The sequence below is a fragment of the Leptospira ognonensis genome (assembly GCF_004770745.1).
Taxonomy (GTDB): Bacteria; Spirochaetota; Leptospiria; order Leptospirales; family Leptospiraceae; genus Leptospira_A; species Leptospira_A ognonensis.
In genome coordinates this window covers 57,672-171,478 of sequence record NZ_RQGD01000014.1, presented here as the reverse complement: position 1 = coordinate 171,478, position 113,807 = coordinate 57,672, and the positions used below count along the sequence as shown (strand labels likewise).

General features: G+C 39.8%; 119 protein-coding genes (2 of these 119 cut by a window edge). 51 read left to right on the top strand and 68 right to left on the bottom strand.

Going from position 1 to position 113,807, the window contains the following annotated elements:
- The 4 genes in view from EHQ58_RS04605 to efp are tightly spaced (at most 2 nt apart) and all read right to left on the bottom strand, a layout consistent with a single transcriptional unit that may run on beyond the window.
- Window positions 1-191 carry the 5' portion of an SDR family NAD(P)-dependent oxidoreductase gene (locus EHQ58_RS04605; RefSeq protein WP_135622566.1) on the bottom strand. It extends 547 nt beyond the left edge of the window, so 191 of the gene's 738 nt are visible here — the first part of the coding sequence; it begins with the start codon at window positions 189-191; its stop codon lies off the left edge, out of view.
- A gap of 2 nt (window positions 192-193) precedes the next feature.
- Window positions 194-913: an SDR family NAD(P)-dependent oxidoreductase gene (locus EHQ58_RS04600; protein ID WP_135622563.1), complete on the bottom strand. Its 720-nt coding sequence runs from the start codon at window positions 911-913 to the stop codon at window positions 194-196.
- Entirely contained in the window at window positions 910-1,554 is a 645-nt protein-coding gene (gene mtnB / locus EHQ58_RS04595; RefSeq protein ID WP_135622559.1) for a methylthioribulose 1-phosphate dehydratase, read from the bottom strand. The genes EHQ58_RS04600 and mtnB overlap by 4 nt, the downstream gene beginning before the upstream one ends.
- A gap of 2 nt (window positions 1,555-1,556) precedes the next feature.
- Window positions 1,557-2,186, bottom strand: coding sequence for an elongation factor P (gene efp, locus EHQ58_RS04590; protein ID WP_342776214.1), 630 nt, complete (start codon window positions 2,184-2,186; stop codon window positions 1,557-1,559).
- Between the two features lie 5 nt (window positions 2,187-2,191).
- Between efp and EHQ58_RS04585 the strand changes: the two genes are divergently transcribed.
- Both EHQ58_RS04585 and EHQ58_RS04580 read left to right on the top strand, forming a co-directional pair.
- Window positions 2,192-3,256, top strand: a complete 1,065-nt coding sequence (locus tag EHQ58_RS04585; RefSeq protein WP_135622551.1) for a KamA family radical SAM protein — start codon at window positions 2,192-2,194, stop codon at window positions 3,254-3,256.
- A gap of 10 nt (window positions 3,257-3,266) precedes the next feature.
- Entirely contained in the window at window positions 3,267-3,791 is a 525-nt protein-coding gene (locus EHQ58_RS04580) for a hypothetical protein (RefSeq protein WP_167883532.1), read from the top strand.
- Here EHQ58_RS04580 and EHQ58_RS19080 read toward each other — a convergent pair.
- On the bottom strand, window positions 3,785-4,330 hold the full coding sequence (locus tag EHQ58_RS19080; RefSeq protein ID WP_135622545.1) for a DUF1564 family protein: 546 nt from the start codon (window positions 4,328-4,330) through the stop codon (window positions 3,785-3,787). The two genes, EHQ58_RS04580 and EHQ58_RS19080, sit on opposite strands and share 7 nt — an antisense overlap.
- A 108-nt stretch (window positions 4,331-4,438) precedes the next feature.
- On the opposite strand from EHQ58_RS19080, the gene EHQ58_RS04570 reads away from it, so the two are divergent.
- Both EHQ58_RS04570 and EHQ58_RS04565 read left to right on the top strand, forming a co-directional pair.
- Entirely contained in the window at window positions 4,439-4,645 is a 207-nt protein-coding gene (locus EHQ58_RS04570; RefSeq protein WP_135622540.1) for a hypothetical protein, read from the top strand.
- Window positions 4,646-4,648: 3 nt separating this feature from the next.
- Window positions 4,649-5,431, top strand: coding sequence for a hypothetical protein (locus EHQ58_RS04565; RefSeq protein WP_246047146.1), 783 nt, complete (start codon window positions 4,649-4,651; stop codon window positions 5,429-5,431).
- A 24-nt stretch (window positions 5,432-5,455) separates the two neighbouring features.
- On the opposite strand, the gene msrB is transcribed toward EHQ58_RS04565, so the two are convergent.
- A complete protein-coding gene (gene msrB / locus EHQ58_RS04560; protein ID WP_246047145.1) occupies window positions 5,456-5,995 on the bottom strand; it encodes a peptide-methionine (R)-S-oxide reductase MsrB in 540 nt (179 codons plus the stop codon).
- Window positions 5,996-6,093: 98 nt separating this feature from the next.
- Between msrB and EHQ58_RS04555 the strand changes: the two genes are divergently transcribed.
- A complete protein-coding gene (locus EHQ58_RS04555) occupies window positions 6,094-7,596 on the top strand; it encodes a DEAD/DEAH box helicase (RefSeq protein ID WP_135622536.1) in 1,503 nt (500 codons plus the stop codon).
- On the opposite strand, the gene EHQ58_RS04550 is transcribed toward EHQ58_RS04555, so the two are convergent.
- The 3 genes from EHQ58_RS04550 to EHQ58_RS04540 all read right to left on the bottom strand — a co-directional run bounded on the left by EHQ58_RS04550 (window position 7,575) and on the right by EHQ58_RS04540 (window position 10,268).
- Window positions 7,575-8,603: an SAM-dependent methyltransferase gene (locus EHQ58_RS04550; protein WP_135622533.1), complete on the bottom strand. Its 1,029-nt coding sequence runs from the start codon at window positions 8,601-8,603 to the stop codon at window positions 7,575-7,577. The genes EHQ58_RS04555 and EHQ58_RS04550 overlap by 22 nt on opposite strands.
- A 9-nt stretch (window positions 8,604-8,612) precedes the next feature.
- Window positions 8,613-9,380, bottom strand: coding sequence for a DUF1295 domain-containing protein (locus EHQ58_RS04545; RefSeq protein WP_425460471.1), 768 nt, complete (start codon window positions 9,378-9,380; stop codon window positions 8,613-8,615).
- 87 nt (window positions 9,381-9,467) lie between these two features.
- Window positions 9,468-10,268 (bottom strand): SDR family NAD(P)-dependent oxidoreductase, encoded by an 801-nt coding sequence (locus tag EHQ58_RS04540; RefSeq protein ID WP_135622527.1) that lies wholly within the window; start codon window positions 10,266-10,268, stop codon window positions 9,468-9,470.
- Between the two features lie 64 nt (window positions 10,269-10,332).
- On the opposite strand from EHQ58_RS04540, the gene EHQ58_RS04535 reads away from it, so the two are divergent.
- Window positions 10,333-11,361 (top strand): zinc-dependent alcohol dehydrogenase family protein, encoded by a 1,029-nt coding sequence (locus EHQ58_RS04535; protein ID WP_135622524.1) that lies wholly within the window; start codon window positions 10,333-10,335, stop codon window positions 11,359-11,361.
- Window positions 11,362-11,409: 48 nt separating this feature from the next.
- On the opposite strand, the gene EHQ58_RS04530 is transcribed toward EHQ58_RS04535, so the two are convergent.
- The 3 genes from EHQ58_RS04530 to EHQ58_RS04520 form a co-directional block, all read right to left on the bottom strand.
- The gene (locus tag EHQ58_RS04530) at window positions 11,410-11,706 is read right to left on the bottom strand and encodes a hypothetical protein (protein ID WP_135622520.1); all 297 of its coding nucleotides are present in this window, start codon (window positions 11,704-11,706) and stop codon (window positions 11,410-11,412) included.
- A gap of 90 nt (window positions 11,707-11,796) precedes the next feature.
- On the bottom strand, window positions 11,797-12,384 hold the full coding sequence (locus tag EHQ58_RS04525) for a DUF6935 domain-containing protein (protein ID WP_135622516.1): 588 nt from the start codon (window positions 12,382-12,384) through the stop codon (window positions 11,797-11,799).
- 32 nt (window positions 12,385-12,416) lie between these two features.
- Entirely contained in the window at window positions 12,417-13,379 is a 963-nt protein-coding gene (locus tag EHQ58_RS04520) for an amino acid--tRNA ligase-related protein (protein WP_135622512.1), read from the bottom strand.
- 12 nt (window positions 13,380-13,391) lie between these two features.
- Here EHQ58_RS04520 and EHQ58_RS04515 point away from each other — a divergent pair, with 12 nt between their 5' ends.
- On the top strand, window positions 13,392-13,775 hold the full coding sequence (locus EHQ58_RS04515; protein WP_246047143.1) for a hypothetical protein: 384 nt from the start codon (window positions 13,392-13,394) through the stop codon (window positions 13,773-13,775).
- Here EHQ58_RS04515 and EHQ58_RS04510 read toward each other — a convergent pair.
- The gene (locus EHQ58_RS04510; protein ID WP_246047142.1) at window positions 13,723-14,142 is read right to left on the bottom strand and encodes a DUF4279 domain-containing protein; all 420 of its coding nucleotides are present in this window, start codon (window positions 14,140-14,142) and stop codon (window positions 13,723-13,725) included. The genes EHQ58_RS04515 and EHQ58_RS04510 overlap by 53 nt on opposite strands.
- A gap of 64 nt (window positions 14,143-14,206) precedes the next feature.
- On the opposite strand from EHQ58_RS04510, the gene EHQ58_RS04505 reads away from it, so the two are divergent.
- Genes EHQ58_RS04505 through cutA form a run of 7 tightly spaced genes read left to right on the top strand, consistent with a single transcriptional unit; the run spans window position 14,207 to window position 19,163 of the window.
- The gene (locus EHQ58_RS04505) at window positions 14,207-14,932 is read left to right on the top strand and encodes a response regulator transcription factor (protein ID WP_135622503.1); all 726 of its coding nucleotides are present in this window, start codon (window positions 14,207-14,209) and stop codon (window positions 14,930-14,932) included.
- A gap of 2 nt (window positions 14,933-14,934) precedes the next feature.
- Complete coding sequence (locus tag EHQ58_RS04500; protein WP_135622500.1) at window positions 14,935-15,219, top strand: DUF883 family protein; 285 nt, start codon at window positions 14,935-14,937, stop codon at window positions 15,217-15,219.
- Window positions 15,220-15,222: 3 nt separating this feature from the next.
- On the top strand, window positions 15,223-15,579 hold the full coding sequence (locus EHQ58_RS04495; RefSeq protein WP_246047140.1) for an LBF_4227 family protein: 357 nt from the start codon (window positions 15,223-15,225) through the stop codon (window positions 15,577-15,579).
- A 1-nt stretch (window position 15,580) separates the two neighbouring features.
- Window positions 15,581-15,850, top strand: coding sequence for a hypothetical protein (locus tag EHQ58_RS04490; protein ID WP_135622497.1), 270 nt, complete (start codon window positions 15,581-15,583; stop codon window positions 15,848-15,850).
- Window positions 15,851-15,893: 43 nt separating this feature from the next.
- Complete coding sequence (locus tag EHQ58_RS04485; RefSeq protein WP_167883531.1) at window positions 15,894-16,382, top strand: hypothetical protein; 489 nt, start codon at window positions 15,894-15,896, stop codon at window positions 16,380-16,382.
- The gene (locus EHQ58_RS04480; protein WP_135622487.1) at window positions 16,379-18,826 is read left to right on the top strand and encodes a C1 family peptidase; all 2,448 of its coding nucleotides are present in this window, start codon (window positions 16,379-16,381) and stop codon (window positions 18,824-18,826) included. Before EHQ58_RS04485 ends, EHQ58_RS04480 begins: the two co-directional genes overlap by 4 nt.
- 4 nt (window positions 18,827-18,830) lie before the next feature.
- Window positions 18,831-19,163: a divalent-cation tolerance protein CutA gene (gene cutA, locus EHQ58_RS04475; RefSeq protein ID WP_135622482.1), complete on the top strand. Its 333-nt coding sequence runs from the start codon at window positions 18,831-18,833 to the stop codon at window positions 19,161-19,163.
- Between the two features lie 28 nt (window positions 19,164-19,191).
- On the opposite strand, the gene pnuC is transcribed toward cutA, so the two are convergent.
- The 8 genes from pnuC to queA form a co-directional block, all read right to left on the bottom strand.
- Window positions 19,192-19,830, bottom strand: coding sequence for a nicotinamide riboside transporter PnuC (gene pnuC / locus EHQ58_RS04470; protein WP_135622799.1), 639 nt, complete (start codon window positions 19,828-19,830; stop codon window positions 19,192-19,194).
- Window positions 19,831-19,888: 58 nt separating this feature from the next.
- Window positions 19,889-23,557: a LamG-like jellyroll fold domain-containing protein gene (locus EHQ58_RS04465; protein WP_342776209.1), complete on the bottom strand. Its 3,669-nt coding sequence runs from the start codon at window positions 23,555-23,557 to the stop codon at window positions 19,889-19,891.
- A gap of 158 nt (window positions 23,558-23,715) precedes the next feature.
- Complete coding sequence (locus EHQ58_RS04460) at window positions 23,716-24,393, bottom strand: class I SAM-dependent methyltransferase (protein WP_135622475.1); 678 nt, start codon at window positions 24,391-24,393, stop codon at window positions 23,716-23,718.
- A gap of 12 nt (window positions 24,394-24,405) precedes the next feature.
- A complete protein-coding gene (locus EHQ58_RS04455) occupies window positions 24,406-25,563 on the bottom strand; it encodes a hypothetical protein (protein WP_135622472.1) in 1,158 nt (385 codons plus the stop codon).
- A gap of 72 nt (window positions 25,564-25,635) precedes the next feature.
- Window positions 25,636-27,891 carry an aconitate hydratase gene (locus EHQ58_RS04450; RefSeq protein WP_135622798.1) on the bottom strand — a complete coding sequence of 752 codons (2,256 nt, stop codon included), beginning with the start codon at window positions 27,889-27,891 and terminating at the stop codon, window positions 25,636-25,638.
- Window positions 27,892-27,981: 90 nt separating this feature from the next.
- Window positions 27,982-28,476 carry a FlgO family outer membrane protein gene (locus tag EHQ58_RS04445; RefSeq protein ID WP_135622468.1) on the bottom strand — a complete coding sequence of 165 codons (495 nt, stop codon included), beginning with the start codon at window positions 28,474-28,476 and terminating at the stop codon, window positions 27,982-27,984.
- Window positions 28,466-29,779, bottom strand: a complete 1,314-nt coding sequence (locus EHQ58_RS18885) for a hypothetical protein (protein ID WP_246047137.1) — start codon at window positions 29,777-29,779, stop codon at window positions 28,466-28,468. Before EHQ58_RS18885 ends, EHQ58_RS04445 begins: the two co-directional genes overlap by 11 nt.
- Window positions 29,780-29,839: 60 nt before the next feature.
- The gene (gene queA, locus EHQ58_RS04435) at window positions 29,840-30,889 is read right to left on the bottom strand and encodes a tRNA preQ1(34) S-adenosylmethionine ribosyltransferase-isomerase QueA (RefSeq protein WP_135622465.1); all 1,050 of its coding nucleotides are present in this window, start codon (window positions 30,887-30,889) and stop codon (window positions 29,840-29,842) included.
- Window positions 30,890-30,912: 23 nt separating this feature from the next.
- On the opposite strand from queA, the gene EHQ58_RS04430 reads away from it, so the two are divergent.
- From EHQ58_RS04430 to EHQ58_RS04400, 7 genes are read left to right on the top strand one after another with little or no spacing between them, the layout of a single operon-like run.
- Window positions 30,913-32,232 (top strand): glycosyltransferase family 87 protein, encoded by a 1,320-nt coding sequence (locus tag EHQ58_RS04430; RefSeq protein ID WP_246047134.1) that lies wholly within the window; start codon window positions 30,913-30,915, stop codon window positions 32,230-32,232.
- Window positions 32,216-33,304, top strand: coding sequence for a glycosyltransferase family 4 protein (locus tag EHQ58_RS04425; protein WP_135622462.1), 1,089 nt, complete (start codon window positions 32,216-32,218; stop codon window positions 33,302-33,304). The genes EHQ58_RS04430 and EHQ58_RS04425 overlap by 17 nt, the downstream gene beginning before the upstream one ends.
- Window positions 33,301-33,891: an LIMLP_18675 family protein gene (locus EHQ58_RS04420; RefSeq protein ID WP_135622459.1), complete on the top strand. Its 591-nt coding sequence runs from the start codon at window positions 33,301-33,303 to the stop codon at window positions 33,889-33,891. The genes EHQ58_RS04425 and EHQ58_RS04420 overlap by 4 nt, the downstream gene beginning before the upstream one ends.
- Window positions 33,892-33,904: 13 nt before the next feature.
- Complete coding sequence (locus EHQ58_RS04415) at window positions 33,905-35,191, top strand: hypothetical protein (RefSeq protein ID WP_135622455.1); 1,287 nt, start codon at window positions 33,905-33,907, stop codon at window positions 35,189-35,191.
- An 8-nt stretch (window positions 35,192-35,199) separates the two neighbouring features.
- Window positions 35,200-36,696, top strand: coding sequence for an MBOAT family O-acyltransferase (locus tag EHQ58_RS04410; RefSeq protein WP_135622452.1), 1,497 nt, complete (start codon window positions 35,200-35,202; stop codon window positions 36,694-36,696).
- A gap of 6 nt (window positions 36,697-36,702) precedes the next feature.
- Complete coding sequence (locus EHQ58_RS04405; protein WP_135622449.1) at window positions 36,703-37,848, top strand: hypothetical protein; 1,146 nt, start codon at window positions 36,703-36,705, stop codon at window positions 37,846-37,848.
- A complete protein-coding gene (locus tag EHQ58_RS04400) occupies window positions 37,835-38,185 on the top strand; it encodes a nucleotide pyrophosphohydrolase (RefSeq protein ID WP_135622446.1) in 351 nt (116 codons plus the stop codon). The genes EHQ58_RS04405 and EHQ58_RS04400 overlap by 14 nt, the downstream gene beginning before the upstream one ends.
- Window positions 38,186-38,190: 5 nt before the next feature.
- On the opposite strand, the gene EHQ58_RS04395 is transcribed toward EHQ58_RS04400, so the two are convergent.
- The 4 genes from EHQ58_RS04395 to EHQ58_RS04380 are packed head-to-tail and all read right to left on the bottom strand — an operon-like array spanning window position 38,191 to window position 43,008.
- Window positions 38,191-38,838, bottom strand: a complete 648-nt coding sequence (locus EHQ58_RS04395; RefSeq protein WP_135622442.1) for a hypothetical protein — start codon at window positions 38,836-38,838, stop codon at window positions 38,191-38,193.
- Entirely contained in the window at window positions 38,835-41,486 is a 2,652-nt protein-coding gene (locus EHQ58_RS04390) for a TonB-dependent receptor (RefSeq protein ID WP_210412775.1), read from the bottom strand. The genes EHQ58_RS04395 and EHQ58_RS04390 overlap by 4 nt, the downstream gene beginning before the upstream one ends.
- 7 nt (window positions 41,487-41,493) lie before the next feature.
- On the bottom strand, window positions 41,494-42,150 hold the full coding sequence (locus EHQ58_RS04385) for a hypothetical protein (protein ID WP_246047132.1): 657 nt from the start codon (window positions 42,148-42,150) through the stop codon (window positions 41,494-41,496).
- A 60-nt stretch (window positions 42,151-42,210) separates the two neighbouring features.
- Window positions 42,211-43,008: an SDR family oxidoreductase gene (locus tag EHQ58_RS04380; RefSeq protein WP_135622795.1), complete on the bottom strand. Its 798-nt coding sequence runs from the start codon at window positions 43,006-43,008 to the stop codon at window positions 42,211-42,213.
- Window positions 43,009-43,245: 237 nt separating this feature from the next.
- On the opposite strand from EHQ58_RS04380, the gene EHQ58_RS04375 reads away from it, so the two are divergent.
- Complete coding sequence (locus EHQ58_RS04375; protein ID WP_135622430.1) at window positions 43,246-43,956, top strand: pirin family protein; 711 nt, start codon at window positions 43,246-43,248, stop codon at window positions 43,954-43,956.
- On the opposite strand, the gene omp85 is transcribed toward EHQ58_RS04375, so the two are convergent.
- The 9 genes from omp85 to EHQ58_RS04330 all read right to left on the bottom strand — a co-directional run bounded on the left by omp85 (window position 43,953) and on the right by EHQ58_RS04330 (window position 54,495).
- Window positions 43,953-45,287, bottom strand: coding sequence for an Omp85 family outer membrane protein (gene omp85, locus EHQ58_RS04370; RefSeq protein ID WP_246047130.1), 1,335 nt, complete (start codon window positions 45,285-45,287; stop codon window positions 43,953-43,955). The genes EHQ58_RS04375 and omp85 overlap by 4 nt on opposite strands.
- Window positions 45,288-45,388: 101 nt before the next feature.
- Window positions 45,389-46,831, bottom strand: a complete 1,443-nt coding sequence (gene pyk, locus EHQ58_RS04365) for a pyruvate kinase (protein WP_135622425.1) — start codon at window positions 46,829-46,831, stop codon at window positions 45,389-45,391.
- A 1-nt stretch (window position 46,832) separates the two neighbouring features.
- Window positions 46,833-48,803, bottom strand: a complete 1,971-nt coding sequence (locus EHQ58_RS04360; RefSeq protein WP_135622421.1) for a hypothetical protein — start codon at window positions 48,801-48,803, stop codon at window positions 46,833-46,835.
- A 10-nt stretch (window positions 48,804-48,813) separates the two neighbouring features.
- Window positions 48,814-49,869 (bottom strand): aspartate-semialdehyde dehydrogenase, encoded by a 1,056-nt coding sequence (gene asd, locus EHQ58_RS04355; RefSeq protein ID WP_135622418.1) that lies wholly within the window; start codon window positions 49,867-49,869, stop codon window positions 48,814-48,816.
- Window positions 49,870-49,906: 37 nt separating this feature from the next.
- Window positions 49,907-51,445 carry a hypothetical protein gene (locus EHQ58_RS04350; RefSeq protein ID WP_135622413.1) on the bottom strand — a complete coding sequence of 513 codons (1,539 nt, stop codon included), beginning with the start codon at window positions 51,443-51,445 and terminating at the stop codon, window positions 49,907-49,909.
- Entirely contained in the window at window positions 51,445-52,911 is a 1,467-nt protein-coding gene (locus EHQ58_RS04345) for an MBOAT family O-acyltransferase (RefSeq protein WP_342776213.1), read from the bottom strand. Before EHQ58_RS04345 ends, EHQ58_RS04350 begins: the two co-directional genes overlap by 1 nt.
- A gap of 134 nt (window positions 52,912-53,045) precedes the next feature.
- Window positions 53,046-53,261 carry a hypothetical protein gene (locus EHQ58_RS04340; RefSeq protein WP_083901925.1) on the bottom strand — a complete coding sequence of 72 codons (216 nt, stop codon included), beginning with the start codon at window positions 53,259-53,261 and terminating at the stop codon, window positions 53,046-53,048.
- A gap of 345 nt (window positions 53,262-53,606) precedes the next feature.
- Entirely contained in the window at window positions 53,607-53,825 is a 219-nt protein-coding gene (locus EHQ58_RS04335; protein ID WP_135622407.1) for a hypothetical protein, read from the bottom strand.
- Window positions 53,826-54,099: 274 nt separating this feature from the next.
- Window positions 54,100-54,495, bottom strand: a complete 396-nt coding sequence (locus tag EHQ58_RS04330) for a phosphatidylinositol phospholipase (RefSeq protein ID WP_135622404.1) — start codon at window positions 54,493-54,495, stop codon at window positions 54,100-54,102.
- 27 nt (window positions 54,496-54,522) lie between these two features.
- Between EHQ58_RS04330 and EHQ58_RS04325 the strand changes: the two genes are divergently transcribed.
- Complete coding sequence (locus EHQ58_RS04325; RefSeq protein WP_135622401.1) at window positions 54,523-54,780, top strand: hypothetical protein; 258 nt, start codon at window positions 54,523-54,525, stop codon at window positions 54,778-54,780.
- Between the two features lie 233 nt (window positions 54,781-55,013).
- On the opposite strand, the gene EHQ58_RS04320 is transcribed toward EHQ58_RS04325, so the two are convergent.
- Window positions 55,014-56,021, bottom strand: a complete 1,008-nt coding sequence (locus EHQ58_RS04320) for a hypothetical protein (protein WP_135622398.1) — start codon at window positions 56,019-56,021, stop codon at window positions 55,014-55,016.
- 6 nt (window positions 56,022-56,027) lie between these two features.
- A complete protein-coding gene (locus tag EHQ58_RS04315; protein WP_167883530.1) occupies window positions 56,028-57,389 on the bottom strand; it encodes a helix-turn-helix domain-containing protein in 1,362 nt (453 codons plus the stop codon).
- A 199-nt stretch (window positions 57,390-57,588) separates the two neighbouring features.
- Between EHQ58_RS04315 and EHQ58_RS04310 the strand changes: the two genes are divergently transcribed.
- The 4 genes from EHQ58_RS04310 to EHQ58_RS04295 all read left to right on the top strand — a co-directional run bounded on the left by EHQ58_RS04310 (window position 57,589) and on the right by EHQ58_RS04295 (window position 62,970).
- Window positions 57,589-58,341: a ParA family protein gene (locus EHQ58_RS04310; RefSeq protein WP_135622389.1), complete on the top strand. Its 753-nt coding sequence runs from the start codon at window positions 57,589-57,591 to the stop codon at window positions 58,339-58,341.
- A complete protein-coding gene (locus EHQ58_RS04305) occupies window positions 58,325-59,152 on the top strand; it encodes a ParB/RepB/Spo0J family partition protein (protein ID WP_135622385.1) in 828 nt (275 codons plus the stop codon). The genes EHQ58_RS04310 and EHQ58_RS04305 overlap by 17 nt, the downstream gene beginning before the upstream one ends.
- A gap of 339 nt (window positions 59,153-59,491) precedes the next feature.
- On the top strand, window positions 59,492-60,409 hold the full coding sequence (locus tag EHQ58_RS04300; RefSeq protein WP_135622381.1) for a helix-turn-helix domain-containing protein: 918 nt from the start codon (window positions 59,492-59,494) through the stop codon (window positions 60,407-60,409).
- Between the two features lie 50 nt (window positions 60,410-60,459).
- On the top strand, window positions 60,460-62,970 hold the full coding sequence (locus EHQ58_RS04295) for a discoidin domain-containing protein (RefSeq protein WP_135622378.1): 2,511 nt from the start codon (window positions 60,460-60,462) through the stop codon (window positions 62,968-62,970).
- Here EHQ58_RS04295 and EHQ58_RS04290 read toward each other — a convergent pair.
- Together EHQ58_RS04290 and EHQ58_RS04285 are read right to left on the bottom strand one after the other, a co-directional pair.
- Complete coding sequence (locus tag EHQ58_RS04290; protein WP_135622374.1) at window positions 62,956-63,792, bottom strand: 1,4-dihydroxy-6-naphtoate synthase; 837 nt, start codon at window positions 63,790-63,792, stop codon at window positions 62,956-62,958. The two genes, EHQ58_RS04295 and EHQ58_RS04290, sit on opposite strands and share 15 nt — an antisense overlap.
- The gene (locus EHQ58_RS04285; protein ID WP_246047128.1) at window positions 63,789-64,985 is read right to left on the bottom strand and encodes an AZOBR_p60025 family cell surface glycopolymer formation protein; all 1,197 of its coding nucleotides are present in this window, start codon (window positions 64,983-64,985) and stop codon (window positions 63,789-63,791) included. Before EHQ58_RS04285 ends, EHQ58_RS04290 begins: the two co-directional genes overlap by 4 nt.
- Window positions 64,986-65,073: 88 nt before the next feature.
- Here EHQ58_RS04285 and EHQ58_RS04280 point away from each other — a divergent pair, with 88 nt between their 5' ends.
- Complete coding sequence (locus tag EHQ58_RS04280; RefSeq protein ID WP_135622371.1) at window positions 65,074-65,886, top strand: hypothetical protein; 813 nt, start codon at window positions 65,074-65,076, stop codon at window positions 65,884-65,886.
- On the opposite strand, the gene EHQ58_RS04275 is transcribed toward EHQ58_RS04280, so the two are convergent.
- The 11 genes from EHQ58_RS04275 to EHQ58_RS04225 all read right to left on the bottom strand — a co-directional run bounded on the left by EHQ58_RS04275 (window position 65,873) and on the right by EHQ58_RS04225 (window position 79,694).
- Entirely contained in the window at window positions 65,873-68,197 is a 2,325-nt protein-coding gene (locus EHQ58_RS04275) for an ATP-binding protein (protein ID WP_135622368.1), read from the bottom strand. The two genes, EHQ58_RS04280 and EHQ58_RS04275, sit on opposite strands and share 14 nt — an antisense overlap.
- A gap of 66 nt (window positions 68,198-68,263) precedes the next feature.
- Complete coding sequence (gene htpG, locus EHQ58_RS04270; RefSeq protein WP_135622365.1) at window positions 68,264-70,099, bottom strand: molecular chaperone HtpG; 1,836 nt, start codon at window positions 70,097-70,099, stop codon at window positions 68,264-68,266.
- Window positions 70,100-70,110: 11 nt separating this feature from the next.
- Window positions 70,111-71,715 (bottom strand): BatD family protein, encoded by a 1,605-nt coding sequence (locus EHQ58_RS04265; RefSeq protein WP_135622362.1) that lies wholly within the window; start codon window positions 71,713-71,715, stop codon window positions 70,111-70,113.
- The gene (batB, locus tag EHQ58_RS04260) at window positions 71,699-73,360 is read right to left on the bottom strand and encodes a VWA domain-containing protein BatB (RefSeq protein WP_135622359.1); all 1,662 of its coding nucleotides are present in this window, start codon (window positions 73,358-73,360) and stop codon (window positions 71,699-71,701) included. Before batB ends, EHQ58_RS04265 begins: the two co-directional genes overlap by 17 nt.
- Entirely contained in the window at window positions 73,360-74,316 is a 957-nt protein-coding gene (gene batA / locus EHQ58_RS04255; protein ID WP_135622356.1) for a VWA domain-containing protein BatA, read from the bottom strand. Before batA ends, batB begins: the two co-directional genes overlap by 1 nt.
- A gap of 1 nt (window position 74,317) precedes the next feature.
- A complete protein-coding gene (locus tag EHQ58_RS04250; RefSeq protein ID WP_135622353.1) occupies window positions 74,318-75,163 on the bottom strand; it encodes an LB_053 family protein in 846 nt (281 codons plus the stop codon).
- A complete protein-coding gene (locus tag EHQ58_RS04245) occupies window positions 75,163-75,987 on the bottom strand; it encodes a DUF58 domain-containing protein (RefSeq protein ID WP_135622351.1) in 825 nt (274 codons plus the stop codon). Before EHQ58_RS04245 ends, EHQ58_RS04250 begins: the two co-directional genes overlap by 1 nt.
- A gap of 8 nt (window positions 75,988-75,995) precedes the next feature.
- Complete coding sequence (locus EHQ58_RS04240; protein ID WP_135622348.1) at window positions 75,996-76,976, bottom strand: AAA family ATPase; 981 nt, start codon at window positions 76,974-76,976, stop codon at window positions 75,996-75,998.
- Window positions 76,967-78,289: an LIC20035 family adhesin gene (locus tag EHQ58_RS04235; RefSeq protein WP_135622346.1), complete on the bottom strand. Its 1,323-nt coding sequence runs from the start codon at window positions 78,287-78,289 to the stop codon at window positions 76,967-76,969. Before EHQ58_RS04235 ends, EHQ58_RS04240 begins: the two co-directional genes overlap by 10 nt.
- Entirely contained in the window at window positions 78,286-78,828 is a 543-nt protein-coding gene (locus tag EHQ58_RS04230; RefSeq protein ID WP_135622344.1) for a PaaI family thioesterase, read from the bottom strand. Before EHQ58_RS04230 ends, EHQ58_RS04235 begins: the two co-directional genes overlap by 4 nt.
- 23 nt (window positions 78,829-78,851) lie before the next feature.
- Complete coding sequence (locus tag EHQ58_RS04225) at window positions 78,852-79,694, bottom strand: alpha/beta fold hydrolase (protein WP_135622342.1); 843 nt, start codon at window positions 79,692-79,694, stop codon at window positions 78,852-78,854.
- A gap of 82 nt (window positions 79,695-79,776) precedes the next feature.
- Between EHQ58_RS04225 and EHQ58_RS04220 the strand changes: the two genes are divergently transcribed.
- A complete protein-coding gene (locus tag EHQ58_RS04220; protein ID WP_135622340.1) occupies window positions 79,777-80,202 on the top strand; it encodes a hypothetical protein in 426 nt (141 codons plus the stop codon).
- A 1-nt stretch (window position 80,203) separates the two neighbouring features.
- A complete protein-coding gene (locus EHQ58_RS04215; protein WP_135622337.1) occupies window positions 80,204-80,449 on the top strand; it encodes a hypothetical protein in 246 nt (81 codons plus the stop codon).
- A 17-nt stretch (window positions 80,450-80,466) separates the two neighbouring features.
- Here EHQ58_RS04215 and EHQ58_RS04210 read toward each other — a convergent pair whose 3' ends face one another.
- Genes EHQ58_RS04210 through EHQ58_RS04200 form a run of 3 tightly spaced genes read right to left on the bottom strand, consistent with a single transcriptional unit; the run spans window position 80,467 to window position 82,795 of the window.
- Window positions 80,467-80,973, bottom strand: a complete 507-nt coding sequence (locus EHQ58_RS04210; RefSeq protein WP_135622335.1) for a low molecular weight protein-tyrosine-phosphatase — start codon at window positions 80,971-80,973, stop codon at window positions 80,467-80,469.
- A gap of 2 nt (window positions 80,974-80,975) precedes the next feature.
- The gene (locus tag EHQ58_RS04205) at window positions 80,976-81,680 is read right to left on the bottom strand and encodes a M48 family metallopeptidase (RefSeq protein ID WP_167883528.1); all 705 of its coding nucleotides are present in this window, start codon (window positions 81,678-81,680) and stop codon (window positions 80,976-80,978) included.
- On the bottom strand, window positions 81,677-82,795 hold the full coding sequence (locus EHQ58_RS04200; protein WP_246047127.1) for a putative porin: 1,119 nt from the start codon (window positions 82,793-82,795) through the stop codon (window positions 81,677-81,679). The genes EHQ58_RS04205 and EHQ58_RS04200 overlap by 4 nt, the downstream gene beginning before the upstream one ends.
- 98 nt (window positions 82,796-82,893) lie before the next feature.
- Between EHQ58_RS04200 and EHQ58_RS04195 the strand changes: the two genes are divergently transcribed.
- Genes EHQ58_RS04195 through EHQ58_RS04180 form a run of 4 tightly spaced genes read left to right on the top strand, consistent with a single transcriptional unit; the run spans window position 82,894 to window position 85,731 of the window.
- Window positions 82,894-83,772: a ParA family protein gene (locus tag EHQ58_RS04195; RefSeq protein WP_246047166.1), complete on the top strand. Its 879-nt coding sequence runs from the start codon at window positions 82,894-82,896 to the stop codon at window positions 83,770-83,772.
- Window positions 83,756-84,460, top strand: coding sequence for a ParB/RepB/Spo0J family partition protein (locus tag EHQ58_RS04190; RefSeq protein ID WP_135622327.1), 705 nt, complete (start codon window positions 83,756-83,758; stop codon window positions 84,458-84,460). The genes EHQ58_RS04195 and EHQ58_RS04190 overlap by 17 nt, the downstream gene beginning before the upstream one ends.
- Before the next feature lie 9 nt (window positions 84,461-84,469).
- Window positions 84,470-85,129 carry a DUF1569 domain-containing protein gene (locus tag EHQ58_RS04185; RefSeq protein WP_135622325.1) on the top strand — a complete coding sequence of 220 codons (660 nt, stop codon included), beginning with the start codon at window positions 84,470-84,472 and terminating at the stop codon, window positions 85,127-85,129.
- Window positions 85,126-85,731 carry an NADPH-dependent FMN reductase gene (locus EHQ58_RS04180; RefSeq protein WP_135622322.1) on the top strand — a complete coding sequence of 202 codons (606 nt, stop codon included), beginning with the start codon at window positions 85,126-85,128 and terminating at the stop codon, window positions 85,729-85,731. The genes EHQ58_RS04185 and EHQ58_RS04180 overlap by 4 nt, the downstream gene beginning before the upstream one ends.
- Here the strand turns inward: EHQ58_RS04180 and EHQ58_RS04175 are convergent.
- Window positions 85,697-86,863: an acyltransferase family protein gene (locus EHQ58_RS04175; RefSeq protein ID WP_135622320.1), complete on the bottom strand. Its 1,167-nt coding sequence runs from the start codon at window positions 86,861-86,863 to the stop codon at window positions 85,697-85,699. The two genes, EHQ58_RS04180 and EHQ58_RS04175, sit on opposite strands and share 35 nt — an antisense overlap.
- Before the next feature lie 2 nt (window positions 86,864-86,865).
- Here EHQ58_RS04175 and EHQ58_RS04170 point away from each other — a divergent pair, with 2 nt between their 5' ends.
- On the top strand, window positions 86,866-87,306 hold the full coding sequence (locus EHQ58_RS04170) for a Crp/Fnr family transcriptional regulator (RefSeq protein ID WP_135622318.1): 441 nt from the start codon (window positions 86,866-86,868) through the stop codon (window positions 87,304-87,306).
- Between the two features lie 3 nt (window positions 87,307-87,309).
- Here the strand turns inward: EHQ58_RS04170 and EHQ58_RS04165 are convergent, their stop codons facing one another.
- A complete protein-coding gene (locus tag EHQ58_RS04165) occupies window positions 87,310-87,561 on the bottom strand; it encodes a hypothetical protein (RefSeq protein ID WP_135622316.1) in 252 nt (83 codons plus the stop codon).
- Window positions 87,561-89,063 carry an HDOD domain-containing protein gene (locus tag EHQ58_RS04160; RefSeq protein WP_135622313.1) on the bottom strand — a complete coding sequence of 501 codons (1,503 nt, stop codon included), beginning with the start codon at window positions 89,061-89,063 and terminating at the stop codon, window positions 87,561-87,563. The genes EHQ58_RS04165 and EHQ58_RS04160 overlap by 1 nt, the downstream gene beginning before the upstream one ends.
- Window positions 89,064-89,150: 87 nt before the next feature.
- On the opposite strand from EHQ58_RS04160, the gene EHQ58_RS04155 reads away from it, so the two are divergent.
- Entirely contained in the window at window positions 89,151-89,684 is a 534-nt protein-coding gene (locus EHQ58_RS04155; RefSeq protein WP_135622312.1) for a hypothetical protein, read from the top strand.
- 457 nt (window positions 89,685-90,141) lie between these two features.
- Here EHQ58_RS04155 and EHQ58_RS18880 read toward each other — a convergent pair whose 3' ends face one another.
- A complete protein-coding gene (locus tag EHQ58_RS18880) occupies window positions 90,142-90,510 on the bottom strand; it encodes an STAS domain-containing protein (RefSeq protein WP_246047125.1) in 369 nt (122 codons plus the stop codon).
- Entirely contained in the window at window positions 90,491-91,420 is a 930-nt protein-coding gene (locus tag EHQ58_RS04145) for a diacylglycerol kinase catalytic domain-containing protein (RefSeq protein ID WP_246047124.1), read from the bottom strand. The genes EHQ58_RS18880 and EHQ58_RS04145 overlap by 20 nt, the downstream gene beginning before the upstream one ends.
- Before the next feature lie 174 nt (window positions 91,421-91,594).
- Between EHQ58_RS04145 and EHQ58_RS04140 the strand changes: the two genes are divergently transcribed.
- From EHQ58_RS04140 to EHQ58_RS04115, 6 genes are all read left to right on the top strand, one after another.
- Window positions 91,595-91,903 (top strand): HU family DNA-binding protein, encoded by a 309-nt coding sequence (locus EHQ58_RS04140; protein ID WP_135622308.1) that lies wholly within the window; start codon window positions 91,595-91,597, stop codon window positions 91,901-91,903.
- 57 nt (window positions 91,904-91,960) lie between these two features.
- A complete protein-coding gene (locus EHQ58_RS04135; RefSeq protein ID WP_135622306.1) occupies window positions 91,961-92,416 on the top strand; it encodes a VanZ family protein in 456 nt (151 codons plus the stop codon).
- A gap of 205 nt (window positions 92,417-92,621) precedes the next feature.
- On the top strand, window positions 92,622-94,241 hold the full coding sequence (locus tag EHQ58_RS04130) for an FAD-binding oxidoreductase (RefSeq protein WP_135622303.1): 1,620 nt from the start codon (window positions 92,622-92,624) through the stop codon (window positions 94,239-94,241).
- Window position 94,242: 1 nt separating this feature from the next.
- Window positions 94,243-94,872 (top strand): TetR/AcrR family transcriptional regulator, encoded by a 630-nt coding sequence (locus EHQ58_RS04125; protein ID WP_135622301.1) that lies wholly within the window; start codon window positions 94,243-94,245, stop codon window positions 94,870-94,872.
- Window positions 94,873-94,882: 10 nt separating this feature from the next.
- Complete coding sequence (locus EHQ58_RS04120) at window positions 94,883-95,806, top strand: diacylglycerol/lipid kinase family protein (RefSeq protein ID WP_135622299.1); 924 nt, start codon at window positions 94,883-94,885, stop codon at window positions 95,804-95,806.
- A gap of 7 nt (window positions 95,807-95,813) precedes the next feature.
- A complete protein-coding gene (locus EHQ58_RS04115; RefSeq protein ID WP_135622297.1) occupies window positions 95,814-97,448 on the top strand; it encodes a glycerol-3-phosphate dehydrogenase/oxidase in 1,635 nt (544 codons plus the stop codon).
- A 7-nt stretch (window positions 97,449-97,455) separates the two neighbouring features.
- Here EHQ58_RS04115 and EHQ58_RS04110 read toward each other — a convergent pair whose 3' ends face one another.
- Genes EHQ58_RS04110 through EHQ58_RS04100 form a run of 3 tightly spaced genes read right to left on the bottom strand, consistent with a single transcriptional unit; the run spans window position 97,456 to window position 101,611 of the window.
- Window positions 97,456-98,430: a P-loop NTPase family protein gene (locus tag EHQ58_RS04110; RefSeq protein ID WP_135622294.1), complete on the bottom strand. Its 975-nt coding sequence runs from the start codon at window positions 98,428-98,430 to the stop codon at window positions 97,456-97,458.
- 3 nt (window positions 98,431-98,433) lie between these two features.
- Window positions 98,434-99,585, bottom strand: a complete 1,152-nt coding sequence (locus EHQ58_RS04105) for a SpoIIE family protein phosphatase (protein WP_135622292.1) — start codon at window positions 99,583-99,585, stop codon at window positions 98,434-98,436.
- Window positions 99,586-99,592: 7 nt separating this feature from the next.
- On the bottom strand, window positions 99,593-101,611 hold the full coding sequence (locus EHQ58_RS04100; protein WP_135622791.1) for a protein meaA: 2,019 nt from the start codon (window positions 101,609-101,611) through the stop codon (window positions 99,593-99,595).
- A 108-nt stretch (window positions 101,612-101,719) separates the two neighbouring features.
- On the opposite strand from EHQ58_RS04100, the gene EHQ58_RS04095 reads away from it, so the two are divergent.
- Both EHQ58_RS04095 and EHQ58_RS04090 read left to right on the top strand, forming a co-directional pair.
- Complete coding sequence (locus EHQ58_RS04095; protein ID WP_135622289.1) at window positions 101,720-103,051, top strand: hypothetical protein; 1,332 nt, start codon at window positions 101,720-101,722, stop codon at window positions 103,049-103,051.
- Between the two features lie 205 nt (window positions 103,052-103,256).
- Window positions 103,257-103,751 (top strand): SRPBCC family protein, encoded by a 495-nt coding sequence (locus EHQ58_RS04090; RefSeq protein ID WP_135622287.1) that lies wholly within the window; start codon window positions 103,257-103,259, stop codon window positions 103,749-103,751.
- Window positions 103,752-103,786: 35 nt separating this feature from the next.
- Here the strand turns inward: EHQ58_RS04090 and EHQ58_RS04085 are convergent, their stop codons facing one another.
- From EHQ58_RS04085 to EHQ58_RS04075, 3 genes are all read right to left on the bottom strand, one after another.
- Complete coding sequence (locus tag EHQ58_RS04085) at window positions 103,787-104,398, bottom strand: lytic transglycosylase domain-containing protein (RefSeq protein WP_135622285.1); 612 nt, start codon at window positions 104,396-104,398, stop codon at window positions 103,787-103,789.
- 62 nt (window positions 104,399-104,460) lie between these two features.
- Window positions 104,461-105,891 carry a lactonase family protein gene (locus tag EHQ58_RS04080; RefSeq protein ID WP_135622283.1) on the bottom strand — a complete coding sequence of 477 codons (1,431 nt, stop codon included), beginning with the start codon at window positions 105,889-105,891 and terminating at the stop codon, window positions 104,461-104,463.
- 1 nt (window position 105,892) lies between these two features.
- The gene (locus EHQ58_RS04075) at window positions 105,893-106,441 is read right to left on the bottom strand and encodes a DUF4334 domain-containing protein (protein ID WP_135622281.1); all 549 of its coding nucleotides are present in this window, start codon (window positions 106,439-106,441) and stop codon (window positions 105,893-105,895) included.
- A gap of 59 nt (window positions 106,442-106,500) precedes the next feature.
- On the opposite strand from EHQ58_RS04075, the gene EHQ58_RS04070 reads away from it, so the two are divergent.
- The 7 genes from EHQ58_RS04070 (at window position 106,501) to EHQ58_RS04040 (ending at window position 109,948) form a co-directional block, all read left to right on the top strand.
- Entirely contained in the window at window positions 106,501-107,169 is a 669-nt protein-coding gene (locus tag EHQ58_RS04070; RefSeq protein ID WP_135622279.1) for an SH3 domain-containing protein, read from the top strand.
- A gap of 4 nt (window positions 107,170-107,173) precedes the next feature.
- Entirely contained in the window at window positions 107,174-107,809 is a 636-nt protein-coding gene (locus EHQ58_RS04065) for an NAD(P)-dependent oxidoreductase (RefSeq protein ID WP_135622277.1), read from the top strand.
- Window positions 107,810-107,818: 9 nt separating this feature from the next.
- Entirely contained in the window at window positions 107,819-108,235 is a 417-nt protein-coding gene (locus EHQ58_RS04060; protein ID WP_135622275.1) for a hypothetical protein, read from the top strand.
- Window positions 108,236-108,303: 68 nt separating this feature from the next.
- Entirely contained in the window at window positions 108,304-108,744 is a 441-nt protein-coding gene (locus tag EHQ58_RS04055) for a Spy/CpxP family protein refolding chaperone (RefSeq protein WP_246047123.1), read from the top strand.
- Between the two features lie 11 nt (window positions 108,745-108,755).
- A complete protein-coding gene (locus tag EHQ58_RS04050) occupies window positions 108,756-109,289 on the top strand; it encodes an RNA polymerase sigma factor (RefSeq protein ID WP_246047122.1) in 534 nt (177 codons plus the stop codon).
- The gene (locus tag EHQ58_RS04045) at window positions 109,279-109,542 is read left to right on the top strand and encodes a hypothetical protein (protein WP_135622273.1); all 264 of its coding nucleotides are present in this window, start codon (window positions 109,279-109,281) and stop codon (window positions 109,540-109,542) included. Before EHQ58_RS04050 ends, EHQ58_RS04045 begins: the two co-directional genes overlap by 11 nt.
- Before the next feature lie 82 nt (window positions 109,543-109,624).
- Window positions 109,625-109,948: a hypothetical protein gene (locus tag EHQ58_RS04040; protein ID WP_135622271.1), complete on the top strand. Its 324-nt coding sequence runs from the start codon at window positions 109,625-109,627 to the stop codon at window positions 109,946-109,948.
- On the opposite strand, the gene EHQ58_RS04035 is transcribed toward EHQ58_RS04040, so the two are convergent.
- The 5 genes in view from EHQ58_RS04035 to ccoG are tightly spaced (at most 3 nt apart) and all read right to left on the bottom strand, a layout consistent with a single transcriptional unit that may run on beyond the window.
- A complete protein-coding gene (locus EHQ58_RS04035) occupies window positions 109,945-110,649 on the bottom strand; it encodes a sulfite exporter TauE/SafE family protein (protein WP_135622268.1) in 705 nt (234 codons plus the stop codon). The two genes, EHQ58_RS04040 and EHQ58_RS04035, sit on opposite strands and share 4 nt — an antisense overlap.
- On the bottom strand, window positions 110,646-110,819 hold the full coding sequence (gene ccoS, locus EHQ58_RS04030) for a cbb3-type cytochrome oxidase assembly protein CcoS (protein WP_135622266.1): 174 nt from the start codon (window positions 110,817-110,819) through the stop codon (window positions 110,646-110,648). The genes EHQ58_RS04035 and ccoS overlap by 4 nt, the downstream gene beginning before the upstream one ends.
- Window positions 110,819-113,269 carry a heavy metal translocating P-type ATPase gene (locus tag EHQ58_RS04025; protein WP_135622264.1) on the bottom strand — a complete coding sequence of 817 codons (2,451 nt, stop codon included), beginning with the start codon at window positions 113,267-113,269 and terminating at the stop codon, window positions 110,819-110,821. The genes ccoS and EHQ58_RS04025 overlap by 1 nt, the downstream gene beginning before the upstream one ends.
- Window positions 113,270-113,272: 3 nt before the next feature.
- Window positions 113,273-113,767, bottom strand: coding sequence for a FixH family protein (locus EHQ58_RS04020; protein WP_135622261.1), 495 nt, complete (start codon window positions 113,765-113,767; stop codon window positions 113,273-113,275).
- A 2-nt stretch (window positions 113,768-113,769) separates the two neighbouring features.
- On the bottom strand, window positions 113,770-113,807 hold the 3' end of the coding sequence (gene ccoG, locus EHQ58_RS04015) for a cytochrome c oxidase accessory protein CcoG (protein WP_135622259.1). The gene runs 1,279 nt beyond the window's last position; the window shows 38 of its 1,317 coding nt (coding positions 1,280-1,317); the start codon falls outside the window, past its right edge; it ends in the stop codon at window positions 113,770-113,772.

Here is a 113,807-nt window from a genome sequence, read left to right as displayed (position 1 = left end):
TTTCTCTCTAGGACAAACAGCGGCTCGGATAGATCAATTTCTCGGTACGTTTCTTGAAGGACAGGGGATTCCGGTCGCACTTTATCCAAGTTCCAGACAGAAAATCCAGAAAGAACAAGTGATCTGACAATCTCCCGTCCGATTCCTCCGCTGCCGCCCGTTACGAGAATGATTGAATCAGGAACTTCCATTTTTATAGGACTCCTTTCCTGGGAGTGATGTAGATTTCATCCAGATATAAAGTTTGTGGTAAGTACGATATATTGGCAAGGAATTCACCAGCATCGGAGACAGAAATCATATCATTTTTCGAAAAATCTTCACGATTATCCCAAATTGCCGTCGCAATCGCTCCGAGATATGCGTTAACCACTTTAACCTGATAAGGTTTCCACTCCTCCCGGAGAGCTTTTGCAAGACCAGAAATCGCATGTTTGGAGGCGCAATAGGCACTCGAATTTTCAAATCCAATCCTAGAAGCAGTCGAGCCAAGAAAGACGATGATTGAATTATTTAAACGTTTAATTGAAGGAGCAAATATTTTTAGCAATTGCATCGATGAAAATAAATTCAGCTGGAAGTGTGATGATAGTTCCTCATTCTCAATTTGCTCAATTGATTTGAATGATCCGTCGCCCTGAGCAAAGTAGATGATGAGTTGCAGGGAATCGGGATAGGACTGGTTCTGTTTGGTGAAGAGTGCATGCCAGTCAGTTTTAAATTTTGAAATATGATCCTGATTTGTTAGGTCGAAACAATGATTCACATTTTCTTGGAACGTTCCGGCATACTCGCTGCCACGACGAGAAAATCCGAAGAGAATACTGTTTTCGTCATTCCGGTTTTTTAAATTTTCAAAAATGGATTCACCGATTCCGGAGCCGGAGCCGAAAACTAAAATCAATTTTTTCATTTTCTCAATTCTTGCATGACATCGAATAGGAAAGCAGTGGCTTCGAGATGTCGATTGGCCTCATCAATTGTTTTTCCCCAAACGGTTGGTCCATGCTCTTCTACTAAAAGAAAAGGAAGAGGATACTCTGGATTTTCATTAAAAAATATCGAAATTTGTTCGGCGATCTGAGCCACGTCACCATAATTATAAAAAACTGCCATCTCAAGATTCGGTTTTTCCTTCCAAATTCCATAGGCTTTGATCATTTCGATATTCGGAATTTTTATGAGTCGAAAGCCCTCGGAAGGATCTAAATTAAAATTCAATAAATTCGAGGAGAGTGTATGTACATGGAGGATGGATTGAACATCATTGAAATGACGGTAAATGGAACGGTGGATTGAAGTTTCTGCTGACGGTTTATTCGTTGGTTCACTGTTTGTCGGGCTGTTTTTTATTAAAGTTGCAGAGGCGACTTCCACACATACAAAATCGCTCTCTGTTAGGTTCCCTTTATTTTTTCCTGAGGCGGTCACCCAAAATTGGGAAGGAGTTTCCGCTCTAAATGAGAGATTGCCAGCAGTGGCAAACATCCACTGCCGTTGGTAATAAATTTTCGCGAGATGGACGATCTCGCGAACCGATGCTTGGTCACCCAAGTTTATTTATTTACCCTCTCCACATATGTAAGGTCCCGAAGATCGATTTTTACGAAATCACCTTGCTTGATAAAGATAGGAACTTGGGCTTCCCCGCCAGTCTCAAGTGTTACTCTCTTTAAAGCTAATCCCGTAGTATCTCCTTTTAAGCCATCTTCTGCGTATGTAACTTCTAGAACTGCAAAGTTTGGCGGCGTAACACCAATTGGTTTATCTTCATAAAAAGAAACTTCTACTTGGGTTTCTTCTTTCATAAAGGGAAGTATGTCTTCTACATAATCCTTGGATACGGGAATTTGTTCGTAATCGTTAACGTCCATGAAGATAATGTCATCTCCATCGGCGTAACAATATTGCATTTTCCGTTTTTCCAATTCGACACTTTCTAATTTTTCTGCTGCTTTGAAAGTGCGTTCGATAGAAGAATCCCTTACAATGTTTTTTAATTTTGTTCGAATGAATGCAGACCCCTTACCAGGATTTACAAATTCAGATTTTACAACGGAATAGAGTTCATTCTCGATTTTGAGAATCATCCCTTTTTTAACTTCTGTGATGCCTAATGTCATATTTTCAATGCTCGTAAACAAAATCCGAGGGACTTGCCCAAGTGTCAATCCAACTATGGTTATAAGTTATGACTTGGAATGATTGGAAATGGCAACTTCAGAATCGTATTGTCGATTTGGAGACCCTTCAGGACAACATTGCATTGACGGAAGAGGAGAAAGTATCATTTCAGGAAGCAAGTGCGTTTTTTTCGTTCTCCGTTACGCCTTATTATTTATCGCTCATTGACCGAAATAATCCAAACTGTCCGATTCGTAAGCAGACCATTCCCCGGCCGGAAGAACTGGTTTGGAATCCGAATGAAGTTGAGGATCCCCTCGCGGAACAAAAATTTATGCCTGTGAAGGGCGTTACCCATCGTTATCCCGATCGCGCCTTATGGTATATTTCGCATACTTGTGCTGTCTACTGTCGTTTTTGTACTCGGAAACGGAAAGTCTCAAAACCAGAAGAAACCCCCAATCGCGAGGAATGGGAGAAAGCGCTAGAATACTTTCGTTCCCATTCGGAAATTCGTGAGGTCATTCTCTCGGGAGGAGATCCACTAACTTTGGCAGATTCACAATTGGACTATCTACTGGATCAACTGAATCAAATAAAGCACATCAATCATATTCGAATTCATTCTCGTTATCCCGTGACTTTGCCGATGCGAATTACCCCGTCACTATGTGAAGTTTTATCAAAATACTTTCCTCTCTATTTGGTTTCTCATTTCAATCACTCCTCTGAATTGACCAAGGAAGCTTGTTCGGCAATCAAAATGCTCATTCAAAAGGGTAACGTGATCGTTTTAAATCAATCCGTGCTGTTAAATGGCATAAATGATACTGTGAAGGATTTAGAAGAGTTGAATTACAAATTGATACGGTCGGGAGTGAAGCCGTATTACCTGCATCAGTGCGATGAAGTCGTGGGGAGTGGTGGATTTGTAGTACCTATTACAAAAGGACTTGAAATTATGTTCGAATTACGTGGAAGACGTTCTGGAATTTCGATACCTACGTATGTGAAGGATTTAACTGGTGGAGGAGGCAAAGTTACATTAAACCCTAACTATTTGGTTAGCGCAAATGAGACAAAGTTAGTAATGAAAAATTACAATGAGGATGAATTTGAAATCTCTCATTAAAAAAGAAAAAATGAATCTAAAAATTCTTTTGCTGACTTTATTCTTCCTGCTTTCGTGTACCAGCAGTTCAAAAATCGAAGAGAAAAAAGAGAGTAACTTGATCTCTCCCAAGATACTTCGTGTCACCTACGATGTAACCTGGGAGCCAAAAGATTTTTTTTCTATCAAGACTTCTGGCAATATTCATGGAAGTGGAAATACTTATCTAATTGAATATCTTGAAAATCCGCTAGGGATAAAATGGTTAAGGATATCGTCCACAAATCAAGAAAATAAACACGATTTCCCTTATCTCATGAGAGATAATACTGAATCTCTCAAAGTATTTTACTTCCCTTGGCAAAAAAATAGAATTTCACTCCTGATCAATCAAAAGAATCCTCCAAACGATATTCTTCAGTGCAGATGGGAGGGCGTTTATAAAGGTTATCTAATTATCATCGAATCGGAGCTACAAAAAAGTGAACATATATCACAAGTTAACTTCGCAGAAAGCATTCATAATTATATAACCTCGAGTCTTTCGCTTTATTGATCATCGGGGATTTCTATCAATTCAGTAACATAGATTGGACGGGGATTCCGTGTGGGAAATACTCTTAAACTAAATGCGAATTCTTTTGGGCTTGTAGTACTTCTTACAATTCCAAACTTACGCATCAAATTCAACCATCCCATCGCCTTAAGCTGCAGCATTGTTGACAAAAGCAGACACCGGGAGATTCGATAGAATTGTGAAATCCCCTCAAGTTCCAATAAAAGATGTTCCTCGATCCTACACGAGACCTTCCTTAAACTCTGACCTGGATCTTGGTAGGTTTTTGCTAAGGTCGATTTCCGTGAGAATTGGGCTCCAAAGATCAGGGTTGAGGATGATTCCTCGATCAAATGCTTAATAATTGCATTATAATTAGATTGATTCTGAAAATAGCGCCGAAAGTAAATTTCTGGAATCAAAAAACTTGTTACCCTACTCTCCTCAAACAGAAGGAAGTTTTCTTTACGTTTCGTCCTAGGCCGATGAAAACTGCCATGTGCGTAGTCAATACCATTAAAGGTAAAAGATTTGATCATGAATATTTAAGGTCAACAATCCAGTTATCTGAGCAGTGAAAATGAGAAAAAAAGATTAGTCAAAATCGTCTGGCAAACTTTAATTAGAAAAGTTATTGGAATTATCAAATGTGGCTTAAATTAGGCGAATCGGAAGTAATAAATTTAGATTACATTGCATCTATTAAAAAAAATCCTTCAAATCCGAGTATAGAAATAATCTATCAAGATCTAAATAATATTAAATCATTACCATTCCCAGGCACAGAGGAAAGAGATCGTGCCTTCAAGGCTATACTAGAAAACCTTTCTCGCATGAAATTATTTTTTGAATGAACTATGATTGAATATGAAGCCTTAAATCCTAAGCTGTATGCTCGCGTATTAGATGATTTAGAATTGGTCATATCGCATAAACCATTTCAGGTTTTATTTTATGGCTCAAGAGAACGAGGAGATTACGATGAACTCTCGGATCTAAATTTCTATTTGCTCGCTCATTCGACAGATCAAATGAAACCAAGCTTTATCGAATCAATTTCATCGGCTCTCAACCATCTTGAGTCCGTTGCGCCCGTAAATATGATAGCTGGAGACACGGAATCATTGCGAATGCGAATGAAAATTCATGAGCCTGGATCAATCCAACTCCTAGAAAATGCATCTGTCTTTTATGGGGAAACCCTTTGGGAAAATCTGCAGAACGAGTGGAAATCATTTAGAAATCGGGAAGTATCTATTATTGATCTAACTTCTTATCTTGAGAAGAGAATTCGATTTTTTAAACAACAAGTGACAAAAAATGTCAAAGAAGAAATTTCACAATTAGAAAGAATCTGTACACTCACATTGCATATATGGGCAATTAAAAATATCAATGATCTGACACTTTCAGAAATCATTAAAATGGATACTCCGAGTCAACTAGTTCCCCTATTTAAATTGCTTTACCAGAACGAAATGGATGAAACCACACTTGAATTATTAGACTTAAATAGAAAATTATATGCATTCAAAAGAGATGCCAGATGGAAAAGAGAAATTGCTAGGGAAGAAATTTTCGAATTAAAACATAAACTGATCTCTCTTCGTAAGGATGAAGAATTTTTACTCAACTATTAAAGGCGACGTCTTCTTCTATTCTCATCAGTCCTTATAAAAATCTTGCAAAAACTTCTCATATCCTTTTTCTTTCAATTTAGATTTCTCAATAAATAATAAAGAAGCAGAGTTCATGCAATAACGTAGACCAGTTGGTTTTGGTCCATCTGTAAACAAATGTCCAAGATGAGAATTTCCGATTTTACTCCTTACCTCTATTCTTGTCATCCCATAGGAGAAGTCTTTCTTTTCTACGATTGATTCTTTCATAATAGGTTTTGAAAAACTAGGCCAGCCGGTGCCGGATTCAAACTTATCTCTGGAGCTGAACAGAGGCTCTCCGGAAACGATATCCACATAAATGCCCTCTTTATGATTGTTCCAATATTCATTGTCAAACGGAGGCTCCGTATCATCCAATTGAGTTACACGATATTGTATATCGCTCAGTTTTGATTTCAGTTCCGTTCGTTCCTTTTTTTCATTCGATTGGATGCCGCAAGAGATGAAAATTCCAAAAATTGCGAATACTCCCACCAAGAAAATTCTGCTCGGAATTAAAACCATGATCGATTGTGCTTTCATACCTACTTTAGACGGATTCAATTTCCAAGACTGAGGCCTGGAGTTCTCCTATTTTTGACTTCCTTTTCTAGGTCGTTTTTTTATAGTATCCTTTTTTCATGACTACGAACCATTCCGAGCAGGAAACCGATTTCCAATCTTTTGGATTTCGACCCGAGCTCTTATCCGGAATCTCCGAAGCGGGATTTCTGACTCCAAGCCCCATCCAGCGACAAGCCATTCCTCTCGTACTCGAGGGAAAGGACATTATCGCACAAGCACAAACAGGAACAGGAAAAACAGCTGCCTACGGCCTTCCCTGTCTGAACAGAATTAAGTTGAATGCTGGTATGCAAGTACTTGTGATCACACCTACACGAGAACTTGCATTACAAGTTTCCGATGAACTCTTTCGTCTTGGAAAGAATTTAGGAATTAAGACAACGACCATTTATGGTGGAGCCTCTTACTCTAAACAAATTTCACAAGTAACCAAGGGTGCTCAAGTTGCTGTCGCAACGCCAGGTAGATTGCTTGATCTTATCAAAACGAAAGAATTCAAAAATTTCAAACCTACCATGATCATCTTAGATGAAGCTGATGAAATGTTAGATATGGGATTCTTAGAAGATATTGAATCCATTTTTTCTTACTTGCCTACTGAGCGCCAAACTCTACTTTTTTCTGCGACGATGCCAGATGCGATCAAAAAACTCGCAGGGAAATATCTGAACCATCCCGCGCATGTTAAGATTGCAGTGACGGAAAAAGCTTCAAAAAACATCGAGCAAGTCTACTATATCATCGATGAACAAGAAAGAGAAAACGCCGTTGTTCGAATTCTCGATTATGAAAATCCATTCAAGGCCATTGTTTTCACAAAAACCAAGAAGGAAGCTGATGATCTAAAAACAAACTTGGTTTTCAAAGGATATCCAGTAGAAGCTCTACATGGTGACCTAAGCCAGAAGCAAAGAGAATCTGTTCTAAAAAGTTTGCACAGTGGTCAGATCAAAATTTTAGTAGCGACCGACGTAGCTGCTCGAGGACTAGATGTGAAAGATCTTTCCTTAGTAATCAACTTTCACCTTCCCTTTGATAGCGAAAGTTATACGCATCGAATCGGACGAACAGGAAGAGCTGGAAAATCAGGTAGAGCGATAACACTTGTGACAACACGAGAATCAAGAGCGCTTTCGAGATTAAAAGGCACTTCTGGCACTGAACTTACAATAGCGACACTTCCTACGAAAAAAGACGTCCAAGCGAAAAGGCACGATGACTTTATTGGGAAGATTCTTGAAACGGAAATCAGCGCAGATGCAGAGGCTATTTTTTCTAAGCTATGTGAAACCGAAGACCAAGCAACAGTTAGTTTAAAAATACTATCACAAATCTTAGACAAAGTAAAGATTAGTGGACCAGAAAAAATCGGGAGAACCGCCTCTGAATGGAGTGAGCACCCCCCTTCTTCTGGCGGTAAACGACGCAGCGGAGAAAGAAGTGGTGGCAGTAGATCTGGAAAGCCAAACTCCTCTTCCTCTACCAGCAGTTACAAATCTGGCAAAGGATCTGCTCCTGCTTCAAAGGGTGGAAAACCTCAACGCTTTCGAAATAAGTAGTGGCTAACAAACCACTCCTCACCATTTCGGTAGCCCCATAACTCTGCACAGGCGAGAAAGAAAACTTTCCAATAGACAAACCATTTGGTCTTCTCCTTCTCGCCATACGTTTTTTCCAGAATCGACATCACAGATTCTTTATTTTTTAATAAGTTTTCATACCAAGCCTCACTCGTCTTAGCATAATGGGTACCATTGACTCGCCAATGATCTTCGATCAGAAAATCTTTCTGGAAGTATAAAAACAAATCATCAGATGGCATTTGACCACCTGTAAAAAAATATTTCGCCATCCAATCCGTCTCATCAATGACCTCGAATGGATAAGCGTATGTATTATGGGTAAAAATATGTACAAAAAACTTGCCATCGGAATTTAAAAACTTCGCCAATTTCTCAAAAAGCTTTTCATAGTTTTTCATATGCTCTAACATTTCAACCGAGATAATTCTATCGAATTTATCCTTAGTTGTGAAATCGTTCATGTCTTGAGTGAGGATAGTCAGGTTTTTAAGACCACGTTCTTTAGCGCGTTTATCTATAAATTCTTTTTGCGTTTTTGAATTGGAAACTCCGACGACTTTGCATTTAGGAAACTTCTCAGCGACATAGAGAGAGATTGATCCCCATCCGCATCCAAGGTCCAATACCTTCATCCCATCTTTCAGCTCGGCCCGTTCAACCGTCAGTTTCAACATCCTTTCTTCAGATTCTGCAAAACTAGTATTCTCTTCCGGCCAGTATCCACTCGAATATTTCATACGAGGGCCCATGACATAGGTAAAAAAATCACTAGGAACCTCATAGTGTTGTTCATTAGCATCTTTCGTATGCACTGCGATCGGACTGCTCTTTAAGTGTCTCACATAATTCAGTTTATGTGATAATTGCATTTCCGCATTCTGCTTCTTTTCTTGTTTGAGCCTAAGATCAAGGAGTTGTCGAATACGGATTCGAATGAGCCAATCGGGAAATAAGTCTTTTTCTAAAAGGGAATTGATATCCATGTTTTTCTCTTAACGTGCAATTGAATTTTTTTTAGGGAACCAGGGGAAAAATGCATTCGTTGTCTGTTGGTATTTCTTAAAAAGTTCTCCTTTAGACTGAAGAGAATACTTTTCAGCAAAAGGAACACCAGAAATAAAGCGAAGCAGGACAAACATAAAAAATGGGCTAAACAAACTGATGATAGAAAACGTGTCCCTTAGAGGGATGATACCAATACCAAGCCAAATGACCCATTCGAAAAAATAATTTGGATGTCGCGTATACTTCCAAAAACCAACATCACACACCTTGCCTTTGTTTGATTTATTTTGAATGAAGGTATGCAATTGTTTATCAGAAATTGTTTCACCGACGATACCGATAATAAACAGTACTAGACCTAAAATCGGGGGGATTAAATACAAGATTTCTGTTTCAAAAGAGATGATCAAAGAATCCGTTGCAATAGCAGGACCAGCAAGTAACAAAGCAAGAACGCCTTGTAATAAGAAAACATTTGTAAAAAATTTCTGATGGACTTTGTCTCCATAACTTTCTCTAAACCCCGCATAACGCTTGTCCTCTGGATGATTCGTACGTATTCGAGTAAAATAGAGAAATCCTGAAAGTCGAATCGCCCAAACCAAAACCGGAATTAGAATCGCAAGCTTAGCAGTGAGGTTTGCACTACTTGGAAGGACAAGCAAAGAATAGATTCCAGCGATGACCAGACCCCATCCAACATCTATGACTGCATAATTATTCCGGGACTTGCCCCAATACCACATAAGCGACATGAATGAAAATGTGAATAAAACCGTGACGGTATAGGAATTTACGATGATTGACAATGTGGCCTCTACTTGGTTTTAGACATTGGTTCCCTAATGAAAGTCGCGATAAAGTTTTTTGAATAATATTTTTTCTAATAAACTTGGGGATAAATTTCTCATCCACTTTAAAAAGAATCCTGACATATCCATTGTGACAAGTCTTGGTTGCTCTTCTAAAGCAGTTTTCATCAGTAGCCTTGCAACTTCTTCCGGCGTTTTTAATTTCCGATTTGCCTGCTCCTCATCTAGAATCTTACCGTCTGCTCCCAAACCAGACTTTCTAAGTGCTGTCTTTGTATAAGGAACACAAACAAGTGCAGAGCGCACTCCCTCTTCCATAAGTTCAATTCGCATTGATTCCATGGCAGCATGCATGGCTGATTTTGATGCTGAATAAGCTGCCCTCCCTGGAACCCCATACAGAGCGGAAACCGTGGACGTAGTCACCACCCGCCCCTTTGCGAATTTAATTCTATCGAGTAACCCTTGTATCAATTGTACGGGTCCGAAAAAATTGGTGGCAAAAGTCTTTCGGAACACATCCATATGCAAATCCTCAAACCGACCATGCGCCGTAATACCAGCGTTATTGAAAAAAACATCAATGCCCAGAATCTCTTTCGGGAAGAGAGAAACCGCATCGTCAATCGAAGACGGGTCTTGCAAATCAATTGCGATTCGAATCAATTTTAGATGGGAATGGGAACGAGCTGGAAGGAGAATTTCGTCAGCCCTTCTTGCCATGGCAATAATCGTTAATGGATATCCTGATAATTCCGTCAAAAGCGCTGCCCCGATTCCACTAGATGCCCCAGTGATCACAACTACCTTATTGTTCCAAAATTCTTTCATTCTGATCTGCATTTTGCAGAAAGGCACTCGACATTGACGAGTCAATTTTTATTAGATATTCGATATGGCAAAAGGAAACAAAGTTTGGGAAATCAAAGATACGTTTGGATTGGAAAATCTAAAACAGGCAGATAGACCACTACCTACTGATATCGGAACTGAAGACGTTTTAGTTCGCTTAACAGCGACTTCACTCAATTTTCGAGATTATTTGATGGTGATGGGTAAATACAACCCACGACAAAAGTTACCACTCGTACCTTGTTCTGATGGTGCAGGCATCGTCGAATCCGTTGGTAAAAACGTCACCAAGTGGAAAGTTGGAGACCGAGTCTTACCTATCTTTGCTCAAAAATGGACTGCAGGACCTCCTGATATGGATAGCCTAAGGTCAACTCTCGGAGGTCCAAATGACGGCTGTTTGATGGAATATGGATCATTTAACGAAAATGGTCTTGTGGCAACACCTCCGCACTTAACCGATATCGAAGCAGCTACCTTGGGATGTGCTGGCCTCACCTCATACAATGCGGTGATCAATTTCGGCGGCCTTCAGCCCGGTCAAACCGTTCTTACACTTGGAACAGGTGGTGTTTCCTTATTTGCCATCCAATTTGCAAAGATGATGGGAGCACGTGTCATTGCCACCTCATCCAGTGACGAAAAGCTGGAAAAGGTCAAGGCACTCGGAGCAGATGAGATTATCAATTATACAAAAAAAACAAACTGGGAACGAGAAGTTCGAAAGCTAACAAATATGAGGGGGGCAGATCTCATCATTGAAGTTGGAGGTGCCGGAACACTTCCGAAGTCCATGATGGCAATTCGACCTTACGGAACCATTGCGCTCATCGGTGTACTTGCAGGAGGTGAGTCTAATATTTCTTTATATCCGATCTTGATGCAGGGTGTAAAAGTGCAAGGAGTCATAGTCGGAAATCGTTTTGATTTTGAGAACATGAACCAGGCTATATCACATAACAAATTAAAGCCCGTTATCGATAGAGTGTTTTCTTGGGACGAAGTACCAATGGCATTTCAGTATTTGCAGAGCGGTAAACATTTTGGCAAAGTAACCGTTTCTTGGAGTTAAAAAAAAAGCCCTAAATATTAGGGCTTTCTCCAAAAATTGAAACTTTGCTTATTTCGCAGAAGTTAGAGTGATGGAATCAACACCGTTTGCAGAAACTGCTTCACCAGCAAATTCAACTTTCGCTTTGTCTTTAGAAAGTTTTTTTCCAAGAACGTCTACGTTTGTTACGGTATATTTTTTTCCGTCTGCTTCGATTGCAAAACCAGCACCATTTGGAAGTGCAGAAACAACGCCTTTACCAGATACTGGAACAGGCTTTGCAGCTTCCGTTTTTGATCCAGAGGAACAAGCAACAAAAGCCAAAAGTGAGGAAATAGCGATGAGTAGAGAAATTGATTTTTTCATGTAAAAAATCTCCTTATATCTCAAAGGAATCTATCCCCAAGGAATATTTCCTTCCTTATTTCAGATTCCTCGTAAATTTTCGGAATTTTTTTATTTCGCAGGCATCATCCCTACACATAGGGAACTAAATTCTTTGACCCGCCAATTGCCGTCAGATTCTTTTTCTACGGTAACCGGACGGAAACTAGACGCACCTTTCGTCGCAACAAATAGTTTGATTCTACCTGAAGACTCCTCGCCTGAATACGGATTTGTGAAAGTCTCTACCGTGAGAGGAGAGGAAGGTGAATAACCGTTAGATGGCTCAGCGCCTTTAAAATAGGCATTTGCTAACATTTTGTACTTATCCAACTGCCCCACTAGAAATCTGTCTCCATTCCCAAGGTCTTCTCCCTTATAGGCAGTCGGCTTGCTTGATTTCTGTCTATTTTTCAATAAGATCGATGTGACGAGAGCTTGGTTTCCTAAAACGGTGTCTTTCCCGTAAAGATGAATGGCAAGTACAATCAGCGATACAGCGCCTTCAGGCGTTTTCGCAAAACTAGATTGTAATGATTCAAATTCTGAAATGTTTTGAGGTACCGATGGAATTTGAACTTCAGGACGAGCTGTTAGATTTTGGGCAGAAATGCCGCTACTGAAAATTGCGAATAGGATGCAGGAGACAATTTGTTTCATAGGCAGGAATTTGAATCAGTTTCTCCGTTTGTCTACTGATTCTTCAAAAAAGAACGAGAATAAGAGGAAATCTGTTCCAAGGAGTGCTCTCTCAGTAGCTTCATAAAAATGCGATCTAGACCGAGCGATATCCCTGCCGAATCAGGAAATTCTCCAGATTCTAATACAGACATAAAATCTTCATCTATCGAAAATACTTCCTTCCTTAATTTTTCACGTAAAGCTTGCTCAGCTTGAAATCTGACGCGTTGTTCTTTTGCATTTGTCAATTCCCAAAAGGCATTGGCAATTTCGATTCCATCCCAATAGATTTCAAAACGTTTTGCCTTGTCTCCTACAACCCGAGCAAGAGCTGCGCATTCCTTTGGATAATCATATAAAAAGACAATCCCTTCATCCAATTTTGGTTCTACCAAATTTAGAAAAACTAAAAAAAAGAGATCTTCATATTGCCATGTCAATTGGTTGGCCTTTGGTTCCGAGGTAAGTTTATGTTCTGCAATCAATTCCAAAAGTGAGGATTTCGAAAAACCATGCCCCGTACTTTCAATAAACAATTGTTCAACGGATTTGGTTTTTAAAGTGACTCCAGAAATAGAGAAATCTGTAAAAAGTTTTTCAAAGTATGTTTTGATAAGATGGATCAAGTCTTTATCATCGAAACCTTTGACATAAAGTTCTAACATCAAAAATTCACTCGTATGGATCGGACTTCCCTTTTCACCAGATCGAAAGGTATGTGTGATTTCATAGATACGATCAAGACCCGAAGCAAGAGAGGCTTTTAAAGAATACTCCGGTGAGGTGATGAGATACCCTTTCTCCTCACCTGTCGGTGAACATACCAAAAATGGATCCAGATAAGGTTCCATACCTACGATTGTTTTAAAAATAGGAGTGTCTACTTCCATGAATCCATTCGTATGCAGAAATCCACGGGTGCTGTGAAGAAATTTCGAACGTAAAATTTGGGTTTCTTTTGGTATGGCTTTCATATATGATTAGTTATGGCGAAAAAAACAAAAAATCTAACGGTCAGGGAAATCGATAACGCATATGAGATTTTTGTAGAGAGCCAAAACTATTCCAATGATGTGGACAACGAAATCCACTCTGTCATCGGAATGCTATTCTTTCAAACACGCTCTCACATCCAACTGAATGTGACAAATCTAAACTATATTCCGATCACATTCATCAATCAAATTGTAGCTCTGGCAAGAGACCTACGAGCAAAAAAAAGGGTCCTTGTCCTCGTCGGCATTCCGTATTCTACATTTCACTACTTACAAAGATTCCAACTCACTCGCATGTTTTTTCAATTAAGAGGGGGCATGGTCAAGCGGAAGTTTCAAAATCCTCTTCGCTCCAAGGGAGAATTTCCAAATTAACTCCGAGTTCGCCTAACAAAAGCATCGTCCTTTTCTCCAATCGTATGCCCTTTCTCTCTTGGGAGGCAAATTCTACAGATGCGTAAAGACAGGTCTCGTGCAAAGAAGCAAGATCCTTCATTTCTTTGCGTGCTGGCGCTAGCCGTTTCAAAAGCTCCCAAATATGCTCATTTACGGGCGACTCCGGACCCAAAGTAGAATTGATCTGCCAATGCGGGTCCATCGGGTTATTTTCTATGTCTTTTATGTCAGAGTCGTGGAAGTAGTCCGGATCTATTCCTAATTTTGACGTGATTTCCATCGGTTTGACCTTTGGCCCGAAAATAGCGATCATTGCCCATGATTTTGGTTCCCTTTGTGTTTCCATTTCAATTTTTTACTTTTTTTTTCTCCTAGAAGAACCAAATTGAGATAGAACTCAAGGGAAAAACATGAAAAATATTTTGGTTATTGAGGACGATCCGGACATTGGGAACTTAATCCGTAAATCCCTCGATTCAGCACACTACACCACCTCCGTATTCGAAAGCGGTGAGGAAGGATTAAAGTTTTATAAATCCAACCACCCAGACCTTGTTATACTGGATCTCTCACTCCCAGACATTGATGGTATGGATATCTGCAGAAACATCAGAAAATCAGATGAAAGTACCCCTGTTTTTATTCTTTCGGCACGCACCGAAGAGATTGATCGCATCATGGGTCTTGAGTTAGGTGCTGATGATTACATCACAAAACCATTCTCCGTTAGAGAATTAAAAACGCGAGTCGATGTATTCTTTCGAAGATGGGACAAAAAAATTGGCATCAAACCAAATGTGGGACAAGCCGGTGAGATCCTAAGAGGGGCTTTGAAAATTGATTCCATACGTCGCCGTGTCACTCTGAATGAAAATATCATCAATATTTCCCGAAAGGAATTTGATATTTTACAACTCCTAGCAGGATCGCCTGGAAAAGTTTTCTCTCGTGAGATGATTTTAGAGTCTGTATGGGGAGTAGAATGGGACGGCTTCGAGCGAATGATTGATAGCCATATCAAAAGAATTCGTTCGAAACTGGAAAAAAATTCTGCCCAACCAGAATGGATTGAAACAATCTGGGGAATTGGGTATCGGTTTACCGATAATTATGAAAATATTGTTGTGCCAGATTAATTATGGAAGAAGCAAAACCAAACAAGTCATTGATTGACGAAGTAAAGTCATACGAGAAAAAAGCCAAGGAAATTGAAAGGATTGCCAGGGAAAAATATATGGAACAAGTATCAGACATCAAACAAAAATTCGGTAAAGTGAGCGAAGACGCGACTCTCAAAGCGAAGGAAGTGATCGATAACGTTGGAAATTATGTAAAAGAAAATCCGCAAAAGGCTGCGGTGATTGGATTCGGTGTAGGCCTTGGATTAGGCCTCGCACTCGGTTGGTTTTTCAAAAGAAAATAAGCTTTGGCGAAATCCTCCACCAATCAAAAAAACGAGATCCCTCCCAGGAAAAAGGGTGGGATCAAATCTGCATTCCAAGATTTACTCGATAAGCTCATTGCATATTGGGAAATCATGGCAATCTATATCGAGAAGAATGTTCATACCTTCATTCGAAATGCGATCTTTTCCTCGGTTTGGATCTTCTCTTCTTTATTCTTTATTTTTATCGCGTTTTGCTATCTCTCTTTTGCGATTTATCTGAGCCTGCAAAAGTATTTGCTAGATGGTGACCCCATACTCTCCAGTCTCTTGACCTCTGGCGTGTTTTTACTTTTGGCTGTAGGCTTGATAGAAATCGTACTAAAAGCAAAAAAGTAATATGTTCAATCCCCTAAAAGACCACGAGAGATATGCAGAAAAGGATCCAAGGGACATGTCCTTGGACGAACTCCGCATGTTACTCAAAATCAAAAGATTGGATTTGCAATTGGAATGGAATGTCTTTCAAGGAAAGATCCGCTTCTGGCAAAGGGTGGGTCGAACGATCAAACAATCTGGCTTTTTGGAAAAAATTCAGGAGGGATTGCAAGCCTACCGTTCTCAGTCCTCTGACAACCATCCCCCAGGCGATCAAAATTCTAATCTTTAAATTCTTAATTCTTTTATAATCTGATTGTCAATTTTTCATTTTTATGAAAAATATTGTTCTGTTGAAACGCTTGGCTATTGTTACCCTACTCCTCTTCGCGACCACGATGTTTACAGCACCAAAAAAAAATAAGAACGTATTAACGCCAGTTAGCATTTCACTTCTGGAGAGTTCTGGTGCCGTGGCTCCAGAATTTCGTTACGCTTTGGAGGTGAGACTGGAACGCACTTCTTCTTCTTATTTTATTTTTAGAAAAGAAGTAAGAGATGGCAAGCAGATCATCAACCGAAAGAAACGCATCTCTGAAAGTAAGTTCAAGAAGACCTATTCTGAATTGCGCGCGCTAGGTGCAGATAAATTTCAAAAGACTTCGCTTCCTGATGAAAAATTACTAGGGGTAAGCTATAATGAATTTCAATTCAAGTCAGGACCAACTGAATCACATTTTTACTATTTAAATAAAGAATTAGAAAAGAAAAATTTTAAAACAAAAAGAGACATCATCCAAATTATGAAGAGGTTACATCCATGAAAATCCAAAGTCAAATTCTTTCCTTAGCAATTCTGCTACTTAGCTTAGACCCAGTTTTTACCCAGGAATTTGATCCAAGTTCCGTCAGGTCTCCTGATTGTAAACCAGGCGTGTTTAATTGTGGTTATAAGCCTGCTCCCAAGGAAATACAAGATTCCATTCCACTCAAAAGAGATTTCAATAGTTTTGAAGATTTACCAAATAGTGTAGACCTATCATCGAAGATGCCACCAGTCGGAAACCAAGGACAGCAGAACAGCTGTGTGGCGTGGGCATCTGGATACGCGATCAAATCCTATATGGCAAAAAACGGAGGCAAGTTTTCCTCCTATGACCCTCCTTTTAGCGGAGGCCAGGGCAAAAATGTTTTTTCACCCGCTTTTATCTACAACCAACAAAACGGCGGAAAGGACGAAGGACTTTATTATTATAAAACAATGGAATTCCTCCAGAAAAGTGGCGTTGCTCCTTGGAGTAGCATGCCTTATACAGATAAAGACTATAAAAAACAGCCGCCAGAAGCCGTAAAAAAAGAAGCACTCCAATATAAAATTAAATCATTCTCTAGACTCAATATCAAAAATCCAGACGACATGAAACGTGTACTTGCGGGAGGAAATGTAGTCCTTTTTGGTATCATCATTGATGATGCATTTTACAAAGTGAAAGGCTCGGAAGTATATGATGAAAATGGAGGTCAAAGTTACGGCGGTCATGCGATGACCATTGTTGGTTACGATGACTCAAAAACTTCTAAGTCAGGAAAAAAAGGCGCCTTCAAATTTCAGAATTCCTGGGGTACAAATTGGGCAGATAAAGGCTTCGGTTGGATTTCGTATTCTATGCTTGCAAAAGTTGGCCAAGAAGCCTATGCAATGATAGATGATACGAAAACAACGACGCCAACAGTAACGCCCGCACCTGCTGTAACAAAACCTCTCTCAGCGCCTACAGACATCAAAGCCTCTCGTGGGGAATTCCCATCTAAAATCGTTTTAACTTGGCTTGCGAGTGATAAAGCAATCTCCTACCTTATCGAAAGAAAGGACGAAAACAAATTCAATGAATTAGCATATTCCAATGTACCTACTTATTCTGATACTAATGTATCTCCAAATAGTACCTATTCATATCGAATCAGTGCGATCTCTGATGAAGAAACGTCTCCTGCTTCCAAAGAAATCGAAGGTTTCACCAGTGCCCAATCAGTAAGCAATGGAAAACTAGAACAAGTCGTTGGTGTGAACGGCAAGAGTTATATGGAAGGAAGTTCGGCGAAGATTGCATTGGCCTGGTCAGAAATCGAAGGTGCGACTGGTTATATGGTTTCCAAAATCGGCTCGAGCAAACGTTGGAAAACCGTTGGCAATGTAACAACTGCTTCCTTTGTTGATACTTCACCTTCACAAGACGAAACCAATGTCTATCGAATTTGTGCGACCATCAAATCGAAAAAGGCTGGGGATTGGAGCGAAAGCTATGGTGTTGATGTAGGAAGTGATGAAGTGGCCCCAGGCCAGGTTGCTGATTTGCAAGTCTCAGTGGGCGAGTATGCAGATAAGATTAAAGTCTCCTGGAATGCATCGCCAGGAGCAACAGGTTACTATCTCTATCGTTTCGATGAGAATGCCGAAGTCTCTGGCCAATTCGAAGTCAGTGGCACTTCTTACGACGATATGGACAAGGCTTTACTTGGTGGTTCTACTTTTGCTTATACAGTGATCGCTGTAAATGAAGTGGGTTATTCCGAGCCAAGTGAATTTGCATTTGGTAATATTGACCCAGAACTATCCAAAAGGTCTGCTGGAGCCACACTCTCGCCTCCTTCCAAAGTAAGTTTTGAACTAGGTCCAAAAGATAAGAAATTAAAAATCAAATGGAGCCCTGTGAAAGACGCAGGTGAATATTATATTTACCGAAAGTTGATGAAGGCAAAATCAAAAAAGGAAAAGTATGCTTTCGTGAATTCAGTTCCTGGCAACCAAACAACGTATACAGAAACATTTTCAGGAAATCCAGGAGACTTGTATCTTTATTCCGTAAGATCAAAATCAGAGTTTGGTTCTGAATCAAAAGACTCAAAACCGATTTCCGTATTCCTCAACCCCGAACAATCAGCCGTTAGCAAAAGAGCACTCAGCTTAGAGGAAATACCCAGCACCTTTCTTGGCAATTGGTCAGGTTTTTATTGGAATCCTAAGTCTGGCCCACAGAAACTCCTTGTAGAGGTAACAGGTGCCAACCAAGATTTTAAGGCAACACTCAAGATCAACGATAAGGTCGCAAAACAATTCCAAGGCTCTTGGACTCCCGGTAGTACGGGAATCAAAGCCGAAGGCTTCCAGTTAGATTTATCACGCGAAATCAAAGGAAGTTCCCTCGTGAAGCTGAACAAGGTTGCAGAATTAGGCGAGGAAACAGAATATAGCTTTTCAAAGGACTAATCGAATGGCATCAGAAGATATTTTAGTATTTACCACAATTGGAGACCGAGATATGGCCGAGGAGCATATCTCGGAAATGTTGGAGCAAGGGATCATCAAATCAGGTACCATTTTTCCTGAGGTAGAACTGGTTTATATGTGGGATGGAAAAATCACAGTAGATACAGAAAATAAGATCTTATTGAAAGCGGATGCGAACAAATATGATGCGATCGAAGAATACATCATGAAAAAACATCCCTACATTGCTCCAGAAATCATCCGCATGGATGTCAGTTTTGGATCTCCGGCTTACAAGGCCTTCATCGCCGATAAGATCAAACGTAATGCAGGCTAGTTGATTTCTTTATAAACAGGTGCCATTCTCAAGGTGTTGACGCCTGTTTATTGTTCCAGTGATACAGACCGAAAAAGGCGATGCTGAGAAATACGACATACTCCATCGCCACAAGATCAATTCCCTTCATAAAATAGATTCCGATACAGACTACATCCACTGCCACCCAAAGATACCAAGCTTGTAGAATGCGTCTTGCGAGTAAAAAATTAGCAACGATACTTGCTGTCGTTGTAAAGGCATCCAAATAAGGATAGGAAGGAGGGAGTTGAAAAAGCTCTGGGAAAAAAGTAGGTAATTTTTTCGTAGTTTCACCTAACAGAAAGCTCGAAATCAGGATGGCAATGGATAATTGCAAAAAGGATTTGTTGCTTGTGGAGGTGATCGGAATCTCGATCCCCCTTCTCTTTTGCCAAAAAATCCATCCATAAATGCTTGAACCAAAAAAGTAAATTTGTAAGAGCATATCGGAATACAATTGCACTTGGTAAAACAAAAAGAAAAAACATATCGAATTGAAAATTCCAACCGGCCAAGTGATGATTTGATTTCTGGCAGCTGTGTAAACACAAATGAGTCCAGAGAGGATGCCTAGGAATTCGAGTAAAGAAACAGGGTAATCTATAAATTCTAAGATTATAAATTCGAGCGTAAAATAATTTTTAATAAATTCCAAGTGGGAAACCGGGTTTTGAATATTTCAGAGGATCGAAATCGATTCCTATTTAAGGACAGGTATGTCCTACAGGGATGTTGTATTTGTTGGACAAATAACATTCAACAATTTGGCGATCGCTTGTTGAAAGGACTTGGTTGAAATAGATAAAGTCACCCAAAAGACCATCAAAGTAACCGCCATCAAAGGGATAGGATCCTCCATAATAATAACGGCCAATTTCTAAATTGCCCCCAGTGCAAGAAAATGTCGGTGCAGCAGTATTTGCCGATGAAGAAACCGTGCCATTTTTCAATAAAATTCCAGAGGCTCCATTATAATCCAAGGATAAGATAACTGGCTCATTGATTGCATTGAAGGGGCTAGTTGATTGATTGATAGGCGTATTTGAAAATAAATTAAACAACGTAGGATAACTTCCCCCACCGCGGGTAATATAAAGTAATTTTCCTCCTGGCCCTGGTGGATTGGGAGCTCCATTCTGGAAGATTCCATTATTTCCTGACTGGCTACTTTCGCTGAAAACGGAGAAGATTGTATTTGTCGACCCGATCATATCCGCAACACAAGCAGCCGTTAAATACGCAGGATCGGAGCTTGTTCCGACAAACCTGATCGCTGCAGCACCATTGATGCCATTGTTGAGAAGAAAAGGCTGACGTAAACCTAACCCTTGAGAGACATTATAACCATTGCCACTACGGTCAACCCAGAATCCTACACAGTTGACTCCTCCGCTACAAATTCCCGCTCCGTAAGAAGCAGCTTCTGGCATTAGATAAAATTTCAAACTACTACTAGCAAGCGTTTGGTTCCAACTGCTCACTTGCGTCGGATAATTGCCTGCTATGGCTTTCATTTCAGAGACTGTTAATGCTCGATCATAAATCCTTACATCATCAATATCGCCAAAAAAATTGCCCGTCCCATTGATGAGCCTACCTACTTCCAAATTAGGACTTGTGGCTGTCGTCCATGTTTTGTTCTGGGAAGCGCGCAAGACTCCATTCTCGTAAATATATGCTGTTGAAGAATCATAGACACCACAGAGGTGCATCCATTGGTTTAAGAAATCTTCATGAAAGATCGTTACGTCATCAGTCACGCCAAAATTACCAGTAACAGTCGATGTGATTACTAGTCCATTCCCTGAACTTCCCGTCATTGTACCATAACCAACAATGTACTGTCCGGCACTGTTAGTCGTTCGAAACCAAGCACAGTTCGTTCGAGCATTCCCTCCTGTTGGTAAACCATTGGGATTTAATTTTTGCAGAAAGGATCCACCATTGAAGTTGTAGGAGCCATTAGCATGGCCGTTTCTATCCGAGGTTGGTGTCGCACCCGAAACACTCAAATCATTAAAATAATTTCCAAAATCCTTTGAATTCCCATTTAACGGGAAATAGGAAATGAGGCCACTCGGAACTTGGATGGCAAGCCTTTGGATCGCATCATCATCTAATGCACCTTTAAAAATACGAACGTCGGAAACTTTCCCTTTAAAGAAAGAGAGGGGCCCACCATACGCAACCGCAAAATTACTAGTCAAAGTATTAGGAATGGAATTAAATACAATCCCTTGGTCTCGCCCGTTTAAGGAGAGTCGCCAATTATGATTGAAACTTTTTATGGTTACGTGACTCCATTGGTTTAAGGGAATTTTGTTCGTACTGAGGCCACTCGCTGTACCGTTTACTTGGATGTAGAGGTAACGCGTACTTGCTTGAAAAATCAAAGCATACCCATCCGTACCAATAGTTCCATTTGAAAAAATCACTTGGTCCGTCGTTCCTCCACTCGGGTGAACCCATGCGGAGATTGTCAGATAATCGGTAATTTGGGATGAATTGAAGGAAACGCTCGTGTTTGAAGATATGTAGTCTGTTGTACCATTGAATTCGTAAGCCCCAGTTGCATTGCCATTTTCGTCTACAGTGCTTGTAGGTGACCCAGTCCATAACCCGTTGTTGGTCCCAATCGAATCATTAGAATTCCCATCGAACGTATAACGTAAAAGTTCTGCATTCTCCAACCTTCGGATGGCATGGTTTGCCTCCTCGGAAACATAAAGGTTCGCACCATCTGAGAGTAAATAAACGGGTTGTCCCATTGCGGCGTTGGAGCCAACCTCGTCCACATAACCAGCGCTTCCACTACCGACAAGTGTGATCACTCTGGCATCTGACAGCCGCAGGTGGCGGATCTTATAGGTCGTGTAATCTGAGATAAAGAGATCGGTTCCATCTGTTGCAATGGAAAAGGGAGCGTCAAATTGTGCACTGGTCGTCCCAAATCCATCCACGGATCCTGCCGTTCCCGTGCCGGCGACTGTCGTTACGGGATTTGTACCGGATAAAGATATTTTTCGGATACGCTGGTTACCTATATCTGCAATATATAAAAATCCACCGAGTCCGACGATACCGAGAGGATTATCAAATTGAGCAGAGGTCCCATTTAGATCCGCATATCCATTGACCCCAGTCCCGGCAAACGTACTAACTGCTCCCGTCACTGGACTAACCGCACGTATGCGGTTGTTATACCGATCTGCAACAAATAAAATACCATTATAGAGAGTGATGTCATGAGGAAAGTTGAAGGAGGCAAGTAGACCATTCGCGTTGTCGGCAAAGGGAGCTGCATTGCCATTTCCAGCCAATGTCGTGACTTGAGCTGTGGTTAGGTTGATCTTTCGAATGCGATGTCCGTCAAATTCTAAAACATAGAGAGAAGTGCCATCCGTAGTTAGTCGAAAAGGTCCATGGAACTGGGCCGCAGTACCAACTCCATCCTTACAATTCGTCGTTGTTGTACCAGGACAGGTTGTCCCTCCCCCGGCATTGCCACCGGCAAAGGTAGTCGTATCTCCGTTCGATTTGTTGATTTTGCGTATAAGATTGTTCCCGTAATCCACAACGTAGACAAAGGTACCATCGGTTGCCATTCCCTTGGGATTGATAAAGCGAGCAAGATTGGCGGACGACGTTGCTGTTCCTAGAGGCACATTCCCTGGACTAGGACCAGGTCCTGGACCGGGCGTGTTAGTTGGATATCCTCCTACCATAGTTCGCAAATAAAAATTGGGAGAGGGATTCGAAGGATTTACAAGTGTGGCCGCGGCAACGGTTTGGATCGTTCCCCCACTTAAGTATCCTGTGACACAGCGGATGAAAATAGTGACATTGGCACTGGCCATGGTGCCGACGGAAGCGGAAGGCTCCTCAAACGCACACACACTGCCTGCGGTTTGAGCGGAGATAGTAACGGTATACGTGGCATTAGTTGCGAGTCGTGTCGTAAATTTATGAAGTGCTGCCGTACTAAAGGTTAGAGATTCAGAGGAGTTGAGCTGGACCGAGAGAGAGGACGTAATGCCCGTTACGCTGACTCCCACCTCATAATCTGTGGTTGACGTGGTGGCACTTGCATTCGTGCAGACGATGCTAACGTTAGCTATATTATCTGCCTGCATAGTACCTTTTCCGTTCGTTAAGGTACAGGTCATCGTGGAAACACCTGACCAGGCAATGGTGACATCATATGTGGTGCCTGTTTTTAATTTTGTCGGGAATGTGAAATTTCCGTCTTCGGATACCGAAACTGTCTCTGAATTGTTGGTGATGTCGACCTTGCCACCAGAAACAAGTCCTGAGACGGCCCCACCTAGGCTAAGCTCCGCCGGCGATGGGTTCGACCTTGTAAAAAATCGCATCAAACCCAGGAATTCCAATGGACTTCTCACAAGGCTCGGGATGCTACAAGAGCTAAATACAAAGATAAGCAGGAAACAAATTGTCTTTTGCATTTTTGACCTGGTGTCAAGCTATAGTCTATCTCACCAATGCGGCACGTAAAGAAATTTCTTTGTCCTTAGATACGGAAGAATTCTTCTTTAAATCCCTTCTCTCCTAACCATTTGCTTTGGAGGAGATTGTATCCTACAACTTCAAAGTCGCGAGATACTAGTTTTCTGTAATACTTCTGGCTACGTTCAAAAGCATACGGATCTACAAATTGCATTTCCTTTCTCATTTCGTCGTAATCGGATTTGGTTGGGACCGTAAAATATAAATAATTACAATACTTTGCTAACTTTTCCATCACCTCTGGAAGCACAGAGTCAGGAAGATATTGAATGACTGAGTTGCAAATGCCGAGTTCTACCGGTTCTTTCTCCAGTTTAGCTAGCTTAAAGTCTTCCAAGGAAGAGTGAAAAACGTGGTATTTATCAGACTTCTTTACCCAATCTTTTTTTTGTAGTTCAAAGAAGGCATCTTCCGATGCATCCACTGCATATACTTTAACAGGCGCAAATGCCTTTGTAAATTCCCTGAGGAGAATGCCTTTCCCAAAACCAAAATCTGCAATTTTGTATACGGGGATTTCCATCAATTGGAATAGAGCATGTAAATAAGCAGCATGTTGTTTAGCGTTATACGAACCGTCAACATCAAGCCCAGACCCATAAATTTCTTTCCAATATTCGGAATCAAACTTTTTCCCATTTTTTCCTGTTCCGATAATTGTTTTTTTCAGTAATGATTTCATTATATTTTTTAACTAAAAGCTTTGGAGATCCCGAATGATGTCTCTAATGTATTTAGGATTATTTTCAAGATTCTCAACTTCACTGGCAAATGTCTTCGTTAAGAACTTATTTTCTTTTACGATTTTATCTATATATTTATTAATGCTTTCCGGATTATCCTTTTTACCTGTATAATCCTCAAGAAGTGGATGAGAAAACAAACGACTAGCAATTGTTTGTTCCAGGTCTCTGATCTTACTTTTAATAATGGATACGAATCTCTGGATAGATGATTCATTGAAGGAAACATCCATTTGATTGTTTGGCAATAGTTCATCTACTTGCATCTTGATTTCTAGAATCTCTGCAATGTTCATCGTATCTCTTGCGCCCGAAAGGCTTGTCATCAAATGTGATTTTTTGGCGCGGAGGACAGGGTCTTGTTCTTTATCTGGGTGGATTAATTTTGCTAAATTTTTGAAGAGTGCATTGATATCGAGACTAAGTAACTTTTCCATATCGATGATCTTACGTTCTTTGTCCAATTGGGCTTTTGATTTTTTTTTGTCAGCTTTCTTGCGATCGCGATATGCATCTTCGTAGAACTTAGAGCGGTATTCTTCAAATTTTTCGTTAAATTCTCTATACTTCTCTTCGTGGGCCTTCTTCTCTTCTTCGTTTTGGAAATCGCTTCTATGTAAATCGTCTAGGTCTACATCCATTCCAAATTTAAGCTTTAATTTCTGTTCTGTTCGCCTTTTTAGCTCTAGCCTCGCCATACGTTCCGATTTAGTTTCTAAGGCTTCCAGAAAAGGAAGATAAAAATCATAGTCTTCCCTAAGGGAATCATTACAAAACTCTAGTAAATAGGTTCGTATGAAGTCTCTCTGGTGCTTACTTAATGAAATTTTTTCTTCAATGATAATTTCGCACATGAGTGCAAATCGTTTTTTCGTAAGCGATTTTTGTAATTCTACTTCAGGAATAACCTCGTTCATATATTTTTGATTGATATTGATGAGGAGCGATTCCATATTTTTTACGCGAGCTTGTGTCTCACGGTGTTTATTTAAAGCATCGTTAAATTCCTGTTGGGCACGTGAACGGTTGGACCCTTCTCCTTTCCAGATCAGATCTTTCGGTCCATCTATGTCAGGTGGATTTACTTTTTTACTTTTTGGCTTTGCCATATAAGGAAGGTTATATAAAAAGCACTGGAAGAAGGCAAATTACCTAACATCCAGTGCTAAGAGTAAAGAAACTTACGCTTTCATGAGGTTTAAAGCAGCACCTGCTTTGAACCAATCAATCTGCTGTGAGTTGTAAGTGTGATTCACAGTGATGTCGTCTTTACTGCCATCTTTGTGATTTAATACCAAGGTAAGAGGTTTTCCTTCTGCGAAAGAAGTGAGTCCTACGATGTCGATCACATCATCCTCTTGGATTTTATCGTAGTCTTCTTTGTTTGCAAAAGTAAGAGCAAGCATCCCTTGTTTTTTTAGGTTTGTTTCGTGGATCCTTGCGAACGATTTCACAAGTACAGCACGAACGCCAAGGTGTCTTGGTTCCATTGCAGCATGTTCTCGTGAGGAACCTTCACCGTAATTTTCATCTCCGACCACAATAGAGCCTAAACCTGCTGCTTTATACGCCCGCTGTGTTTGCGGAACTGGTTCGTAATTTCCTGTGAGCTGGTTTTTTACTTCGTTTTGTTTACCATTGGCAAAGTTTGTCGCACCTATCAAAAGGTTATTAGAAATATTATCTAAATGCCCGCGGAATTTTAACCAAGGACCAGCCATGGATATATGATCCGTAGTGCACTTGCCTTTGGCCTTAATGAGAAGTTTAAGTCCCTTTAAATCCGTGCCTTCCCATTTTTGGAATGGAGCAAGTAACTGGAGTCGAGTGGATTTCGGATCTACGAGGACAGAAACACCTGAGCCATCGGCAGCAGGTGCTAGATATCCAGCATCCTCGACCGCAAAACCCTTGCTAGGAAGTTCTTCACCTGTCGGTGCATCTAGCTTCACACTTTCACCTTTTTCATTGATGAGAGAGTCAGTGAGTGGGTTAAAGCCTAGATCTCCCGCAATCGCGAGAGCAGTGGTGATTTCCGGAGATGCTACGAAGGCATAGGTATTTGGATTTCCATCTTGTCTTGCTTGGAAGTTTCTATTAAAGGAATGAACTATCGTGTTCTTTTCTTTTTTATCTGCTCCTACGCGAGACCACATTCCGATACAAGGCCCACAAGCATTTGAGAAAACCTTTGCCCCAATTTTATGGAAGGTATCGATAAAACCGTCTCTGTTGATCGTATAACGAACTAGTTCTGAACCCGGAGTGATTGTGAATTCGGCTTTGGTTTTTAATCCCTTTGCTGACACTTGTTTGGCAAGAGAGGCAGCTCGAGAGATGTCTTCATAAGATGAATTTGTGCAAGAACCGATGAGACCTACTTCTACTTTCAGTGGCCAGCCATTTTTAATCGCTTCCTCTTTCAATTTTGAAATCGGAGTCGCAAGGTCTGGTGTAAAAGGACCGTTGACATACGGCTCTAAGGTGTTAAGATCAATTTCTATCACTTCGTCAAAGTATTTTGAAGGATCCGCATAAACTTCTTTATCTGCCGTTAGGTGCTCTTTGAACTGATTGGCAAGATCTGCCACATCCGCTCTGTTTGTGGAACGAAGGTATCTTTCCATTGATGCATCGTAAGCAAACGTAGAGGTCGTCGCCCCAATTTCGGCACCCATGTTGCAGATGGTTCCTTTCCCTGTGCAAGAAAGAGATTCCGCACCTGGTCCAAAATATTCAACGATCGCTCCCGTTCCACCTTTAACAGTGAGTATACCTGCAACTTTTAATATGACATCTTTTGCAGCCGTCCAACCATTTAGTTTACCTGTGAGTTTGATGCCGATTGCCTTTGGCCATTTTAGCTCCCAAGGTAATCCCGCCATCACATCACAAGCATCAGCTCCACCGACACCAATCGCGATCATCCCGAGACCACCAGCATTCACTGTATGTGAATCCGTTCCGATCATCATCCCGCCAGGGAAGGCATAATTTTCAAGTACGACTTGGTGGATGATTCCAGCGCCAGGCTTCCAAAATCCAATCCCGTATTTTGTAGAGACCGAGGATAAAAAATCATAAACTTCTTTGTTTTCATCCATCGCCACACCGAGGTCCTTCCCGGACTCAACCTTAGCGGTAATTAAATGATCGCAATGAACCGTCGAAGGGACAGCTACTTTTTTTCGACCAGCTTGCATGAATTGTAATAAGGCCATTTGTGCAGTGGCATCTTGCATTGCTACTCTGTCCGGAGCAAAGTCTACATAGTCTTTGCCGCGACCAAATGCTTGTTTTGTGTTTCCATCCCAAAGGTGGGAGTATAAAATTTTCTCTGTGAGAGTAAGGGGTCGCCCAACTACCGATCTTGCTTGCGTAATCGCCGCTTCCATTTTCTTGTAGCGAGCTTGAATCATTTCAATATCAAATGCCATCTTGTCCTCTTGATACATTTATGGTTTTTTAAAATGCAGAATCAATCCAAAATTGGTTTGAGGGGCAGTAAATTGGACGATTTTAGAAAATCAGCCATCAATCAGGACGTAAACCTCTTCTGCCTTAAGGATTAGACCTGATTTGATTTCGATAAGTCGGGTATTAATGAAAACGCCATCCTGGTAAGGGCTTATGATGCCAGTTACCAGCACGTCCACGTTCAAAACCTCACCTATTTTTCGCAAGGTGGAAAGATCTGGGGATGATTGCAAACTTAGACCCTTTTCTTTGAGAGAGCGCTCATTGACCATACGATCAAGCACCATGAATCTATCTTTTTTTACAAGTTCAGTGGTCAACTTTTCAGATAAGATATTCCCATAGATATTCGAAGCGCCATCTGTCGCCGTAAAGGTGAGAACAATCAGCCTTTGTTTATTGACCAAAAATCCTTTTTCAGACAGGGAAGTAGCGAGCTTTTCCAATGGAGGAAGAACCACTTTCTGTGGGCGAGATTCTTTTTCATCGCCGCTGAAACAGGAAAATACGAATAAAAATACGAGGATCGGGATTCTAAAAAGCAACATCTACTCCCAAGGAAGTAGCATACTCATAAAAGGATTTTCCTTGGACGATGCCAAGGGGAGTCATACCTGGAACGCCGAGAAGCGCACCGTCTTTGTAAAATTGATTTTGAACGTTGAAGAAAAAACTCGATTTGGTAGACGCTGGATTTTTCCCCCGAAAGGAGGCAGTGAACGTGGAAGGAGATTTTCCGCTGGCATCTTTTACTTGGTTCACGGGATCGTTTAGGACATTGTAAAAATTATTTCCAACGTAAATGGAATACCTCTGGGACTGGTCTAGAAAAACGATCACACCAAGCGATGCCAAATCCTGGCTTGGATTAAAAATTTGACCGTTTTGATTTCCTGCCCCATTGCGATTGGTAAGATAATTATAGCGAACATTTAACTGAACTTTTTTGCCACCCATAAATACCGACACCTTACCTCCGTCTGGCGAGGACATGTTTAAAGAGTTTTCAGTTCTTTGGTTATAAACCGAAGTTTGTAATTTAAAGTAATCTGATGGAGTAAAGTTAGCCTGCCACTCATAGAGTTGTTTTACGTCGTCCCTTTCTCGTCTGGAGATATCATTTGGACGATTTGGATTTAAAGGATTGAAACTCGTGGTGGATGGCGAAGAGTTTACGTACGAAGAATCTCCCGTTAAAACTTTTGCTTGGAACAAATCTCCAGATTGTAACGAGATACCAGCCATTGCCACATTCCTTTGCCCACGCGATCTATCATCGCCTATCTGGTCATAGCTGCTACCTTGGACAACTGCGCCTATGTTTGGTGTGATCGCATATTGCAATTCATAGGCATCTCCGCGTCTGCTCGTGTATCTATCGACGGGAGAAAAATCACGCCGAGAGAACTGTGGGTAAAGACTTGAAGGATTCCCGATGGCTCGCATCACGAGTCCGTCTTTTTGGAAAAATATTTTTTTCTCTCCGATCCGATTTTCGTATAGATCCCAATCCGTCTGCGAACGAATCGAAGAGATCCTTCCCTCTGACTGCGAAGGTAAAAATGTTTCTTCAAAGGATGTTGCCTCAAGGCGAAGTGTTTCTGAAATCGATGCGTTCAGATGGAACTCTGCTTGCGCAGGAGCTTTTTTAGAGGAGTACACAATTTCTTTTTCTTTGATCAGGCTAGATTCGATGTTGGATTTTCCTTCTTTCAGTATCTGTTCCTTTTCGATCGGAAGCATAGGTACACTTGAGTCTGTTGACTTTACAGGTGCTATGGACACGACTGCGAGAAGCCCCACTCCTGAGAGGAGGGATATGATGACTGAATTTTGTGGGGAAATCATATTAAAACGATGGTTTATCCTTCGATTTTAAGGGGAATCGATAGTTTGTAAATCCATTTTTCATACAAGTAACATTGCATCCCCGTAAGAATAGAATCGGTAATTTTTCTCCAAAGCATGATGGTAAGCTTTCATTGTTAATTCCTTCCCTACAAAAGTACTAACAAGTAACAGGAGACTGGATCTCGGTAAATGGAAATTTGTGATCAAACCTTGCACAGAAAAAATGATGTCACCTGGTGACATAAATATGTCAGTTTCCCCTTTGCCTGCCACATATACTTGATTTTCTTTCTCAAAAATAGTTTCCAAGACGCGAAGGCTCGTGGTTCCCACAGAAATGATACGCCGCCCTTCTTTTCTCGCGCCGTTCAAGATGGTCGCAGTCTCCGCTGTAACTTCAAACGTTTCTTTGTGTAACTTCTTTTCTTGCCACTGTTCTTCATTTAACGGCTGAAATGTGCCATACCCGATCTGCAACTGCACAGGCAAAAACTGAACTCCATTACCTTCGAGTTTTGCTCTTAAACTTTCTGTAAAATGTAAACCTGCTGTAGGTGCCGCAACCGAACCCAATTGTTTGGCAAATATGGTTTGGTATCTCTCCTCATCTTCCTTGGTAGCCATTCTTTTTAAATAAGGCGGGATGGGAATGTTTCCCCAGATTTCAAAATCAATTTCATCTACTTTTTCTTTAAATTGTAGGATGGACAGATCGCCCTCATTTCCGGAATAGATGCAAAAATGATTTTCGGATGCACTCGGGAAGAGGACATCACCTAACTTTAATTTCTTTCGGTTTTTAAGAATGCAGATCCATTCCTTGCCCTCGGGATCACGAGATTCGATAAAAACTGATTCATGGATTCTTCCTCTGGGTGTAGAAAGAAAAACTCTGCGCTTCGATACTTTTGTCTCATTATAAACTAGCACATCGCCTGGAACCAGATACGACTCAATTTGCTTAAATTGGGCAATGTCCGTGATCTGGCCTGAGTTCCGGTTCAATACGAGCAATTTCGATTCATCTCGAGTTGCTACGGGGAACTTGGCAATGCGGCTTTCGTCCAAGGGGAAATCGTAATCAGCTAAGGTCTCCTCAAGGTTCATACTGTCAGGAAAATCTTGCTATAATGGGGAAAAACCAAAAATTGGTAGGAAGTATGTGGAAATCATTTCAAAAATCAGAAATTGGCGGTCGGATTACCCTCTTTGCTCTTCTCGCCCTTTTTCTAGTCAATGGGCTCAGCCGTGTTTCGCAGAAATCGGACTTTCTCGACTACTACCATGCCAGCGAACGTTGGCAATCTGGCGAAAATTTATATAAGTTTGATGTCGCTTACGAACTTCAAAATACGATCAAAAAGTGGGAAGATTTGTTCCTCCCAGAAAACGCTAAATTACTTTCTGATTTGCAAAACCAAACAGCCACTTATATTTACCCTCCTCTCTTTTCCTTTTTACTTTTACCACTCACATACTTTGGTGAAAATATTGCATCTGGAGTCCATAGTGTTATAAACTTCCTTGCGTTATGTGGCGTTTTATACTTATTCTCCAAACCAGAAAAATTTAAAATCAAATTAAAAAATATAGAATGGGTTTTGGTACTTGTCCTATTGGTTAACTTTCGATATCTGGAAAGCCATCTGCAGAACAATCAGGTGGGTCTACTGCTTGTTTTTTTAGTTTTACTATCTCTTACTGTTAAGAACGATATCAGCGCTGGCTTTTTACTGGCACTCGCAACAAGCGTCAAAGTTACGCCGCTTGTATTCCTCGCTATATTCCTCTATGAAAGACGTTTCAAAGCCATGTTATGGTTTGCCGTTGGGATGATTTTTTGGAATGCCTTACCTGCACTCTACAATCCGACGTATACATTAGCGATGTCAAAACTTTGGATCGATGAAGTTCTTGGCAATGCACTCTCAAACCCACTGCTTAGATCTTGGAAAAACAACCAAAGTCTTCCCTCCACCCTTGCAAAATATTTCATCAGTGGCGCGGATTTTGTAAACCAACCTTTATACCGGATGCCATATGTGAGTCTAGAATTGGGAACCGTAAAGTTGATACAAATGTTCATCATTCTTGGATTTGGTATGCCTCTCTTATATCTCTTGAAAATGAAAGATAGAAAATGGGAGATCACCAGCTTACTTTTTCTCGCCTCCGCACTGTTTAGTGGGATCAGTTGGATTCATAGTTTTGTCATCTGCATTTTTCCTGCTTATTTGCTTCTATCGAAGTACCAAGTCGGATACTTTTCGAAAAAAGAAAAAATTTCATTAGGTTTCATCTTTGCACTTCCGCTCATCACTCACAGAACTTTTGTAGGCGGTGTCGTAGAAGGGATTTTTTTAATGCTTTCGATTCTGCTCTACACCGGTATCGCCCTTTATATTTTTATTCTGAGAGACTCTTTAAAAATCCATGAACATAGGAATTGATGCAAGGCCTTTGGCCTACGGAATCACTGGAAATTCACGCTATCTAGCGGAAGCATTGAGAATCTTACTGATCTCAAGAAAACGGGATTGTTTCTTCTTGTTTAGCAATAAGCCACTCCATCCTGTTTTCAATGATATTGCGACAGCAGAAAACGTGGAAAATGTGATCGAATCTAGATCCATCCCTGGCCCTCTCTACTTAAATTTGATACTCCCCTTCAGAATCCGGAAACATAAAATCGACCGCTTTTGGGGGACCTTACAAATGTTACCTTTTTTTAAATTAGGGATTCCAAGCTATGTCAATTATCATGATTTGAATTTCCAGTCTGCCAAAGAAACGATGGCTAGGTGGAATTATTACCAACATAAAATATTTTCCCCTATTACCTTGCAAAATGCGGACAAAATCTTTTGTTTGTCCCAAAATACAAAAAATGAAATCAGTAAATATTATCCTAAAGAAGCGCGGAAATGTACTGTCATTTATCCTGGTGTGGAGAGACGTAAATTTAAAAAAACAAAAGGAATCTTGCCAGATAATTTTTATCTTACCGTTGGAACTCTCGAGCCGAGAAAAAATATCCAAAGACTCATCACGGCTTTCCAAAATTTTCAGAAAAAATCACCAAGAGACAAACACAGTTTACTCATATTAGGAAGACGCGGTTGGGGAAGCGAAGGCGAAGAACTGTATCGTTACTTACTTTCAGATGAAAGTAAAATGCTTTCTATTTTTTTCCTTGAGAACCCAACGGACGATGTCTTAGGTCAGGCCATCTCTGAATGTGAAGCTTTCTTTTTTCCATCTTTGCATGAGGGATTTGGTTTGCCACTTTTAGAAGCAATGATCGAAAATAAAAAATGCATTGCTTCAGATATTCCTGTTTTTAAGGAAATTCTCGATGATAAAAATGATATCTACGTTAAACCAGATGAGACCTTAGCATGGGAAAATGCATTTAGCAAAATTTCTCGTAGTCCATCAAAAACAAGAAAGCCCCTCTTTTCGAAAGAAGATTGGTCTTGGAAAAAAACAGCAACGCTATTAGAAAAGGAAATCTTTACATGAAACACAAGCTAACAAGAATTTTATTCTCTTTGAATGAATGGAAATCACGTAAAAAGGTCGCCTTCTTTGGAACCTCATTGTACGAGAAAATCAATCCTAATCGGATACCTTTGATCGTGATATCTGGACTTGTTTCATTCTTTTTATTTTTACTCTTCCAATATATACATTATTTGAGTGATTTTCTCTATTGGTTTGTCGGGATACTTGAAATCACAAAAGTTTTAAAAATCCCTTTTCTAGACAATATGAAATATTATGAATATTTGAGTGTCTTTGTTTTTTTCTATTTAGCTATCTCTCTTTTATGGGACCTTAGTAACCTTTTAACAAATTGGTCTACTCGCATTTATATCATCAGAGATGAAATTTGGATGATCCAGAAACATGGATTTGGTGAGAAATTAACTAAATTCAAATACTCACCAGAAGAGACCCAAGTAGAATGGATACACTCAGGCATTCTCAATTATCTTGGACTCAATCGCATCTTCTGGAAGAAAGGAGAAAAGGAATTGGCACGCTCTCCTTTCTTTTTCCCTTACGGAAAAAATATACCCGTTCTAAATAAAATTCTAAAACGTTAACGGCTTTACTCACTTGAAAAAAGTTTTCCTATTCATCGTACTCTTACTGCTTTGTCTATTTCATCTGCGGTATCTTTCGAGAACCTTTGATTGGGACTCTTGTGTTTATGCTCTCAACATCCAGAAAAATCGGATTGAATCTGCATTCTTTAACCCGCACCATCTAGGTTTTGAATCCTCAGGACTTCTTTATTGGAAATGGATCCAATCCATCTATCCCACAACTGATATTATGTTCTTCTTACGATTGAGGATACTAGCAGCTTCGCTTTTGTTTTTAGGAACGTTTACCTGGTTGTTTCACAAACTTTACAAGGATTATATCGTCGCCTTACTTTTGATGCTGGTCATCCAATTCAGTCAAGCTTTCTGGTTTTATAGTCTTCATAATGATACGCCATTAATTCATTCCTGCCTAATAGCTCTCTTATTTTTATTTACCGTCTTTTTTTATAGACTCGGTCTTTCCAAACGGCACCTAATTTTCCTTTGGTTTCTTCAGCTCTTTACTATTTATTTCCACCAATCCAATGTAATCCACTTTGGGATTGTTCCCATGGCATTAATTCTGAGTAAAGGTAAATCGTTTGGGATAAAAATGCGTACCATTTTTATCTACCTATTACTACTAGGAATAGCAACTATCGTTTCCTACCTTTTCGTAGGATTTGTAATCTTGAAGCGAGGTCTTGGCCCGATCGACGAAAAACATTTTACTTTTTGGATGTTCTTGTATGCAGCAATCAACCGCTGGGGAACGAGTGTTGGAGAAAAGAACTATTTTCTTTACTTTTACCGAGGGATCGGCGATGCTTTTCTCGTTTTCCAAAATGTGACGCCTAAATTACGAGTGGACTTTTCAAATTTTTTTGCCAAAGATCATTTAATCTATAATTTAAATGCACTCTTTTGGATGTTCACTTTAGCAATGGGTTTCATTAATTTTCGCAACCTTTGGAAACAATTTAAAACAGAGCTTCTATTGATGTTTTTTTGGCTCATTCCTTCCATTTGTTTTTATACTTGGTGGGAAGGATACTTTTTTGAATTTTGGGTAGGTACTACGATTGCACTTTGGATCCTAAACTTCTACATTTTGAAATCATTTTCATCCACAATGTTTGCACAATTTTCAAAATCGGTAATTCATACTACATATTTCTTGTTAGCTGGTTTCTTTTTCTTAACAAACTTTGCGTTTTCCACTCTCCCGCGATCCATCGGACCTAAATTCGGATACATTGAAGGCATTCAAGGTCCGGTTTTAAAACTTGCAGACGAACAGATTTATCATAGGTAACATTAAAAATGCTATTTAACTCCGTTGAATTTTTAATTTTTTTCCCAATCACGATCATCATTGGAAATCTCTTAAAATCACGTTGGCAAAAACTTTTTTTTCTTCTCGCCAGTTACTATTTTTACATGGCTTGGCAACCAAGCTCTATCAAGTGTGATGCGCGAAGTACCTCAGGATTTGGTTTCCTCGTTGATACTCTGTTTTGTGACTTTAAAATCAATGTTTATATCTTAATTTTGCTGTTCTCAACGGTCATTGACTATTATTCAGCTCTCATCATAGAAAAATCCAGCAAAGAAGATCTAAGACGTAGGACTTTTTTAATTCTTTCTCTTGTTGTAAATTTGGGTACACTCGGATTCTTTAAATACACTAACTTTTTACTCGGTCTACTGAATGATATCAATGTCTGGAACGACTTTCATTTTGAAGCGCAAAATATCATTTTGCCTGTAGGCATTTCCTTTTATACTTTTCAATCGATGAGCTACACAATCGATGTTTTTTTTGGGAAAATTGAAGCACGAAAATCTTTCTTAGATTTTTCCTTATATGTCGCGTTTTTTCCGCAACTCGTCGCTGGACCCATTGTTCGAGCAGAAACTTTTTTTAGAGACTTAGACCATAGGCTTGTTGTGTACAAAGAACATATCGAATCCGCCTTTGCCTTGATTCTCATTGGGTTGACTCGGAAAATGGTTTTTGCAGATAACCTTGGGAAGGTGGTAGATTCCGTATTTTTAAACTATCAGAATGCCAATACAATAGAGCTTTGGACAGGGGCGCTCGCTTTTGGTTGGCAAATTTACTTCGACTTTGCTGGTTATACGGATATTGCTATCGGAGTGGCAAGACTTTTCGGATTTCAATTCAATCCTAATTTCAATTTTCCTATGTACTGTCGAAATATCGCTGACCATTGGTCTAGATGGCATATCTCTTTTTCTACTTGGATCCGAGACTACATCTATATTCCACTCGGCGGATCACGCGTTTCCCAATTCATGTACGTTAGAAACATTATGATCACATGGTTGTTTGCAGGTCTCTGGCACGGAGCAGCCTACCATTACGTAAGTTGGGGTGTTTGGCAGGGAGTGATGTTACTAGTTCATAAATACTATAGTGATACAAATATAGCTAAGACTCTCAATGAAAAAGGGGGTAAGGTTTATGAAATCTTTGCGCGTATCTTTACCATGTTCTGTCTTTCCTTCGGATTTATTTTATTTCGAGCAGAGAATATGGACAAAGCTTGGTATATGATGAGGGGATTGCTCTTTTTAAATGATAATGCGATTCCGATGTATCGTTGGCTTAATTATAGATATGGTATCCTCATATTCATATGTTTTATCGCCACTTATGTGTTTTCCAGGCGTCCCATCCCGACTCTATTCACAGGCAATCGATTTAAATTTACTGCATTTGTTGTGGTTAATATTTACCTACTTTTGCTATTTGGAATCACCGAGAGTCAAAATTTTCTTTATTTTCAGTTTTAGGTACCTATGAAATTAAAAGATTTCTTAAACTTTCTCGTAGATAAAAGACTGCTATTGGCAGTTGGCATATTCCTTTTTTTCGAACTTCTATTCCAACTAGGAATTTATCGAACGTATTTAAAAAAGAATTCTTATGCGGCTAATATCAATCGTGTCACTGACCACATTCTGAAGAGCAGGAAAATACTGGATCCAACAATTCTCATCGTTGGAACTTCTGTTGCCTTTGAGGGCATTAGCGTACGAATATTAAACGAAGAACTTGCGTCCACAAACGAAAAAGTACAGTCGATTGCCGTACGTGGATCGGAAATCATTGTCCAACACCAGCTCTTGGAAAAACATTTATCCTCATTTCCGAATGTTCATACGATCATTCACGTTTTGGAACCCGGTATGGCTTGGGTGGATAGACCACATCTTGTCGAGCCTACTTTAGTCATGATGAGTGAGGTCGGCAACTTTCGAGCCATGGAACTTGCGAGAGAATTTGGATATAATATAACATTCACAGACTATCTGTTTTTAGCATCCAAATCAATCGCTTACCGAAAAGATCTTGCTGATATGGTGATCAATTTCAATGAACGGATCAAAGCCATTGCTCGAAGGAATAAAAACCCGAATCGAAACCCTTGGGATTATGAAAACCCAAATATAGAATCGATGGGTCCATACCATATTGACTCGGTTGAAGAATGTTTAAAAATCACCGGACCTGATTCCACTATGCCGATTCCACTCGGCTCAAATCCCGATCATAGAAGAATGATTTATGAAACTTGTGGCATTGCCAAGAGTGTTCCCCAAGAATCATTTGAGACAGAAAACACACGAAGATATTTTGGACGGTTAAGGAAGATGTATTCTATGATAGGTGACAGAAAGATTCACATTATCGACGTCTTCGCACCTTACTCTTCTGCGATTCGTAAATTAAATAGCACGGAAAGAATGGAAATTTGGAAGCAAGGATTAACCAATGCCCTTGACCCACACCAATCCTTGGACCAGCTTGATTTTCAAACATCACTTGGTATCACTGACAATGGAGAATATTGTTTTGATTTGATCCATTTGAATCGAAAAGGAATGGAAACATTCTCCAAAATTTTTGGCATGGAGCTAAAACGTCGCTTTGGAAAAAAATGACCTAACACTCAATGAGCTGCAACAAAAAGTAGACTCTTGGATCCAATCCATCGGAGTCCGTTACTTTTCTGAGTTAACAAATCTCGCCATACTCGTCGAAGAAGTTGGTGAGCTATCGAGGCTAATGGCGAGACAGTACGGAGAGCAATCCTTCAAAAAAGGAGAGAGTAAAGAAAATATACCTGGAGAGATTGGCGACATACTTTTTGTACTTACCTGTCTTGCAAATCAAATGGGTTATTCTTTAGAAGACTGTATCAATTTGACAATTGAAAAAAATACAAAGCGAGATAAAGATCGGCATAAAGACAATGATAAACTCAATTCTAAATTTTGAGAAATTTACTTACTGACCTCTAATAAAACCTTTCCTGCCACCAAATTACTAAAAAAATCTATTTCATTTTCTGAATATTCTTGTTCTAAACAAAGTTTTGCCTTCTCACGGATGCTTGCAGTTGTAAGCAAACTCAAGGATAATAACTTTGCGGATCGACCGATCCTTCCTCTTGCCGATTCAATCAATTGAATTTCTGAAAAAGTTGCTAACCTAACATTCTCATTCAAAATGAATCCATCATCTTCGCAGTTAGAAACGGTGACGTATTCATGTTTCGATCTTATACTCTCTTCATCCTTGGCAGTCGTTGCCGTTAAAAGCAAAATGCCCGATTGAAGAAAACTTGTCTCGCAATTTGAATTACGGTCTTTCACTTTTTTCCCTTCGGTTATCAGAAAATTGATCTCACCTTGGGTTATAAGCGATTGGTTGATGGAACAGTAGCCTCTCGGTTTACGACTGCATGTCAACGTTTTGTCCACAAGATTCTCTGCAAGTATACTCTTTCGACAATTGCCTTCTTCTCTATAACGTGTTAAGGTAATGAGAAATTCTGTTTGAAACTTGTTTTGTTTCTCAAGTTTAGTCTCACCATCCTCACAGTAGGTAACTATTAAAATCAGATAAAGTAAACATATTCTTTGTATCAAAACCGTACCTCCATCCCTAAATTAATGAGAGGTAAATTGATAGGGCTTCCATTTGGTCGTTGCGACTCTATATAGGGAGAGTTCACTGTATCATATGTAGAACTTGGGTTCACTCCATTTTGGTATGCTTTCAAATTATCAAAATTATATCCTGTTTGATTCTTTCTGCCGTAAAAATTGACAAACTCGAGATAAACATTAATATAACCCCAAGAGTAATGATCAAACGCATCAATCCGAATATCTATTTGGTGGAAAGGAAGCAGTCGATCGCTATTATAGTTTTTAGAATATTCTGGAAAATATAAATTGATCCCAAACGTTGATGCCTCCCCTGCACGGTTTGCATTGATAATCGGAGTATATGGTACGCCAGAAAAATATCTATACCTTCCTCCGATTTGCCAATCTCTATTAAATTTGTATCCGAAAACAAAGTTCAATATATGCCTCCGATCGAGGTCATATAATTCCTCTCGATCGTTGTTATAGATGACCTCAACTTGGTTATCATCATAATAATTTACGTAGTTTGTTCCGACCTTGGTTTGCGCGAGGAGTTGTCGGGAACCATTCAATAGGGCTCGATTCGTGTTCTCATCAGAAGTTCTTCGTGCCTGGTTGTTAACACGTTTCGTTATGGAATTTGTATACGATATCCATCCAAATGCACCCGACTCTACTTTGGGATCTCTTGCCTTCTTTAAAAATATTTCCACTCCTTCCGAATGACCATAACCTGAATTTGAATAATTTAAATTTCTAGGCGTTAAAGGATTATTGATGGCCTTTGTTGGATCATTTGCAAAGATTCGCAAATCATTATTCAATGAATATGGATCAACTGCAAAGTTATCTGCAACGATAATATTTTGAAATATATTTCGGAAGCCTTCTATTTTTATACTCCAACCTTGCAAAAACTCTTGTTGGATCCCTATGGAATCATGCTCGGCTCTTTCCATAAATAAATTTGGATTACCTGATCGCCTAGACAATTGTTCGACGGAAACAGGGCTGTTAAAATGTACACCATGCCCCCCAAGTATACTCGTTTTTGTATTTTCAAAAACATAACCGCCTGTTATTCGTGGGGAGAGGTTTACTTCACCCGATCCGCTATAACTATCAACTCTACCGCCCGGACTGAGTCTAAATCCATTCCATTTTCCCTGGAACTCAGCATAGGCTGAGGCTTCCTTGTATCGAATGCGATCTCCATCAATCACGGAACGGAACTGAGAGCTTGAATTTAGTAAGTTGTTAAAGATATCACCAAACAATCGATTGTTAGATGTAATATTTTCGCCTTTCAAATTTGTTTCTTTTGACCGAGCCTGAATGCCAGACTCAAATTTTAAATGTTCCTCTATCAGCTCCCACTCAAATCTTTGTTCGGCGAATGTCAGAGTATCTCTCGTACGATTTTGGAGACCAAATATATTTTCTGCAGTAGCCGGATTTGATATTCTCAACTCAAAAAATTCATTAAACTCAGTTCTAGAGTAAGAAATAGTATTTCTAAATGTTTTCCCTTTCCATATATAACGAACCGCATCAGTTCGGAAACCTCGATCAAGACCAGTAGGTGGCCTCGGGTCTTCTCCTCCTCTTTCATAACTAGCTTGCTGTTTTGTATACGCTTGTCTGTCTCTCGTTCCAAACGTCTGAAAAGTCAATTTGTGATCATTGTGCATATCCCAAATCAATTTCCATTGGAAATCTTGATACTCTGCATACTTTGCATCCTGCGGGATACCCTGTGGGTAAGCTTGTAATAAAACAAAGTTTGGATAATTTTTCCGACCAGATGTTATCATAGAAAGGGAAGGCATAAGTTTTGTTTGGTTATATGCGTCACTTAAAAAGAAATTTACGTTCACTACTGTTTTATTTTCTTCAACCTTATCAGTTCCCTCAATGGCGATGATCCCGCCAGTGGCAAAACCATAACGAGAAGGAAACGATCCACTGTATACATCGAAGGATTTGATTAGATTATTATTTAAGACGGAAGATTGATTCCCGATATGAAATGGATAAGGGAGAGGGAAACCATCAAAAAAATATTGGTTCTGTCTCGTTCCCCCGCCGCGAAGAGAAAGATCTCCTCTTTCACTATTTGAATATGGATTTCCGCTAATTTGGCCTGCACCGACATTCGTAAAAACTGTGGGCAAAACTCCGACGGGCACTCCTACGGAGATACCAGGGATGGTCTGTATGGCTTTTAAAGAATCACCAGCCACTCCAGGAATCCTTTTGATGTCTTCCTGATTTAAACCATATCTCGACAAAACGGTTTTGTCTCTCTCTCCACTAACAAAGATTCCACTAGAGCTAATCTCACTTATAGGAATGAGTAAGGATTGTCCTTTATAACGAATTTCTTTCGATGTGGTCTCGATCTTATCACCGGCAATAATCTTAATTTCATAGTATCCCACACTGGGAAAACGCAGGATCGCCTTTCCCTCAGAATCTGTCACTGCGGTCGTCTTTCCTTGTTTTGAGACAACGGTCGCATTTGCTATAGGCTTGCCTGTTTGACTACGAACGAGTTGAACGCGGACCTCTAAATCTCCTTCTGCAGTGACAGAGGAGATGACGCATCCGAAAATAAAGAAAAATAAAATCTTTCTACTCATTTTCAATTCATTGGCTCGTAATGATTCCTGCTTCTCTTTTGATCGCCGTCCAATAGGACATGAGATGAGCAGGATGTGAGTTCATATCCGAGATGCAGTATTCAAATTTTTTTCTAAATAGGTCATCTGACTGAAGGTATGATTCAAACTGATCGAATTCTAAATACATATTCTTAAAAAAATTTACTTGCCCGGGATAATCATAATCTTCTCTAAAAAACATATAAGCATGTGCTAAATCGTGTAATAAATGTTCGAATGCGTCCCGTTTCTCTTCGATCAATTCTCCTGACTTTGCAGCATCCCAATCAATCGTTGTTAATCGGTATCCTTGACTTTGCGCTAAAAGCATCTCCTTCCCTGTAGGATGATAACTTACCAGTTGAATTTGCCATTCACCCCTTTTCCAATGGTAAAGTGCCTGTCTTACCGTATCTGGCATCCCAAAAAATCGAACTGAATCTAAAAAACCAAGCATGTCTTCCTTAATTGGCAGAGGACGACCAGTTTTTAGAAAGGCTCGGTTACCAAGCCTAACTTCAAAATAGAGGAGTATAAATCGAAAACAGGTATCAACTCCAGTCAAAATCTTGTTTTCATATTGTAGTTCCAGCTGGCTAATTTCTTCCTGCAACTTTACTGACTCAAGCTTCAGTTCCGACACCGGAATTAAAATTTTTTTAAAAGAGCCGTAGCTTAGACCATTCTCCCAAGGCATACGAAATTAGGTTACTTTTGCAGACCGTAAAATTTTTGCAAGGAGTCCTGGTGCAAATCTTTTGAGATACGTGGCAAGTTTTTCCTTTGGTCGGCTGATAATGACTTCATCCTTACCCTTCTCGACTCCATTTAATATCCGTTTGGCTGTTTCGGTTACGTCGAGTCCACTAGCGATCCCATCATCCATTTTATTTTGACTTTTCCCATTTCCAAGAAGTGCATTGTTTGAAATTTTCGTTTTGATATAACCTGGACAAATAATTGAAACTTGAATGCCATCATGATAAGCCTCAGCCCTTAGCCCATCGAAGTATCCTTGTAACGCATGTTTGCTAGCACAATAGGTAGTCCTCATCCGTGTGCCAACTTTACCTGCAATACTAGATATGACAGCGATCTTGCCCATTTTCCTAGATTTCATATGAGGATACAAGGCTGAGGTAAGTGCCACTGTCCCAAAAAAATTGATCGCCATGATTTTTTCTGTTACTGCAATAGAAGTATTTTCAGCCAAATCCCTTTGACTAACGCCTCCATTATTGATGAGTACATCAACATGCCCCCATTTTTTTAATGCAAGAGGTACTGCTTTCCCCAGTAATTTATATTTTTCCAAATCCAATGGTAAAATAAGAGACGTTTGATTCGTTAGTCCTGCCTCGGCTCCGACGCGCTTCAACTCTTTCTCATTTCGGGAGGAGAGGATGATCAGAGCACCCGACTTTGCCAATTCTTTAACCAAGGCTTCCCCGATTCCAGATGAAGCTCCCGTAACCCATACCACTTTATTTTTCCAATACATATAATGACTCCAAAATGAAGAATTTCCCATATAAAATCGGTGTCAAACTACTATTCCGATCCCGATTGTTGCCGAAAGCGGAGTGATGGACTTAAATCTAGTTTCGCCCTATCTTTTGTTAGTTGATAAAAAAAAGGAAGCCAGGAAGGAAATGGCTTCCACTCGGGAATCTACTGAAAAATGAGATTGACAAAATATGATTCGATATTAAACTACTTAATATCGAACGAGGACTCAATGAAAACAATTTTCCACTCCCATGCCGATAGAGGGCATGCAAATTTCGGATGGCTTGACAGCTTCCACTCTTTTAGCTTTGGGAATTATTACAATCCTGAGAAAACGAATTTTGGTGCTCTCCGAGTGCTGAATGATGATGTCGTCACGCCTTCCATGGGATTTGGAACACATCCGCATGATAATATGGAAATCGTCTCCATTCCGTTATATGGTGAGCTGGCTCATAAAGATAGTACCGGAACAAACGGAGTGATCCTAACAGGGGACGTGCAAATCATGTCCGCAGGTTCAGGCATCCGACATTCTGAATTCAATCATAGCCCAGATAAAAACGTGAATTTTCTTCAGATATGGATTCTGCCAAAAGAAAGAAACATCGAACCAAGATATGCTCAAAAATCCTATTCTCCCGTGGAGAGAAAGAACAAATGGCAATGCGTTGTGTCACCTAATGATAGCAATGCCGTATGGATCAACCAAGATGCTTATTTTTCTTTAAGTACACTTGAGCCATCGCACACTCTCACCTATACGTTGCAAACGAAAGGGAATGGTGTCTATATTTTTCTAATCAGCGGCAAGGTTAAAATTAATGACCACGTGCTTGAAAGAAGAGATGCTTTGGGCGTATGGGATGTGGAGGGATTACAAATAGATGCGGAGATCTCGAGTGAAATTTTATGTATTGAAGTGCCTATGAAAATTTAAAAAGTATGCCCCATATCAATATAAAATAAAGAATCTTCCCTCGATCGGGCCCAGTCCATTAAGATCACAGTGGACTGGTCCCATACCAGACGTAACCCCAAACCTCTAGAATGTTTATATCCGGTAGTTTTTATTTCGCTCATTTTATCCCAAACATTCGCAATATCATAAAAAGGTACTAAGCTAATTTGAAATATGGAATCCCACAATTCGAAGCTACCCATTCTCCATCTTAACTCAACATTGTAAAAACCCATGATTGGACCTAAAAATCTTTCTGTGCGATAGCCGCGCAGGGTATTCTGACCACCGACTCCGCTAAAAGGTCCATCGATCGAAAATAAATATCTGTAATCAAAAAAGGGTACATTGCCATCAGTCTTTGTCAGAGCTACTCGTTGTGCAATCACGAGTTCTTCAAAATATTTTGGGAACGGTTGCCAATAATTTTTCACCTGAGCAAAGTGCCGAAAGTAGCTATAGTCCGAACCAATGGCGCGCTCGGCTCGAGTGACATTGTATTCTACCAACCAACCTCTATCGGGATCAGGTTCAAAATCTCGCGTATCAAAAGCGATCCCTGCACGCAGATAATTTACATAACCTCCGTTTGCCCCAATGATCTTGCCACTTCTAGAATCCTTTGTGAGAAGCGTTTCATCCTCCCTGACCTTTGCTTTGGTTTCAAACAAGGGATCCTTCGCTTCCGTCCACTTTCCGTCGTAGCGTCTGATAATATTGTTCGTAAGTTCGGCACTCCCCCAAACTCGAAATACCTTCTGAATCGTTTTATCGAGTGCAAATTGCGCATATGTTGCTTCAAAGCCGTATTCGTTGAATCGTTGGGTCGAAACAGCTTCTTTTCCGAGTCCACGATTTGTGTAAAAAGAATTCGCGTCTTCAAAATCGGAAAAAGTAGAATTTCTCATTCTCTGTCCGCCAGCATCGTTCCTTTCTATGTAGGATAATGGTGTTAAAGATTCGGTCCCTTTTCCAAAATAAAGGTTGTGAAGGCTTTTCTCATGCCCCAGATATGCCTTGAGTCGGAATGGTGAGTCCAAAAAATAAGGCGCATCCCAAGAAACAAAATAAGATTTCGACGATCTATCGGTCTGGTAGGCGCTAACAGATATTAAATGCTCATATGGCGTATAACTAAACGAAGGAGTACCTCTCGTCCCATTATAAAAAATGTTGGCAAGTACTCCGACTCCACTTCCAGAAACTGCATCGCTCCCAAAAAGAGGTAGGCCGGTCAGATACCAGCCTTCTTTTTTTTGCGCTAATTCTTTCTCGTCTAATTTTTTGAATTCGCCAAGCCAACTTGGCAATTCCTGTTTCGAAGGTTGATTTGTCTCAGAAAACAGTGACGCTGAGAGAAAGAAAAAACAAAAGATACAAAATGTCGATCCTCGCCGCACAAGCCTTAGACCTAATTTTGCTCTTTAACGTCTCTCACCTGAATTGTTTCGACTCGATCCTCACCAGCAATGATGTCAGATAATATGACTACTTTCTCTCCCACTTGCAGATAACCATTGTTTTGCAGCGTTTGAATCGCAAGTTTAATCGTTTTTTCTGGATCAGAAGAAAAGTCTACTCGGTATGGGATGACTCCACGAGTCATCCAAAGCTTACGTCGAACGGACGTCATATTCGTGAAAGCATGAATGATTGGAAATTTGGGATGAAATGAAGCCAAATTATTGGCGGTAATCCCTCTCCTTGTGATCACAATGATCGCTGGAGCTTCAAGATTATCGGCGAGATTCGCTGCAGATCTTGCCATCTCCTCTTTTTTGTCCTTCGGAGTGCGATTGGCAGCCATCCCTAAGTTGATCGATCTTTCCATCCTTCGAGCAATTTTATCCAACATCTCGACACAGCGTACAGGAAATTTTCCCATTGCGGTCTCACCAGATAACATGATGGCATCGGCTTCTTCATAAACTGCATTTGCAACGTCTGTCACTTCAGCTCGCGTAGGAGAAGGATTTTGAATCATTGATTCAAGTAAATGGGTAGCAACGATCACCCTTTTCCCTTCCTCTTGGCAACGTTTTATGATCCTTCTTTGCACAATAGGAAGCTCTTCGATTTCAATCTCAACACCTAGATCACCACGTGCGACCATGATGCCATCAGAGTGCTTGATGATCTCATCAAGATTTGCAAGTCCTTCTTGGTCTTCAATTTTTGCAATGATCTGCGCATGATGATTTCTTTCTTCGATGATCCCACGAAGTTGGATGACATCCTCATGTGACCGAACGAAAGATAAGGCAACAAAATCAATGTCTTCTTCCAAACCAAATACAATGTCTTTTAAATCTTTAGGCGTGATGGATGGCAGATTCACGCGAATCCCCGGGAGGTTGATATGTTTTCTCGACCCAAGCTTTCCGCCATCGAGCACTGTGCACACGAGTTCATTCTCTTTAATTTCAAGTACAGATAAGTTAATGAGACCATTATCGACTGTGACTTTATCTCCGACCTTTAGATCCTTAACGATGTCTCGATAGTTTACAAAAACGCTTTGTGCCTCGGCTTCCATACCAGGAATGATGTGAAACGTAAACGTCTCTCCCACTTTGAGATGCAAATCATTGGCAACGTCACCTGTTCTTATCTCGGGACCTTGTGTATCCAATAAAATTGAGATCGGATTTTTATGTAATTCGTCTTTATTCAAACTTTTGATTGTACGAATGATCTTTCTATGGAACTCATGATCACCATGCGACATGTTGATCCTAGCTATGTTCATTCCTGCCTGGGCAAGTTGTCTTAACATATCCTTCGACATGGTCGCAGGTCCAATGGTACAAACGATTTTGGTTTTTCGGGCTCTTCTATCTTCTATTGCAGGCATGTTATGGTTTCAAACGAGGTAAGATTCTATTAAGAAAATCTAATTGGGATTCGGCAATGTCAAATTTCTCTTGGTTTGGAAATTTTTCGGCTCTCTGTTTGTCGCTTTCTTCCTTCACCTTGTCCAAAAGCTTTTTCCCATTTTTCTTTAAATAGGAGGATGACACCAAGATCGGCCATGGATACTTTTCTCTTTGGTTCCGAATGGGATAGGAGTAGATCTCTTTTCCTCCAAATTTCTTTAGAAAAAAGATCAGATTGTCTTCCGTGTATTTTCCATTCATTTTACTAAGCACATACTCGCGATCAGGAAATACACCGAACTCCCATGCTTCATCCAAGATTTTAACAATCTCGTCCATGGACTCTTTCCATTTTTTCTCTTCTTCTGGAGAACCAGACTTCACAGGTTCGGAATCCCCATCTTCATCTGATGACTGCTTTGCGATAGTCTTGGATTCCTTTTCCTTTTCTTCTTTCTCTTTCACCCTAGCCTTAACAATTCTCTCCTTTTCTTGGGCAAGCTTAATTGTCTTTTGGGTAGCCAAATCTTTGTTTAACTGCTGTTGCAACCTTGCCCGAATAGGCGGGATTTCATGCTTATAGACAGTTTGAGAGCCAACAATCATGCGCCAAAGTCTTGTAAAAAATGGCAGAAACGGAAATAAGCTTTGAGATTCAATTTCCTCTAAAATCCTTTTCGGCCCTTCTTCACCTAAGTGAACTGTAACATTCATTAAACTTAAAACTCGAATCTCTAGGTCAGCTTTTTTTAATGCGAAATTTCTTTTCGCAGAGTCAATTGCGGCTTCTATACATCCTTTATGAAGTATAAATTCATTATAGATTTTTCTATCTGCATACTCGGCATATAAAATTTCGGGCTGCGAAAGTAACTGTGCACGAAATTCATCCGTAATTGGCTCACCCGCCACTCGGAGTTGATTCAATTCAACGATTCTTCCGGCTTCCGCAAGAAACGCCATGATATCTTCTACTTGTTGCTTTCTCTTATGCTTTTCTTCTCTCTCTCTATCTTTTTCTATAATTTCATTTAAGATCAAACACTCTTCCACAAGGCTCTTTTGATCTCCATACGATTCATTTAAATAACCAAGAATCTCGGTGAGTATGCTCTTCGGTGAACGCCAAGAATCCTCTGTAATATCGCCTACAACACCCATCTTATGAAGGTTTGGATGAATCGTGGTCTTCACATAATCAACGTATGCATCATAGCGATCCGCAATTTCTTCGGGTACGTTGTAAATAAACACTGATTTGTTTCCAGGTCGGCTTGCCTTATCATTTCGGAAAAAAAACAATATCTTCCAGTCGACTAACTGCTTCAATATGGGCTTTAGATGGATGATAATTGTTGAGTCTTTCTGCGGCTTTGTTTTATCATATGGGCACTGGAATAAGTTTCCTATTTCTGTAGATGCGTACGTATCAAATAAACGGTTGGAATCGACAGCGCTTTTAATGATTTTTTTTAATTTCTCTTTCCCGACGTATTTACGTTTTTCTGTGAACCAACTCTTAATCGCGTTGGCGGAGAGTTCATTCAAACCGAGGGCATAACGGAATGCAGTCCCCCCATCACTCGTGGTGGGTCTCGCAAATACCGTGTTGTGCTTCAGAAATGTTTTCGGATTTTCCGGATCACCCGTTTCATTAGGATGGAACTCTAAAACATTTAGTTTTTTTAAGATGGGTGGATTTTGGCGAAAGCATAAATCGGTAACGTAGGTTTCCGTTCGATCCCTGTCAATGGAGCTATCACGTTCAATCTGCTCGGTATTCGGCAAAACTTTGTTCTGCAAAAACTTGTCTGTCCATTCGAATATGACCAGAAGGACTTTATAAACGCCCTTATATGAAAAATCTCCCCGTGAATCCATAGCTTGGACCTTTTGGAGACAAGCTGTGTAATCCATCACTCGAAGTTCAGAGAGATTCGGTTCTAACATTTCCTTTGATTTATCCCTTTGGGATGAGACCCTTTTGATAAAGTAACTCGGCATTCAAGAGGGCAGCACCTGCAGCACCTCTGATCGTGTTATGCGAGAGCACAACCCACTTCCAATCCAAAATAGAATCTTCGCGAAGTCTTCCTACTACAGTTGACATACCTCTACCAGTTTCCAGATCCAATCTTGGTTGCGGGCGATCGTTCTCTTCGCGATATACGATGGTCTGCTCAGGAGCGAGAGGAAGCTTCATCTTCTGCGGCTCTCCTGCAAACTCTTTCCAAGCTGCTAGAATATCATTTTTACTTGGCTTCTTTTTGAACTTAGCACTGACACAAACGGTATGACCGTCAAACACCGGCACTCGATTGCAATGAGCGGAAATTTTAAAATCCGCATGTTTGATTTTACCATTTTCTACAGTTCCTAAACACTTCTGTGGCTCTTCTTCTGCTTTATCCTCTTCCCCGCTAATATAAGGAACTACATTGCCAAGTATGTCCATCGTTGGAACACCCGGATAACCTGCGCCAGAAATCGCCTGCATGGAAAAGAGCATGACTGACTCTAAACCAAACTTGTCAAATAATGGCTTTAGAGAAATGGTCACACCCATGATCGTACAGTTCGAGTTAGTAATGATTTTTCCACTCGTGCTTTGAGATTTCAAAACCTCAAGATGATCCGCATTTACTTCTGCAGAAAGGAGAGGTACGTTTGGTACCATTCTATGATTTTTTGAATTTGAGATTACGATGACACCAGCATTTGCATATTCTGTCTCCACCTCACCAGCGATTGACGAATCAAGACCACTAAATACTAAGCTAACGCCCATTGTATCAGCTGGTTTCGGAAGCGAAATCATAATACCTTTCGCATAATCGGGTATATCAGATGAAATCTTCCATTTTGACTTCATAACTTCACCATACGATTGCCCCGCACTTCGTTCAGAAGCTGCCAGATGGGAGACTGTGAAGAATGGATGATTTTCCAGTAGCTGTATAAATCTTTGGCCTACGGAACCTGTGGCTCCTAGGACCCCAACCTTGATTTTTTCCATAAAATTCCTTAACTATTCGTAAGGTCTAAAAAAGAGGCTATTTAGAAAAGAGATTTACGATCTCCTTTGCATAAATCGGATTCATTTGCTCCATTCCTGGATAGGTAAAGTGATGGAAGTCGGAAAATCCTTGCATGGGGAGATCGTGACGCATATCGGAAACGTGTACGCTTTGTGATGCAAGGGAGCCAAGAAATTTCAAATAACCCTCATACCAATCCGAGTTCTCATACCAAGATAAAGACAGTGGATTTTCTGGGTTATTCACTATGAGCAAGGGAATTCCCTTGGCTTCAAAAATCTGGGAAATTTTTTTCAAATATGCGAAATGGAAGACGGGTCGAAATTTTTCCTTCGCAATTCGCTTTTTAGCCTTTTCCAATGCGACCAAATATCCAATGCCAGGCCGTAGCTCTAATCCTTCTAACAAGCGATAATAAAAATAAGATTCATACTGCGCATCATCCATGCTTATATACCGAAAGTCTTCGCTTCGCTTTGGTCGACTGTACTGCTCATTTTTCGGAGGCGAAGCGAGGCCAAAAGTCTGCTGCAATCGCACACCCATGGGATCTAAATGATAATCTAGATATGCCCCCATTGCCGAATTGGCATACCAAACACTTGAAAGTTCTGCCGTTACCATTTCTTTAAAATCAAAAAACCTCGGTTCCAGAAAGACCTGTTTCCAGCCCGAGGAATCAAACGTAACGACTTGTTTTCTTCCAGAATCAGTAGTAAAAACGAGCTCCACCTTGCCTTCTCGCAAAAGGAACGGAGTGATCTCAAGCCAAATCCCTTCCTTTCCCACCTTCATTTTTTCAATAGGGTAGAATGAAAATTTTTTACCAGTCCAGCCTAAGGCATTGATTCCTTCCGGAATATTCACGCCCATATAGGCATGGTAACTTGTATTTCTGCCAAACCTATGGTTGTAAATATTTTGCAAATTCGTGAGATAAAAATCCTGATCCTTATAAAAAGAGAAAAGTCCCGCGAAAAAATATTTTGCCTTTTCGGCCATGTCCATGGAACTACCAACTTCGCTCAGAGTCTCCCAAGGGAATACCCATAGAGATTGAGGCGCTTCGGCAAAGGACAATGCATCCCTATTGAGAATCTGTTCATCCACATCCTCATTTTTTCCCTCCGGGAACATTACATAGGTTCGATGAAGCCGATAGTCGATAAAATTAATAGGATACACAACTAAATCTGGTTTAAGCGGGAACAACCAGCCTAAAAGCAAATATACATACAAGGGGCTATTCCCAGCATATGCGAGGTATATGATTTCATAATCGATACCGGTACGAACCTTCAATTCAGCTGACAATAGTTCTGCGGAAATTGAATAATAGGCAATTGAGCTACCCAATACTAAGATGCGGGGCTTCGTTTTTTCCGTTCGGCTAATTCGTTGGTATTCGTACAAGAAATTGAAAAAGTGATTCGTATTCCAGGGTGATTCATTGGGAAGTAAGTATTGCCCTGTTCGGAAGAATGCCCAATCGAATAAAAAAAGGCTCACAACGAAGGAGAGGATCAGAATGATATTTGTTTTATATTTATTCATCAAAATACAAAATAAACGAATGGCAAACTATTTCCAGACATCAGTACGACAGCAATAAAACCCAATGAAAATAGGGCTCCAAGGAACATATACCTTACGGGCGTTTGTTTTCTTGATTTGTCTCGTTCCAATTTAGACCATCGTTTCACATACCGATCCCCTAATATATGACCAAGCACAATGGCAAGTAAACACCAAATTGTTACCATTTCCTGGGTGTAAGAGATCGAAATATCGCCATTTTTGATAAAAAGGCCCTGTAGATAGCACAGGGAATCACTAAATTTTGTGCTTCGGAAGAATATCCACAAAAGGGAAACAGAAACAAAAGTGAATAACCAGGATCCTATCCCGACAAAAATTCGTGCCCATTTTCCTTCGAGCCAAACTTTCCAATACTTTGACATTTGGAGTAGGTCCTTTATCCCTTTTTCTAGTGATAAAAGTATACCATGACCAAGTCCCCAAACGATGAAATTCCAATTTGCCCCGTGCCACAATCCGCCAAGCAACATTACGATCATTAGGTTCCTATACGTGCGCAATCCGCCATGCCTGTTCCCGCCTATCGGTATATAGAGATAACTTTTCAACCAACTCGATAAAGAGATATGCCAGCGCCGCCAGAAATCGGAAAACCCTCGAGCTAGATAGGGCATTCGAAAATTTTCAGGCAACCGGAACCCGAATATAAGTGCCGATCCAAGGGCAATATCCGTATACCCAGAAAAATCACAATAAATCTGCCCCGTATAGGAGAGAAGACCCAACCATAGAAATTTTCGGTCCACGTCCATTATATGGGAAAAGGAAAAATCGGCGGTGATTGCTAAGTGGTCCGCAAGAACCGACTTCTTAAAAGCACCCAAAAGGAGGAGGAATAGGGCCATTTTCAGATTTAACGGAGAGATGGGTTTCATCCGTCGGATTTGGGGCAGAAACACCTTTGCCTGCACGATAGGACCTGCCACGAGCTGAGGGAAAAAGGAGAGATAAAACAAATAGTAGAAAAAATTTCGCTCAGGAGGCAGAATGCCACGGTAAATATCGACAATATAGGAAATCGACTGAAAGATATAGAAAGATATCCCGACAGGCAATACCAAACGCAAAATCTCAATGTGAGCTTCCATTCCAAGTAAGTGGATGAGGCCAACAAGACTTTCTTCGAAAAAACCTAAATATTTAAATGCAATAAGAACACCTAAGTTATTGGCTAGAGACAGAGCCAATAGCCACTTCCTATGTTTTCTCGCCCTCTCTTCCTGCATCCACTGAGAAATGGAAAAATCGAAGGCGGCTACCCATACCATGAGCACCAAATATTTGGGATTCCAAGAAGAATAAAACAAAAGACTAAATATAAGCAGTATATACGCCCTAAAAACCACATATATCTGCTTATTAAAGCGCAGTTTTTTGACCAAATAAACAAAGTAGACATTTAGTGGCAAAAAAGACAGCATTAAAAAGACGATAAAGATTACATATAATGGAGTAGTAAAAATCATTAAGTGCCTTATAGTTTACACTTTATCTTGCCTATTATTGGGCATCATTATGCTACTTTTCATCATAAATTCCGCTTTCTCAACAGCACCTAGACGTTGTATTTGCACTTGACTCCGCAGTTGGGACAGGTGCAGGTCACTTCTGCCTTAACCCTTCTCCCTTGAGCCCCTTCTACCTTTCCTACGGCCACAAAATCAAAGACGATTCCCTCTGGAACGAAATGCCCAGAGCCATATTTTGCCGTTCCCTCAATTAAATTCGAGCATGCGTGGCATTTTACACGCAAGCGGATTGTTTCTGCCATGCGGCGAGAGTAGCGCGTAGAGCAGGCAGGCGTAAAGCATTATTCAATACTATGACGGAATCGCATGCGCAGGAAGGCTTCATACACATGTCATAATGGCAGTATTTTGCTGCTTTTGGAGACCTTTTTGCCTCCCGACCTGCTTACAGCATTTCCCTGTTGATTGGAAAGAAAAACCATCCCAAATGGCAAGTTTTCGGCAGTTCCCGCTTTCAATTTCCCTGCCCAAAGTATGTTTCCGCCTCATGCACTGGACGAGCAAGCCCCTAGAAGACTTTCGAACGCAATTGCACATATAGACCAAATAAAACCTAGATATTCTTACGAAGCTCCTTGGGATCCTCCCTAGCTGTCGGAATTTGGACAGTTGGCAATCGTCCACTTTCCGGCATAGGATGGTAATGTTTTTTCCAGAAACCACAGAGTTGGTTTTCGTTTGTGTGCAGAGAGAAGGAAAAGCATGTCTCCCACTTTGGCTATCACCTGTCCCATCGCCAGAACCGCCTTAGAATGGTCTTGCGGCTTTCTGAGGAACGCTCCAAGGAATCGACTGCTTTTCGTCATTGCTACCTAAATGCCAAAAACAATTGCCAACCGGGAGGCATTTGCCAGATCTGCCAGATTTTGTACTAAATGCCCATAAATAAGCATAACTCTGTCTATGTTTTTTGATTTTCTGCCTTTGGCGGTTGAGAAGGAATATAACTGCCTAAATAAAAGCAGTTAAAAGGTTTTCATGTCTATTTCGGGAAAAGCAAAGGAAGGACAGGTTGGGGAGAGGATCTAGTCGTTTGGCCCTGTATGTAGCACAGGGAGAGATGTTGTTTGTGAGAAGCGGTTATTTTTTCAGAGATTTTTTGCTAGAGGCTTTCTTTTTTGGGGCAGACGAGGACTTTTTACCCGATCCTAGCTTTTGGTTGTCTCTAACTTCCCCAGAAGGGTTGGCGGCGTTACTGCCATCATTTCCACCCAAATCAGCGGGTACTCGTCCGTTTCGCTTAACCATATAGATGAAATGTCGGACATATTGTGTAAACGGCTCGGCGATGCTTCTAGGATCGAAGTTCTTGGGATCAGTAAGCAGGAGATTGACCTGTGCCAAAGGGAGATCGTCTTTGCTAGTGGCCATAAGGATCTCGAGTCGTTTGCAGATTTCCGTATCATTGACTTCGATGGAGAGTTTGCGCATGGCGTTGATAAATTTTTGGAAGGCAACTCGCTTTGGCTGAGACATATTTCAAAAAAAGCAAGGAGACCTAGATTGGCAACCGATTTTAAATCGGAAGTTTTGGCACCAGGTTCGTTTTTTTGCGAAAGGGAACTAACTGCCCTCTCAGAGACGCTTCGGCAGTCATTGGCAAAAAGGGAGTCCAAAGCTGTGGCGGTAGAGCCGATTGGTTGTGCCAGGCAATGGCCAGGACGGCGTTTCAAATCAGAGGATTCGATTTTGGCAGACGATTGTGAAACAGCTATGTTCGTTTCTGTCTCGGGCACGACCACTTCCGAGACTACTCCATGAGCAAGTAACACTGGCGTTATAAGTTCGACAGCGGGGAGAACTATCGGCTGGATCTCTGTTTCTGCAAATAGGGTAGCTGGGGAAAGGCATAGAATCCCTAGAGCAAATGCGAAATTGCCCAGCAAGATTCGTGCCAAATTATGTCCATTTCTGAGGAAATTCATAGCTACTTTCCTCAAATGTAAGGTTTTCCACTAAAAACGGAAGCTTTTTTTCTGATTTTTGAGAGATTTTTAACGTTTGTACATCATCGCCCGTGTACGGAGTTTCCATTCCCAAAGTACGATCTCTTGTTCAATTTCAGTCGCTGCCTCCTGCTCTTTGGCAAGCATCGCATAGATCATGCTCGAAATTTCCGAAGAGAAGCCTTTTTCCAGTTCTTTCTCAAAATCCTCGATACGAAATTCCAAAATCAAAACAGAAAGTCGAAATGCTTCATTCAGAGCAACGAGCCTCGGTTTTGCGGTCTCTAGTTCTGGCTTGGAGTATTCATTTTTAATCATCACTTCCAGAAAAGTTCTAATAAAAGAGACATCTTGGGCTACAAGTTTAAAGTCCAAAAGGAGCTGTTTGACTTTGTCCAACTCCATGGTCCGAAGGTGGATCCTTGCCAAGAAAACAGGGTTTTCGCTTTGCATGTTTAAGTTGGAGTTTCTGGCAACATCTGTGGCCCGAACTTTATCATAATCTACAATGCCCTTGCCCGCTTCCCCAAGTTTCGGGTCCACCTTTGGCGCGAGAGATTCGGCCGAGGTGTTGATCCTTTTTTTGATCACTAGAATGTTTAGGCTCGGATAGCGGATTTTGAAGGTGACCATTTCTGATCTCGGGATCTCTTCATCCACTACAAGGAATTGGACCTGGTCTCCCTTCTCCCAGGAATGCATAAGCTCTTCCTTATTCTTAAAATGATAAATGACAACCGGGAGTGCATCGCTTTGACTGCCCGTTCCTAAAAATATCGTTTTGATCTCATTTGAAAAACCATGTTGGTAAGGAATGACCATTTTCCCTGCTTTTACATTCACAAAGGAAAGCTCTCCCAAATGGAAATGTGAGAGATCAAAATCTTCACCAAAAAAACCAACCTTGGGTACAATTGCTACGATTGAATTGTTTTTAGCTCCCTTCGGTACTTCAGGCCCATCCTCTGTAAAAACCACATATGTCATTTTAGAGAGGCGGACTTTTACTAGGAATCCCCCAGCGGTTTTCCTCTCTTCGTAAACGGTATCTTCCATAATGGTTTAAAGTATGCCCAATTGTTTCATTTTATTTTGTAAGGCACCACGCGAAATTCCAAGTGCCTTTGCCATTCGGATCTGATTGCCCGAGAAGATTCTCATTGCATTCAATATCTTCTGCCTTTCTAAAGCTTGAATCCCACTCCGCAAGTCTAAATCTTCCGCGTCAGGAACGCCTAAATTGAGCTTTGAAATGTCCCCTTCCAGCGCCATTTCTTCAATCCTATTTCCCTTCGATTTAAGAATCCCCGAGAGTAAGATGTTCTTCAAATCTGTAAAATGATTCGGGTAGTCCCTCTCAAGAAGAGAACCCAGGGCTGCTGGCTCGAGGTGCATGCCGTTACGATTCTGCTCTTTGGCAAGGTCCTGAAAGAGGGAGAGGATGATGCCTTCCAATTTGTTTTTTTCCAGAAACGTAAACCCTGGAATATGAATTGAATTTTTTTTGAGAAAGCGATCGAATCCCGGCAGAATTTCAAGACCTTCCTCGATCGATTGGAGGAAGAGTATCTGGCAGTGGTGCTCTGAAGATTGGACCCAATCCGATACAATTTTCTGCTGGCCGAGGGTCCATTTTTTTGGTTCCGAAAACACCATGGTTCCGGGAGTCGTCTCCAAAGCCCAGGCAGCCAAAGCTTTCTCTAACTTGCCTAGGTGTTCGGGAATGGATGAGAGAAACAGGCAGGTTTTATTTGAAGCTGTATGGTGGTGAACCCACTTCGCCAGAGTTTTTTTGCCGCTCCCTTGCGGGCCAAAGATAGTCATGATTTTGGACTGCCGAAACAGATCCATTTTTTCCGAAAGACTCGGAACAATCTGCGAGACCAAAGGCGATTTGTCTTCAAAACCTATCTCTGCTATTTGCCCACTGTCTCTCGTTTCCGGTGGGCTCCCATTCTCTCTCTCTTTACTGATTTTCTCTGCAAATAAATAGAGAATGGAATCTAAATTTTGAGTCTCTTCGCCTTCCCATTCCGCGAGCAGAAATCCGACAAATTCCCTCTCCCGACCGGCGCGAATTGCGACGACACTTGCGAAGCCTGGGTCGCAAAAGAGTTCGGTTTCCCGGCTCGTGAATTGTATAGGAGTGATCTGATTTTTAACGCGGTTCCAGCCTGACTCCCCTCTGGCAAGAAAGGAATAATAGAAACCTTCCTCGCCGTAACCGAACGAGGCGGACTCATAAAAGGATTCATCTTCCCAAGACTTTAGTACAACAACTCCAGCTTTGATCCCAAGATTTGTACATAGCTCTGTCCAAGCGGGTGGCAGGATTTTTTCAATCCAAGCTCGCCCAGTGGCACTGGAATATATGGAGGAGCCACTGGTAGTGGTCATGCTATGAAACTGTTTAAATTTAATCACTTTGTCAAGTACGTACCGTTTTGAATGTCGGATGTCCGACATATTTCCAACAGATACTTTTTACTAATTTTTGGTATGTCGGATGTCCGACAATGGAGTGTAGGCAATGAAAAATCTTTTTTTCGTAAATTTTGAAAATTCATTTGCTCCTAGTATTTTCTGAAGAAACCATACCAAAAGAGAAGGATGTAGAGTATCAATGATCACGATAGCAGTTGCAAACCAAAAGGGCGGAGAAGGAAAAACCACTACTTCTCTCAATCTCGCAATGGGTCTTGCTAGAAGAAATTACAAAACCCTTCTCATAGATATGGATCCTCAGGCCAACTCTACGGGCATTTTTGTGAACCCGGAAACGATTGACAAAGACCTTGCTCATCTTTTTCAAAACGCCGCGAAAATCAACGAGGTCATTTTGCCGGCGTATAACGAGTATATGTGGATAGCGCCGTCAAGCATGCGTTTGGCGGAAATGGAGACAGTTTCAGTCAACTCCGTGGAAGCACCTTATATTCTGAGAGATGCTATGCAGTCCCTTGAGAATTTTGATTTTACAATTATTGATTGCCCGCCTTCCCTATCGATCTTCACGGTCAATAGCCTCGTGGCTTCTAATTATGTACTCATCCCCCTCCAGGCAGAAAAATTTTCTATGGATGGAATCGTGGGACTGCAGCAGACCATCTCCTCGATTAAAAAGCGAATCAACCCCGACCTAGAAATATTGGGGGCACTCATCACCCAACTCAAACCGCAAACTTTGCTGACAAAAACCATCCTGCCTGTACTTGGAAAATACTTCCGGATTTTTGATCATACCATTTCTGACGGTGTCGCCATTGGGGAGAGCCACTTAGCAAAAAAATCTGTTTTCGATTACAATCGAACCTCTCGGCAGTCACAAGAATATGAAGGATTTTTAGAGGAGGTTCTACGTGAGCTTAAAAAGTAAAAGGCTCGGCACTCTCGCCGACATCTACCAATCCGAGAACTTAGATGGTACGATTCGCACGATCCGTATTGAAAAAATTGAACCTGCAGAAAACCAGCCAAGACAAGAGAGAAAAAAGGGGATTGATGAATTGGCTGCTTCCCTCCGCGCTGATGGCCTCTTGCAGCCGATCGTCGTCTCAAAAGGAAAAGGCGAGGACCACTACCGAATCATCGCAGGAGAGAGACGTTACCACGCGGCTAGGTCCTTGGGATGGCAGGAAATTGAATGTAAAATCCTAGACCGACCCGAAAAAGAGATCTACAAGCTTGCGGTCATAGAAAACTTACAGCGAGAAAATTTATCCCCTTATGAAGAGGTGGACGCCCTTCTCTTTCTCAAAAATGCACATAGCTATACAGACGCTGAGCTCGGGGATCTATTCGGGAAAAGCCGTAGTTATATGTCAGAGGTTTTGTCTATTGCCGGCATGGAAAAGGCAGATTTAGTGACCTGTCGGTCCTATGGCATTCAAAATAAGAACCTCCTTGTCCAAGCAGCTCAAGCAGCAAAAAAAGGGTCTCTTGTAAATTTCTTGGAAATGTTCAGCAAAGGGGAATTGAAGACCGTCCGGGATGCCAAGGATTTTAACAAAAAAACCAAAGACTCTGCGGCACCTACTCTGGGCAGAAGGATCCCAGCCCAATACAAATTGAAACGTTCCGGAAATTCGATTGTCATACAGTCTGAGGATGAAATTTTACTGGGAGAAATGCTGAAATATCTAAGAAAAGAGCTTTCAAAAAAATTCGGAGATTCGGCCACTACCTAAACAAGTACTTGCTTGTCAAGTACTGAGTAAAAAAAACAGACCCCACTGGGCAAAAAAGCCTGTACAAACTTGACAGTCTTTGCGTTTTGCCTACAATGTGACATAATATAGTAAACGAACTTTAAGTACTACGTTCCCATCAAAATATAAAACGGGACGCTGGGAAATCCACATCTTTATCGAGAGATAAAAAAAATCCCCTGGAATCAGGGGACCGGGTTTTCCCGAAGGAATGTTGTTGGATGAGACATAATTAACATTATGTCAAATAAAGTCAACTCCTTCGTAAAATTTGCTTAGAATTAGTTTGTTTTTTGCGCATATTTTACAGGAGGCCGGATGAGTGACTACCATCCTTATATCCGCTTGATGACGGACATCATCGATTCGGGCGTCTGGGCAAATTTGTCCAGCGCTGCGAAGACTCTATACCCTGTGCTTTTGAAATTTAGTGATTCAAAGTTTAAGCCGGTTTGGCCTGGGACAGAAATGCTTTTGAAGCTCACGGGCTTTAAAACCAAAAAATCCATCGTGCAAGCGAAAAAGGAGCTCACCCAAGCGGGACTTCTCTATCAAGTACCAGGCAACGGGAAAACTGCCACAAGATACCACTTTTCTTTCCACTACGAGGGATCCAAAATTACCCCTCTGGGGGATATAAACATACCTCGGGGTGGGGGATTTTTGTCCCAGCAGGAGGGGGATAAAAACAGCGATGGGAGGGGTGCCTCCATACCCCCTAACCATATTAATATAACTATATCCAATACAAACCAATCGGAGCCCTTGGGCAAAACGGAGAAAAGGGAAGAGTCCACCACCACCAGCGCATCCAATCTGGAACAACTCATTGGCCTCTTTGGGTCGGACATTGCCTTCGACGCCTACTCCCAAGCCCGCTCTCTTTCTCTAGAAAAAGACATGCCCTACCTACTCGGGGTGTGCAAAGAAAAAGTAAGGCAAAAGTCAAAAGTGCTGAATTATGAGCAGAAAAAGCAAGAGGAAGTAATGGTCACACACCCCGCTTCTTGGATGGGGTTTTTAGACTGGGCAGGCCAACAACTTTCGCAAACGACTTGGAAGGAGTTAGAGCAGATCGATATCGTCATTGACGGGAAGGTACTACTTGTGCGGTCTCCTGTCACTGGGTTTGCCAAACAAATCATCTCCAAGTATTTTACTGAAAAAGTTAAACCCACCCTCGTGGTTCTTTTTCAAGAGCAAGAAGAAGTCTCTCGCCTGAGTGAAATTCGATAGACTAAAGAGAAAAATAGGAATTTTTGGAAGGAAGTTAAACGTATTATAGCATGAAAGAAAACCTGATCCGGGTCAGTCACCCCTACTCCCTACCGATCCGTTCTGTTAAGACAACAGGACAATACGAAGTCAAAAATGATGAGTTTATTTCCTTTTTTGAGGAAAGGGACTCCGTGGGCCTTTCTTCGATTGTATTCGAATTTGAAGAGCCAGTTTTTTTTAATGGGATCGAGCTCCTTCCCGGCAAAGAAGGGTTAGATTATTTTCCAGATTCCTTCCGCTTTGAATTATCTCATGATGGAAAGTATTGGGAACCCATTTTACAAGAATCGGCATTTCGGAAATCTTTTAAGACTTCTGCTAAATGGCTTTTTTCGCTGACGAGCGCTCGTTATGTGAAATTTGTCTCAAAAATTTCGCGCAAAGCAAATAACGGTAGAAACCGTATTAATTTTGGCAATCTAAAATTGCTCATCACTGGGGTAACAAACATCCAAGCGAGCTCCGAATTGGACCGTCTATGGGTAAAAGAAAACCTGATCGATACGCGACCTGACTATGGTTGGTCATCGAAGAAAAAAGAAGAGCCAGAAGATGAATACCTGATCTTTGATTTAGGTAGCGTAAACCGAATGGAAGAAATTCGGATGCTCACTAAAAATGATCCGAATACAAATTTTCCGGAACGTTTTATCGCTTATTATAGCGAAGATGATCTGACATGGCATCAATTGCATGAAGAAAATAATTTTCTTTCCGAAGCCGGTACTTGGTACAAATGGCGCGTATCTCCCGTTAATCTACGATTTTTGAAACTGGTTTTTTTACAGGAAAAGCAGCAAAACAAAAAGGAATACGTAACAGAGATCATCGAAATCGAATTTTTTTCAAGTCCTGATAAAAAAGATTCAGGTGGGCCTATCAGAGAGCCTCTTCCTTACGCATCCGTATTACGATCAGGCATCATTCGATTGGCAGTGGACGGAGAAGTCAAAGAAGGTGTGGTCGTCCAATCTAACGACCGCAGGCTCAGAGACGCATCCACAGAATACCGAGGAATTGTTGAGCTTGCAAGCGATGGAGAAGAGAAACCTGGTGTTGTCGTACAAGGAAATGATAAGCGTTTAAAAATTGCGAGTGAGCTAACTCACGGTCTCGTGCGTTTGGGGAGATCAGGGGAAGCGAGACCTGGTCTAGTGGTACAATCAGACGATGAAAGATTACGAATCGCAACAACGGAACATGCAGGTATCGTTGAACTGGCAGAAGATGGTGAGACTCGTCCTGGAGTCGTTGTGCAAGGAAATGACTCACGGTTGAAGCTAGCTACCAAAAAATCGCATGGACTTGTCCAATTGGCAGAACTCGGGGAAGTTGCCATAGATAAAGTTGTTACTGGTGATGATCCTAGATTAAAAGATGCGACCGCGACCGCAAAAGGTATCGTCAAGCTTTCCCTAAATGGTGCAGAAGAGCCGGATACTGTTGTACAAGCCAATGACAAAAGATTAAAACATGGGACTACGGAAGGTTATGGAATTGTCCAATTAGCACACTCAGGCGAAAATAAACCCGGAGTGGTCGTTCAGGGAAATGACAAACGTATACAACCAGCTGATTTCGAGAAGGCGGGAATTGTCGTGCTTTCCAAACTCGGTGAAAATACATCGGGGAAAGTGGTAACGGCAGATGATCCAAGACTAAGTGATATGCGAGCTCCCGTTGCACATACACATGATTATGCGGAGAAGTTGCATAGTTTTGATTCGCATACCGGGTTACTAAGAATTACAGCAGAAACAAGTTCTCCTTCCAAGGGACACGTTCCACCTGTTGCAAATGACGCGATCGTCTTTGCTAAAAATACAGGAGAAGGAACAGGTGTGGTTGGGATAGGGAACGCAACCGGTCTTGTTGGATTTTCAGAAAAACTTGGGATCCTTGGTATTTCTAAGTCAAAGGACCCTTTGCAGAATGCGGGTGTTCTTGGCGTGGGAACGGGTGCTGCTGGTGGACATTTTGTATCTCAGTCGAGTTATGCGGTATTTGCAAACGGCATGGGAATCCAAGAAAAAGAGTGGCTTGGTTCGGGGAAAGCGATACATGCGCTAGGCGACTCTTTATACGAAGGCAATGTCCGTCTTTCTAAGGATGGTCAGGAAGAGTGTATCGCGAGATTTTTTCGACTCGATCAGAAAGATGTGGTTACACCTGGGGATTTGCTTGTCGGGACTGAGGAATCAAATGTACTTTCCCGCTCAAAACACCCCTACTCTACCAATGTCATTGGAGTTTGTGTCGGAAGTGCGAATTTAATTTTTGGAAAAGAAAGCAAAGGCATGGAATATGCGCTTGTTGCCTTTTTAGGATTGGCAAAGCTCCATGTGGACGCATCACAAGGTTCTATCATTCCTGGGGATCTTCTGGTATCGGGACTTGCCTCTGGGCATGCAATTAAAGCGGATCCAAATAAATTAAAACCAGGAATGCTTGTAGCAAAAGCCTTGGAGCCAATCCGAAAGGACAAGGGAACGATCTTATGCCTATTAGCTCTCTCCTAGAAAGAGAGGGAGCTTAGAATGGCTTTCATTAAGAAAGCCAGCTTTGATAGCCTTTTCGCGCAAGTAAAGAATGGCCTTATGGCCTTCGTCGCCTAAGGATTTGGTAAACTCGTTTACATAAAGGTTAATATGTGACCGGATCACGGCATCATCTTTATTCTGAGAATTTTCTTTGATGTAGCGATACATTGCGTCAGAATCGGTGTAGGCCATCTCCAAACTTTTTTGTAAAGACCGTTGGAAAGCAAGTGCGGCACTCCTTTCCATATTTCTTCGAATCGCAATCGCACCCAGCGGAATCGGAAGTCCCGATGAGCTCTCCCACCACTCCCCGAGATCGATCACTTTTTCTAATCCTCGACTCTCAAATGTAAATCTTTCTTCGTGGATGATGATCCCGAGATCGGATTCGCCGGACAAGAGTTTTGGAATGATGAAATCGTATCTGACCGGAATCGGTTCGTGCGTCCCTTCCGTGTAAAGAGATAACAATAGATTGGCGGTTGTGAGTAAGCCAGGGACTAATATTTGTTTACAGGAAGTAAGATTCGCAGAGCTACCCTTTTTTCTAACAACCATTGGTCCGCACCCTCTTCCGAGCGCTGATCCTGTTTCAAGTAAAATGTAATTTTCAATCACTGAAAAATAGGCAGCAAATGAGATTTTTGTAACAGGATATTTTCCAAGTTTCGCAAATTCATTAAGATTCTCTACATCCCAAAGCTCTTCGGATACACTTTCATAATTCGGTACTTTACCGTGAACGAGATGATAAAACAAGAATGTGTCGTTCGGGCAAGGGCTGTATGCAATAGATATCATGGCGATAAATAGTATCCTTTTGCTTTAGTAATAAAAACGATTCGAAGGATTAAGAATATAAATAAGGCGAAGCTAGAATACCGAAAAAAGATAAGGTAGAGGGTATCTTTTTTTGCGCCGAGAAGAATCGCGAGTGGCAAGGAGAGTGTGAACATTCTTGATAAATTGTCAAAGGAGCGCCAATAACCTTCTTCTGCTATAAATATAATTCCGAGGCTCGCAAGGATCGGGAGGAGATACAACAGTATGCTTTGGCTCAAATGAGTGCCTATGATTTGGTTTCTGCTTTCTGAATAAAAAAAACTAACAGAGAAGATTGAAAGGGCGATCCATTGGAGAAAAAGAAGAATCTTAACACTTTCTTTCAAGGAGAGATGGAATATACCCCCATCGAAAAAACTTTTAAAAAAACCAAATAAAGGGTAATCTATCATATCGCCGAAACCAAGAGGATTCGTTCCTAAGTGGGCAGGAGAAACGGATCTTGTCCAAATTAAAAAACCTAGAAAAAATAAGGCTGGCAAAGAGTATGCAAGCGCTAGACGAGGATTCCTCTTTGAAATGTAGAAAATGATAATCGGGACTGCTAAAAAAATACCTATCTCGCGCGTAAAGATTGCAAAGGTCAAAAGAAAAAGAATCGCGGCCGCATTTGATTTTCTGTGGATGAGAAATATAACGATGACAATAAGTGACGTAAAAAATCCATCGGCAACTAATAGTAAGTGCGAATTCAGTGAATAAGGAGAAAAAAGATAAAATAAAGATAACCATTTTTTTGATTCTGGTAGGAGGTCATAAAGACAAGCAACGGATAGAAGAAAAATAACCATCGGCAGGAGAAAGGCTATGATCGGATAATGTGTAAAGCCAAGTAGGGCTGCTGGGAATCCAACGAAGAAAGTAAAACCGATTCGATGCAGGCGGAAAAAATAAGAATCTACAATCAACTCCCAGTCAAGATCAGAAAACATGGATTTGGCGAGGAAATAGAAAAATTGCCCATCATACCCACCCTCTTTATAGATCACAAACCCAGGTTCAACAATTCCAGGATTGATTTCTGCAAATCCTTCCCATAATCCGATGAGTGCGGAAAATTCGTTTTGATAAGGGTGGACTTTCGCCCATACCAGCATGCAGGTAAGCAGGCTGAAAATTAGAAGGGAAAGTGCAATCCAAAGGTATCTCACACCTCAATTTTAAAAAAATTCAGGAGGATGCAAGGAATTTCTCTGGATGTTCCATCCCTTTCCTTAAACTTGTGTTCAGTTTCCCAAAATGAAAGAAGTTCTAGTAACTATTCAAAGCGTTTACCAGTATTTAGAAAAGCTTGGTCCGAAAAAATCGTTTCAGATTTTGAAAAACCTAGGCTATGAAAAACTATTATCTCTTACGGGCAAGGTTCCCAAGGAACGACTCATAGTCCTGACGCAAAAGTTGAGTGAAAATACGGTCGTTGAGCTCGTAAATCAGATTCCAGAGCGTGTACTGGTGGAGATGATCAGGGAAAACTCCGATGAGGATTTAGTCTACTTTATACATTCCTTGCCGATGAGTGATTTAGCGCTCATTTCGCGTAGCATTCCGCCTGCAGATGTTAGTTTGCTCGCGCAAACCCTGGGAAGAGAAACAAGTATTGAAATTTTAAAAACACTTGGTATCGCTAAATCAATTTCATTGCTGAAAGAAATTCCAATGGAAGATTTTCTCTGGTTAGTAAAGGAAACAGATGTCCCTTCACTACTTGCATTGGTTAGCGTGATGTCAGTTAATGATTGTAAAAAATGGATTAAGACGAGAGGCATTGAAGAACTGCCTATCATTGTAAAATTTTTCGGTGTTGAAAATACACTCTCAATCTTTGCGAAACTCGGCATCACAATGGCATTAGAACTTTTGAATTTACTTGGCACGCGTGAAATGTTAGAGCTCTCACAATTAATATCAACAATGCATCTGGATCCAAAAAAATTGCCAGATTTACATTTGATCAAAGAGAAAATAGAAAAAGTTTCTAAAGCTGTAAAGAAGACAAAACCTAAGAAATCGATACCAAAGAAAAAATCAAAGAAGGTTTCTAAGAAGAAGTAACGACTTTTGGTATGACAACTCGAAATGTACTCCCCTCCCCTAATTTACTTTCGACGAAAATTTCTCCTCCCATTTTTTCCACAAGGGATTTAACAATGGAAAGACCGAGGCCTGTGCCACCTATCCTTTTGTTATCTGCTGATGGTATTCGAAAGAAACGGTCGAAGATTTGATTTTTAAAATTCGGATCAATCCCAATACCAGTGTCTTTAACTGTTAAATCAATGTGATTGGCATTTTCGCTTAAGATTATCGAAACCTTTCCTTTCAGCGTATACTTTAAAGCATTGACATATAAATTCGTTACAATTTGAGAAAATTCAAAACGAATGCCTCTTATGAACAAACCCTTCTTGAGAGATAACTCCCATTCAATGCTTTTCCCCTTTGCCAAATGTGAATTCATATGTATGACATCCTCAATGACGGGAACAGGATCAAAAATTTCGACGACATCGTCTTTCTCGTCTTTTTCTCTTGAAGTGGTGAGTTTTAACATGTTCTCAATTAAAAAACTCAAGCGCTTTGCATTTTTATCGATTACCTCGAGCATATTTTTATGTTCTGTCGTGTACGGCAGTGCTGTATCCGTTTTAAAAAATTCAAGATAACCACGAATGTTGGTCATCGGACTTCTCAGCTCATGACTTACGTTTGAAATAAATTCATGTTGCAGTCGTTCTTGCTCTTTACGATCCAGATTTGGTCGAAATTGGACTTGATATCTTTTTTTCGGAGAAAGTAGGATCGAAGCAAAACTTAAATCTACGCCAATGGTAGATCCATCTTTTAAAAGAATATCAATATCTGGAAGGGAGAGCATAGTATCTTGAGATAGATCGGTGCCAAATTTTAATTGCGGTGCAATTTGTTCGCTGATGATGATGTCTTCTATGGTAAGTTTGGTGAGATCACCGCGAGTATAACCTGTTAAGTTCCTAAATTGGTGGTTGCCTTCTAAAATATTGCCGGTATCTGCATCTACGAGAGCAATCGCCTCACGAGAAAATTCAAATAAGTATCTATATTTCTCTTCGGAATATTGTAAATCGACTGCCGATCTATCTAGTTTGATCTCAAGGATGGAAATTAAATTCTCTAATTCAGCAATTTCCTCTCTTTGCAATTCAAGCGTGGCATTAAATGAGTCTATCATTGCGTTTACTAAAACCTTAACTCGATTGTCTAGAAGAAGAGTCTCGTCTGTATTTAGTCGAGATTGAAATTTGCCTTGAAGGATATCGAGAGCTACTGAATTTAAATCAACGATCAAATGACGTACTGCATTTAGTTTTCGATAATTGATAAGAGATGGTGTATGTTGTTGTTTGGCACCCCCTTCTTGAAAGCTTGAGAGCTTTCTGACATCGAAAAGTTTTTTAGGCTCAAGTGACTCGAGAATTTCTGAAAAATCAAGCAATGGTCTTATAGCATCTGCATCTAACACTCTTCGAATTACGCGGAAATAAGAATCTTTTAAAAGTGGCGCAAGATTATCGGAATTTCCGTCATAAGAATAGACTCCTCGTTTAATGAGAGGATTTGAAAAAATTAGATTCTTTAAGTCAGCGGTTCTTAAATGAGGGAAATATTGGCTAAGATTCAGATCGTCCCAACCTTTCGAATTTGCATTGAGTGAGCTTTCATTAATAAAGTCGATAGCTTTCTTTACTGCAAGCAAAACACCCGAAGCATCTCTCCCCATTTTTTGGATGCATTCTCCACTAAACGCAAGCAAGGTGGATGGTAAAAACTCTTCTGTGTTTATCAAAGGTAAATTGACATCGTCTTTAAAATCGTGATAATTTTTCAGAAATGGACTGAGAAGTTGATCTGAAGCTATTCCTAAGCAAGAAGGTTTTAGAAACTCCTTCTCTTCCAAAAAACTCGGGGTATCCATAAATCGAACTTTAATAGGTGTTTTTGGAGCATACTCTTCAAGAAATTTTTCTGCAAGTAACCGTTCAACCGAGTTATAATGGGGAACGGGTATAAAATAACCTTTGTTACGTGAGATATCTTCCTGGCGAAAGCGAAACCTGGAATAAAATGACATAGGTGATCGATAGAGCATCAAACCTTTGTAGACTCGCTTTAGTTTCGATTTTTTAAGAAAGGATTCCTGAAGATAAGCAATGCTAGGGATTTCTCCCGCTTCAATGCGACCCGCCTCTAGAAGTGCTAAAATGGCTTTATGATGAGTGATGACATGGAGGGTAACATCAGTGTCGAATTCCTCAAAGTAACCCTTCTTGTGGGCGATGACGATGGGTAGACAGGATAGACGGCTGGTAATGCAAATATTGATCACAACTTTCTCTTTGGCAACGATTGCAAATTACTCAATCGTTGCCAAATCTTAATAGAAAGTTGGAAACTAGTTTTTAGAAAGAATTTCCTCTAGAAAGGAAGTAGTCCTTTTGGTATACTCTGCAATGTCATGCTCGTTCATGGCTTTTGCTTGGATTAATGCCAGGTCATATATCAATTGGGCTAGTTTCTTTCCTTTCTCGGAATTGACACCTTCAAACTCGCGTAAGGCGGACTTTACTAATTGCGAATTGCTGTTAATGAGGAGAGTGTGATTTTTTAAGAGATTCATTGAATCATCCTTGTTCATCATCGAGTTCATCTCGCTCATCCTTCTCATAAATTCGGGCATCAATATGACAGCAGGTACATCTGGAGATTTTAAAGCCTCCGCCTTAATTTCAATTCCTTCTCTGTGAACAGTGGTTTTAAAAAATGCTAAAAGCCTATCCGTTTCGGTTTGGTTGTTCGCATCTACTACTCCTGGGCTTGCTTCTTTATCCACGATTTGATCCGCAAGCTCGGCATCCACACGTTGAAATTTCAGATCAGGATTTTTCATTTCCAGATGCTGTATCAAATGGGAATCGATTTTCGAATCAACAAGTATCGCTTCTAGGCCTTGGGATTTGAGTAAGTTCATGTAAACGGAACTCATCTCTGTCTCATTGGCATAATATACTTTACTATTGTTTTTCTCTTTATTTTTTTCAACATATTCATTTAAAGTATAAAAACCAGCTTCTGAATTTTTGAAAATCAATGCATCCTTTACTGCATCAAAGAATTTCTCATCAGTCAGCATCCCATATTTGACAAAGATTGAAATATCACTCCAATTCTTTTGAAATTCTTCTCTATTCTTTTTGAAATCCTCAATCAACCTGTCCCCTACCTTTTTGATGATATGTCCGGATATTTTTTTCACCAGAGGATCATTTTGTAGATAAGACCTTGAAACATTCAGAGGAAGGTCTGGAATGTCGATGGTTCCTTTGAGTATCGTTAGAAACTGCGGTATCAGTTCATTTGCATTGTCACTTACGAAGACATGATTACAGAAAAGTTTGATTCCATTCTTTGATGCTTCAAGTTCATGAGTAAGTTTTGGAAAATAAAGTATGCCTTGGAGTCGGAATGGGAAATCAACATTTAGGTGGATGTGAAATAAGGATTCTCCAGAAAACGGGAAAAGATAAGAATAAAAATCCTTATACTCTTCCGGTTTGATCTTTGAAGGCTCCTCAGACCAAAGGGGTTTCTCGCGGTTTGCTTTTTCGGTATCCACAAAAATAGGAACGGGTAAAAAGTCACAATACTTCTTTATGAGATCCTTTAACTTCCATTTGTCGAGGTATTCGCCGGACTCTGAATCAAGATAGAGTGAAATTTTAGTTCCTCGCGTATCTTTTTCGATACTTGAAATTGAAAAATCAGTTCCGGATTCACTTTCCCATAATACTGCTTTCTCTCCTTTTTTATAAGACTTTGTTTCAATAGTTACTCTTTGAGAAACCATAAAACATGAATAGAAACCAAGCCCGAAATGGCCAATGATCTCGGCTTTGTTTTCATTGTTTTGGTAATGTTTTGCAAAATCTGTAGCACCCGAGAATGCAATTTGATTGATATATTTTTTAACTTCTTCCGAAGTCATTCCAATCCCATTGTCCTCGAAGACTAAAATTCTTTTATCTTTATCAAAGCTTAAATCAATTCGGTAGTCCGTGCCGCCTTCAAACTCTTCCGAAAGCGAAACTTTTTTTAATTTGCTTACCGCATCACAGGCATTTGAAACGAGTTCTCGGATGAAAATATCTTTTTCTGAATACAGCCATTTTTTGATGATGGGGAATATATTTTCCGTTTCTACGCTGATCTTACCTTTTTCTTGTGTTGTCATAATTTTCTCCTTTAGTTAAGTAAATTTTTAGATATACTGACAAGCGTTTGCCTGTCTTTTTTGCTACAATAATTGAATATTTTAACCCAACTTTCATTTTGAAACGCCATGGACAATTCTGCGACAGTTGAAGCATCTGCCTCATGTATCCCATGTCTCAAGAGATAATCTTTTAAGATATCTCCTTTTTTGGATCCGACCTTTTCACTCAATCGTTCCATGCTTTCCTTGATAAGATTTTGATAAACGTAAAGTTTAACACCAAAAATTAGTGCTATAAATATAATCGTACCTGTGGCAATCCATAGTACGATTTTCCAAACTCCATTCCATTCTTTTGTTTTTTCTATTTTATTTGACGAGGTATACTCCCTTTTCGGTCGAATGAAAATTTCAAATGGGGACGCGTTTTTTTTGAGATAAGAATTCTTTTTTGGTGAAAAATAGGCAATTGATCCCATAGGAAATTCTCGTTTCCCCTCTAGTTTAGATTGGAAGCTATAAAAAAATTCAACAACGGAGTAAAATCCATATTCGCCTTCTGGGAGTTTGCGAAACACTTTTGACTTCTCTTTTCTTAATAGATAAAATTCTCCTTTTACCTTTGCATTTTTTAAATCCAAGGGATCTTCGATACCCATGCCTGCTCCAGATCCAAACACTCGGATGGAAAAATAGTGCGTCTCTCCAAGATAAATTTCTGCTGTTTTGGCATGAAGGGAAATGTCATATTCGCCGATTGCACCGTTAAAATTTGCGGGTGCTCCGCTCGGAAGCGGTAAAACAGATACTGATCCTTTCGTGACAGGTATCACCTCATTCGTACCTCCAAATCTCATACTATCACCAACGATGAAATTTGTTGCTCCAACAGAGTAATTTCCCACCTTCATCGGAGTGAGGCCATAGATTTCCTTTAGATATACAAGTGTGTTCCTACTTAACCCGTTATGATTGACGATAGGCTCTATTTGTACTGTAACTTGACTTAAAGTTTCAGATAAAAAGAATGGAAAGGATATCGATTGGTTCGGATCTCTTTCAAGAAAAGGTTGTTTTAAACCATTATAATATAGTACATAATAACCAACAATAGGTTCTCCCAAGTAGCATACCTTTTTGCTTGTGTGGAAGACGACCTCAGGTTGGGAGTATGCTTCATTGGACTGACTCGGATCTCCGAAGAACTGATCAAAAATATTTGGTGGAGGCTGTAGCTTTTGCGATTTGGTTTTCTGGGTCACCTCAATGAATATTTCTGAGGACTCTATGATTTGATTGTCCACAGAAACCCTAATCGTTGGTATTTTATGTCGTCCCATTTTGTTGCTTGAGATTTGGTATTTAAGGATATGTCGTTTGGTGACTTTAAAATTTATAATCTGAGTTTCGAAGGAGTCACCAATATAATATACTTGGACATCTTTGTTATCATAACTTTGTTCTATCGGTTTTATATTTCCTTCTCCGCTTAAGATTACATCTAAGATAAGAATTTCGCCAGTTGGTAAGGAGTTTCCGTTAAGTATGAACTCAACGTTATGTGGCAAAAGCGAGTTTGTAAATAAGAACAAAGATAAAAAATAGAATGAGAGTGCCTTACCAGAATTTGTCATTGTCTCGGTTCCCGCCCTCGTTTGATTTTTTTCTAAGTATAGAATCGGGAGAAAAATTTTCCATCATACGATCGGCATTCTCTTTCTCGGTTTCCTTATTTTTAGATTGTTGAGGGTTTTCTTTCTTTTCGCTTGGAGAAAGGTTTCTTTTTTTCGTTTGGTCGGATTGATTCTCTGAGGATTTTTGATTCGGTGAGTTTTGTTTCTTATGCAAAAGTTCTAAATTCTTTTTTGCGCCCTCATGATCGGGGTTTACGGAAAGAGTTTCCTCATAGAACTTTTGAGCAGACTTTAAATCTTTGAGTTTAAAATATGCATTTCCGTTGTTGTAGAGTGCCTTGGCTTTTGTTTCCTTCCCAATTTTGGGATCTTCAATGACGGCATTATTTTTTTCAATGGCATCCTTATATTTTCCAAGTTGAAAATCACTGTCAGCCTGATTGAATTTTAATCTAGAATCATCGGAAAAATATGGTTCCGCTTCTTTAAACTTTGCATCCGATTCTTGGAATTTTTTTTCTTCAAATAATTTGACACCCTCCTCCACTCGATTCCCGCCTGGGTCAAGTTCCCATGCAGAAAGATCACTACTATAACCGAAAGATAAAAGGAAAACCAAAAGGAGTATTCTTTTGGCAAAATAGAAAAAGCGCAGAAATCGCTCAGAAAAAAGAAAGAGAACAGAAAGGATTAAAAAAACACTCGCTCCTTCTTCCTTTCGTATTTTTTGGAGGAGAACGATTTGATTCTTTTTCATGTCTGCTATTTTGTCGAGCAATCGATAGGCACCTAATGATTCGTAACTTATATTATAATATTCACCGGAATTATCCTCTGCCAATGTCTTCAAACGAGTTTCATCTATTGTAGATATGATAACATCTTCTGATTTTTCATCTGTTGTTAATCCACCACTCTTTGTCACGAAGCCAGAGCTTTTTGAATTTTCGTCACCAAAATAGATTGTACCACCTTCCTGTGTTCCAATCCCCCAAACTTGAACGGCTGCCTCTATTTTGGGATAAACAAGTGTTTCATGATCTTCCCCATCAGAAATGATCACTGCGATACGATTTTTTAATACTTTTCCAGATGATAGAATCTCATTGGCCTTGCCTATCGATTTAGAAAGATCAGTACCTTTTCTACCCACCATATCAACTCCCAGAGCATTTACATAATCTGAGAAGGCTGATATGTCACTTGTCATAGGACAAAAGGAAAAGGCACCTCCTGCGAAAACAAGTAAACCGACTCGATTTCCAGACAATTCAGGTGCAATGCGAATGAGTATATCTTGGACTCTCTTGAGTCGGGAGGATGCAACATCAGTGGCATTCATGGAAAGGCTTACATCTACTAAAAAGAGAATATCCACGGAATTTTGAGATTCTGATAACTCTGCCTCATTTGCTTTCGTCTGGAATAAGGCAAGGTAGCCAAAAACCAAAGAGGAGATTAAAAGGACGGAAGCAATCGTATAGATAATTAAATTTGGAATCGGAAATCTGTTTTTAAGCCCTTTTTCGCGGTTTGTCAGTTTACGTGCATTGAAAAGAAATATGAATTTATATGCGATTGCGAGAAGCGCAAAAAACACCGAAAAATAAAAGAGAATATAATAATATGAATCTATTGGTTCCATTAGAGCATCTCACGAAGTGGGTAGATTTTAAGAATACTATCAAGTAGCATAAAGAAAAAAAACCAGACTAAGTAGTTCGGAAAAAAGGTTTGAGAAAGTTGGATAGGTTTTCGTGGCACTGGGTCTTTTTCCAAGCTATCTATTTCTAGCAAAACTTCCTTTAGGTCATCAGGAGATTCTGCACGATAAAACTTACCTCCTGTCTCCTCGGAGATTGATTTTAACGAATCATAATTGATTTCATATTGTCCCTGTTCTTTCCCTATTCCGATGGAGTATACTTTGATTTTATAAGTTTTCGTAGCAAAGGATGCGGAGAGTGGATCAATCCTTCCGGTGTTTGAAACTCCATCTGTCAATAGAATGATCACCTTGGATTTTGCCTTTGAATTTTTTAATCTGTAAGTGGATAGCATCAATGCATCGCCTATGGCTGTTCCTTGTTCCTCGATGCTCGTATCACTTGCTTCATCAATAAGTTCTATCAAAGCATTTCTGTCGCTGGTGAGCGGGGATTGAAGATAGGCAGCACCAGCAAATAGAACAAGGCCTAGCCGATCTTCATTTCTTTTTGCAATGAATTCTTTTAACAATGCCTTCGATACCGTTAAACGGTTATTTGGCAGAAAATCATAGCTATTTACCATCGAGCCTGAAATGTCCAAGGCAACTACGATATCAACACCCTTTGTTTCGTCGGGGATAAAATTGAATTTTTGACCCGGTCCCGCTGCCGCATATATTAGAAATGCTAATCCGATATATACCAAAGAACCTGATAAAAATTGAAAAAACCTTTTTGATATCGAGTAAAAATGAATCGGTTTTTTCTTTTCAAATCGATCCCAATTGCCTGTCAGGCGGATGTCAATATTATTTGTCCAAATTGCATATGCATACATAGCAAGCAGCGGCAAATACAAAAATAAAATAAAAGGTCTCTGATATGAATCCATATTATAATTTAAGTTTTTGTTTCCAATCTAGCCATAGCACTTGGGCTTCGTTTTGCGTTAGTTGTTTCTCAAAGTCAGAGTATTTAACCGTCCTAAAGATATTTCTTATTTCTCGCAAAACTGATTCTTCAAGCCCGCTATGATCGTATAAGTATGCCAAGAATTCCGAGTCTGTTTTGTGTAATAAATTAGTTTTGAGTCGATAAGAGTATTCTTCCTTGCAATAACTCGTGAAAAAATAACAAAAATCTTTATAAGGCATACTATCCTTTTTTAGAAATTCTTCTAGCAGGTAAAGTTTTTTCACTCGCATTTCTAGCTCTGGGATGTTTTCCCAATCTGCGTTCACAATTCTGTTTTGCTGTTTCCAATAAACAAACATAGCGTATACGAAATAGAGAAGTAAAAGAAACAATAAAATGGCAATTATAAGGCGGTGGATGTATTGACCACTGAAAGAAAGAGGAGGTTCATTTTCTTCGAGATCGGTTTCCGTACCTGAAAGTCTCGTATGGATAAGGATTTTAAACTCTGAATCTTTAAGTTTTGCATTTTCTTCCCATGAAATGGGCAATATAAATTCTCCAGCCGCATAGAATCTTAATTTTAATCTAAGATTCTTTTCTGTTTTTTCAATCTTTAAGACCTTGAATAGTGGTAAATCTTCACCCTCTTCAAAGAATTCATCAGTTGGATAACTTAATGATTTTGGGAGCGTATTCTCAAATTCGATTTGATAATCAAACGCATCACCGACATAAATATTTTTTGATGATAGGTGCTCTCTTGGTGCACTTGCAAGAGGTAGGCTGATCAGAACACAAAAAAATAAATATAATAAATTCACTAGCGGCGTTCCCGTTGAAAGAGTGCTAATAATTGTGAGCTTAAGCGCTTCTCTGGACGAATGGTTATTTTATTGAATCTGAATGTAGAATTAAAATTGTTTAAATCTACATGCAATCTGTCTTTTCTTGTGAGAGCCGAGTTTGATTCTGAATCTGCCAGTTCGAAGATTCGAAACCAAAAAGGCAACTCCCTCTCGGCAATTTCCTCTTCTATCCATATACCGTAATTTTCCCATTTATTTAATTGAGTCTGTAATTCTTTAAAGCCATCAAAGTAACAGAAATCGGATAACCAGTAGCAGATTGTAAATTTGGGAGAGATTTTACTTAAATATTCTAACGTTTTCTTGTAATTTGTAATACCTTTTTGAATTGATCTAAACTTATCGGAAAGATGTTTAAATTCAAAATAAGCATCGTTTTCGCGAGAAAGAATTCTTCCCGAATGGTAGGCGATCTCTGAAAATAAACTCATCCTCACCTTATTTCCAAGCTTTATATGAAAGAGTGTTAGGAAGAAGGCAAGTTGAAACGCTGATTTTTGTTTTGACTCGGACATCGAACGAGAACAATCGATGGCGATGATGACAGGTACATCCTGCTCGGAATAATATTCTTTTACGTAAACTTCGCCAGTCCTGGACGTTACGTTCCAGTCAATGTATCTGGTATCATCTCCATAATTATAAAGTCTAACTTCCTTAAATTCGATTCCCCTGCCCCGATTAGATGGTGTTAATCCTCCAGATCCGAGGGACTTAAATTTCCTTTTGGTTTCCCATTTTAGAATATTTAATAACCGCTTAAGATCTGGTTCTAGCATATGTTAAACTACGGGACTTCTGTACTAGTTAATACTCTTTTGATCAATGACTCAACTGATACGTCTTCCGTGATGGCATCCAAGGATAGATGAATGCGATGATTGACAGTGGCAGAAAAATATTTGATGATATCTTCTGGTATGACAAAATCTCTTCCTTCTGTTAATGCATTGATCTTTGCAATCTTAAGTAGGGCAAGACTTGCTCTCGGGCTTGCACCATGTTTGATATATTGTTTTAGATCAGAATCTTTGATTGAATCTGGTCTCGTGTTTCTAATCAATCTAACGATGTACTGTTCCAGTTTCACATCGATAAAAATTTCATCTGCTGTCTCAGATAATTTGTTTAAGTCTTTTGGTGCGAGTACCTTTCTGCTCTTTTTTGGTTTGAGCTGTAAGTTACCATGCAAATTTAAAATTTTTAATTCTTCATCTTCGGACGGGTAATCCACGGATACCTTAAATAGGAATCTATCTAATTGCGCTTCAGGAAGTGGATAGGTTCCGTCCTGGTCAATCGGGTTTTGAGTCGCGATTACGAAAAATGGAAATTCCAAATCGAAAGTTGTTTCCGCAATCGTGACTTGTTTCTCTTCCATACATTGCAGTAAAGCGGATTGTACTTTTGCAGGTGCCCTATTGATCTCGTCGGCAAGCAGTATATTTGTAAAGATGGGACCTTTTTTGATCTCGAAGGATACAGATTTAGGATTGAAAATGTTTGTGCCAGTAAGGTCCGCAGGCAGTAGATCAGGAGTAAACTGAACCCTACTAAATTTTACATCGATACAATTTGCTAAACTCTTTGCTAACAGCGTTTTGGCAAGACCTGGCATCCCTTCTAAAAGAACGTGCCCTCTGGCAATCAGGGCAATGATGATGGGATCAATGACGGAGCTCATCCCAGAAATTTCCTGGGATAGCTCAACTTTTAAATTCGTTAATGTTTGATTGATTTCTTTTAAAGTTGATTCACTTATTGGCATTGTGTTGGTGTTAGTTTTGGTTTTGGAGAGTCTAACATATAGTATTCTTTTTTACCATTAACCAACCAGCAGCCATTTTTTTTGCCAGATTGGTCAACAGGTCCCTTTCCAAATTCTTTCCCCTCTTCTGAATATTCTGTGGCATCATCCGAAGATCTAATTACGATTCGCTTTTTACCAGAAGGATAAAAATATGTGAACGGAATCGAAGGTTTATAATTTAATTTTAGATCGTTCGTTTCCTCGTTAATTTTAACCAAGGAAAAGAATAGTTTCCCATCGCCAAGAATTTTGCCTTCCTTATCGTAAATTTTAGCAGTTTCGAACATGCTTTCATTTGCCATAATTCCGTCGTATCCCACTTGACCATTATTATAAAAGAACTTCCAGGCGCCTGTTCGTGTATGTTTTCTTGGGCCTGTGCCAAATAATTTTCCGTCTGGATAATACTCTTTCCAGATACCAGAACGCTCGTATTTGATTTCGGCATCTTCAGCGACTCCAGCTTTTAAGGAATAGCTTCCTTCCGCTAAGATATTTTCCTTGTTACCGTACATCTTCCATTGGCCATTTCTTGAGCCATTCACATAATTTCCTTGAGATTCAATTTTCCCGTCTTTATAGTAATTCGTTTCCAAACCATGTTTCTTACCGTTTAGGAAACTAACAGACGTTTTTATGCCATTGCCGTCGCTTCCAGTAAAATGGTAAGTCCAAGGGCCGTCCTCTTCATTGTCCTTATGATTTCCTTTTTCAAGCCATTCGCCTTTGCTATTTTTTTTCCAATAGGCGCCATTTTTCTTATCATCATGGTATTCCGTTTCACTTGTGATAACGCCTGCTTTGTCATAACTACGTGCAATGCCCTCTTTTTTTCCATCAACCCAAGGCACCTCACCGATTGTCTTGGCTGGGTTTTCCGGATCCGGTTTTTTCCAAGTGCCCACTTTTTTGCCATCCTGGTATTCGCCAGTGGAATCAAGTACAGATCGATATTTAGGATTCTCGGCAGTGGAGCCTTCTTGTTCAAACTGAAGAAATTCTTCCCAGGTTCCGTGTTTCACTAGAGATTTAATCTTCGGTGGGGCAAATTTCGAAACTTGTTCTTCCGTACATTTTACACCTCCACATTCTGCTTTGACTTCGCCTTTGGCTCTAACCCCGCCAGAATTTTTAAATCTTTCGATTCGGATCCATTTTCCATTTTTGGAAATCAATTCAAATTCTTCAGTGCCCTCACCACCGTCTTTGTTAGAGGTTGAGGAACAAAACGTTAAGCCAGCGGCTAAAAAAATGAGAACTAAATATTTCATGAGCTTATCCTATCAAATAAATGTGCACGATTCAATTTATTCACTGACAGGAGATCAAACGCAACCGAGTTTTTTTCTCCAGTCAGTTTCTCAGAGAAAAATCGAGGAGGCAAAATGTGAAATACCCCCTCCCCTTTCACATACAAAATGGATCCGTCAGTAGAGGAGAGCTCGCATTCTAGGAATACCTTTCTCTTTGCTCTTCGGACAGGCCATGCCCGGACTAGTAAATCTTTCTCAACGGGAGTCGCTTTATGAAATTTGAAACTCATTGTGTCTGTCATTACGATAAATCCAAGGTGAAAACATAGATCACCCATAGATTCATCGAGCAGCGTGGAAAGAATCCCACCATGCACAAAGGTGGGCGCACCATTATAAAATTTTCGAAAATTATAAATAAATCGTACCTCGCCACTCTCGTCATCGAATGTAAAATCTGCCCCAAGGCCGAGAGGGTTTTCTTTTCCGCATCCAAAACAAGTATTGTGATGAATTTCTGATCCATGTTTGGAAGGTGTGAGTTTTGTAATGTCCATTTAAATTCCCAATAAATAATGATCTATGATTTCTGTAAAAAATTGAGGATATTTTCTGCGATCAATTCTGGAAAGTCTAGATGTAAATGGTGGCCGCCACTTAGCGTAATTTCCTTTAGATTTTTTACCGCTTTCTTTCTATTTTCGTAAATACTTGCAATGGGGTACATAGATTTGTCACCCAAGATGAGTAGGGTAGGGCAATTTATATTTTCACAAAATGAGGTTACTTGCTCTTCCGTTAGGCGGAAAAGTGAATTGTAATGCAATCTTAAGTCACGCCTGGGTTTTAATCCTTTTGGCCCTTTCTCAAGACCACGTTCCATAATTTTTTCAACAGACTGTCTACTCATGTCTCCCGCTCTCATCCGGACAGCAATGGCGGATTCCCAATCAGGGAAGTAGGTTTCCTTTTTACCTCTCGGATGTAAAATTTGAGTTATTGCATCCTTTAGAATTTCAGGCGCTTTGCTTGGAGGACTTGATATGGGGCCTAAGGCCTCTATTAAAATTAATTTATCTATTTCAAGCAAACCTGTTCCTGCAACTAATGTAGATATGGCGGCGCCCATTGAATGCCCAAGTAATATGAAATTCTTTAAATCGAGAGCTTTCGCAATGGATATGATCTCGACGGTATATTCTGCAAAATGATATATGGTCCCTTCAGCTTTATGGCTAGATTTCCCGTGGCCTGGGAGATCTAGCGCGATAAAGCGGTAATCCGGGAAAAAATGTGCAAGCGGTTCAAAAGAATTGGCATTGTCCAGCCAGCCATGAAACGCGAGGATAACAGGTCCCTGAGGATTCCCCCACTCTAATCCTTCAATTGTATGGAACTTGGATTGGATACTAATCTGTTGCATAAAGTTATTACTTTATGAAAGGCGTGAAAGTAAAACAAATAAAAAAGATTGAAGTATCGGGACTATCAATTATAATCATGAGATGAAGTATTCGATTCATCTAACCTTAATCATTTTAGCTTTCCACTCCCTTTCGTCGGAAGGTACCTTATCAAAGTTGTGTAACTCCTTTTCCGATTGTACAGCGAAAGCATTGAAAACCGATATATACAGAAAGAAAATTTCGTTTTATGAAGAGGCTTTGAGAATTTTTAAAAAATCTGATGGTGATCTCGCTAGATCTAAAGTATTGCTCTTGAAGGCAAACGCGACAGTAAGAGAGGCCCTTGGAGATACAGGCTATAAGGGTGAAATCGCCTTAAAAGTTACACATAAACCAGAATATAAATCTGCTCAATTAAAAAAAGCTACAGCCGATTTAGATGAAGCAGAGAAACAGCTTGAAGAGCTTGGCGAAGGCGAACGAACGTTATTTGCTGAGTTGAGGGAAATGATCAAATCAAATTAATATGAAAGCGGTTATCTTGCTTTTGTTTCTAAATGCATGCATGCTCTCTAATGAGCAGCATTTACTAGAGGAATGTTCAAAACAAAAAGAGCGTTCCTATCGCTATATGATTCCCATACTCGAAAGATTTGCACCAAATGTAGATAGTTCAGATTCAGGTAGAGTGTATGTCATCAATACAGAATTAGTTGATCGCAAATGCAAATCCGAAGCCAAAAACAGTAGATATCAATTAAGAACAAATTAGCAAAAAGATCAAATGCCTTACTTATAGGCTAGTCCATGTTTCTTTATTAAAAAGTTTAAAAAGGACTTTGATGCGTGCTCTACAATCGATTGTACTTTTATAAATGCAGCCGTATCACCATAGTAAGGATCGGGAACCTCTAAAGATCTTGCTTCCTTTTCATAGGCTCGAAACAAGCTAATCTTAGCGATCTGTTCACGGTTCCTTGCTAGATTGCTTAGGCCTTGCGCATTTGATTTATCCATGGCTAAAATATAATCAAATCTCTCAAAATCTTCCATTTTAAATTGTCTCGAGAGATGATCAAGTTCCAGCCCAACGGATTCTGCGACCTTCCTAGTGCGTGGATCTGCAAGTTCTCCGACGTGATAGCCGGCAGTGCCAGCCGAGTCAATTTCAAATAAGTGCAACATGTTCTGAGTCTTGACTAAGTGTTTGAAAGTTGCTTCGGCTATCGGCGATCTGCAGATATTACCAAGGCAAACGAAAAGTATACGAATTTGAGATATATTTTTAGTTTCCATTTTTAAAATAAGTAGCAGAGAATTTTTTGACCATTTGTTTTTATCCATTTTTCTGCGATCTCGTAGTCTGGATCTAGAGATTCGAGAAGACTCCAGAATTTTTTTGAATGATTGTGTTCTTTTGTATGAGAAACTTCGTGAAGAATTACATATCGAAGGACAAATTCAGGACAGAAAATCAGAGCAAGATTTAACGTAATCTTATTCCTTGGGCTACAGCTCCCCCATAATGACCTCATAGATTTGATTGTAAACGAATATCGTTTTGTTCCGATTTCTGCGATTTTTTTTTCGATCACGGGGATGCTTCTATTTTCAAGTTCTTCCTTGAGAAATTTTAAGGCACGTTTTGTACGACCCTGTTCAGACCTAAGACCTTTGATATTGAGTATAAATAAGTTCTCAGTAAGTTTTGTCTTTTCTGATACACTATAGGAGATTTTACGGTGCACACCAAATATAGGGAGAATCTCACCATCGTTAAATTCGGTCCTTTTTGGGTTGTGAGTTTTATTTTTGTTATAGCGTTCTTTTACCCAAGACTTTCTTTCTTCGAGAAATTCTAAAATAAATTTGAAGCTTACGCTCTTTGGATATCGAATTACAATTCGATTATTCGGATAAACAGAAAGGGAGACATTCTTTCCTTTGTTTTGGATCAGTTCACAAGGATAACCTAAGCCTGGATAATCTATTTTTGATTTCATTTTATAGGGTTTTCGGTCGCGTTTTCTGTATCCCATTGAATTTTATTTAGGAAACCAAGTTCGATCGAGAAATCTTTGATATTAATATGAGACTTAAAGCCACCAGAAAAGTTTGATATAATATCCTCTTGAGTGAGCCCTCCTCTAGCAGTAAACTTTCCTTCGGAAAAGAAACGCCGATGCGATATTTTTAAATAACTTAACCAAGTATCGGAGAGTTTATAGCCCCCTTCTAAAGTAGATTGCCAACCGAAGCCTGTATTATCGGAAAGAAAATTAATTGATCGTTGCACATGATAATCTCGCGAAATAATTCTGCCAATCGATGGCATAAACGCAAAATCAATATAGTATTTTTCTATCGAATGTCGATAACCAACACCGTAAAATAATTCATAAAGATTGTTCGAATATGATAATCCCAGACCAATTGGTCCATAGAAGACCGGCCTTGAATCGACAAATTGATTAACATCATAAAATAAGTATTTAAAATAAGAGTATCTTAACCCAGAGGTAAGAAAGAATCCGCTACCGTTTGACCAGTGATCCGGACTACCTGTTTGAAAATAAAATCTACCAAAGCCTTCGATAAGATCTTGCCTAATTGAGGACTTTCCTTTCCCATCTGCAAAATTTCTGGTACCGGAATAGACGCTTCCACTGTCGTAATAGCTAAATTCTCGCGTTGCAATTTTAGTCGCATTTTCCTGAGATGTATTGCCCATTACGAAATCCTCATCTCGCGCCTCCCCAGAATTCTGTGTCCATCCAGTTGATTTAAGGGCAACTCTTGCTTCCCATTTATCCTTAAAATATAATCCTGATAAACCAAACTGCGTAAATGTTCTAGGAAAGGAAATTCTGGAGCCACCTCTGATTCCAGAGAGATTGGGGAATCGGTTGCCTGTTTCAAAAAGGAACTCCCCTCCCCCTCTCTCGATACTTGACCCCCAAGTAATTTCGGCAACTAAGGATTGGGCAGAAAATAAAACAAAGAATGCTGAAATAATTAACCTTTTTGTGTGCACCAAAGGAACCATTTTATAACACTCATAAGTGTAAATCCAATATCCTCGGCTTAGGGGTGAAATGATTTCACCCAGATGTGACATAATTAAATTGACAGATGGGAACTTCTTAAAGACTTTATATAGGGTGAACTATGTTTGAAGACAATCTTGATTATTCTTCTGAAGAAGCCGCAAGGATAATGAGGCAGGATTTAAAGGCATTTTTGGATCATGCCAAAGAATTTAAAATACCTGGTTTTAAGGTAGGGAAATTCAAGGGTAGTGTTTTAAACAAGTACTATGAGGTCCATTCAAGCGAATACTTCGACTCTCACGTTATAGCAATTTCAAATCAAAAAGGTGGTGAAGGAAAGACAACAATTAGCCTTTATTTGTCCGAAGCACTAGCTCTTGAGCATAGGGTCCTTCTTGTAGATTGGGATCCCCAGGCAAATGCTACGCAACTCTTTCTTAAGAATGATATACCGTCTGTAATGGATTGTCTTGGATATCGAGGCAGAAAATCGAAGCCCTTAAAAGACATTATCAAAAATGTACTTCCAAATCTTGATATAGTGCCTTCAAGTTTGGAGCTGGCTAATCTGACAACACCTTATGAGAGGGATGATTTTGAACTCCTTAAGGAATCATTATTGCCAATCCGATCGGAATATGAATACATAATTATAGATTGCCCTCCTTCACTTGGACTAATTTTGGAGAATGCTTTAATTGCTGCAGATTATATTCTTGTCCCGATTCAGACGCGCGCTTTTAGTTTGCAGGGTATAAAAGACTTATATGAAACGATTCTTAAAATTCAGAAAAAGGCGAATCAGAGATTGACCTTACTCGGAGCGGTACTAAATCAATATGAATCTCAGAAAGCTTTAACGGGACTAGCTGAAGGAATTAAAAAATATTTTCCTGTGTTTGAAACGGTGATAGCTAGAAGGGAGTCAATCCCTCAAGCTCAGGCAAAGATGACACATTTAGCAAAGATAGATAATGCCACATTAAAAAATTTCAAAGACTTAGCAAACGAGTTGAAGGAAAAATTGAATGTCGAAAAAAAGTGAATTTCGGGCCCTAGATTTAATATCTGCTTACACGGACAAAAAGCAAAACCCTTCTACACTTGATATTTCTATTATTCTACCGAACCCTAACCAGCCTAGGCTTATTGGCAAAGAGGATGTGGATGATCTGGTCCAGTCTATGGACAGGCTAGGTTTGATAGAGCCGATTTTGGTTCGTAAGGACAAGAGTAAATATTTTATAGTCGCTGGAGAACGAAGGTATAGAGCTGCATTAAAATTACAGTGGCAAGAAATACCCGCCATAATAACTGACGCTGATGAGGATATATGTTATGAGATGTCACTCGCAGAAAATGAAAAACGCAAAAATTTAAATCCCTGGGAAGTCGGACGTGCAATCCAATATCTTCGGAAAGACAAAAAAAAGACAGCCGAAGAGGTATCCGTACTTTTGGGATATAGTGAAAGGTACATCAAACAATTGAGTTCAATTGCTCGTTTGGATCAAAAATCGGTAATGGAACTTATCATCTCAGGTCAACCTGCATCAGTTAAAAATCTAGAAAGCATTTTAAAAAAGAAAGAGAATCGCGGGGGTGAAATGATTTCACCCCAAAAACAAAAGAAAATGACGGTCTCCATTGACTTAAGTAACCTAACTATTAAGGCTAGGGAAAACTTTCAGAAAGATTTTTCCAACCTAAAGAAAAAATATGGAATTAAATAAGAGGAAAATATGAAAAACCCATTAAAATTGAGAAATATTTCGGATGTAGAGGATGAGCTAAATATCATTATTTCCTGTCAACATCGACCCAAGTATGATTTAAGTATTTTTCAAATTTTTGAATTTATTTCTTCGAATATTGAATATTCTATTCAAAACGCGGGCTCTAAAAGTTCTGTTGGTTTCTGGAATAGATTCGTAGGGAAATATAAATTTGCTAAATTGGTTTCATCCGGAAATTATACAAAAGCAAATCAGATTATGGGATTCCCGAATAAGGTTGAAACTGGCGATCTCAGATCAGCTGAGACTAGACTTAAGACAGCCTTGACTGCCTTTAAACTTCATTCAGGTCCTTTTGGTGAACATCCAGTTTACGGAGCCCTAGATAAAAAACAATGGGAAAAAATTCTGAGTATACTATCTTCATTTCTTTTTGGTTATATTGAGTTAGAAGGAGATGAGAAACTCCGTTACCTAAAAGACAAAGAAGCAAAACGAGAAAAAGTTGAGCAGGTGAAGCAAGACTTAAGGGAGAATCAATATTTAAAAGAAGCATCTGGATCGCGAGATGGAAATCAACATAAGAATAATAATCGCAGATGGAAAAACAAAAAGAAAAGTAACTATAAGGGAAACAAGAATCATGGAGGAGGGGGGACTAAATGAAGATTGCTTTAATTTCCGGCAGTCAACGAAAGTCTTCTCAATCCACCAAAGTGGCAAATTTTTGTAAAGGCATACTTAATGATAAGGGGATTTCTGATACATCAGTATTTGACTTAGGAGAAACTCCTCTACCAATATGGGAGCCTGGGATGTGGCAGAAGGACTCCGAGATTAAGTCGCTATGGAAAAGCGTTTCGAAAGATTTGGTTTCATCTGATGGTTTTGTGATAATATGTCCTGAATATTCCGGCATGGCCAGTCCTGCGTTAAAAAATCTGTTCTTATATTTTTCTGGGGAAGATCTTGCTCATAAGCCTGCCTTAATTATTACGGTTTCATCGGGTTTAGGCGGTTCTTATCCGAATTCTGAATTAAGAGCATCAAGTTATAAGAATACGAGAGTTGTTTATATCCCCGACCATGTCATAGTCCGATATGCTGAAAAAGTATTGAATGCTACGACTGCAAATTCAGAGGATGATGAAAGAATAAGAGCTAGAATAGATTATTCCTTAGATATCTTGGTTGAATATGTTAAAGCGTTACAATATGTAAGGTCGAGCAAGGTCATCGATTTGAAGAAGTTCGCAACTGGTATGTAATGAAATAAGCAAATCCGCCAGGAATTCCTACATTTAAGATTAAAGTTAATAAATATCCAATATACGGATTGAAGAGCATATATGGATCAAAAGCGTGCATTTGATGGATCACAAATGGATGTAATAGAAATATATACAAACTATTCTTTCCTATGAATCCTAAGAATTTATAAAAATAATTTTCTGCTGAAATCGGTAGAACATGATTTAGAATTAGAATAGACAGGAGTGGATACACGAGGTGATGATTTTTTAGATTTATATTTTTCAAACTGAAAATAAATAAGAGGACAATGCTAGCCAAAAATAGAAATATTTGGGACTCGAACTGAAGCCGTATTTTTGAAGAATTCGAAATCGAGAATTTCTTTAGAAACAATCCCAGAAAGAAAAAAAATAAAAAATTGAATACCGATAGTGGTGCATACCATTCAGGAAATAAGTTATTGAATACATTAAAATTTGAGATAAGATTTACGATTATGCTCAATGCAAGCAAGATTATAAGGTTTGAATCAGTCAGAATTCTCTCTGGAAGAAAATAATAAATTATATAAAATTGAAATAGAAGCGGAACAAAATAATAGGGGGCAAATATAGATCCCGTTAAATACCGGATTACAAAATCAGGTATGGTATAGGTTTGATATTTAATTAGATATCCTATAATGCAAGCGATCGTATAAGGCAATAGTAGGCTTTTGAACTTACTTCGCCAATAATCATCTTTTTTATTTAGATAAAGAGATGATCCAAAAATAAAGACAGGTACTGAAAACCTGCTTAAATTCGAGAAAAATAATGTCCATGTGGTGACATTAAAATCTGTAGGATGAAAAAATTCGAAATAGGAATGTATATGGATACAAACAATCCCGATCATGGCAATTCCGCGCATCTGGTCTAGTCTACCATCGCGGTTTTCTCTAGAAATAGAATAGGGAATCGAAGTAGGAAAACGGAAAATATAAGCAATTATTCCGTATAAACTCACTAGTACTATGCCTAATAACTCCCATTCCATAGAAATAACTCCTTTTTTTTCAATATTCTTGTAGATTCTCCGTAGCGGAAGTGAAAATGAATTCAGAAATCCAGTGAAAATGCCAAAAATAGATATAGGAGTATTCATGGATGAGTAAACTGAGCGTTCCCGCTGGCAAAAGGATTTTCGCAGAAGGAGAATTGAATAATGCGATGTACATTATCATTCAAGGGAATGTGGAAATATTCTTTACCGTTAACAACAGTCAGACGCGGTTGGCGATAATGAAGCCTGGTGATTTTTTCGGAGAGATGGCATTATTCAGTTCTAACCCAAGAAGTGCTACTGCTCGCACGATTACGGTTGCCGAACTGGCAGTGATTGAGAGTAAACAACAGCTAGAAAATTTTTTAGTGAAGAATCCAAAATTTGCTGCGAAGATGGTTTCTATAATGGCTGATAGATTAGCCAGAACGAATGAGTTATTGATTACTAGTATGGAAAATGCAGTAGCTAAGAAAATTGAATTTAGCACGAACAATGAAAAGGAACAAACAGCAGCCGAGTCAGGTGTTGAGGATCTCGATTGATGACTAACCGTAAATGGATGGGATATTCTGTTTGCTAAGAATCATTTCATAAAAAGGAGAATAGTTAAGTAGATTTTTTATCGAGATGCTTTGCTTTTCTGCCTCAAGAAATTCAGTCAGCATGGCTAAGACATCTTCCTCTGAGAAAGTTGATAGATTAGGATATTCAGGATGTCCTTTTAAGCTAAAATGACGGATGTTATTTGGGTCATTCAAAAACTCATCGGATTGGTTCAATATATCTTTCCAAAACATTATAGTAACAGACCTTCATACTCTTCTTTTTGTTTTTCATAATTTTGTTTAAATTTTGAAAGCAATTGTTGAAATCTATTTTCATCATGAATCCCAAAATCCGCCAGTATTTCTGGCTCGACTGTATAATAATTCCCCTTTCCCCTGCTGGTACTCGCAAGTATATCGCTCAGGTAAATCATTTGGCAAATCGGTAAATTTTTAGTTTTGCACTGCCATGGTTTATGATGGTATTTGATTACATCCAAAATTTCATCGGGAAAATTCCATTTTTTAGCGATCAAATAACCTATGTCAGAATGAGTAATCCCCAAGCTATATTCTTCAACCCATTCTGAAATCCCTGTTGAATCCTCATTTCGTAAAACTCTAATTTGTTCGATTAAAGAAAGATCTAGTGATAAGAGCACCATTCTTCCCAAGTCATGTAAAAGTCCCGCGATCGATGCCAATTCAGCATATTTTACGTAATTTGTACATTCTTCAGCAAGATACCGGGCATAGATGCTAGTCTTTACGGAGTGTGTCCAAACAATGAGTTGTTTGCTATATCGAGAATTCAAGATTTTCCGTGCACCTAATGCTAAGAAAATGGTTTCAAGATTCCTGATCCCAATTCTCTTTAAGGCTTCTGAAATGAATATGACTTTGGTATGGGCGCCAAATAGAGGCGAATTTGAAATCTTTAATACTTCCGCGGTGATTGCAGGTTCGAGTTGAACTTGTTTAGCAAGATGATTCCAATCCATATCATCTCGTTTTGATTCTAAAATCAATTTTTGAATATGTGGGGAAAGGGGAGGCAGGCCGTCAACATCTTGAATGAGTAGATTTCTTATTCTATTTTGAGATTCCAGAGGTATGAGCAACTTAGGAATGCGAATACGAACAGTTGTTTCTGTTTCCGTCGTTATCAATTCAAAAAACTCGTTTTGAATTCCCGAGTTTCGTAACAAAATATGGATTAAAACAATTCCCAGACCAGAGCTCTCTTCAGAGTCTATGGATTCTAAATAAGCATCATTGATATTTTTATATTTTTCCGAGGCCTTAATCCTTGTTTGGACCCGAAAATGCTCTTCTTCTAGGATTTTTGCATTATTGGTCACATTAAATTCAACATATTTTGGAAAATTTTGTGTCGTAACTTGTACGCGATAATCCGTTTTTTCTAACTCTGAAAATATTGCTTTTCGATTATGGCCAAATTCGTTTTTAAAATCTGGAATTGCCTGTGTATAGTCTGCGGTTGAATTTATATTTAGCCCTCTAGAGGTAAAAAATACACGTTTAGCGTTTGCTTTACAACCGTTGACCAAGAGCTCGTTTAAAATGGTAAATAGGATCTCATGTAAAAATTCTAAGGAAACTGTCCTGCAGATTCGCCCAATCCAGATGTCTAGATCGTGGCAGTTTACTTCGGAGAAGTGAACATATTCCTTTTTTAATGGATTTCCCGACAGAAATTCCTCTTGGAAAGAAATAAGTGATGTGAGAGGCATTCTTTACTGTTTTAGACCAAGATTGCCTTTTTGGAAACCGAAAATTTTATTTCCAGTCTGGGTTCATTTTTTCCGATACTAATGATAATGGAACGATTCAAATTTACCCTTATTCTCATCGTGTCTCTTGCATTAGGGGGCATTAACAATTCAATCTCTGGTCAGGATACGACTAGTGCAGGCAAGACATCTGCTGGCGTTGAAGAAAATCACGATGCCAAAGATGGACAAGATAAGGAGTTTTATGAATATTATTATAAGACTCAAGTCGAGAACTTACCTCTCAAGAAAGCGAAACTCGAATATAATTTGATTAAGACCTTAAAAAAAGAAATTTTAAGCAGGGATTACTCGAAAGCAAACATGGAAGCCATCAAGAAGATCGACTCCTCGAATATTAAATACGAGAGAGTTTATAGAGATAGTAAATGGGTCCGCGGTTTTCTAGCACAAATGACGCACCTATCCGTAAAAGATTTTATGTATATAGTGAAGTATGATAAATACATGTGCTTTATGACTTTTGAAACTAGTCCAGAATCTTACTTACAAGAAGCAAGACAGTCTCAACTCATTTTTTCTGGGACAGATAAGTTTGAAATCGTAATCCCAAAACCCTAAATAAAATCGCTAAAATAGCTAATACAGCGAAGAAGATGGCTCCAGCTTGAAAAAATCGTTCCAGGTTTTCGATCAGCGGGGGTACTTCTTCGTTTTCTCTAATTTTCGATAGTGCAATTTTTCTTCCGAACAAATTGATTTCTTTACGATAAATTTCAACCGGATCCCCTAATTTCAGTTTTTTGTAAATGGAGTAGGGGATCGTTTCTGAAGCTTCGGCAAGTGTACCGTCATACAGTGAAAAAACATATTGGCATTGATAGTTGATTGGAAAGCGATTTTTCACGCGTGAGATTTCTTGAATAGTCGCAAAGCTGGTATTATATGGAGACGGGAGCCTTGCGTATGCCAATTTTAGCTTGTTGCTTTCAATGTTTATTATGGCGTAAGTGGATGCCATAAATACAAAACAGAGAAAAATCGTATTCGATACCCAGATGGGTAAACGAGGTGACATTTATTTTTTAGAATTCTCCTCGTAATACTTTAACGCATCTTGTCTAGAATCGTAAAATTGAAAGGCACCAGATAATCCTAAAAGATGAAATACTTGCGAGATCGAACTACTGACTCCGACTAAAGCAACTTCCTTAGACTTTTTTTGAAGGCTCATCTTTACATCGAGAATCATCCTGATGCCGAGACTCGAAATATACCTTAATTCGGAAAAGTCCAATACGAGAAATTTGCGATCGGGAGCAATCATCTCATCAAGGATCGTCTGAGTGATTTTATCCAATGGCCCAGATTCCATTCTACCTTTGATTTGTACGATCACAGTACCATTTACTTTTTCTTGTTCAATTTCATATGGTAATTCTTGCATGGGTTGTCCTCTTTTTCTTTGGAACCACGACGGATAAAGTCTCATCCGATAACTTGAATGATGCTTTTGAATATGGCGGAAACGGGTAGTGTCTCTCGGTCAAAGAGTCAATTGCTATGCCGCCATTCATTTCCGAAATTACTTCCACTTCATCCAATGCACGGAAATCTGCCAAGGAAAACTCTTTGTTTATTTTCGCTCGAATTTCTCGCGCATAGACGTGAAAATAAGCCTCGTGTTTGGAAAATGGCTCAAATTTCTTCGGAAAACACGAAGAAATCCAGCCAGTAGATCCTGCTCCGGTATATACTAGCAAACCAGAACATTTTTGTTCCTCTTTCTGGCCTTGGTAGGAGATCCAATAACGTGATGTTAGGTCTGGACTATTATTCCTTAAGGAAACTTCGCATATGGCAGGAACGGTGTGTATAATTTTTCCGTCCGGATAGCGAATCGTGGTAAGAATCTGGGACCAATGCTCTAGTTCTGTGGATTCAAAATCATTTTGAACGGCAAGTTCCAATTCTTCTGCCGTGAATCCAAGAAGTGCACCGACCGAAGAAAGCGGATCCGAATTGCACCCAATGACATGTGTACGTCCAACCTGATGTGCAACATAGGTGAAGTGGTTGTCTCCACCATGGGAAACAACTAAATCGTACTCGCTTAGATGTGTATTATTATCAAAATCTTCGCGAAATACAAAATCAGCATTTGGGAATACATTTTCCTGAAGGTATTTTCTGGAAAGTAGCTGCCTTTGGTGTGAAGCATAGGTTCGATGGAATACATCTACCTTGTCTTTTGTGACCTCTTTGTATGTTTCCAGTGAACCATATGTTTCTAAATCCAATTCATACTTAGTCCGCTTAAAAACAACAATCACCCGATTATATGTATGTTTTGGCATCAGTAAGTAAGAATTTCAGATTTTCCTTAGGGAAATAAAGGTTTTTTTCAAAAAACTCGAATTTTACTAAGAAAATTAAAGAAAAATTGTATCCAAAAATTTTTCGCTTGTACCAAACTCTATATTCATCCAAGTATTGTGTAACCTTTTATTGGTTCCGAGGAAAACTAAAGTATGGCAACTGCAACCCCTACCCCTATGAAGAAATCAGAAATGCTCACCGAATTAGCTGAGACTACTGGTATGACTAAAAAGAATGTCGCCGCATTTCTTGACGCATACGTTGAGCTCGCGTATAAAGAGACCAAAAAGAATGGGGTATTTGTAATCCCAGGTTTGGGAAAACTTGTTAAAAGAAATCGTCCCAAAAGAAAAGGAAGAAACCCTGCGACTGGTGAAGCTATATTAATTCCAGCAAAAGTCGTTGTGAAATTTACACTTTCCAAATCAGCTAAGGATGCAATTGTTCCTCCTAAAAAGTAAACCATGTTCCCAGGTTAATTCGCTTAACCTGGGTTCCCTTAAATTATAAAGTTCAGAATGAACTCAAAATCTCCTTTTCCGTTTGATCCCTTTCAAGATTCTTTATTGGGAGAAAAAATATGTTTTGTTTGGACGAGTTTGCACCATAGCCAAAAGGATCTAATGGATTCTTTACTTTCTAATACGAACCAAACTGCGTTTTATTTCACTCCGAATGCTACCAAACAAACGCTAATGGTTAGCTATCCGAGCAAAATTAGAGAGTTTTTGTCGAAAGGTGAATACCAAAAAATTGAAGAAATTTTGTTGGCTTTAGCAAAGGGTAGCCTGACAGAGAATAAGTTATCGGCTCTAGATATAACGCTTGAATTGTTAGAATGGCTGTTAACTGGCTTTGATGTGGATGAACAAATAGTTATCTTTTTTAACTCATTGTTTGCGCAACCTCAAATTATAGATCTAAGTTTTGTCGAAATGGTCCGAGCCGAATACGTCAAGGAACTACGGGGATAATTTTTGAAGGCCCCCGCCCTTTTGGGTGGGGAGGTGTGGTTCGAGGGTTTCCCGCTCGCCTGTTTCCTGCATATCTCAACCGAATTAAAAAGAAATCAAAATTCTCATAAAATGAGAATTAGTTCGTCTTTTTGCATTTGTAGTTGTCAGAAAATGAACCTGGTTCAAAAATGAAGAATCTTTCGGCTACTACGGTTACTTTTCTATGTCAAACACACGTAAAATTTTCAAATGGGGTTCTCTTGCGGTAGAGGAAACTCTTCCTTCTCATACGCGCCATTTTTTAGAATCTACATTCCCAGTATCTTCCTCTTTTAAAGCGAGTTTTCCAAAGGGTCATCCAAAGTTAAATGAACTAAAAAAAAGCAAACTTTCAATACAAACACTTGCTAAGTTTAAGAAGATTACTGGAATAGAAACCTTTTCGGTTGATCCAGAAGTGAGAGCAAGACACTCAATTGGAAAATTCTATTCAGAAATACTGAATGCACGTTTTGGAAAAGTTGATTCTGTTGTTGATGCTGTTTTGCATCCTAAGACGGAAGATGAAGTTGAAAAAATCGTGATCCTCGCATCTCAGCAAAAAACTCCGATCATTCCTTTTGGTTTAGGTTCGAGTGTAACTCGGGCATTAGAAGCACCTAAAGGAGGTATATCGATGGATCTATCTCTATTGGATAAGATCATCGATTTTAATGCGATTGATAGTACTGTTACCGTTCAGTCTGGAATAAGCGGTCCAGCATTAGAATCCTTTTTAAATGAAAAGGGTTTTACTTGCGGTCATTTCCCCCAATCTTTCGAATTCTCGACCGTTGGAGGATGGATTGCAGCAAAAGGAGCAGGTCAGGCATCTACGGGTTATGGAAAAATGGAAGACATTTTGCTAGCTGTAACGGTGGTTACTCCCGAAGGAAAAATTAAATCGAAACCATACCCAGCAAGTTCCATTGGACCTGATATTTTTAAATTATTTTTAGGTAGCGAGGGATCTTTTGGAGTGATTACTTCTGCCACCTTAAAGATTAGGAAGTTTAACCCAGAAAATTCAACGAAAGGGTCTTTTATATTTAAAGATTTTATTTCAGCTGTTGAAACAATGCGAGAAGTCATGCAAGGTGGATTTGGGAAACCGCACTTCTTTCGCATCCAAGATCCAGAAGAGACTGAAATTTCTTTTCATATGAGTGGGCTAAATGGTGGGAAGGAGGATAAGTTTTTAAGTCTGATTGGTTACAAATCTGGTCAGAGATCTCTCATGCATGTGATCATTGATGGTGACCCAGATTATACTAAATTTGTTTTCAAAAAAATTAAGAAAATAGCAAAGAGAAGAGGGGCTTTTTCCACAGGCAAATCCCCCGTCGAAAAATGGTTACACCAGCGATATTCCAGTGCCTACTTGAGAGATTCCCTTATGGATGAAGGAATCCGTATCGATACAATAGAAACGGCGGTTACGTGGCATGAATTGCATGATCTTTGGTTCAATACTCGTAAATACATTAAGAGTTTTCCCAATACTGCCTGTATGGTACATATTTCGCACGCATATGAAAATGGTGCAAATTTATATTTTATATTCATTTCTCCGATGCAGGAGAGAAACGAAATCTCATCTTTTGAATCCTTTCATAAGGGATTGATCGATACGATACATAAGAATGGAGGATCACTTTCGCATCACCATGGGATTGGAAGATTACTATCTCCATGGATGGAAAAAGAGATAGGTAGCGTTTCTTTAAAGGTTCTCTCCTCACTTAAAAAAACATTCGACCCAAAGGGAATCATGAATCCGGGCGGATTGCTTGGAATAAAATAAAATGGGTGTTTCTGAGAGAAAACGTCGCGAGTTTGCGATACGGGAACAGAATATTTTGAGCACTGCCATCTCATTGTTTCAAATCAAACATCCTTCACTCGTAAAAATGGATGATATTGCCAAGCAGCTTGAAATAGGTCGAGGAACCATTTACCTTCACTTCAAGAGCAAAGATGATTTGATGGCGCGCATTCAGTTCGAAGATTATGTAAGGCTACGAGAAAGTTTGCAAGTTGCACTTAACGAGCCGAATGGAATCGCTATGGCCAGGTTTGCACTTCGGGCCTATATAGAGCATTGCCTAAGTGATAAGAATATGTACCTAGTTGCAAAACAATGCGGTGATACGTTAAACATTGAAAATGTTTCTATCGAAATGAAAGAAAAATTATATAATGAACGGGCTGCAAGACTTAGCGTTCTTGAGAAAATATACAAACAAACAAGAAATGAAAATTTAACAAATCAAAAAGGTACATACCCCAATGTTGCCGTTGCTTGGGGTATGATTCGTGGTGCAGTCGAGGTATTGTTAGATGGACATTTTCAAAAAGAGATTAAGAGTGAAAAATCCTATATAGAAACAATTGAACATGTATTGTTCTTTGGGCTTTTCCCAGGAAATCAATAAGGAACTTTATATGAAAGCAAAGATTATTTTAAATCCTGTTTCTGGTGGTGGTGTATCAAAAAAAGTCTGGCTGGCCGTTAAGAAAGAATTGGATAAACGAAAGATCGACTATGTGTATGAGGAAACGACCCCTGCAACATCTGCTCGCAAGCTAACAAGCATGTCTATCAAAGAAGGTTTCACTTGGATCATCGGGATTGGAGGAGATGGCACTTTATCAAACATTGCCAATGGATTTTTAGAGAATGGTAAACCCATCCATCCGGAGGCAATATTCAGCCCCATCCCGGCTGGAAGAGGAAATGATTTTGTAAAATCAATTCGTGTAAGCAAGAATCCTGAAAAGGCGATACTTCAAATTTTAGAAGGGAATGTTCGAAAAATTGATATGATAAAGGTAAATTTTACCAATGAAGATAAATCAATTGGAGAATACTACTGCTTGAATTTGGCTGATTTTGGAATGGGAGGCGAAGTCGTTTACCGGGTCAATCGATCCAGTTTAGGTAAGTGGTTAGGAGGTAAGGCCGTCTTTCTTTATTATACGATCCTGTGTCTATTCTCTTATAAAAATAAATCAATGCAACTTAAATTAAGCAATGGTGAATTCATCGATGTAAAAAGCCGTTTGGTCGTTTGTGCAAACGGAGAATACGCCGGAGGTGGTATGTGGTTTGCACCTAAGGCGAAACTTTCAGATGGCTTGTTCGATTTTCTCGCGATTAAGGATGTTGGAATTTGGGAGACTGTCTTAAAATTTTCAAAATTATATAAAGGCCAACTCAATGATGAAGAGAAAGTCACTTCAAGGCAAATTACATATCTTGAAGCTTCGTCCGCAGAAGACGTGTTTATCGACGTAGATGGAGAGAATATGGGTCAATTGCCAGCAAAATTTACCCTAATTCCTTCGTTACTTACAATTAAGTGTTAGGAAATTAATGGCTACAAAAAATAAAAAATCGCGTTTAGACGAAGTTAAGAATGATTATGATATAGTGATAATAGGCGGCGGCATAACGGGTGCCAACATCCTTTGGGACGCAACTCTTCGTGGTTTCAAGTGTCTGCTTGTCGAAAAGTCTGATTATGCTTCAGGTACCAGCCAAGCAACATCCAAACTCATCCATGGAGGATTGCGGTATCTTAAGAATCTAGAATTTTCACTTGTCCGAGAATCGTTACGGGAAAGACGAATATTAGGAAAAATTTCTCCGCACGGAGTAAGGACATTGGGTTTTATCATTCCGATCCATTCTCTATTCGAAAGATTGTTACTATGGGCAGGAATGTTTCTCTACAATTTACTTGCCTTTGATCGTAATCGCCAGATCATCGAAGATTGTTTGATACCAAGATATACTTGGAACTCAAAGCCAGAGTCCATTTATAAAAGTCCGGCGTTATCCAGAGATAATTTATTAGGTTCATTTCAATATTATGATTATCTAAATGTAAATCCCGAGCATCATACAAGTGAATTTATTTTTTCCGCAAAAGCAAGAGAAGCAGATGCATTTAACTATATGCAAGTCACTTCTATCGCAAAACAAAATAGTGGTGGGTATCTTGTAGGAATTAAGGATAACATCAGCAATGAAGCCAAACTCGTATCAACAAAAGTTTTAATTAATAGTGCAGGGCCTTGGGCAGATTTCATTGAAGCTTTAGCTGGCATAGCTCCAGAGAAAAAATTGTTAAGATCAAAAGGTATCCATGTAGTAGTTAGAAATATCTGCAGTAAAGAATGCATCATTCTGCAAAAGAAAGATGGCTCACATCTATTTGTGATACCTTGGCGAAATAAAACCATAGTTGGTACGACAGATACCGTCTACGATGAGAATCCCGAAAATTTTAAGGTTAAAGAATCGGAAATTAAGTCCCTTTTGGAAGAAGTGAATTCTAGTTTTGGGCTTGCAAATCTAACGCTGGCAGATGTTGACTATTACTATGGCGGCCTTCGCCCATTAGTCGAAGATTTAGATTCGAAAAAAGATACATATTCTGCTTCTCGTAAATCTGAAATTTTGCATTATACCAAAGAGGGTTTCGAGGGATTTTTTTCAGCTCTTGGAGGCAAATATACCACGAGTAGGGGTGTCGCCGAAAAACTAGTGGATCAAGTTTCAATCTTTCTGAAGAACCAAAAAATTCCTTGTGCTACCAGCGTAACTCCTCTGTTAGGTGGTGACTATGCATCGAAACAAGAATTGGTGAAAATTCTTTACTCAAAATATCCAAAACAAAAAGGAGTTAAACTTGAGACTCTGGCAGATCGATATGGCATGGAAGCAATCAAGATACTTGGCTATAAGGGAATAGAAGAGTATATTTTACCCAACGGCGAGCCTTTTTATGAAGAAGAAATTGAATATGCAGTGAAGAATGAAGATATCATTCACGCAACGGACTTCTACTTTCGAAGATCAGGTTCGGGAACTTTAGGTCGGATCAATGAACAGGAAAGGAAAAAAATGGATGCGAAACTTGCAAAACATCTCGGCTGGAGTTCTGCTAGATTGAAAAGTGAAGCGATCGAAGTTGATAAAAGATATTTATGGGCGAAGGGATAATATAAAACTAAACCAGATGTGATTGAATTAAGGCTCTAGCTTCTTCTTCTAATTGCTCATAAGAGATGTTAGATGCCTCATTTAATTTAATTGCTGATCTTCCAAGTATTCTTTTGGAATTTTGTGCAGCCAGGATACGTTTGCCCCAATTGCCGTATTCACTTTCTATCCATTTTTCCAATTGGATCTTTGTTTCTTCAGCTCTATTCTTAATTTTTTTAAAATTCAAAATATAGTCTAATAATTCTTTGGTGCCTGTATGTTTGACGACAGAGGTTTTAAAAATCGGAGGTAGGTTCTGATCGGGCAAAATATCTTTGAGAAAGGATAAAGTGGTTTCAAGCATATAGTAACTAGAATTTGCCAAAGTTTCTTCATCACATTTATTTATGATAAATGCATCGGGTACTTCCATGATGCCACTTTTCATAAACTGTACTTGGTCTCCTCCCAGCGGCTGCATTACCAGTAGGGAAAGATCAGAAATGAGAGAAACTGAGATTTCATTTTGGCCAATGCCTACGGTTTCGATAAATACATAATCAAAAATATACCGTAAAAATCGAATTACATGATAAGTGTAGGGATTTAATCCTCCCAACTCCAATTGAGATGGCTGTGATCGAAAATAAATTCGATTTTCTCTTCTTGGCAAGGTAACGCGTGTTCTATCTCCAAGGATTGAACCTCCACTTATATTTGAAGAAGGATCTATAGCAACGATGGCCATTTTTTTTTCTGGAGCAACATTCAAAAATATTTTACAAATTTCGCCGAGCAGAGAGGATTTACCGGCGCCTGGAGTTCCCGTAATGCCGATGCTAGTAGCGGATTTATCTGATCCACTTTCTTCCAAAATGGAAAAGAGTGATTTTCTGAATTCAAAATTGTCCTGAGTCTCGATTTTGGAGATGATTTTTGCGATCGAATATTTTTGGCCTTGGTAAGCTTCTTCAATTAGGGTAGTTAAATTTTCTTTCATGCGTTAATTGCCTGCATAATCGATGACAACCCATGTGATGTCATCTTCAAAAGTTTCCTTATTTGAGAATACTTTTAAGATTTGTATTAACTTCTCAGATAGATCTGCAATTTCGGCATTTTTATTTTCTTTAAGAAAGTTTTTCCAAATGGCAGTCTCGAAATCGACTTCTTCTGCATTGACTGCTTCAATGATTCCATCGGTAAACAAGATAATCCGATCACCTATTTCTAATTGGAATTCTACTTCTAAGTAAGCCAATTTTTTAAAATCAAAATTGATTCCTAGAGGCGTGCCCGGTGTCGAAAGCTCTATGAATGTGTCATTTGCTCTTCGATGAATGAGTAGGGGGTGATGGCCGGCATTGGAATAGGTGAATTTAGCTACCTCCGGAAAAAGTCGTAGGATCACTGCCGTTGCAAACATGCCCAAGGCGCCTCGCTCCGAAACCGCTTGGTCCATATTCGTTAGGATATCAGAAATACTTTGATGTGATAGGTGACAATATTGCATCGACATCTTCAGAATCGATGCTATAAGGGCACCAGGCACCCCATGACCAGATACATCCGCCATGAAAAAGTCGCAATACCCTTCCGCCTCGAAATAGTCGTAATAGTCTCCTCCTACTTTATCCATAGGTAAATACAACGAGCCAATCGTAAAACCGGGTAAGTTAGGAGTCGAGAGAGGAAGTATTTTCTTTTGAATGAGCCGTGCGATATCTAGCTCTCGTTCAATCGTATTGTTTCGTAACTGCAAGAGTTTATGGTAAGATCTGATTTTTAAACCAGTATTTACTCTTGCGAGCAACTCTTCTGTGTTAAAGTTTTTTGGTAAATAATCATTGGCTCCAAGCTTAAATCCTTTAACGATATCTTCTGAATCTTGCATCGCCGTTACCAAAATGATCGGTAACTCCACTTGGGATTGGGTTTGTCTTAAAATTTCTAGAACTTGGAAGCCGTCCATTTCTGGCATCATTACATCAAGTAAAATCAAATCGGGTTTCCAGGTTTTGACCTTTTCCAGAGCCATTAACCCATTTTCCGCTTCGTCGATTTTGTATAGATTTTTCTTTAATTTTTGTACAATGACCTTGCGGTTGAGTTCGTTATCTTCAACCACAAGGATTTTAAATTCAGCTTGATTCACAAAGAGTTCAAGCTGGAATCACTTCTTTGGAAATGATGTCGATCACTTTGTTCATAATCGACATAAGATCATAGTCCTTTGGAGTAAAAATTGCTTTGATCCCCATTTCCATTAATTCTGCAAAATCAGATTCCGGAATGATCCCTCCAATCACCACAGGAATTTTGTCTTTTGCCTTGTAATGGTCGAGCTCGTCAAACAGTTGCTTGATGATTTCTTTGTGAGATCCCGAGAGTATCGAAATGCCAATGACATCTGCATTTTCTTCAACTGCCGACTGTACGATATCTTCAGGTGAGAGTCGAATGCCAGAATAGATCACATCAAATCCACTATGTTTTGCAGAGACAGCTATCATCTCGGCTCCATTGGAATGACCATCTAAGCCAGGTTTACCGACGACCATCTTAGGTCGGTGTCCACGTGCCTTAGTAAAAGCTTCGACTTTTCCGCGCACATTGGCAACTTTATCATCGGTTAAAAATAGTTTCTGACCTTCAACGCCAGTAGGAGGGTTGTATTCGCCATAAACATCTCGGAGAGCATCTGCCCATTCGCCAGTTGTCACGAGTGCCTTGGCGCATTCGATGGAATATTCCATCAAATTTTTTCCGTCTTTTGCAGCTTGTTTTAAGTCACCCAGCGCCTTTGAGGCTCTCTCATTATCTCTTCTTGATTTTACTTCTGCAAGAACGCCTAGTGTTTGTTCGGCGGATTTTGGATCTACTTTGAAGATACCTCCATCAGTATCTGTCATCAGAGGTGATTTGATACCTTCGGTCCATTTATTTTTACCAACAATGATCAGTTCATTCGAATTGATCTTTGAGAGTCTTTCTGTTTGGGACTTAACGAGTTGGGATTTCATATAACCGTTGTCGATAGCAACAAGAGCTCCACCCATATCCAATATCTTTTTAATTTCAATATTGGCTTCGTCTTTTAATGCTTTCACTTTTGCTTCAATGACTTTTGAACCATCAAATAGATCTGGATATTCTAGAAGATCCGTTTCATAGGCGAGCACTTGTTGAAGTCGCAGTGACCATTGCTGGTCCCATGGCCTGGGAAGTGAGAGCGCTTCGTTCCATGCAGGTAATTGCAAGGCACGGCATCTCGCTTTACGAGAAAGTGTTACACCAAGCGATTCTAAGATGATCCTCCAAGCATTGTTTTCCGGTTGCTCTTCAGTTAATCCTAGTGAGTTGACTTGAACCCCATAACGGAAGACTCGGTATTTCGGATTTTTGACACCATACCGTTCGCGTGTGATCTCCTCCCAAAGTTCCGAGAAAGCTCGCATTTTACACATTTCTTCGACGAAACGGATTCCTGCGTTTACAAAAAAGGAGATTCGACCAACGCATTGTTCAAAATCTTCGGGTGTGAAGCAGTTCCGTGCTTTGATAGAATCAAGAACGGCGATTGCTGTGGCAAGTGCAAAGGAAAGCTCCTGAACGGGAGTGGCGCCTGCTTCTTGCAAATGATAAGAACAAATGTTTGATGGGTTCCATTTCGGGATGTTATGAAGACAATATTCATACATATCCACGATGATTTTCATGGATTCCCCAGGAGGGTAGATATAGGTTCCTCGCGCTAAATACTCCTTAATCAGGTCGTTTTGTGTCGTACCGTTCAATTTTTCTAAAGGAACTCCCCGCTCTTGGGCAAGTGCCACATACAGAGAGAGAAGCCACATGGAGGTCCCATTAATGGTCATGGAAGTGTTCATTTCCTCAATCGGGATTTGATCGAATAAGATGCGAAAATCCTCGAGAGAGTTGATAGGAACTCCTACCTTACCGATTTCTGGGCGTGAAACCGCGTGATCTGAGCTATACCCACATTGGGTTGGAAGGTCAAAAGCAATGGATAACCCTGTTTGGCCCTTAGAAAGGTTTTTTCTATAGAGCTCATTTGAGGCTTTCGCATTGGTATGTCCTGCATACGTCCTAAAAATCCAAGGTTTGTCAGGGGATGCCTGACCTTTCTCATCGTGGAGGAGATATTCTTTTTTCTCCATGGACATTTTGTGCCTCTTTTTATGAAATTCTATGTATAAACGAAATTATTCTGGAATAATTTCACCTAAAATTTATCAAAGGAATAGCCTATTTTACGGCTTTTCAAAATGCGAGAACAAAAACCAATTTCCATCCCAGCCTTCCTTTTTAGCATTTTGGTTTTAGCTCTAGGCTTTACCATCTTCTCGCTCTTTCGACCTTTCCCGATTTCAGAGACGGAATGGGAATTTTTAGCAAATCTCCGGTCTCTGACAGAAGAAGGGGGCTTTTACTCCGCTCGCGAACCTCTCCCATTTATGATTTTACTTTTTTGGAAGAAAATCAGTGGCCTCAATTACATCCCAGCCTTTCTTTCGTTAGCTGGAATTTTCTATAGTCTCTTCCTTCACTTATTCCTACTCCTACTCCGAAGAGATTCCTGGGGACGCAACCACTATCTATTTCTTTTTCTTGCGGCATTTCTCCCGTTCTCGTATGTTTTCCCCACTTCATTTTTTCCAGAGACGGTGTGCTTAGTGTTCATTCTTCTCGTGTTTTTAACTTTTCGTTTTGAAAAGATCTCAGATCTTCTTGTTTTTCCATCTCTCACCTTACTGGCATTCTTCTCTAGTTTTTCTATGTTCTATCTAGGGTTTTCCTTCTTTGTCATTTTTTCAGGAATCCGTGGAGCTAGAAAACAGGCGAAAAAAACATCCGTGTTTTATAAAAAGAGAAATATTCCGTTTATTTTTGTGACCTCCTATCTAATCTTTTTTGTAATCAGTCTATTCCTGATTTCCTATTTTAATTTCCTAGGGGAAACATCAGCAAGCACCTTGTTTGGCGAATGGGTAACTCTTGTTAAATTCCTATTTTTCCCGCTTCTTGTTTTGGGAATCGGGCACGTGTTGCTAAAAACAGAAAAAGAATTAAATACATACACGGCATCCGTTGTCACACTCATCCTTGTCGGCATCTCCATATTTTTCATCTACCGTGATCTCACCAAATCCGAGAACGAGCCTTGGGAGATCAAAATAAAAAGTATTACAAAGGCGTATGGGCAGGCATCTATTCTAAAATCAGACCCTATTTATTTGGAAAAAGAATTTTCTTATGCACTTTATTTTGTGACCAAAACTAAGACACATTACATTCGTTTAACGGATGAAAATCCGAAATCATTTATGTATGTGACGGGTATCTGGTCCCAGGATGTACTGATGATACAAAAAGCTCTACTGGGGAAGAAAGGGGGAAGACTTCTTGGTCTTGTCTCCCTTGGAGAGGACTCCATCCTGATTCAAAAATCTCTTTTAGAGCGGTTGAAGACGGTAGCAACTTTGGACTTTATAGTGAAAAAATCCAACGAATCCTGGGATTCACTTCCGTTTGCCTATGGGTATCATCATTATATGAAGAGCCTACAAGATCAGTTTGGTTTTAAGTCTTTTTATTAGTAGACCCGGGCAGGGTTCATGAGTTCTCCGCTTGGTCTCTGCATGAGCGAAGCTAAATGATTTACTTGATTCGAGTTTAACTATATCAATTTCGAAAAGAAGGTTCATAGAAGCTTTTGATCAAAACATACCTAGTCAACCTCAATGGAAAAATGGATCGTAAATTTTTCTAACGGAAATATCTTGATATCTCTGGAGTGTATGTGTGAGAGTAAAAAATATTCATGAACGCCGAGTCAGAGCGGATTTGGAAACGACGCATCAGGTTTTCGAAAGCCTTGCCACCAAAAAAGATCGCCTTTGGCCTAAACAGAGCTGGCCTGCACTTCGCTTAGATGCGCCCAAAGAAAGACAAGGTCGAGGAGGTCATGGCCCGATCCGTTACCAAGTAAGCGAACATATACCTGGAAAGAAGACGACATTTGTTTTTGAAAATGAGAAATTATCGCGCGGGCTTGTGGGAGTTCACTATTTTGAATTGATCGAAGAGGGCAGTGGGATGTTTCTTGCGCGTCATGTAATCGATGTTGATTTACAAGGACCTGCGATCCTTTTATGGCCAACTTTCATTCGTCCTATGCACGATGCCCTTATTGAAGATGCTCTCGATAATTTTGAACGTGAGACCACGCAGGCTTTAGAAAAACAGAATCAATACAGTCTTTGGGTTCGATTCTTGCGAATGGTTTTTATGAAATAAAAGAAGATTTCAAAAGTTTAGATCCAATCCCTCTCTCATTCTGCATTTGAAAACTTTTGGTAGTTCTTTTTGACTTTGTTGATGTAGTCTTGTGTCTCTTGGTAAGGCGGCACACCCTTATACTTCTGCACGGCTCCTGGCCCAGCATTGTAAGCGGCTAGAGCTTTCTCTGTATCACCAAACTTTTGTAACATATCCTTCAAATAGGTTGTCCCACCAACTACATTTTCTCTTGGATCAAGTGGGTCTTCTACACCTAGCATGTCTGCTGTCGAAGGCATCAGTTGCATGAGTCCTAAAGCTCCCTTCGGGGAAACGGCATTTGGTTTGAAACCAGACTCTGTTTTGATCACTGCTTTGACTAGGTTGGGATCGATGCCTTTTTCTTTGGCTGTTTTTTCAATAAAGGATACTAAGTCCTCATCTCTGGAAGGTGCGCTGGATTTTAATTCCCCCGGGGGCAGTAGAGCAGGTTGAAAACCTAGATCTGCTTTCGACGTAGGTGACTGTCCAGGAGTTTCTTTCTTCCATTGCTTTTCCAGCATTTCTGGGAACGAAACGGCACTTCCCGGATTTGTGACAAGATTCTCAAGCTCTCGCATCCGAGAGAAAACCGACTGAAGGGAGGGAAGGCTTGTGATTTCCATGCTACTCAACCTATCGGAACAGAATCAAATTTCTAAAGAAAAAATTATGTCTCAAAACTCAATTATTTGATGAATAGATTCCACTGCCCATCCCCTACGTTATAAGAGTTTAGGCCTGTCAGCGCACCCGTCGTCTGGTCAATGAGATAGGCAAATAAAAACGGAGAACCTTTTTGGGCCAGATAGGCATACTTTCCAGAAGGTTCGATGGCAAGAAAGCGCACGTCTCCACCGCCTGAGGCGATGTTCGAAGAAAAGGTAAGGGTGCCATCTGTCTGGTTGATCGCAAAACAGGATAAAGTCCCATCACCAATATTTGTTGTATAAAAAAATTTGCCGCTAGGGTGCACTACGATCCCGTTTGCCGAAACCGTTTGGTTGACTGTACCGATGATAGCGAGTGCTCCCGTCGAAGCATCAATACTAAGTGCAGTGATGTTGGGATTGGAACCTACATATAAGTATTTTCCAGAAGGATGGAAGGCAAAGAGTCCTGGCGAATCGATGGTCCCGCTAGTTGATTTTAAGGTGAGGCTGCCTGTTGTTTGGTCGATCTGAAAGGAGGAGACCTGTGTGCCAATTGGATGCAAGGCAACCAAATAATTTCCCGAGGGATCAACGGCTGTCTGAGCGATAGAAACTCCGACCATGGTTGTGCCTAATAAACTAAGATTCCCATTGCTCGCATTGATCGAAAACCGATCGATCGTTTGGGAAAATTGGGTAGCGAGGTATAAAAATTTTCCGTCGGGACTGATGCTGATATTTCTAGGTTGAATCGATGTCCCAACTGTGCGATTGAAGCTCAGAGAACCATCGCTTGCACTGATATCAAACTGACTGATTGTATCCGAGTCAAAATTTCCTGTATAGGCGTATTTACCATAAGGGTCAACACCAATTCCATTCGGTGAGAGACCGGAACTAGGAACCGTCTGATCCACGGTTAAGGTTCCATTGATCGGATTGATCGTTAACTTAACTACGGAATTAGATGCGTCCAAATTTGTATAAATGTATCCAGAATAAACATTGATCTGCCCGGTTGCAGTTGTACTTCCGTTGGCCTCCTGGACAGTGATTACGGCAGGACCGTTTGAAATGGCTGTGACCAAGCCTGAACTAGAGACAGTCGCCACTGATGTGTTAGATGAAGAATAAGTAAAGCTGCTAGAAGTTTCTGTACCATTTATAAATAGTTTGGCAACGATTTGAACCGTATCATTTTTTAATACGGGATAAGATGAACTATTGAGAGTTATCGTTTTTACGGGAGCGGTAGTAGAGTCTTCATTCGTTTGAGATTCTGCTGTCGAGCCTGTTTGTGGGGAATCAGCGACAGTCCCTGCAGAGGAAGCAGGAAAGGCCAAGACCGACAAAAAACTTAAGTTTGGCGAAGTCTCTGTCGGCCAAAGTAATTTTCTGATGATCGGATTGTACATACAATCATCAAATACAAAGAGAAAAAAGAATAGAATGCCAAATCTGTTCATCTCATCGAATGTCTCTTTCCAAAACAAAGAAAAAGGGTTGTTTCATCCCTTTAAAATCCATGCAACCTAAAAGCGTATTCTCATTCACTTTGCGAAAGACGTCGTGTATGGGCAATTGGTCATACACCATCGTCGCAGTTACTTTCCCTCTGAATTCTGTCAATCTGACTCGGGCTTTGGAAGAGGATGTTTGGAATAAGAAACGAACGCACAGAAAAACATATTTCAAAGGCCATAATGGTTTGGAGGGAATGATTGTCGCTAGGCGAACCGGCATCCTGCCTGGGTTGACCTTAAACAGAGAGGATCCAAATGATTTAAACACGAGAGGGTGCACATTTTCTGGGTCTTCAAATGATTTTCCGTACCAGTTGAAAGTTTCGAGAGCTCCGTCCATCGTATGGCCTGTATGAAAACCAGAACCCTTCCACATTCCCATCATAAAGGCTACGTTCACAGTCTCTAGGGAATCATAGAGTGAAAACGCATCTTCCGTCAAATTATTCTCCCGGGCTCGCATTTCTTGGAATTTCATTTCTTGGCTAGTCATAGCTTAACTGATTATAAATTGGATTGAATTTGTCTAGGGTAAAAGTGAATCTTTGTCATATGAAACTTCTCCTCTGTCTATTCGTACTAATTTTCCCTATAACATTGCTGATGCCCTGCGAACCTTTCCAGACGAAATCAATACTGCCAAAGGACGAGTCCACAAAAGATCCCTCCTTTATCACATTTAAAACACAGTTGCAGAAGGCAGTGAAAGCAAAAGATGATGCCTTTCTTTTGAAAACAATTGATCCTCAGGTTCATTTTTCGTTTGGTGATGATCCTGGTATCAAAAATTTTAAGAAATATTTTTCCTTAGAACAAAAACCAAAAGATTCGAACATATGGAAGATTCTCGAGGATACCATGAAATTGGGCTTCTTTCTAAATTCGGAAGGACAATTCGTTTCTCCCTATTTGTTTGAAAACTTTCCTCAGGATTTGGATCCGACTACTTATTCCATTGTTAGTGGAACAAATGTAAATGTTAGGGAAGCTCCAAGTACGAATGCGAAGGTTCTGGAAAACCTCTCGCATTCGATAGTAGGGATGGAATATGGCGAAGAAATCCCAAAATCGGGCGAGTGCCAGTGGCAAAAAGTTTGTCTCGCGAATGGAACGACAGGTTATATTTGTGATAAGTATTTGAGAAGTCCCTTAGATTATCGAATTTTTTTTGAAAAGAAAAAGCAGAAGTGGATGATCACAACATTCCTCGTAGGAGACTAGTTAAATGAGTCAGAAATCCATCGCAGTAATAGGGGCATCTAAGGGAATTGGTTTTTCCACGGCGGTATTAGCCTTAGAACGAGGGTGGAAGGTGCGAACCCTCTCCCGTAGCCCACTTTCGTTACCAAAAAATGAAAATCTTACAGAAATTATCGGGTCTGCCTTAGACCCAGACAAAGTAAAAGAAACCATTCAATCTGTGAAATCCATTGTATTATGTATCGGTCATCCTATCACTTGGAGAGAGGTAACATTGTTTAGTAAAGCGACAAAAGTTCTCATCGATTCCATGCTCGGGTGGAACCCTAAAGCTTATTTGCTCGTAGTCACAGGTATCGGAACTGGCGATAGTGTTGGTCACGGAGGCTTTGCGCATGACAAAATTGTCAAGCCATTGTTCCTTAGGAAGATCTATCAGGATAAAGAAAGACAAGAAAAACTTGTAAGAGAGTCAAATCTTGACTGGACGATTGTAAGGCCTGGGTTTTTGACAGATGGCCCATTAACGACGGTTTATCGTTGTTTGGATAATCTGAAGGATGTCAAAGCAGGAAAAATTTCACGTATGGATTGTGCAGATTTCCTCGAAAGAGAAGCTGATGCAAAAGTATGGAAAGGTAGAAGTGTTCTCATCGGCTAAAAGGCCGTAATGTCTATGTTAGAGTATTATTTGAAAGGACCAAATCGTCTGGTACTCCGAAAAGTCGGGGAGCTCTCAAGAATTTCCTCTGCTTTAGATTTTCATTTTAAAGAGGAGAGCCTTTTCTTTTTAGAATACTATTCTGCGAGACTAGGTATCGTAAAAATTAATTTTGAAACAAAACAAATCTCGGGAAATACATGGGAGACATTGGAAGTTGCTCAATCTGCATCTTATACAAACTATCATTACACTGGATTTCTTTTACAAGGGCATCTAACAGAAGTTGCAAAAGAAGAAATTTTGGTAAAAGTAATCGAAGATTTGGATGATTTAAAAATTGAAAACATGGTGCTGAAGAGATCGACAAAAACTGAATTTTTGACCTACATTTCGTCAAAATACCGACTTACGGAACACGCTTAATTTTTTTTATTTCGGGAACTTTGCCAGCTGTATCGGGTCATATGTTCTGAAACAAAGGAGAAGTAACCGTGAAAAAAACTTCAAAGATGATTCTGTTTTCTATCGTTGCCATGGCTGGTCTAGTGTTCGCTTCAAATTGTCGAGGGCACCACAGCTTTGAAAAGAGAATGGAATGGGTCGCAGACAAACTCACTTCCAAACTCGATTTAGATGAAGCTCAGATTGCCAAATTAAACTCGATCAAGTCGGAGCTTGTTGCCAAACATAAAGAGCTGAAACCTAAGCGAGACGCATGGATGACCGAAGTGATCTCCCAAATCCGTAAAGACTCTGTTGATGTGAAGAGCTTAGATAAGTTGAGCAGTGAACAAGATTCTCGACATGTGGAAATGAGAAAATTATTCCAAGCTAAGATGATTGAATTTCATGCAGTTCTAAAACCTGAGCAGCGTGAAAAACTAGCTGATCTAGTTGAAAAATTTTCTAAAAAATTTAAGCCGGAAGACTAGAAATTTAATCCGTGGAAATAAAGTATCCCACCAGCTCAGATTTTGATTTGATCCTTAAAGATACGAAGTTGTTAGTTCTTAAGACGATCGGTGAAACTCTCATCGATCGTTTTGATGATTCTACCGAAGACGTACTGCAAGAGATCTATTTCAGAGTTTTTAAGGCATTAAAAAAAGGCCAGTTTAGGGGAGAATCCAAACTCTCTACTTGGATCTACACAATTGCCAAAAATGAATCCAACCGGATGAATGCAAAGAGATTGAGAGAAGAGGAAAAAGCAAAAAAATATTTAGATGCAGGTTTATTTTCTGAGACTACGAAAGAAGAAAACACTTCTTTTTTAAACAGCTCGCAAATCCTTTCCTTGCTCCAGAAAGTGCCATCTGTTTATCATAAGCCTTTAACCCTATATCTTGCGGGAAGAACTATGCATGAAATTGCCTTCGAACTTTCAATCAAACAAGGGACTGTAAAATCCCGTCTATTTCGGGCGAAAGCCTGGATTCGTGAAAATTTAGTAGGAGATTTATCAAATGAAACCTAACAAAAGAAAATGGGAAGAGTTACTCGACGATGCAAATCTTGAGAAGAGGATTACAAATATTTCTGAGAAGCGATTTCGGTCAGAAACCAACAGGAATCGAAAGATTACTGCATTTGCTTTTATGTTCTTGTTTTCTATCGGTATATTTACCTATACGAATTACATTTTGCCAACAGATGAGTTAACGAGTAACGTAAGTATGTTAATGGAAGAATTTGACTCGAATCCATTTCTCTATCTTGGTGGTGATTGACAATTATCAATGGATACTTCCGGGCAATATTCCACATTTCTGTCGCAGAAAGCGTCAAATCTAGTACACTTAGTACAGAGAAATGATAAAAAAAATGACAGCATGTGTAATCTACCTCGAAAACCAAAAAGCAAAGTTGATCGGTTTCACCCCGTTCTCTGAATCGGTCTTTAAAGAGATTGAAATCAACAAGACAGATGAAGAAAATTATTTTAATGAGCTGGCAGATTCTATGGAATCTACCACAGAAGTTCTTCTTCTCGGTCCCGATGAAGAAAAGGGGAATTTTCGCAAATGGCTGCTAAAGCATAGGAGAAATTTAGGGAGCAAGCTCGTTGCAGTCATTCCTGCAAAAACAATCTCGACAGAGATTGCAAAAACGTATCGAAAAAAATACCTTCATTAAAAGATAGAACTAGAATCGGTGTGTTCACAATTTTCAGAATGCACCGTGTGTGTTACACGCAAGACTAAAAATAACAAAGAGAATACGATGAGTGCCATACCAGCATAAAATGCATACTTTGGCTCGACTTTCCTTTGCAACCATCTGATCCCCAGGCTAAATCCAAAAAGAGTTGGGAAGGTTCCTAAGAAAAAGCCCAGCATAATGAGTCCACCACTCGAGATCTCCCCACTGGCAAAGGAGACAGCATAGGCCGGATACAGAATGCCGCAGGGAAGGAAGGCACTAAACAATCCGAGAGTCAGACCAAGTGCCCAGTCTAATTTTTTGGATTTCAGATATTGGAAGAGGGGTGAGAGAATTTGATTAAAAGAAGGAAGGAATGTTAATTTCGTTTTTGCGAAAACAAGCCTCAAACCAACTAGACAAAGGAGAGACAAGGAAAGAATGGCAGAAAGACTTTGAATCTGTTTCATCTCTCCAATGGCATTAGCACCTTTCCCAAGCCACCCAAGCATTGCCCCGAGTAAAGCATACGAAAGGAGCCGTCCAATCTGATAAAGGTATAAAGAAGACTTTCCGTTGCTTTGAGCCTGGACTACACAGATGAGTGGGCCACACATGGTGACACAATGTAGAGAGCTAGAAAGACCAAAAATAAAAGTGGTAGTGATTAATGCCCACAACTCTGGTTGGATCATTTGGTATCAGGCTTTTTCTCGGGTTTGGGAAACTCATCTTCGAAAAATATCCGATACTTTGCAGCTTCAATATCATCGAATTGGCCTTTTTTAAAAGCCTTGATAAATACGCCTAAAAAGAATAAGGCGATTGCCATAGCAATCGGAACTGTAACATATAGTGCTTCCATTATTTGATCCTGACTCGAAGTGATAACGAATTGATAAGAACAGTTAGTGAAGAAGCCGCCATAAAGACAGAACAAATTACTGGAAGCATCAGCCCAAAAACGGCAAGTGGTAGCATGATGGAGTTATAACAAAGAGAAATGAAGATATTCTGTAAAATGACTTGTCTCGTTTTTTTTGCGGACATCAGTGAAAATAAAATTCCATTCAGATTTCCCGATGTTAAAACCACATCTGCTTTCTCGAGAGATAAATCCTCCGCTTCCGTATGGGAGATGGACACATTGGCACTTGCGAGCGAAATACTATCGTTAATGCCATCACCAACCATTGCCACTATCTTACCTTTCTTCTGAGCGTTGTTAATATGGTCTTTTTTATCTTCAGGAAGTAAGTTTGAAAAATAAGAGGTGATCCCCAGTCGCGATGCAACTTCTTTAACGGGAGATTCTGCGTCGCCAGAAAGGATGGTGATGTCACTAGTGATTTTCTTAAGTAAAGATATGAAATTGACAGCCTCTGATCTAATTTCATCAGCTAACAAAAAATAACCTAAATATTGGTGATCAATTGCAAGATGCACGATCGACCCATTTTCGGAAGCTTCCTTCATCCGAATGCCTTCCAATTCCAAAAGGGAAACATTACCAATCACAACATGCCTCTCCTCGTGGTCAGAACGGACGGTGCCAATGATGCCTTTTCCTGGAATCGCTTGAAAAGAAGTAATATCGTATTCTCTTCCCTTCGATGAAACTGCGCCATCCTGTTTCAAATAATTTACAATTGATTTTGCAAGGGGGTGATTCACCTGTTTTTCGAGGATATAAATTAATGGAAAATATTCCTGATCAATCGTGCATTCCCTTACCAAAAATTTCCCTTCAGTAAGTGTGCCTGTTTTATCTAAGAAAATTTGATCCACTTTGGCCAGAGGTTCTACCACACTTGGATTTTTGAGAAGGACACCTTTTTCTGCATTTAAAATGTGATTCATCACAAGTGCTGTAGGAACAGAAATACCAAGGGCACAGGGACAGGCAACGATGAGTACTGAAATCGTATAGATCAAGGAGCGTTCGAGATCACCGCTTGTAAACAGCATCCACCCAACAAGGGTTAGTATTGAAATACAAAAAACAATCGTAATAAAATAAGATGCAATCTTTTCGGTAAGGATTTGAATCTTTGGTTTTGTAAGAAGCGCTTCCTCCATACGGAGTTTCAAAGAAGAAAGTGTAGAGGCATGGTAGTCGGTTGTTGCGACAAAGATGACATGGCTATCTAGTGCGAGGGAGCCCGCCAGTAATGAATCCCCCCTTTTTTTCTCTATGGGCTTTGATTCTCCGGTCAAAAATGATTCATCTACCTGAAGAGAGTCTGATTCAATGATACCGTCTACAGGGATACGCATTCCAGGCAAAACCTTAACCCGATCCCCTAATTTTAAGGTATCGCTAGCAACTTCTTTCTCTTCATCGCCTATCATCCGAAGGGTACGTTCGGGAAGACGGCACAAAATGGTTTCGAGTTTTTCTGCAGCATGGAGACGCGATTTTTCTTCAAAATACTTTCCGATCAAAATGAAAAAATAGATCATCGCGACCGAGTCAAAATATACTTCGCCTCTATCTGTTAAAGTTACGTAAACAGAATAAAAGTATGCGAGTGAGATTCCAAAAAATAAAAGAAAGTCCATCGTCAGAGTCTTACGTTTGATGCTTGTGAAGAATCCCTTCATAAAAGGATAGCCAGAGTATAAATAGGCAGGTGTTGCAAAAAACCAAGACGCAAAATGAAAGAGACGTTTTAAATCGGAGTCTATCCCTGAAAAGTAACCACTATAAAGTGCCACACTCAAAACCATCATGTTTCCAAAAGCAAACCCAGCGACTCCAATGCGAAGGAAGAGGCTCGTAAGATTTTTCATATAGATATTGGTGGACTGACCGGGAGCATAGAGAACGGGCTTATAGCCGATTGCCCGAATTGATTGTAAAATTTCAGAAAGTTTTAGCTTGGTACGATCAAAGATCACTTTCGCTCTTCCCGATGCAAAATTGATGTGAGCAAGCGAGATCCCATCCATTTCAGATAAAACTTTTTCATTCAACCAGACACATGCGGAACAGTGAATATTCGTAATTTGAATGAAAACCTCAGAGAGCCCATTCAATTCTCTCACATAACGAGAGTATACAAGGTCATTGTCAACGTTTTGGTCCTCTGAATTTTCAGCGAGGGATACTGGTTCTAATATCTGTGAACCTTTGAGAGAATAATATTTTTCTCCACCAAGAGAACGTATAAGAGAGTAAACCGTTTCACAGCCTTCGCAGCAGAAGTATTTTTCATCACCATCGACTCTCGCCTTGATTTTAACATAGCGAAAGGGGTTCCCACAGTGATCACATGCTGTAATACTTTGAGCTTCTCTTTCCTTAATTTCCATACTTTATCGGACGGAAATCAATCCTTGTTTTTCAAACTTCTTGCCCTCGATTTCCGCTATGGTCCTCGTATTCCAAGAACCAGATCCTGGTATGTTGATGGTTCCAACAAATTTTCCGGAGGGTGCTTTTTCCAGACCGTATGTATATGTGTTTTTCGTCGTCGCGCTTCGTTCGAGGATCAAAGTCACGGCCGTTGCCTCTCCAGGATTCCCTGCTTTTAAAATCGAAACGGTAGCATTTTGTGGTCCTGAGTTTAACAGAATGTCTCCTGCACCTAGCTTCAGTTCAATGCCATAGCCATCAGCGATCAGTGACTTTTGGTCCTTGATTGCCTGCTCGTAATTTAGCCCGATCTCGTAGTAGTTTTTATCTAATACGGGTTCAAAATTTTGATAGGTGAGACGAACCGTGTAGAAAGTCGCGGCCATTAGGGCGACGAAGCAGAGTATGACCACGTACATGACGTTGCGAAGAGAAGGGTGTAGATCTTGGAACATTTTTAATTTCCTGGTAAAGTTAGAGAGAGTACCTTTTCAA

Bases quoted from the DNA above. Each gene is read 5' to 3' on its own strand.
- EHQ58_RS04185 (WP_135622325.1), top strand. From the start codon at position 84,470: ATGAAAAACCCATTAAAATTGAGAAATATTTCGGATGTAGAGGATGAG.
- EHQ58_RS04580 (WP_167883532.1), top strand. From the start codon at position 3,267: ATGAATCTAAAAATTCTTTTGCTGACTTTATTCTTCCTGCTTTCGTGT.
- EHQ58_RS04450 (WP_135622798.1), bottom strand. From the start codon at position 27,891: ATGGCATTTGATATTGAAATGATTCAAGCTCGCTACAAGAAAATGGAA.
- EHQ58_RS04145 (WP_246047124.1), bottom strand. From the start codon at position 91,420: ATGCCAAAACATACATATAATCGGGTGATTGTTGTTTTTAAGCGGACT.
- EHQ58_RS19080 (WP_135622545.1), bottom strand. From the start codon at position 4,330: ATGATCAAATCTTTTACCTTTAATGGTATTGACTACGCACATGGCAGT.
- EHQ58_RS04125 (WP_135622301.1), top strand. From the start codon at position 94,243: ATGGGTGTTTCTGAGAGAAAACGTCGCGAGTTTGCGATACGGGAACAG.
- EHQ58_RS04175 (WP_135622320.1), bottom strand. From the start codon at position 86,863: ATGAATACTCCTATATCTATTTTTGGCATTTTCACTGGATTTCTGAAT.
- EHQ58_RS04455 (WP_135622472.1), bottom strand. From the start codon at position 25,563: ATGGCAAAGCCAAAAAGTAAAAAAGTAAATCCACCTGACATAGATGGA.
- EHQ58_RS04235 (WP_135622346.1), bottom strand. From the start codon at position 78,289: ATGAAATATTTAGTTCTCATTTTTTTAGCCGCTGGCTTAACGTTTTGT.
- EHQ58_RS04120 (WP_135622299.1), top strand. From the start codon at position 94,883: ATGAAAGCAAAGATTATTTTAAATCCTGTTTCTGGTGGTGGTGTATCA.
- EHQ58_RS04430 (WP_246047134.1), top strand. From the start codon at position 30,913: ATGGGGAAAAACCAAAAATTGGTAGGAAGTATGTGGAAATCATTTCAA.
- EHQ58_RS04535 (WP_135622524.1), top strand. From the start codon at position 10,333: ATGGCAAAAGGAAACAAAGTTTGGGAAATCAAAGATACGTTTGGATTG.
- EHQ58_RS04515 (WP_246047143.1), top strand. From the start codon at position 13,392: ATGGCGAAAAAAACAAAAAATCTAACGGTCAGGGAAATCGATAACGCA.
- EHQ58_RS04525 (WP_135622516.1), bottom strand. From the start codon at position 12,384: ATGAAACAAATTGTCTCCTGCATCCTATTCGCAATTTTCAGTAGCGGC.
- EHQ58_RS04160 (WP_135622313.1), bottom strand. From the start codon at position 89,063: ATGCCTCTCACATCACTTATTTCTTTCCAAGAGGAATTTCTGTCGGGA.
- queA (WP_135622465.1), bottom strand. From the start codon at position 30,889: ATGAACCTTGAGGAGACCTTAGCTGATTACGATTTCCCCTTGGACGAA.
- EHQ58_RS04280 (WP_135622371.1), top strand. From the start codon at position 65,074: ATGAAAGAAGTTCTAGTAACTATTCAAAGCGTTTACCAGTATTTAGAA.
- EHQ58_RS04405 (WP_135622449.1), top strand. From the start codon at position 36,703: ATGAAATTAAAAGATTTCTTAAACTTTCTCGTAGATAAAAGACTGCTA.
- EHQ58_RS04295 (WP_135622378.1), top strand. From the start codon at position 60,460: ATGAAAGAAAACCTGATCCGGGTCAGTCACCCCTACTCCCTACCGATC.
- EHQ58_RS04195 (WP_246047166.1), top strand. From the start codon at position 82,894: ATGAGGCAGGATTTAAAGGCATTTTTGGATCATGCCAAAGAATTTAAA.
- EHQ58_RS04165 (WP_135622316.1), bottom strand. From the start codon at position 87,561: ATGTTTTGGAAAGATATATTGAACCAATCCGATGAGTTTTTGAATGAC.
- EHQ58_RS04425 (WP_135622462.1), top strand. From the start codon at position 32,216: ATGAACATAGGAATTGATGCAAGGCCTTTGGCCTACGGAATCACTGGA.
- EHQ58_RS04310 (WP_135622389.1), top strand. From the start codon at position 57,589: ATGATCACGATAGCAGTTGCAAACCAAAAGGGCGGAGAAGGAAAAACC.
- EHQ58_RS04220 (WP_135622340.1), top strand. From the start codon at position 79,777: ATGAAGTATTCGATTCATCTAACCTTAATCATTTTAGCTTTCCACTCC.
- EHQ58_RS04040 (WP_135622271.1), top strand. From the start codon at position 109,625: ATGATAAAAAAAATGACAGCATGTGTAATCTACCTCGAAAACCAAAAA.
- EHQ58_RS04115 (WP_135622297.1), top strand. From the start codon at position 95,814: ATGGCTACAAAAAATAAAAAATCGCGTTTAGACGAAGTTAAGAATGAT.
- EHQ58_RS04540 (WP_135622527.1), bottom strand. From the start codon at position 10,268: ATGAAAGAATTTTGGAACAATAAGGTAGTTGTGATCACTGGGGCATCT.
- cutA (WP_135622482.1), top strand. From the start codon at position 18,831: ATGGCATCAGAAGATATTTTAGTATTTACCACAATTGGAGACCGAGAT.
- EHQ58_RS04420 (WP_135622459.1), top strand. From the start codon at position 33,301: ATGAAACACAAGCTAACAAGAATTTTATTCTCTTTGAATGAATGGAAA.
- EHQ58_RS04480 (WP_135622487.1), top strand. From the start codon at position 16,379: ATGAAAATCCAAAGTCAAATTCTTTCCTTAGCAATTCTGCTACTTAGC.
- EHQ58_RS04550 (WP_135622533.1), bottom strand. From the start codon at position 8,603: ATGGATATCAATTCCCTTTTAGAAAAAGACTTATTTCCCGATTGGCTC.
- EHQ58_RS04025 (WP_135622264.1), bottom strand. From the start codon at position 113,269: ATGGAAATTAAGGAAAGAGAAGCTCAAAGTATTACAGCATGTGATCAC.
- EHQ58_RS04490 (WP_135622497.1), top strand. From the start codon at position 15,581: ATGTTCAATCCCCTAAAAGACCACGAGAGATATGCAGAAAAGGATCCA.
- EHQ58_RS04335 (WP_135622407.1), bottom strand. From the start codon at position 53,825: ATGACGAAAAGCAGTCGATTCCTTGGAGCGTTCCTCAGAAAGCCGCAA.
- EHQ58_RS04170 (WP_135622318.1), top strand. From the start codon at position 86,866: ATGAGTAAACTGAGCGTTCCCGCTGGCAAAAGGATTTTCGCAGAAGGA.
- EHQ58_RS04035 (WP_135622268.1), bottom strand. From the start codon at position 110,649: ATGATCCAACCAGAGTTGTGGGCATTAATCACTACCACTTTTATTTTT.
- EHQ58_RS18880 (WP_246047125.1), bottom strand. From the start codon at position 90,510: ATGCAAGAATTACCATATGAAATTGAACAAGAAAAAGTAAATGGTACT.
- EHQ58_RS04320 (WP_135622398.1), bottom strand. From the start codon at position 56,021: ATGGAAGATACCGTTTACGAAGAGAGGAAAACCGCTGGGGGATTCCTA.
- EHQ58_RS04240 (WP_135622348.1), bottom strand. From the start codon at position 76,976: ATGCCAATAAGTGAATCAACTTTAAAAGAAATCAATCAAACATTAACG.
- EHQ58_RS04485 (WP_167883531.1), top strand. From the start codon at position 15,894: ATGAAAAATATTGTTCTGTTGAAACGCTTGGCTATTGTTACCCTACTC.
- EHQ58_RS04075 (WP_135622281.1), bottom strand. From the start codon at position 106,441: ATGACTAGCCAAGAAATGAAATTCCAAGAAATGCGAGCCCGGGAGAAT.
- EHQ58_RS04340 (WP_083901925.1), bottom strand. From the start codon at position 53,261: ATGGCAGAAACAATCCGCTTGCGTGTAAAATGCCACGCATGCTCGAAT.
- ccoS (WP_135622266.1), bottom strand. From the start codon at position 110,819: ATGGAAGCACTATATGTTACAGTTCCGATTGCTATGGCAATCGCCTTA.
- EHQ58_RS04500 (WP_135622500.1), top strand. From the start codon at position 14,935: ATGGAAGAAGCAAAACCAAACAAGTCATTGATTGACGAAGTAAAGTCA.
- EHQ58_RS04520 (WP_135622512.1), bottom strand. From the start codon at position 13,379: ATGAAAGCCATACCAAAAGAAACCCAAATTTTACGTTCGAAATTTCTT.
- EHQ58_RS04390 (WP_210412775.1), bottom strand. From the start codon at position 41,486: ATGAGTAGAAAGATTTTATTTTTCTTTATTTTCGGATGCGTCATCTCC.
- EHQ58_RS04555 (WP_135622536.1), top strand. From the start codon at position 6,094: ATGACTACGAACCATTCCGAGCAGGAAACCGATTTCCAATCTTTTGGA.
- batB (WP_135622359.1), bottom strand. From the start codon at position 73,360: ATGGAACCAATAGATTCATATTATTATATTCTCTTTTATTTTTCGGTG.
- EHQ58_RS04600 (WP_135622563.1), bottom strand. From the start codon at position 913: ATGAAAAAATTGATTTTAGTTTTCGGCTCCGGCTCCGGAATCGGTGAA.
- EHQ58_RS04510 (WP_246047142.1), bottom strand. From the start codon at position 14,142: ATGGAAACACAAAGGGAACCAAAATCATGGGCAATGATCGCTATTTTC.
- EHQ58_RS04095 (WP_135622289.1), top strand. From the start codon at position 101,720: ATGCGAGAACAAAAACCAATTTCCATCCCAGCCTTCCTTTTTAGCATT.
- EHQ58_RS04330 (WP_135622404.1), bottom strand. From the start codon at position 54,495: ATGTCTCAGCCAAAGCGAGTTGCCTTCCAAAAATTTATCAACGCCATG.
- EHQ58_RS04230 (WP_135622344.1), bottom strand. From the start codon at position 78,828: ATGGACATTACAAAACTCACACCTTCCAAACATGGATCAGAAATTCAT.
- EHQ58_RS04460 (WP_135622475.1), bottom strand. From the start codon at position 24,393: ATGAAATCATTACTGAAAAAAACAATTATCGGAACAGGAAAAAATGGG.
- EHQ58_RS04570 (WP_135622540.1), top strand. From the start codon at position 4,439: ATGTGGCTTAAATTAGGCGAATCGGAAGTAATAAATTTAGATTACATT.
- EHQ58_RS04465 (WP_342776209.1), bottom strand. From the start codon at position 23,557: ATGCGATTTTTTACAAGGTCGAACCCATCGCCGGCGGAGCTTAGCCTA.
- msrB (WP_246047145.1), bottom strand. From the start codon at position 5,995: ATGAAAGCACAATCGATCATGGTTTTAATTCCGAGCAGAATTTTCTTG.
- EHQ58_RS18885 (WP_246047137.1), bottom strand. From the start codon at position 29,779: ATGATTTCCCCACAAAATTCAGTCATCATATCCCTCCTCTCAGGAGTG.
- EHQ58_RS04300 (WP_135622381.1), top strand. From the start codon at position 59,492: ATGAGTGACTACCATCCTTATATCCGCTTGATGACGGACATCATCGAT.
- EHQ58_RS04585 (WP_135622551.1), top strand. From the start codon at position 2,192: ATGACTTGGAATGATTGGAAATGGCAACTTCAGAATCGTATTGTCGAT.
- EHQ58_RS04375 (WP_135622430.1), top strand. From the start codon at position 43,246: ATGAAAACAATTTTCCACTCCCATGCCGATAGAGGGCATGCAAATTTC.
- EHQ58_RS04110 (WP_135622294.1), bottom strand. From the start codon at position 98,430: ATGAAAGAAAATTTAACTACCCTAATTGAAGAAGCTTACCAAGGCCAA.
- EHQ58_RS04345 (WP_342776213.1), bottom strand. From the start codon at position 52,911: ATGCTGTCTTTTTTGCCACTAAATGTCTACTTTGTTTATTTGGTCAAA.
- EHQ58_RS04045 (WP_135622273.1), top strand. From the start codon at position 109,279: ATGAAACCTAACAAAAGAAAATGGGAAGAGTTACTCGACGATGCAAAT.
- asd (WP_135622418.1), bottom strand. From the start codon at position 49,869: ATGGAAAAAATCAAGGTTGGGGTCCTAGGAGCCACAGGTTCCGTAGGC.
- EHQ58_RS04155 (WP_135622312.1), top strand. From the start codon at position 89,151: ATGGAACGATTCAAATTTACCCTTATTCTCATCGTGTCTCTTGCATTA.
- EHQ58_RS04410 (WP_135622452.1), top strand. From the start codon at position 35,200: ATGCTATTTAACTCCGTTGAATTTTTAATTTTTTTCCCAATCACGATC.
- pyk (WP_135622425.1), bottom strand. From the start codon at position 46,831: ATGCCTGCAATAGAAGATAGAAGAGCCCGAAAAACCAAAATCGTTTGT.
- EHQ58_RS04290 (WP_135622374.1), bottom strand. From the start codon at position 63,792: ATGATATCTATTGCATACAGCCCTTGCCCGAACGACACATTCTTGTTT.
- EHQ58_RS04205 (WP_167883528.1), bottom strand. From the start codon at position 81,680: ATGAAATCAAAAATAGATTATCCAGGCTTAGGTTATCCTTGTGAACTG.
- EHQ58_RS04215 (WP_135622337.1), top strand. From the start codon at position 80,204: ATGAAAGCGGTTATCTTGCTTTTGTTTCTAAATGCATGCATGCTCTCT.
- EHQ58_RS04065 (WP_135622277.1), top strand. From the start codon at position 107,174: ATGAGTCAGAAATCCATCGCAGTAATAGGGGCATCTAAGGGAATTGGT.
- EHQ58_RS04080 (WP_135622283.1), bottom strand. From the start codon at position 105,891: ATGAACAGATTTGGCATTCTATTCTTTTTTCTCTTTGTATTTGATGAT.
- EHQ58_RS04505 (WP_135622503.1), top strand. From the start codon at position 14,207: ATGAAAAATATTTTGGTTATTGAGGACGATCCGGACATTGGGAACTTA.
- EHQ58_RS04360 (WP_135622421.1), bottom strand. From the start codon at position 48,803: ATGTTAGAACCGAATCTCTCTGAACTTCGAGTGATGGATTACACAGCT.
- EHQ58_RS04060 (WP_135622275.1), top strand. From the start codon at position 107,819: ATGTCTATGTTAGAGTATTATTTGAAAGGACCAAATCGTCTGGTACTC.
- EHQ58_RS04130 (WP_135622303.1), top strand. From the start codon at position 92,622: ATGTCAAACACACGTAAAATTTTCAAATGGGGTTCTCTTGCGGTAGAG.
- EHQ58_RS04210 (WP_135622335.1), bottom strand. From the start codon at position 80,973: ATGGAAACTAAAAATATATCTCAAATTCGTATACTTTTCGTTTGCCTT.
- EHQ58_RS04265 (WP_135622362.1), bottom strand. From the start codon at position 71,715: ATGACAAATTCTGGTAAGGCACTCTCATTCTATTTTTTATCTTTGTTC.
- EHQ58_RS04530 (WP_135622520.1), bottom strand. From the start codon at position 11,706: ATGAAAAAATCAATTTCTCTACTCATCGCTATTTCCTCACTTTTGGCT.
- EHQ58_RS04225 (WP_135622342.1), bottom strand. From the start codon at position 79,694: ATGCAACAGATTAGTATCCAATCCAAGTTCCATACAATTGAAGGATTA.
- EHQ58_RS04135 (WP_135622306.1), top strand. From the start codon at position 91,961: ATGAACTCAAAATCTCCTTTTCCGTTTGATCCCTTTCAAGATTCTTTA.
- htpG (WP_135622365.1), bottom strand. From the start codon at position 70,099: ATGACAACACAAGAAAAAGGTAAGATCAGCGTAGAAACGGAAAATATA.
- EHQ58_RS04380 (WP_135622795.1), bottom strand. From the start codon at position 43,008: ATGTATTGGAAAAATAAAGTGGTATGGGTTACGGGAGCTTCATCTGGA.
- EHQ58_RS04545 (WP_425460471.1), bottom strand. From the start codon at position 9,380: ATGTCGCTTATGTGGTATTGGGGCAAGTCCCGGAATAATTATGCAGTC.
- EHQ58_RS04180 (WP_135622322.1), top strand. From the start codon at position 85,126: ATGAAGATTGCTTTAATTTCCGGCAGTCAACGAAAGTCTTCTCAATCC.
- EHQ58_RS04350 (WP_135622413.1), bottom strand. From the start codon at position 51,445: ATGAATAAATATAAAACAAATATCATTCTGATCCTCTCCTTCGTTGTG.
- batA (WP_135622356.1), bottom strand. From the start codon at position 74,316: ATGGATTCATATCAGAGACCTTTTATTTTATTTTTGTATTTGCCGCTG.
- EHQ58_RS04565 (WP_246047146.1), top strand. From the start codon at position 4,649: ATGATTGAATATGAAGCCTTAAATCCTAAGCTGTATGCTCGCGTATTA.
- EHQ58_RS04200 (WP_246047127.1), bottom strand. From the start codon at position 82,795: ATGTCACATCTGGGTGAAATCATTTCACCCCTAAGCCGAGGATATTGG.
- EHQ58_RS04020 (WP_135622261.1), bottom strand. From the start codon at position 113,767: ATGTTCCAAGATCTACACCCTTCTCTTCGCAACGTCATGTACGTGGTC.
- EHQ58_RS04140 (WP_135622308.1), top strand. From the start codon at position 91,595: ATGGCAACTGCAACCCCTACCCCTATGAAGAAATCAGAAATGCTCACC.
- EHQ58_RS04245 (WP_135622351.1), bottom strand. From the start codon at position 75,987: ATGCTAGAACCAGATCTTAAGCGGTTATTAAATATTCTAAAATGGGAA.
- EHQ58_RS04190 (WP_135622327.1), top strand. From the start codon at position 83,756: ATGTCGAAAAAAAGTGAATTTCGGGCCCTAGATTTAATATCTGCTTAC.
- EHQ58_RS04085 (WP_135622285.1), bottom strand. From the start codon at position 104,398: ATGGAAATCACAAGCCTTCCCTCCCTTCAGTCGGTTTTCTCTCGGATG.
- EHQ58_RS04070 (WP_135622279.1), top strand. From the start codon at position 106,501: ATGAAACTTCTCCTCTGTCTATTCGTACTAATTTTCCCTATAACATTG.
- EHQ58_RS04100 (WP_135622791.1), bottom strand. From the start codon at position 101,611: ATGGAGAAAAAAGAATATCTCCTCCACGATGAGAAAGGTCAGGCATCC.